This is a genomic window from Streptomyces sp. NPDC047061 (assembly GCF_040643955.1).
In the GTDB taxonomy this organism is placed as follows: domain Bacteria; phylum Actinomycetota; class Actinomycetes; order Streptomycetales; family Streptomycetaceae; genus Streptomyces.
This window is the reverse complement of the sequence record NZ_JBEYVI010000026.1, coordinates 56,912-163,524: the sequence shown is the minus strand read 5'-3', so window position 1 is coordinate 163,524 and position 106,613 is coordinate 56,912. Positions and strand designations below refer to the sequence as shown.

General features: G+C 72.4%; 89 protein-coding genes and 3 pseudogenes (1 of these 92 cut by a window edge). 46 read left to right on the top strand and 46 right to left on the bottom strand.

From position 1 onward, the window contains the following. Positions 1-545: pseudogene (locus tag ABZ887_RS31780) on the bottom strand (IS200/IS605 family accessory protein TnpB-related protein); the annotation flags it as partial. A gap of 433 nt (positions 546-978) precedes the next feature. Here ABZ887_RS31780 and ABZ887_RS31775 point away from each other — a divergent pair. Then, positions 979-1,578, top strand: a complete 600-nt coding sequence (locus ABZ887_RS31775) for a GNAT family N-acetyltransferase (protein WP_361296735.1) — start codon at positions 979-981, stop codon at positions 1,576-1,578. A gap of 53 nt (positions 1,579-1,631) precedes the next feature. Beyond that, positions 1,632-2,403: pseudogene (locus tag ABZ887_RS31770) on the top strand (IS5 family transposase). 43 nt (positions 2,404-2,446) lie between these two features. Here ABZ887_RS31770 and ABZ887_RS31765 read toward each other — a convergent pair. After that, the gene (locus ABZ887_RS31765; RefSeq protein WP_361296732.1) at positions 2,447-3,040 is read right to left on the bottom strand and encodes a helix-turn-helix domain-containing protein; all 594 of its coding nucleotides are present in this window, start codon (positions 3,038-3,040) and stop codon (positions 2,447-2,449) included. Between the two features lie 110 nt (positions 3,041-3,150). Between ABZ887_RS31765 and ABZ887_RS31760 the strand changes: the two genes are divergently transcribed. Together ABZ887_RS31760 and ABZ887_RS31755 are read left to right on the top strand one after the other, a co-directional pair. Further along, positions 3,151-3,900 (top strand): NADPH-dependent F420 reductase, encoded by a 750-nt coding sequence (locus ABZ887_RS31760; protein WP_361296729.1) that lies wholly within the window; start codon positions 3,151-3,153, stop codon positions 3,898-3,900. A gap of 102 nt (positions 3,901-4,002) precedes the next feature. Beyond that, a complete protein-coding gene (locus tag ABZ887_RS31755; protein WP_361296726.1) occupies positions 4,003-4,887 on the top strand; it encodes a GNAT family N-acetyltransferase in 885 nt (294 codons plus the stop codon). A 10-nt stretch (positions 4,888-4,897) separates the two neighbouring features. On the opposite strand, the gene ABZ887_RS31750 is transcribed toward ABZ887_RS31755, so the two are convergent. Beyond that, the gene (locus ABZ887_RS31750; protein ID WP_361296723.1) at positions 4,898-5,569 is read right to left on the bottom strand and encodes a pyridoxal 5'-phosphate synthase; all 672 of its coding nucleotides are present in this window, start codon (positions 5,567-5,569) and stop codon (positions 4,898-4,900) included. Positions 5,570-5,710: 141 nt separating this feature from the next. On the opposite strand from ABZ887_RS31750, the gene ABZ887_RS31745 reads away from it, so the two are divergent. After that, the gene (locus ABZ887_RS31745; protein ID WP_361296720.1) at positions 5,711-6,187 is read left to right on the top strand and encodes a hypothetical protein; all 477 of its coding nucleotides are present in this window, start codon (positions 5,711-5,713) and stop codon (positions 6,185-6,187) included. Between the two features lie 31 nt (positions 6,188-6,218). Here ABZ887_RS31745 and ABZ887_RS31740 read toward each other — a convergent pair whose 3' ends face one another. Beyond that, positions 6,219-7,220, bottom strand: a complete 1,002-nt coding sequence (locus ABZ887_RS31740; protein ID WP_361296717.1) for an expansin EXLX1 family cellulose-binding protein — start codon at positions 7,218-7,220, stop codon at positions 6,219-6,221. Positions 7,221-7,368: 148 nt separating this feature from the next. After that, complete coding sequence (locus ABZ887_RS31735) at positions 7,369-8,538, bottom strand: acetyl-CoA acetyltransferase (RefSeq protein ID WP_361296714.1); 1,170 nt, start codon at positions 8,536-8,538, stop codon at positions 7,369-7,371. A 99-nt stretch (positions 8,539-8,637) separates the two neighbouring features. Between ABZ887_RS31735 and ABZ887_RS31730 the strand changes: the two genes are divergently transcribed. Then, positions 8,638-9,825 carry an acyl-CoA dehydrogenase family protein gene (locus tag ABZ887_RS31730; protein ID WP_361296711.1) on the top strand — a complete coding sequence of 396 codons (1,188 nt, stop codon included), beginning with the start codon at positions 8,638-8,640 and terminating at the stop codon, positions 9,823-9,825. Further along, positions 9,822-10,292, top strand: a complete 471-nt coding sequence (locus ABZ887_RS31725) for a nitroreductase/quinone reductase family protein (protein ID WP_361296708.1) — start codon at positions 9,822-9,824, stop codon at positions 10,290-10,292. Before ABZ887_RS31730 ends, ABZ887_RS31725 begins: the two co-directional genes overlap by 4 nt. On the opposite strand, the gene ABZ887_RS31720 is transcribed toward ABZ887_RS31725, so the two are convergent. Continuing rightward, entirely contained in the window at positions 10,287-10,877 is a 591-nt protein-coding gene (locus ABZ887_RS31720) for a LysE family translocator (protein ID WP_361296705.1), read from the bottom strand. The genes ABZ887_RS31725 and ABZ887_RS31720 overlap by 6 nt on opposite strands. 82 nt (positions 10,878-10,959) lie before the next feature. On the opposite strand from ABZ887_RS31720, the gene ABZ887_RS31715 reads away from it, so the two are divergent. Continuing rightward, positions 10,960-11,436, top strand: a complete 477-nt coding sequence (locus ABZ887_RS31715) for an Lrp/AsnC family transcriptional regulator (RefSeq protein WP_361296702.1) — start codon at positions 10,960-10,962, stop codon at positions 11,434-11,436. A gap of 64 nt (positions 11,437-11,500) precedes the next feature. Here the strand turns inward: ABZ887_RS31715 and ABZ887_RS31710 are convergent, their stop codons facing one another. After that, a complete protein-coding gene (locus ABZ887_RS31710) occupies positions 11,501-12,136 on the bottom strand; it encodes a TetR family transcriptional regulator (protein ID WP_089101959.1) in 636 nt (211 codons plus the stop codon). Positions 12,137-12,316: 180 nt separating this feature from the next. On the opposite strand from ABZ887_RS31710, the gene ABZ887_RS31705 reads away from it, so the two are divergent. Then, on the top strand, positions 12,317-13,051 hold the full coding sequence (locus ABZ887_RS31705; protein ID WP_361296699.1) for a VOC family protein: 735 nt from the start codon (positions 12,317-12,319) through the stop codon (positions 13,049-13,051). Between the two features lie 199 nt (positions 13,052-13,250). Continuing rightward, the gene (locus ABZ887_RS31700; protein ID WP_361296696.1) at positions 13,251-15,599 is read left to right on the top strand and encodes a PQQ-binding-like beta-propeller repeat protein; all 2,349 of its coding nucleotides are present in this window, start codon (positions 13,251-13,253) and stop codon (positions 15,597-15,599) included. A 396-nt stretch (positions 15,600-15,995) separates the two neighbouring features. Here ABZ887_RS31700 and ABZ887_RS31695 read toward each other — a convergent pair whose 3' ends face one another. The 3 genes from ABZ887_RS31695 to ABZ887_RS31685 are packed head-to-tail and all read right to left on the bottom strand — an operon-like array spanning position 15,996 to position 18,353. Then, the gene (locus ABZ887_RS31695) at positions 15,996-16,769 is read right to left on the bottom strand and encodes an enoyl-CoA hydratase/isomerase family protein (protein ID WP_361296693.1); all 774 of its coding nucleotides are present in this window, start codon (positions 16,767-16,769) and stop codon (positions 15,996-15,998) included. Then, positions 16,766-17,179: an OB-fold domain-containing protein gene (locus ABZ887_RS31690; protein ID WP_361296690.1), complete on the bottom strand. Its 414-nt coding sequence runs from the start codon at positions 17,177-17,179 to the stop codon at positions 16,766-16,768. The genes ABZ887_RS31695 and ABZ887_RS31690 overlap by 4 nt, the downstream gene beginning before the upstream one ends. Before the next feature lies 1 nt (position 17,180). After that, positions 17,181-18,353: a lipid-transfer protein gene (locus ABZ887_RS31685; RefSeq protein WP_361296687.1), complete on the bottom strand. Its 1,173-nt coding sequence runs from the start codon at positions 18,351-18,353 to the stop codon at positions 17,181-17,183. 108 nt (positions 18,354-18,461) lie between these two features. Here ABZ887_RS31685 and ABZ887_RS31680 point away from each other — a divergent pair, with 108 nt between their 5' ends. After that, positions 18,462-20,066, top strand: coding sequence for a FadD3 family acyl-CoA ligase (locus ABZ887_RS31680; RefSeq protein WP_361296750.1), 1,605 nt, complete (start codon positions 18,462-18,464; stop codon positions 20,064-20,066). Between the two features lie 95 nt (positions 20,067-20,161). Here ABZ887_RS31680 and ABZ887_RS31675 read toward each other — a convergent pair whose 3' ends face one another. Next, positions 20,162-21,085, bottom strand: a complete 924-nt coding sequence (locus ABZ887_RS31675) for a hypothetical protein (protein WP_361296684.1) — start codon at positions 21,083-21,085, stop codon at positions 20,162-20,164. A 441-nt stretch (positions 21,086-21,526) separates the two neighbouring features. Between ABZ887_RS31675 and ABZ887_RS31670 the strand changes: the two genes are divergently transcribed. Further along, the gene (locus ABZ887_RS31670) at positions 21,527-22,717 is read left to right on the top strand and encodes a S8 family serine peptidase (protein ID WP_361296681.1); all 1,191 of its coding nucleotides are present in this window, start codon (positions 21,527-21,529) and stop codon (positions 22,715-22,717) included. Between the two features lie 186 nt (positions 22,718-22,903). On the opposite strand, the gene ABZ887_RS31665 is transcribed toward ABZ887_RS31670, so the two are convergent. From ABZ887_RS31665 to ABZ887_RS31655, 3 genes are all read right to left on the bottom strand, one after another. Beyond that, complete coding sequence (locus ABZ887_RS31665; protein ID WP_361296678.1) at positions 22,904-23,080, bottom strand: hypothetical protein; 177 nt, start codon at positions 23,078-23,080, stop codon at positions 22,904-22,906. A gap of 232 nt (positions 23,081-23,312) precedes the next feature. Further along, positions 23,313-26,264: a BTAD domain-containing putative transcriptional regulator gene (locus ABZ887_RS31660; protein WP_361296675.1), complete on the bottom strand. Its 2,952-nt coding sequence runs from the start codon at positions 26,262-26,264 to the stop codon at positions 23,313-23,315. Between the two features lie 101 nt (positions 26,265-26,365). After that, complete coding sequence (locus ABZ887_RS31655) at positions 26,366-27,625, bottom strand: hypothetical protein (protein WP_361296672.1); 1,260 nt, start codon at positions 27,623-27,625, stop codon at positions 26,366-26,368. Positions 27,626-28,043: 418 nt separating this feature from the next. Here ABZ887_RS31655 and ABZ887_RS31650 point away from each other — a divergent pair. The 3 genes and pseudogenes from ABZ887_RS31650 to ABZ887_RS31640 form a co-directional block, all read left to right on the top strand. After that, positions 28,044-29,246 (top strand): annotated as a pseudogene (locus ABZ887_RS31650) (macrolide family glycosyltransferase); the annotation flags it as partial. Positions 29,247-29,344: 98 nt separating this feature from the next. Further along, on the top strand, positions 29,345-29,857 hold the full coding sequence (locus tag ABZ887_RS31645; protein WP_361296669.1) for a thioesterase family protein: 513 nt from the start codon (positions 29,345-29,347) through the stop codon (positions 29,855-29,857). Between the two features lie 55 nt (positions 29,858-29,912). Next, a complete protein-coding gene (locus ABZ887_RS31640; RefSeq protein WP_361296666.1) occupies positions 29,913-31,157 on the top strand; it encodes an amidohydrolase family protein in 1,245 nt (414 codons plus the stop codon). A gap of 110 nt (positions 31,158-31,267) precedes the next feature. On the opposite strand, the gene ABZ887_RS31635 is transcribed toward ABZ887_RS31640, so the two are convergent. Further along, a complete protein-coding gene (locus tag ABZ887_RS31635) occupies positions 31,268-32,170 on the bottom strand; it encodes a hypothetical protein (RefSeq protein WP_361296663.1) in 903 nt (300 codons plus the stop codon). Positions 32,171-32,436: 266 nt separating this feature from the next. Here ABZ887_RS31635 and ABZ887_RS31630 point away from each other — a divergent pair, with 266 nt between their 5' ends. From ABZ887_RS31630 to ABZ887_RS31605, 6 genes are all read left to right on the top strand, one after another. Beyond that, on the top strand, positions 32,437-33,378 hold the full coding sequence (locus ABZ887_RS31630; RefSeq protein ID WP_361296747.1) for an LLM class F420-dependent oxidoreductase: 942 nt from the start codon (positions 32,437-32,439) through the stop codon (positions 33,376-33,378). A gap of 13 nt (positions 33,379-33,391) precedes the next feature. Then, the gene (locus ABZ887_RS31625; RefSeq protein WP_361296660.1) at positions 33,392-34,162 is read left to right on the top strand and encodes a glucose 1-dehydrogenase; all 771 of its coding nucleotides are present in this window, start codon (positions 33,392-33,394) and stop codon (positions 34,160-34,162) included. Positions 34,163-34,281: 119 nt separating this feature from the next. Next, complete coding sequence (locus ABZ887_RS31620) at positions 34,282-35,400, top strand: LLM class flavin-dependent oxidoreductase (protein WP_361296657.1); 1,119 nt, start codon at positions 34,282-34,284, stop codon at positions 35,398-35,400. 96 nt (positions 35,401-35,496) lie between these two features. Then, positions 35,497-37,227 carry a D-aminoacylase gene (locus ABZ887_RS31615; protein WP_361296654.1) on the top strand — a complete coding sequence of 577 codons (1,731 nt, stop codon included), beginning with the start codon at positions 35,497-35,499 and terminating at the stop codon, positions 37,225-37,227. Then, entirely contained in the window at positions 37,224-38,684 is a 1,461-nt protein-coding gene (locus ABZ887_RS31610) for an aldehyde dehydrogenase family protein (protein WP_361296651.1), read from the top strand. The genes ABZ887_RS31615 and ABZ887_RS31610 overlap by 4 nt, the downstream gene beginning before the upstream one ends. Positions 38,685-38,861: 177 nt before the next feature. Further along, complete coding sequence (locus ABZ887_RS31605) at positions 38,862-39,419, top strand: DUF3455 domain-containing protein (RefSeq protein ID WP_361296648.1); 558 nt, start codon at positions 38,862-38,864, stop codon at positions 39,417-39,419. Positions 39,420-39,425: 6 nt separating this feature from the next. On the opposite strand, the gene ABZ887_RS31600 is transcribed toward ABZ887_RS31605, so the two are convergent. After that, complete coding sequence (locus ABZ887_RS31600) at positions 39,426-39,812, bottom strand: nitroreductase/quinone reductase family protein (protein ID WP_361296645.1); 387 nt, start codon at positions 39,810-39,812, stop codon at positions 39,426-39,428. Between the two features lie 89 nt (positions 39,813-39,901). Between ABZ887_RS31600 and ABZ887_RS31595 the strand changes: the two genes are divergently transcribed. After that, positions 39,902-40,654 (top strand): endonuclease/exonuclease/phosphatase family protein, encoded by a 753-nt coding sequence (locus ABZ887_RS31595; RefSeq protein WP_361296642.1) that lies wholly within the window; start codon positions 39,902-39,904, stop codon positions 40,652-40,654. Positions 40,655-40,732: 78 nt separating this feature from the next. Here ABZ887_RS31595 and ABZ887_RS31590 read toward each other — a convergent pair whose 3' ends face one another. After that, positions 40,733-41,317 (bottom strand): 3'-5' exonuclease, encoded by a 585-nt coding sequence (locus ABZ887_RS31590; protein ID WP_361296639.1) that lies wholly within the window; start codon positions 41,315-41,317, stop codon positions 40,733-40,735. Positions 41,318-41,385: 68 nt separating this feature from the next. On the opposite strand from ABZ887_RS31590, the gene ABZ887_RS31585 reads away from it, so the two are divergent. Both ABZ887_RS31585 and ABZ887_RS31580 read left to right on the top strand, forming a co-directional pair. Continuing rightward, entirely contained in the window at positions 41,386-41,997 is a 612-nt protein-coding gene (locus tag ABZ887_RS31585; RefSeq protein WP_361296636.1) for a hypothetical protein, read from the top strand. Positions 41,998-42,195: 198 nt separating this feature from the next. After that, positions 42,196-42,651 (top strand): hypothetical protein, encoded by a 456-nt coding sequence (locus tag ABZ887_RS31580; RefSeq protein ID WP_361296633.1) that lies wholly within the window; start codon positions 42,196-42,198, stop codon positions 42,649-42,651. 51 nt (positions 42,652-42,702) lie between these two features. On the opposite strand, the gene ABZ887_RS31575 is transcribed toward ABZ887_RS31580, so the two are convergent. Next, positions 42,703-44,229, bottom strand: a complete 1,527-nt coding sequence (locus tag ABZ887_RS31575; protein ID WP_361296630.1) for a CehA/McbA family metallohydrolase — start codon at positions 44,227-44,229, stop codon at positions 42,703-42,705. A gap of 154 nt (positions 44,230-44,383) precedes the next feature. Here ABZ887_RS31575 and ABZ887_RS31570 point away from each other — a divergent pair, with 154 nt between their 5' ends. The 3 genes from ABZ887_RS31570 to ABZ887_RS31560 all read left to right on the top strand — a co-directional run bounded on the left by ABZ887_RS31570 (position 44,384) and on the right by ABZ887_RS31560 (position 48,595). Further along, entirely contained in the window at positions 44,384-45,229 is an 846-nt protein-coding gene (locus ABZ887_RS31570) for an LLM class F420-dependent oxidoreductase (protein WP_361296627.1), read from the top strand. A gap of 109 nt (positions 45,230-45,338) precedes the next feature. Further along, positions 45,339-47,924 (top strand): bifunctional FO biosynthesis protein CofGH, encoded by a 2,586-nt coding sequence (locus ABZ887_RS31565; RefSeq protein ID WP_361296624.1) that lies wholly within the window; start codon positions 45,339-45,341, stop codon positions 47,922-47,924. Between the two features lie 98 nt (positions 47,925-48,022). Beyond that, positions 48,023-48,595: a hypothetical protein gene (locus ABZ887_RS31560; protein WP_361296621.1), complete on the top strand. Its 573-nt coding sequence runs from the start codon at positions 48,023-48,025 to the stop codon at positions 48,593-48,595. Positions 48,596-48,599: 4 nt separating this feature from the next. Here the strand turns inward: ABZ887_RS31560 and ABZ887_RS31555 are convergent, their stop codons facing one another. Then, on the bottom strand, positions 48,600-49,100 hold the full coding sequence (locus ABZ887_RS31555; RefSeq protein ID WP_361296618.1) for a DUF2165 domain-containing protein: 501 nt from the start codon (positions 49,098-49,100) through the stop codon (positions 48,600-48,602). A 152-nt stretch (positions 49,101-49,252) separates the two neighbouring features. Between ABZ887_RS31555 and ABZ887_RS31550 the strand changes: the two genes are divergently transcribed. Further along, positions 49,253-50,644, top strand: a complete 1,392-nt coding sequence (locus ABZ887_RS31550) for an aminotransferase class V-fold PLP-dependent enzyme (RefSeq protein ID WP_361296615.1) — start codon at positions 49,253-49,255, stop codon at positions 50,642-50,644. A 22-nt stretch (positions 50,645-50,666) separates the two neighbouring features. On the opposite strand, the gene ABZ887_RS31545 is transcribed toward ABZ887_RS31550, so the two are convergent. The 3 genes from ABZ887_RS31545 to ABZ887_RS31535 form a co-directional block, all read right to left on the bottom strand. Further along, positions 50,667-52,385, bottom strand: coding sequence for an ATP-binding cassette domain-containing protein (locus ABZ887_RS31545; protein ID WP_361296612.1), 1,719 nt, complete (start codon positions 52,383-52,385; stop codon positions 50,667-50,669). A 250-nt stretch (positions 52,386-52,635) separates the two neighbouring features. Further along, entirely contained in the window at positions 52,636-52,989 is a 354-nt protein-coding gene (locus ABZ887_RS31540) for a hypothetical protein (protein WP_361296609.1), read from the bottom strand. Next, complete coding sequence (locus tag ABZ887_RS31535) at positions 52,986-53,447, bottom strand: prevent-host-death family protein (RefSeq protein ID WP_361296606.1); 462 nt, start codon at positions 53,445-53,447, stop codon at positions 52,986-52,988. The genes ABZ887_RS31540 and ABZ887_RS31535 overlap by 4 nt, the downstream gene beginning before the upstream one ends. Positions 53,448-53,628: 181 nt before the next feature. On the opposite strand from ABZ887_RS31535, the gene ABZ887_RS31530 reads away from it, so the two are divergent. Both ABZ887_RS31530 and ABZ887_RS31525 read left to right on the top strand, forming a co-directional pair. After that, positions 53,629-54,042: an NUDIX domain-containing protein gene (locus tag ABZ887_RS31530; RefSeq protein WP_361296603.1), complete on the top strand. Its 414-nt coding sequence runs from the start codon at positions 53,629-53,631 to the stop codon at positions 54,040-54,042. Positions 54,043-54,125: 83 nt separating this feature from the next. Continuing rightward, positions 54,126-57,410 carry a tetratricopeptide repeat protein gene (locus tag ABZ887_RS31525; RefSeq protein WP_361296600.1) on the top strand — a complete coding sequence of 1,095 codons (3,285 nt, stop codon included), beginning with the start codon at positions 54,126-54,128 and terminating at the stop codon, positions 57,408-57,410. On the opposite strand, the gene ABZ887_RS31520 is transcribed toward ABZ887_RS31525, so the two are convergent. Next, positions 57,398-57,583, bottom strand: coding sequence for a DUF397 domain-containing protein (locus ABZ887_RS31520; protein WP_361296597.1), 186 nt, complete (start codon positions 57,581-57,583; stop codon positions 57,398-57,400). The two genes, ABZ887_RS31525 and ABZ887_RS31520, sit on opposite strands and share 13 nt — an antisense overlap. After that, positions 57,580-58,395 (bottom strand): helix-turn-helix transcriptional regulator, encoded by an 816-nt coding sequence (locus ABZ887_RS31515; protein ID WP_361296594.1) that lies wholly within the window; start codon positions 58,393-58,395, stop codon positions 57,580-57,582. The genes ABZ887_RS31520 and ABZ887_RS31515 overlap by 4 nt, the downstream gene beginning before the upstream one ends. A 113-nt stretch (positions 58,396-58,508) precedes the next feature. Here ABZ887_RS31515 and ABZ887_RS31510 point away from each other — a divergent pair, with 113 nt between their 5' ends. From ABZ887_RS31510 to ABZ887_RS31490, 5 genes are all read left to right on the top strand, one after another. Continuing rightward, the gene (locus ABZ887_RS31510) at positions 58,509-58,949 is read left to right on the top strand and encodes an ATP-binding protein (RefSeq protein ID WP_361296591.1); all 441 of its coding nucleotides are present in this window, start codon (positions 58,509-58,511) and stop codon (positions 58,947-58,949) included. Positions 58,950-59,175: 226 nt separating this feature from the next. Further along, positions 59,176-59,979, top strand: coding sequence for a helix-turn-helix domain-containing protein (locus ABZ887_RS31505; RefSeq protein ID WP_361296588.1), 804 nt, complete (start codon positions 59,176-59,178; stop codon positions 59,977-59,979). Positions 59,980-60,021: 42 nt separating this feature from the next. After that, positions 60,022-60,258 (top strand): hypothetical protein, encoded by a 237-nt coding sequence (locus tag ABZ887_RS31500; RefSeq protein WP_361296585.1) that lies wholly within the window; start codon positions 60,022-60,024, stop codon positions 60,256-60,258. Between the two features lie 294 nt (positions 60,259-60,552). Then, positions 60,553-61,665, top strand: coding sequence for an ADP-ribosylglycohydrolase family protein (locus ABZ887_RS31495; RefSeq protein WP_361296582.1), 1,113 nt, complete (start codon positions 60,553-60,555; stop codon positions 61,663-61,665). 100 nt (positions 61,666-61,765) lie between these two features. Next, the gene (locus tag ABZ887_RS31490) at positions 61,766-62,875 is read left to right on the top strand and encodes a SpoIIE family protein phosphatase (protein WP_361296579.1); all 1,110 of its coding nucleotides are present in this window, start codon (positions 61,766-61,768) and stop codon (positions 62,873-62,875) included. A 133-nt stretch (positions 62,876-63,008) separates the two neighbouring features. On the opposite strand, the gene ABZ887_RS31485 is transcribed toward ABZ887_RS31490, so the two are convergent. After that, a complete protein-coding gene (locus ABZ887_RS31485; protein ID WP_361296576.1) occupies positions 63,009-64,583 on the bottom strand; it encodes a sodium:solute symporter family protein in 1,575 nt (524 codons plus the stop codon). Positions 64,584-64,800: 217 nt separating this feature from the next. Further along, positions 64,801-65,589 (bottom strand): SDR family oxidoreductase, encoded by a 789-nt coding sequence (locus ABZ887_RS31480; RefSeq protein ID WP_361296573.1) that lies wholly within the window; start codon positions 65,587-65,589, stop codon positions 64,801-64,803. Between the two features lie 74 nt (positions 65,590-65,663). Here ABZ887_RS31480 and ABZ887_RS31475 point away from each other — a divergent pair, with 74 nt between their 5' ends. Next, entirely contained in the window at positions 65,664-66,533 is an 870-nt protein-coding gene (locus tag ABZ887_RS31475) for a hypothetical protein (RefSeq protein WP_361296570.1), read from the top strand. 6 nt (positions 66,534-66,539) lie between these two features. Here the strand turns inward: ABZ887_RS31475 and ABZ887_RS31470 are convergent, their stop codons facing one another. Continuing rightward, positions 66,540-67,355, bottom strand: a complete 816-nt coding sequence (locus ABZ887_RS31470; RefSeq protein WP_361296567.1) for a hypothetical protein — start codon at positions 67,353-67,355, stop codon at positions 66,540-66,542. Positions 67,356-67,411: 56 nt separating this feature from the next. Next, positions 67,412-69,139, bottom strand: a complete 1,728-nt coding sequence (locus ABZ887_RS31465) for an extracellular solute-binding protein (RefSeq protein WP_361296564.1) — start codon at positions 69,137-69,139, stop codon at positions 67,412-67,414. 335 nt (positions 69,140-69,474) lie between these two features. On the opposite strand from ABZ887_RS31465, the gene ABZ887_RS31460 reads away from it, so the two are divergent. The 4 genes from ABZ887_RS31460 (at position 69,475) to ABZ887_RS31445 (ending at position 74,219) form a co-directional block, all read left to right on the top strand. Continuing rightward, a complete protein-coding gene (locus ABZ887_RS31460; protein ID WP_361296561.1) occupies positions 69,475-70,647 on the top strand; it encodes a low temperature requirement protein A in 1,173 nt (390 codons plus the stop codon). Positions 70,648-70,789: 142 nt separating this feature from the next. After that, positions 70,790-71,992, top strand: a complete 1,203-nt coding sequence (locus tag ABZ887_RS31455; RefSeq protein ID WP_361296558.1) for an MFS transporter — start codon at positions 70,790-70,792, stop codon at positions 71,990-71,992. A 125-nt stretch (positions 71,993-72,117) separates the two neighbouring features. Further along, a complete protein-coding gene (locus tag ABZ887_RS31450; RefSeq protein ID WP_361296555.1) occupies positions 72,118-72,492 on the top strand; it encodes a nuclear transport factor 2 family protein in 375 nt (124 codons plus the stop codon). 101 nt (positions 72,493-72,593) lie between these two features. Further along, a complete protein-coding gene (locus ABZ887_RS31445; protein WP_361296552.1) occupies positions 72,594-74,219 on the top strand; it encodes an FAD-binding protein in 1,626 nt (541 codons plus the stop codon). A gap of 28 nt (positions 74,220-74,247) precedes the next feature. Here ABZ887_RS31445 and ABZ887_RS31440 read toward each other — a convergent pair whose 3' ends face one another. The 7 genes from ABZ887_RS31440 to ABZ887_RS31410 all read right to left on the bottom strand — a co-directional run bounded on the left by ABZ887_RS31440 (position 74,248) and on the right by ABZ887_RS31410 (position 79,729). Beyond that, positions 74,248-74,916, bottom strand: a complete 669-nt coding sequence (locus tag ABZ887_RS31440) for a class I SAM-dependent methyltransferase (RefSeq protein ID WP_361296549.1) — start codon at positions 74,914-74,916, stop codon at positions 74,248-74,250. 209 nt (positions 74,917-75,125) lie between these two features. After that, positions 75,126-75,959, bottom strand: a complete 834-nt coding sequence (locus ABZ887_RS31435; protein ID WP_361296546.1) for an SDR family NAD(P)-dependent oxidoreductase — start codon at positions 75,957-75,959, stop codon at positions 75,126-75,128. A gap of 16 nt (positions 75,960-75,975) precedes the next feature. Further along, a complete protein-coding gene (locus ABZ887_RS31430; RefSeq protein ID WP_361296543.1) occupies positions 75,976-76,437 on the bottom strand; it encodes a VOC family protein in 462 nt (153 codons plus the stop codon). Positions 76,438-76,442: 5 nt separating this feature from the next. Beyond that, complete coding sequence (locus ABZ887_RS31425) at positions 76,443-76,814, bottom strand: nuclear transport factor 2 family protein (RefSeq protein WP_089102080.1); 372 nt, start codon at positions 76,812-76,814, stop codon at positions 76,443-76,445. Positions 76,815-76,854: 40 nt separating this feature from the next. Then, positions 76,855-77,667: an ester cyclase gene (locus ABZ887_RS31420; protein ID WP_361296538.1), complete on the bottom strand. Its 813-nt coding sequence runs from the start codon at positions 77,665-77,667 to the stop codon at positions 76,855-76,857. Next, positions 77,654-79,291 (bottom strand): GMC family oxidoreductase N-terminal domain-containing protein, encoded by a 1,638-nt coding sequence (locus ABZ887_RS31415; RefSeq protein WP_361296535.1) that lies wholly within the window; start codon positions 79,289-79,291, stop codon positions 77,654-77,656. Before ABZ887_RS31415 ends, ABZ887_RS31420 begins: the two co-directional genes overlap by 14 nt. Before the next feature lie 24 nt (positions 79,292-79,315). After that, positions 79,316-79,729, bottom strand: a complete 414-nt coding sequence (locus tag ABZ887_RS31410; protein WP_361296532.1) for a hypothetical protein — start codon at positions 79,727-79,729, stop codon at positions 79,316-79,318. 331 nt (positions 79,730-80,060) lie between these two features. Between ABZ887_RS31410 and ABZ887_RS31405 the strand changes: the two genes are divergently transcribed. From ABZ887_RS31405 to ABZ887_RS31385, 5 genes are read left to right on the top strand one after another with little or no spacing between them, the layout of a single operon-like run. After that, positions 80,061-80,897 (top strand): type 1 glutamine amidotransferase domain-containing protein, encoded by an 837-nt coding sequence (locus ABZ887_RS31405; RefSeq protein WP_361296529.1) that lies wholly within the window; start codon positions 80,061-80,063, stop codon positions 80,895-80,897. A gap of 43 nt (positions 80,898-80,940) precedes the next feature. Beyond that, positions 80,941-82,617, top strand: coding sequence for a thiamine pyrophosphate-binding protein (locus tag ABZ887_RS31400; RefSeq protein WP_361296526.1), 1,677 nt, complete (start codon positions 80,941-80,943; stop codon positions 82,615-82,617). 5 nt (positions 82,618-82,622) lie between these two features. Then, positions 82,623-83,279: a DJ-1/PfpI family protein gene (locus ABZ887_RS31395; RefSeq protein WP_361296523.1), complete on the top strand. Its 657-nt coding sequence runs from the start codon at positions 82,623-82,625 to the stop codon at positions 83,277-83,279. Between the two features lie 31 nt (positions 83,280-83,310). Further along, a complete protein-coding gene (locus ABZ887_RS31390; protein ID WP_361296520.1) occupies positions 83,311-85,308 on the top strand; it encodes an alpha-1,4-glucan--maltose-1-phosphate maltosyltransferase in 1,998 nt (665 codons plus the stop codon). Continuing rightward, positions 85,305-86,789: a hypothetical protein gene (locus ABZ887_RS31385; protein ID WP_361296517.1), complete on the top strand. Its 1,485-nt coding sequence runs from the start codon at positions 85,305-85,307 to the stop codon at positions 86,787-86,789. The genes ABZ887_RS31390 and ABZ887_RS31385 overlap by 4 nt, the downstream gene beginning before the upstream one ends. 288 nt (positions 86,790-87,077) lie before the next feature. Here the strand turns inward: ABZ887_RS31385 and ABZ887_RS31380 are convergent, their stop codons facing one another. The 4 genes from ABZ887_RS31380 to ABZ887_RS31365 all read right to left on the bottom strand — a co-directional run bounded on the left by ABZ887_RS31380 (position 87,078) and on the right by ABZ887_RS31365 (position 93,062). Beyond that, the gene (locus ABZ887_RS31380) at positions 87,078-88,436 is read right to left on the bottom strand and encodes a helix-turn-helix domain-containing protein (protein WP_361296514.1); all 1,359 of its coding nucleotides are present in this window, start codon (positions 88,434-88,436) and stop codon (positions 87,078-87,080) included. 476 nt (positions 88,437-88,912) lie between these two features. Further along, positions 88,913-91,099 carry an ABC transporter ATP-binding protein gene (locus ABZ887_RS31375; RefSeq protein ID WP_361296511.1) on the bottom strand — a complete coding sequence of 729 codons (2,187 nt, stop codon included), beginning with the start codon at positions 91,097-91,099 and terminating at the stop codon, positions 88,913-88,915. A 92-nt stretch (positions 91,100-91,191) separates the two neighbouring features. Next, complete coding sequence (locus tag ABZ887_RS31370) at positions 91,192-92,082, bottom strand: ABC transporter permease (protein ID WP_361296508.1); 891 nt, start codon at positions 92,080-92,082, stop codon at positions 91,192-91,194. Next, positions 92,079-93,062 (bottom strand): ABC transporter permease, encoded by a 984-nt coding sequence (locus ABZ887_RS31365; RefSeq protein ID WP_361296505.1) that lies wholly within the window; start codon positions 93,060-93,062, stop codon positions 92,079-92,081. Before ABZ887_RS31365 ends, ABZ887_RS31370 begins: the two co-directional genes overlap by 4 nt. Positions 93,063-93,211: 149 nt before the next feature. Here ABZ887_RS31365 and ABZ887_RS31360 point away from each other — a divergent pair, with 149 nt between their 5' ends. Beyond that, positions 93,212-94,933, top strand: a complete 1,722-nt coding sequence (locus ABZ887_RS31360) for an ABC transporter family substrate-binding protein (RefSeq protein ID WP_361296502.1) — start codon at positions 93,212-93,214, stop codon at positions 94,931-94,933. An 82-nt stretch (positions 94,934-95,015) separates the two neighbouring features. On the opposite strand, the gene ABZ887_RS31355 is transcribed toward ABZ887_RS31360, so the two are convergent. The 7 genes from ABZ887_RS31355 to ABZ887_RS31325 all read right to left on the bottom strand — a co-directional run. Next, a complete protein-coding gene (locus ABZ887_RS31355; RefSeq protein ID WP_361296499.1) occupies positions 95,016-96,242 on the bottom strand; it encodes an IS701 family transposase in 1,227 nt (408 codons plus the stop codon). Further along, positions 96,235-98,394, bottom strand: a complete 2,160-nt coding sequence (locus ABZ887_RS31350; RefSeq protein WP_361296496.1) for an AGE family epimerase/isomerase — start codon at positions 98,392-98,394, stop codon at positions 96,235-96,237. Before ABZ887_RS31350 ends, ABZ887_RS31355 begins: the two co-directional genes overlap by 8 nt. Further along, positions 98,391-100,625 (bottom strand): glycogen debranching protein GlgX, encoded by a 2,235-nt coding sequence (gene glgX / locus ABZ887_RS31345; RefSeq protein WP_361296493.1) that lies wholly within the window; start codon positions 100,623-100,625, stop codon positions 98,391-98,393. The genes ABZ887_RS31350 and glgX overlap by 4 nt, the downstream gene beginning before the upstream one ends. Beyond that, positions 100,622-101,332 carry an SDR family oxidoreductase gene (locus tag ABZ887_RS31340; RefSeq protein ID WP_361296490.1) on the bottom strand — a complete coding sequence of 237 codons (711 nt, stop codon included), beginning with the start codon at positions 101,330-101,332 and terminating at the stop codon, positions 100,622-100,624. Before ABZ887_RS31340 ends, glgX begins: the two co-directional genes overlap by 4 nt. Before the next feature lie 204 nt (positions 101,333-101,536). After that, positions 101,537-102,871: an NDP-sugar synthase gene (locus ABZ887_RS31335; RefSeq protein WP_361296487.1), complete on the bottom strand. Its 1,335-nt coding sequence runs from the start codon at positions 102,869-102,871 to the stop codon at positions 101,537-101,539. Positions 102,872-103,104: 233 nt separating this feature from the next. Further along, entirely contained in the window at positions 103,105-104,952 is a 1,848-nt protein-coding gene (locus tag ABZ887_RS31330; RefSeq protein WP_361296484.1) for an MFS transporter, read from the bottom strand. A gap of 197 nt (positions 104,953-105,149) precedes the next feature. Next, positions 105,150-106,613 carry the 3' portion of a serine hydrolase gene (locus ABZ887_RS31325; RefSeq protein WP_361296744.1) on the bottom strand. Its footprint extends 1,122 nt past the window's final position, so 1,464 of the gene's 2,586 nt are visible here — the last part of the coding sequence; its start codon lies beyond the right edge, outside the window; the stop codon is at positions 105,150-105,152.

Here is a 106,613-nt window from a genome sequence, read left to right as displayed (position 1 = left end):
AGGTGGTGGCGCGTGGTCAGCAGCCGCTTGCCGCCCCGCACCACGTGCACGACACCCGCCTGCCAGTCGGCCCGCACCTTCTTCAGCCGGTCTTCCAGGACGTGCAGACGACGGGACTTGGCATGCCACTCCTTGCGCGAGCGGTAGCCACCCGGAACACCCCTGCCTCCCTTCTCGCCCAGGGGCACGGACAGCCGGTGCCTGATCGTGCGTACGCCCGCCTGAAGGCTCTGGACATGCGCGAGCTGACCCCGGCGTGCGAGCGCCCACTGATCGTGCGTGGCCTTCGTGATACTCCCGGCCCAGCGGGACGAGGACTGGCCGGTCAGCGCCTGCTTGCGCTGGGCCCACCGGTCACTGCCGTGCTCCAGCCCGTCACGGCAGCGGGCCTTCAGATCCCGGGACGCGAGCGACCCGAGATGACCGCCCACCAGCCGCAAGACCTCCTCGTCCCCGGGCGTGAGCCCTTTGAGCCGGTCCCGGATCGCGACACCGGACGGGCCGGGCACCACGAACGGCACCGCCACCTCCCGCAACCCGCCCAACCCCGTCACCCCCACCCGGCATCGAAGATCCCCGTTCACCCGCCCAACGAACCCCACCCGCAAAGGTCACGCATTCGACGGACAAACGCCCGTTCCCGCCGACCGGACACCCGCCCCTCCCGCCGACACCGCCACTCACTCATGCTCACAAAAGCACACTCCCGCACGCTCAAGTGGCAGCAGTTCCAGACCCCACCGGACGGCTGCCTGGCGCCGCACGGGAGCTCGCTGGACGGCCGCCCGGCGCCGCACGGGAGCTCGCGGGACGGCTGCCCGGCGCTGCAGGGGGAGTCTCCCCGACCGCTGCCCGGCGACGCACGGTAGCCGCCTCGATCGCTGCCCGGTGCCGCACGGGAGCCCCCCTCGACCGCTGCCCGCCGGATGCGCGGAGACCCGCTGGGTCCTCGCCCGGCGGGCACGTTTCAATGGCCGCATGACCCTCACCGACGAACAGCCCGCCGCCCCCCGCCCCGACTCCGCCCCGCACGGTCACGGTCTGCGGCTCGACCGCTGGGACCCGGACGCGGAGGCGCAGGTCGAGGCGTGGCTGCGGGCCCGTAGCGACCCGGAGTTCCGCCGCTGGAACACCCCGCTCACCGTGGTGACCGACCCTGCGGGCGCCCGCGACGTGCTGCGCAGGCAGGCGGCGGACGAGACGTGCGAGCCGTTCCGGATCACGGACGCGGAGAGCGGTACGACCCTCGGCCACGTCGGCATCAACATGATCGACCGGACGTTCCGGACGGCCCGGGTCGGCTACTGGGTCCTCCCCGAGGCGCGGGGCCGCCGGGTGGCCACGCACGCCCTGGCCCTGGCGGCGGACCGGGCCTTCGCCGAACTGGGCCTCCACCGCCTCGAACTGGGCCATGCCCTGGGCCACGACGCGTGCTGCCGCATAGCCCGGACCTGCGGTTTCGCGTACGAGGGCACCCTGCGCGGCGCGATGTTCGAGGCGGGCCGCAAGGACGCCTTCCGGGACGTACACCTGCACGCCCGCCTCGCGACGGACCCCGGAACCGCCCTGGACGCCTAGGAACTGTCCGGCGGATCATGTGACTTTCCGACCAGTTGCTCGTTGGTTGGAGCATGGGTCGGGGGGATCTGACGAACCGCGAAGGGTCGCTGCTCGAGCCGCATCTGCCGTCTGCGGGCGGTCGGGGAGGCCGGTGGAGCGACCATCGCAGGGTGATCAACGGGATCCTGTTCCGGGTCCGGACCGGTGTCCCCTGGCGTGACCTGCCGGAACGCTATGGGTCCTGGAAAACGGTCTATGAATGGCATCGCCGCTGGTCGGCGGACGGTACCTGGGACCGGGTCCTGCAGGCGGTCCAGGCCGACGCCGACCTTGCGGGGCGGATCGACTGGTCGATGGTCGGAGTCGACTCCACGTCCTGGCGGCCTGTCCTGCAAGATCCGCCTTGCTGGCGAGGGCGGATGCCGTCCCCTCGGCCTTCTGGTCACCCCCGGCCGGCGGGGTGGCGCTCCGCAGATGATTGAGGTCCTCGAACGCATCCGCGTTCCCCGACCTCAGGGCGGACATCCGCGCACCCGGCCAGACCATCTCAGCAGCGACAAGGCATACAGCTCCCGCCGCAACCGTCGCTACCTGCGCAGACGCCAGATCAAGCACACCATCCCGGAGCCGAGGAATCAGCGGGCCCATCGCAAACGGCGTGGCAGCAAAGGCGGCAGGCCCGTCGGCTTCGACGCCGTCATTTACAAACGCCGCAACGAGATCGAGCGGACCATCAACCGGCTCAAGAACTCGCGGGCCGTCGCTACCCGTTACGACAAGAGGGCCTACGTCTTCCACGGCACCGTCACCACAGCGGCCGTCAGGCTATGGCTCCGGTCATGATCCGCCGGACAGGGAGTCCACGGTCTGACCGGACCGGACCGGATCAGCGAGATGCGAGTGCGGCGAAGGCGTCGTCCATGAGGGCGACCAGGTCGAGCCGGCCGTCGGAGTCGGCCCAGTGGTCGACGGCGGCGTTGAGGCAGTCCAGCGCTGCGGCCGCGCGGACCCAGTGGGCGAGGGTCGCCGGCTCGGTCCGGCCGGCACGGTCGGCGAGAGCGCGGGCGAGGGCCGGGCGCCAGCCGTGCTGCTTCTCCAACTGCCGCGCGCACAACGCCGGGGTGTCCCGGATCAGGCGGGTCAGGGCCAACGCCTCGTCCGGGTCCTGGTGATAGGGCTCGATGACCGTGTCGAGCGCGCGTCGCAGCGCGGTCCAGTCGTCCTCGTCGGCCGGGCGGGCGCGCAGGGCGTCGGCGACCCGCCCGCCTTTCGCGTCGAAGGCGCTGAGGACGGTGTCCTCCTTGGTGCCGAAGTAGCGCAGGAAGGTGCTGCGGGACACCCCGGCAGCCTTGGCGAGGTCGTCGACGGTCACGTTCTCGAAGCCCTCGCGGCGGAACAACTCGAAGGCCACCTGCCCCAGTTCGCTCCGTACTGCCGCTCGTGCGATGTCCCTGGTGTTCGTGCGCCCCGCTGTGTTCACCACGAGAGTGTACCTCCGGCCAGAACCTCACTTGCTGTAATGCAACCCAATGCCTACTCTGACACTCAGTTTCACTATCAGGACTTGGTTTGCAATCGGAGGCGGACACTGTGGCCACTCGGACCCTTGGGCTCATCGGCAGCGGCATGATCGGCAGCGCACTGGCCGGCCTCGCGGTGGCCGCGGAGCTGGACGTCGTCATCAGCAACTCCCGCGGTCCCGAGTCACTCGCCGACCTCGTCGCCCGGCTCGGTGACCGCGCCCGCGCCGCCACACCGGAGGAGGCCGCGGGAGCCGGTGACCTGGTGGTGGCGACCATTCCGCTCAAGAGCTACCCGCAACTGCCGGCCGCGGCCCTGGCCGACAAGACCGTGATCGACACCATGAACTACTACCCCGACAGAGACGGCCGCCTGGCCGCCCTGGACGCGAGCGAGATGACCTCCACGGAGCTGGTGCGGCAGCACCTGGCCGACTCCCGAGTGGTCAAGGCCGTCAACAACATCGACTTCCGCCGACTGACCACGAGCGCCCGGCCCGCGGGCGCCCCCGACCGCAGCGCCCTGCCGATCGCAGGCGACGACCCGACAGCGAAGGCGGACGTGGCCCGGCTGCTCGACCTGCTCGGCTACGACGCCGTCGACATCGGCACCCTGGCGGACAGCTGGCGCAGCGAACCCGGCACACCGGTCTACGTCCAGCCCTACCTCGCCCAGCGGCCCGACGGGCTGAGCCAGGAGGAGGCACAACGCTGGTTCTTCGAGACACCGGGCGTCCCGGTGTCCGCGTCGCGCGTCAAAGAGCTGGCAGACCAAGCCGTACGGCGTCCGGCAGGCGACACTCCGATGACCGTGCAATAGCCCCCTCCGACGGCCCAGGGGACCATGTTCGATACGGCGCCATGCTGCCCCAGGCGCCCTAAATCGGGTGCCCGGCAGGGTGGTCGGGCGGGATCATCGACCATGGACCCCGAAACCCCGCCTGTCGCCTGGCACTTCACCCCCGACCTCGACGAATTCCTCACCCACGCCCACGACTTCCTCCGCTCCCGCCCGGCCCTGCACACCGTCCAGCTCACCGTGACGGAGCAGCTCCGGCGGCGGGGCCCGCGGGCCTACGGCGACCAGCCCCCGTTCTTCGGATTCCTGGCCCAAAGCGACGGCGAGGTGGTCGCGGCGCTGTTCCACACGCCCCCGTACGCCCTCAACTCCACCCGCCTCACGGCGGCCGAGACGGAGGTGCTGGTCGACCGTCTCCTCGCGCACGGCCGTCCGGTGCCCGCGTTCTCCGCCGAGCGTGCCACGGCGGAGGCGTTCGTGGCGGAGTGGGAGCGCCGGACGGGGGTGCCGGGCAAGCTGCACGAGCAGCAACGCCTCTACCGGCTGGCCGAGTTGACGCCCCCTTCCCCGGCGCCGGAGGGCCGGGCGAGGGTGGCGGACGCGTCCGACCGGGACCTGCTGATCCGCTGGTACGAGGGGTTCGCCACGGATGCGGGCACACGGGACGGCCGGGACGGCGGGGACTGGGCCGACTTCCGGCTCTCCTACGGCGGCGTCACCCTCTGGGAGACCCCCGACGGCACCCCCGTCTCCATGGCCGGGGCGACCCTGGCGGCCGGCGGCCAGGTCCGGGTCGCGCCCGTCTACACCCCGCGGGAGCTGCGCGGCCGGGGCTACGCGGGCGCGGTGACGACCGAGGCGGGCCGGGCGGCGCTGGCCGCGGGCGCCGCCGAGGTGCTGCTCTTCACGGACCTGGCGAACCCGACGAGCAACGCGCTCTACCAGCGCATCGGTTACCGGCCGGTGGCCGACTGGGCGGTGTACGACCTCGCGGCGAAGACGCTGTGAGGACGGCTGCTCACGGCCACAGCAGTTCCTTCCGCCACCCGCCGTCCGCCTCCGCGACGTACCGGAGCCGGACGTGCCGGCGGTCCGGGTCGCCCTGGAAGAACTCCGCCTCCTGCGGGCGCAGCCGGTAGAGGGTCCAGGTCGGGGAGGGGGCGGCCGGGTCGGCGCGGGCCCGTTCCCAGGCCGCCTCCGACTCCTCCCGCAGCTCCTCCAGCGAGGACAGGAGCCCGCTCTGGCGGCCGGTGAGCGCCGCCGCCAGGGCGCCCGTCGAGCGGGCGTGCAGGTCGGCCTGGCTCTCCCGGGCCGGGGCCGCCGTGACGGGGCCCCGGAGCCGGACCTGGCGGCCCAGCGCCGGCCAGTAGAAGGCGAGGGCCGCGTACGGGTGGGCGCTCAGCTGATGCCCCTTGCGGCTGGTCACGTGGGACGCGAAGGACCAGCCGTGGGCGTCCGCGCCGTGCAGCATCACGATCCGTACGTCCGCCCGGCCCGCCTCGTCCGACGTGGCCAGCGACACGGTGTGCGGCTCCGGCTGCCCGGCCGCCACCGCCTCCGCGAACCACGTGGTGAACAGGGGGAGCGGGGCGCCGGGCGCCGCCTCCGGGTCGAACGGCCGAAGCTCCGTGGTCCCGGGGGACCAGACGCGGAGCGACTTCAGGAGCGCGTGAAGATCCGTTGCTGCCATGTGCCGAGTATCACTCGGTACCTCCCGCACCCGTGTCATCAGCGGCCTCGTGCGGCGCACGACCGGCCCCGCGGCCGAACACCGGGGCACAACCGAGCAAACCGCTGCGAACACCTGTGCCCCACCCCCACACTGTCCGGCATGAGGGGACCGAAGACCGTGAAAGTGGCTGTACGCCACGTAAGCGGTGATGCCGGACGGCGCAGGACACGGGCCGTCACCTGGGCCGCCCGCGACTTCCGGCTGGTCCGGCCGCCCGCGGGCCGGGACCGGGTCGAGCTGGAGTGCCCGGTCTGCGCGGCGTCCGTCCTCGCCGAGGTCGCCGACCACGCGCGCACCCGGCGGGTGCGGAACGTCTGGGCGGCCGTGTCGGTGGTCTCCCTCCTCGTCACCGTCGCCGCCGTCGGCTACGCCGTCCAGGAGGGCGGCAGGGCCCTGCCCGGGGGGCAGTCCCCGCCGGTCCTCCTCCCGGTCAGCGTGATCGTCGCCTTCGCCGGGCTCGTCATGGCGCCCACGGCGTGGGTGCGCGGCCGCCACCACATCGGCGTCGTCCTGCTCGACGGCCCCGCGCCGCGCCGCGGCCACCGGATCGTGCCGGTACGCCAGACGCTTCGCTGAGGGGCGCCGCGATGGGGCGGGGCGCTGACCGTCAGTGCCGGGCGAACTGCACCCCGGTCCGCTGCACCACGTCCGGGCGTACGGCGAGGGCCGGCACCGTGAGCTGCTCCCCGTAGATGTCGGTGAGGCGGATCTCGGCGCCGCAGCCGGTGCCCTGCTCGGAGAGGAAGTAGTTGTAGTCGGTGCGGGCCAGCGCCAGCCAGCCGCCGCTCGTGCGGACCTCCAGGCGGGCCAGCGGGTTGCGGTGGCCGATCGCCTGGATGCCGCACCAGTACTGGGTGGAACCGGTCTTGTAGCGGATCGACACCGTGTCGGAGGTGGCCGGGCTCAGCAGGCTCCAGGTGATCGTGATCCGGCCCGCGGAGAGGGGCGCGAGCTTCGCGAACGCCTGCCTGCTGAGGTCGAGTTGGCCGGCCGTGCAGGGCGCCGGGCACTCGTTGGTGATCCGTACGGTGATGGCCGCACCGCTCGCCGCGCGGACGGAGACGTACGCTCCGCAGGCCTTCGCCGTCTCGTAGTCGGCGGTGTTCATCGCCGCGGTCATCACGTCGGAGGTCGGGCCGTAGGAGCAGGCGCCGTCGCCGTTGCCGACGTCGTAGGAGGTGGCGACCCCCTGGTAGGTGGTGCCGGGGCGGATCCGGCCGGCCGCGGGGGCCGTGGTGGTGGCGGAGGACGCCCGGGCCGCGCCGCTCGCCGCGCGCTTGGCCGGGGTGGCGGACGGGGTCGCCGACGCGGACGCCGACGTGGTGGTCCGCGCGCTCGCCGACGGCTTCGCTGACGCGGTCGACGGCTTCGGTGACGCCGGCGCGGCAGGGTCCGCCGTCGAGCCCGGTGCGGATGCCGATGCGGACGCGGCCACGGCCCGGTCCTGTCCGGCGGCGCCGGCCGCGGCGCCGGGGCGGAAGGCCACGACCAGGGTCACGGCCAGGGCGACGACGGCCACGGCGGCCACCGCGACCAACGGGCCGCGCACCGGGCGCCATTCGAAGTCGCGGTCCGGCTGCGGGCGGCGGCGATGTGAGGAGGAGGCCACGGAGGGATCCTTACGCGATTCGGCGGTGCACGTCCTTCGAACATCGAAGCTTCCGTACGACAGTTGCCGCCGGTTCCCGGAAGGTTGCCGCCGTCCCGCGAATTTCTCCGGCCCCTCGCGGACCACGCGTCCCCTCGCGGACCCCGGGTCACCCCCGCCCCAGCACCACCGTCCCCGACGAGCAGAACCAGCCGCCCGTCCCCGACGCCACCCCCAGCTCCGGCAGCCCCCCGCCGCCCCGCCGCACCTGCCGTTCCCCGGCCTCCCCGCGCAGCTGCCGTACCGCCTCCACGAGGAGGAACAGGCCCCGCATGCCCGGGTGCTGGGCCGACAGGCCGCCGCCGTCCGTGTTCACCGGGAGCTCCCCGCCCGCGACCCGCAGCCGCCCCTTCTCGACGAACGCCCCGCCCTCGCCCTTGGCGCAGAAGCCCAGGTCCTCCAGGGTGACCAGGGTCATGTAGGTGAACGCGTCGTAGATCTCGGCGAAGTCGATGTCGGAGGGGGTGACTCCCGCCCGCCGGAAGGCCAGTTGCCCGCTCACCGCCGCCGGGGACACCGTGAAGTCCGCCCACTCCGACATCGTGGCGTGGGAGAGGCACTCGCCCGTGCCGAGGACCCACACCGGGGCGGTACGGCAGTCCCGTACGTACTCCTCGGCCGCCAGCAGGACCGCCGCGCCGCCGTCCGAGCGGATGCAGCAGTGCAGTTTGGTGAAGGGGTCGGCGATCATCGGTCCGGACAGGACCTCGTCGACCGTGATCGGGTCGCGGAACATGGCCTCCGGGTTCAGCGCCGCGTTGGCCCGCGCCTGGACCGCCACCTCCGCCAACTGCTCGACGGTCGTGCCGTGTTCGATCATGTGGCGGCGGGCGGCCATCGCGTACTTGGCGACGAGGGTGTGGCCGTAGGGGACCTCGAACTGCAGGGGGCCGCGGGCGCCGAAGGAGAGGTTCCCGGTGCGCCGCCCCGCCCGGATGTCGGCGCGCGCCGTCGAGCCGTACACCAGCAGGACCGCGTTGGCGTGGCCGGCGGCGATCGCGTCCGCCGCGTGGGCCGCCATGACCTCCCAGGTCGAGCCGCCGACGGAGGTGGAGTCGGCCCAGGTGGGGCGCAGGCCCAGGTACTCGGCGACCTCCACGGGGGCGAGGGTGCCGAGGCCGGCCGACGCGAAGCCGTCGACCAGCTCCCGGTCCAGGCCCGCGTCGGCCAGCGCGCGGCGGGCCGCCTGGGCGTGCAGGGCGTAGGGGGTGGCCTCGTCCACCCGGCCGCAGTCGGACAGGGCCACGCCGACCACGGCGACCTTGCGGGGACCAGTCATGAATCTGACGGTACATCAGATACGCTGGACTCCACCCCTGTGCATCTGCATCCGACGCCCCTAGCATGACGGGCCGTCAGATCGTCAGGAGGTCCGGTCATGGACGCCCGCTTCACCGACGAGCAGGACGAGATCCGGCGCGCCCTGCGTGAACTGCTCCACAAACGCTGCGGTACGGAGGACGTGCGGGCCGCCGTCGACAGGCCGGAGGGGTACGACCCCGGCCTGTGGACCGCCCTCGGCGAACAACTCGGCCTGCCCGGCCTCGCCCTCCCCGAGCAGTACGGCGGCGCCGGCTGCACCCGCACCGAAGTCGCCCTGGCCGCCGAGGAGCTGGGACGGACCCTGGCCCCCACCCCGTTCCTGGCCACCGCCGTGCTCGTTGCCCCGCTGCTGCTCGCCCTCGGCACCGACGCCCAGCGCGCCGAGCTGCTCCCGCGGATCGCCGACGGCAGCCGCACCGCCGCCCTCGCCGTCCCCGGCACCCGGCTCGGCACCGCCCTCGCGCTCACCGGGCCGGGCGCCGCCGACTGGGCGGGCGGCGGGCGGGCCGGGGGCGTCCAGGCGCGCCGCACGGCGGGCCGGTGGCGGCTGTACGGGGAGGCCGACCAGGTGCTGGACGGGCACCGCGCCGGGCTGCTGCTCGTCCCCGCGCACACCGGCGGGTACGCCCGCTCGCGCGTCCTGCTCTTCCTGGTGGCGGCGGACGCCGCCGGGCTCGTACGGACCCGGCGGACCGGCCTCGACGCCACCCGCAGCCAGGGCCGTGTGCAACTGCGGGATGTGCAGGCCGAATTGCTCGGCTCCGACGAGGACACCGACGTCCGGGCCGCCCTCGCCGGCCTCGGCGACCTCGCGGCCGCCGTGCTCGCGGCCGAGGCCGTGGGAGCCGCCGACCGGGCGCTGGAGCGGACCGTGGAGTACGTGAAGCAGCGGCAGCAGTTCGGGCGGGCGATCGGGTCCTTCCAGGCGGTCAAGCACCGGCTGGCCGACGTGTACGTGGCGGTGCGGGCGGCCCGGTCGGCGGCCTACTACGCGGCCTGGGCGACCGCCCACGGGGAACAGGTGGGCGGGCTGGCGCTCGCGCAGGCGCTGGAGGCGCTGCGGACCGCCGCAGGGGAGGGCATCCAGCTGCACGGCGGGATCGGGTTCACCTGGGAGCACGAGGCGCAGCTGTACTTCAAGCGGGCCGCCGGGGACGAGCTGCTGTTCGGGCCGGGGCACCGGCTGCGCGCGCACGCGGCCGAGGCGGCCGGGCTGTTCGCGGGACGGGAGGTGGCGGTGTGATCGGCGAGCGACTGGTGCAGAGGGTGTCCGCCACCCGGGGGTTCGCCAAGGTGGCCCCGCACGTGGTCCCGGCCCTGGACCGGGCCGTGCACCGGCTCAGCCGCGGCCGGGTGCTGCTCAGCGCGCAGATGCTGCCCGGGGTGGTCCTCACCTCCACCGGCGCGCGCAGCGGGCAGCCCCGCCGTACGCCGCTGGCGTGCATGCCCGAGGGGGACGGCTGGTTCCTCGTCGGGTCCAACTTCGGGCGCACCGGCCATCCCGCCTGGACGTACAACCTCCTCCACCGTCCCGCCGCCGAGATCAGCTGGAAGGGGCAGGACATCCCGGTCACCGCCCGGCTGCTGGAGGGGGCGGAGCGGGCGGACGCCTGGCGGCTGCTGCTGGTGTTCTGGCCGCCGTACGCCGCCTACCAGGAGCGGGTGGACCGGGAGATCCGGATCTTCCGGCTCACCCGCAGTACGTCATAGCGCGTGCTGGGCGAGGAGCAGTGCTCCGATGCCCAGCATGGCCGCCCCGGAGGTGCGGGTGACCGCGCGGGCCGCCTTCGGGCGGGCGGAGAGGAGGCGGCGGGCGAGGGCGCCGACGGTCAGGTAGACGGCGGTGCAGCAGGCCATGTGGAGGGTGCCGAGCACGGCCGTCTGGAGGGCTATGGGCGGATGGCCGCCCTTCGTGACCAGGAACTGGGGGAGCACGGAGAGGTAGAGCAGCAGCGCCTTGGGGTTCAGGCCGCTGATCGCCGCGCCCCGCCAGAAGCCGTCCGCCCCGGCCGCCGCCTCCTGCGGCACCGCCGGGCGGCGCAGCACGCTCCAGCCCAGCCACAGCAGGTATCCGGCGCCGGCCACGGTCAGGGCCGTGAGCAGCCCCGGGGAGCTCGCCACCAGCACCGCGAGCCCGGCCACCGCCAGCGCGGTGTGCAGCGCGTACCCCGCCATCAGGCCGGCCACCGCACGTCCGACCGAGCGACCGCGCACCCCGGCGGCGATCACGTACGCCCAGTCGGCGCCCGGCACGCAGACCAGCAGCAGGTCGACGACGAGAAAAGAAAGCAGCATGAGGGGGACATTAGGCGCCTTCTGCCCGAAAGTGTTCCCGAAATTTGCTCGCGACCGGGGTGTTCGGGGGAGAATCTTCCCCGTGGACGACGTGGACCGGAAAATCCTTGCCGAGCTCCAGCAGGACGGGCGGCTGACCGTGACCGAGCTGGCCGGGCGGGTGCGGCTGAGCGTCTCGCCGTGCCACCGGCGGCTGCGCGAGCTGGAGCGGTCGGGGGCGATCAGCGGGTACCGGGCGGTGGTGGACCCGGCCGCCGTGGGCCTGACGTTCGAGGCGCTGGTCTTCGTGTCCATGCGGCAGGAGGACCGGGACACGGTCGCCGACTTCGAGCGGGCGCTCGCGGAGATCCCCCATGTGCTGGACGCGCAGCGGCTGTTCGGCGAGCCCGACTACCTGCTGCGGGTGGCCACCGCCGACCTCGCCGCCTTCCAGCGGCTCTACGACGAACGGCTCGCGACCCTGCCGGGTGTGCAGCGCCTCACCTCGACGCTGGTGATGAAGCACGTGGTCCGGGACCGGCCGCTGCCCGCGAGAGGGAACGCGCAAGGCAACGCGTAGCGGAACAGGCGGTGGCCCACCTCGGGGTGAACCACCGCCTGCCAGACAGGACCCAGGGCGCGGGCTACTTCGTGGGCTTCTTCCCGGTCACGCCCAGATGCACCAACAGCGCGAGGTTCGGCTTGAGTTCGGCCTGCTTCACACCCCAGGTCTGGAAACCCTTCTGGTGCGCGGCGACGGCCGCGAGCATGGCGACCAGCGAACCGGCGACGGCCGCCGGGTTCACGTCCTTGTCGACCTTGCCCTTGGACTGCAACTCCGCGATGGAGTCGGTCAGGGAGTTGTTCACCGAGTTCAGGATCTTCATACGGATCTTGTAGAACCGTTTGTCCCCCTCGGCCGCCCCCAGATCGACCACGCGCAGGATCGCGTCGTTCCTGCGCCAGAACTCCAGGAAACCGTCCACGAGTTCCTGCGCGGTCGCCCAGCCGGCCTTGCCGACCCAGGAGCGCCCCGCCAGCAACTCGGTCAACTGGCCGCCCTCGGTTGCCATTTGCTCGGCGATCTCCAGGACGGCGCCCTCGACGTCCGGGAAGTACTGGTAGAAGGTCGCGGGCGAAGTGCCCGCCTTCCGGGCGACATCGATGACCTTGACGTCCCGGTAAGGGGAGGAGCTGAGCATCTCGCTGAGGCAGTCGAGCAGCTTCTGCCGGGTCGCCTGCCCACGCCGGCCGGCCACGCGGCCGTCGACGGTACGCACTTGTCCTGTCATGCCGTCAGCTTACCGAGGGGTGATCGGAGCGCGATTCGGCCGACTGCAAATGGGGTGCACGGGTGGACGGAGTGGCTGCACGGAAGGGAAACGGAGGAGAAACCGCCGGTCACTCCGGGCGGGTGCGGCTGGTCTGCGCGGTGCGGGCCGGGCGGTTACTTTGACGACATGGCCGAAAACAGGGCATCCGGATACGCAGAGGGATACGCGGAGGGCGTCCCGTGCTGGGTGGACGTGCAGCTCCCCGACGTCGAGGCGGGCAAGCGGTTCTACGGCGGGCTCTTCGGGTGGACCTTCGAGGACGCCGGCCCGGGGGCCGTGTGGGCCCGGCTGGACGGCGCGGCCGTGGCCAGACTGGCCCGGAAGCGGGACGGCCGGATGCCCACCGTCTGGACGGTGTACTTCGCGACCCCGGACGCCCGGGACCTCGCCCGCCGGGTCCTCGCCGCCGGCGGACAGATCGTCAACGACCCGGCGCCCGTCCGTGACCTCGGCACCGCCGCCCTGGCCGCCGACCCCACGGGCGCCGTCTTCGGCCTCTGGCAGGCCGCGGCCCACCCCGGCTTCGGCGTCCGGCACGCCCCCGGCACCTTCGCCTGGGCGCAGCTCTACACCAACGACACCGACGCGGCGAACACCTTCTACGGCCACCTCTTCACCGACGCCCTCTTCGGCGCCGACGCCGACCCGGACTTCGGCCGCGCACCCGTGACCGAGGTGTTCGCGGCCGGGATGCCGTCCCAGTTCGTCGTCCACTTCCGCACCGGGGACGTGGCGGCCGCGGTCGGGGCCGTGCGGCAGCTCGGCGGCCGGGTCCAGGCGCCGCCCTTCGACACGTCGTACGGAAAAGTGGCCGTCGTGACCGACAATCAAGGGGCGTCTTTCGCGCTGCTGGAACGCTGAGGCCGGAAAACCACGGCCCTCGGCGGATAAATGTCTTAGTTTGCCATGAGACACCCCGATTCATCACCGGGTTCGCAACCTGTGCCCGGGCCAGGAAGAATCGGGGTGCGTGCCGCCACGGCGGTGCGGTGGTGAGACGCTGCACGGGGTCGCGTACATATGTGGGTGGACGAGGCCCGTACGGGGAGGTGGCAGGCAAGTGGTGGATCAGCTGACGCAGCACGATCCGCGGCGGATCGGGCCGTTCGAGGTGCTGGGACGGCTGGGGGCCGGCGGCATGGGGCTGGTCTATCTGGCGCGCTCGGCGTCCGGCCGGCGCGTGGCGATCAAGACCGTCCGGACCGAGCTCGCCGAGGACCAGCTGTTCCGGGTCCGCTTCACCCGTGAGGTGGAGGCGGCCCGCGCGGTCTCCGGTTTCTACACGGCCGCCGTCGTCGACGCCGACCCGCGCGCGGCCGTGCCGTGGCTCGCGACCGCGTACGTCCCGGCGCCCTCCCTCGAAGAGATAGTGAACGACTGCGGCCCGCTCCCGGCCCAGGCGGTCCGCTGGCTCGCGGCGGGCGTCGCCGAGGCGCTCCAGTCGATCCACGGCGCCGGACTCGTCCACCGCGACCTCAAGCCGTCCAACGTCCTCGTCGTCGAGGACGGCCCCCGCGTCATCGACTTCGGCATCGCCTCCGGTGTCTCCAACACCCGCCTGACCATGACGAACGTCGCGGTCGGCACCCCCGCCTACATGTCCCCGGAGCAGGCGAAGGACTCCCGCAGCGTCACCGGCGCCAGCGACGTCTTCTCGCTCGGCTCCATGCTCGTCTTCGCCGCCACCGGCCACCCGCCCTTCCACGGCGCCAACCCGGTCGAGACCGTCTTCATGCTGCTGCGCGAGGGCCCCGACCTCGAAGGCCTCCCGGACGAGCTGCGCCCCCTCATCGAGTCCTGCATGCAGATGGAGGCCGCGGGCCGCCCCAACCCGGCCGACCTCCAGGCCCAGCTGGCGCCTCACCTGTTCGGCTCCGGCTCCGACGACAGCGGTACGGCGTCCGCCTGGCTGCCCGAGAAGGCGGTCGGCCTGATCGAGTCCCGGCGCGGCGGCCGCCCGGCCGTCAAACCCTCCGCCAGCCCCTCCGGCGGCCGCGGTGCCGGCCGCCTCCCGGTCCCCCCGCCGCCCTCCTACGACCCCGCGGTCCCGGCCCCGGTCCCCGTCGGCGCCCCCGGCCCCGACACCGGGCCGGTCCGCCTCGCCGGCGCCCAGGTGCCGATCGGCCCCGGCCCGCGCGTCGCCGACGCCCGCGCCGCCGCCGTGAAGGCGCCGCCGCCCGAGGCCGGCCTGGTCGCCAGCTGGTCCCGCCCGCACCCGGGCGTCAACGGGGCCGACCCCGCCGTACCGCCGGTACCCGGCCTGCCCCCGGAGACCGCGTCCGGCTGGCGGCCCTGGCGGTTCCGGATGTCCAACGACGTCTGGGGCACCCCGTCCGTCGACGGCGACCTCGTCTACGTCACCTCCTTCGAGGTGCACGCCCTCGACGTCGCCACCGGCCGCCGCCGCTTCAAGACCCGCGACGTCGCCTGGTCCATGGCGGTCGCGGACGGCCGTATCCACGCCTCCGACGGCCCCACCCTGTTCGCCCTGGAGGCCCGCGAGGGCGGCGACCTGTGGCGGCTGTCCACCGACGCCTGGGTGTACTCGCTCAAGGCCGGCCGCGGCACCCTCGTCACCGGCACCCGGGGCGGCGGCGTCCAGGGCTGGGAGGCCTCCAACGGGCAGAAGCTCTGGGAGCTGTCCGGCGCCCAGACCGACTTCGAGACCCCCGAGTCCGGGCCCTCCCTCCACGACGGCACGGTCTACGTCTGGCAGGACGCCCGCCTGCGCGCCCTCGACGCCCGCACCGGCGACGAACGCTGGTCCTACCCCATCGGCGACGCGGCCTCCTGCGGCGGCGTCCCGGTCCGCCTCACCCACGCCGACGACGGCTTCGTGTACGCCTCCGCGGGCACCCGCGTGATCGCCCTCGACACCGCGACCGGGCGCGTGCGCTGGCACTTCGAGGCCCCGGCGGTCTTCCTCTCCCCGCCCACCTACGTACCCGGCCCCGCCGTCACCGGCGGCGGCATCTACCTCGCCGACTACCTCGGCACCGTCTACGCCCTCGACGCCACCGACGGCCGCGACCGCTGGCGCATCGCGACGGAGGCCCGCGCCTCGATCGAGCCGGTCCTGGTCGCCGCCGGCCACGTCCACGTCGGCAGCGGCAAGGGGCTGTACACGCTGGACGCGGTCACCGGCACCCCCAAGTGGCGCTTCCAGGCGGGCGGCGACGTGGTGGGCGCCCCGGCGGTCGCCGAGGGCCGCATCCACTTCGGCTCCACCGACCACCTCCTCTACACCCTGAAGGCCGACGACGGCAGGCTCCGCTGGAAGCTGGCGACCGGCGGCGAGATCACCGGGTCACCGGTGGTGCGGGACGGGGTGGTGTACGCGTGCAGCAAGGACCGGTGCGTGTACGCGCTGGACGCGGAGAAGGGCACGGGGACAGCGCGCACGGCGTGAGCGCCGGGACCGGCCGACGGGCGGCTGCGGCTGCGCGGGGGCTGATCGCGCAGTTCCCCGCGCCTCTGGGTTGGCTGTCGCCCTCGTCGGCTGGGATGTGCTCGTCGCGCCCGCGCGGCGGGGCCGCAGATCGAATACAGCCCCGCGCCCCGGAGCGGCGCCACCGCAGCGCCCTGCTTTTAAGGGGCGCGGGGAACTGCGCGAACGGCCACGGCGTGCCCGCGGCCGCCCGGCGGCATCGAGGGGCAGCCCCTTCGGCGCTTCGGCTCCGGCCGGGACGGCCGTCGTACCAGTTGGTTGCACGGAAGGGCTGTGCACGGCGGCCGTCGCTCGGGGTGGGAGTCGGCTCCCAAAGCGAACGCTACGCCCGGGCGCCCCGCGCCGCCACGCGGTGCCTCAGCGGATCCGGGGGGTCGTGCGCGGCCGGCCGGCGAACAGCTCCGTCTGCCGCTCGCCGGGCAGGTTGCCCAGCGAGATCAGGTGCGGCGCCTGGGCGAAGCCGCGCTCCCGGCCCGCCTCCTTCGCCGCCCACAGCGCCCGCACACTGCCCTGCACCCCCTCGGTCGGGTACCCGGCGACGACGGCGGCGCACCGCACGGCGGTGTCCAACGCCTCCCCCGCGGCCGTCACTTCCGACACCAGCCCCACCTCGTACGCCCGCCGGACGGAGACCCGCTCGGCGTTGCCCATCAGCACCATCCGCGCCACCTCCCCGTACGGCATCCGCTGTGCCATCAGCACCGACTCGTACGCGCTGACCATGCCGTAGGAGGTGTGCGGGTCGAAGAAGGCCGCGGTCTCGTCGGCGATGACGAAGTCGCACTCGCCCAGCAGGTAGAAGGCACCCCCGCAGGCCATCCCGGCCACCGCGGCGATCACCGGCTTCCACAGGTCGTTCGACTTCGGCCCGATCGCGATCAGCGGATCGTCCTGGCTGTAAGGGGAGGACGGCTGCGGCACGACGGCGTCCCGGTCCAGGCCGGTGCTGAAGGCCCGCCCGCCGGCGCCGGTGAGGACGACGGCCCGTACGGCGTCGTCGAAGCGCAACGCCCGCCAGGCAGAGGTGAGTTCGGCGGCGGTCGCGAGGTCGATGGCGTTGAGCCGCTCGGGGCGGTCGAGGGTGAGGACGGCGACCCCGCTCTCCTTGTCCGTGTCCAGACGCAGGCTCACGGCCGCTCCAGGACCCACTGCGGCAGACCGTCGGCGAAGACCGCCTGCACCCGGGCGCCGATCCGGATCCGGTCCGGGGGAAGGGAGTCGAGGGGCGCCCCCGCCCCGCTCACCACGTTCCCCACCATCCGCACCCGGGGCGCGTCGTCCAGCTCCACGACCACGACGTTGTACGGCGCCTGCGCCGCGTACTCGGGGAGCAGCGGCGGGTGCGGGACGACGTACGACCAGATCCGGCCCCGCCCGCTCGTCGGCCGCCACTCGCTCGCGAAGGACTGGCAGTGCGGGCAGCACGGGCGGGGCGGGAAGCGGGGTTCCCCGCACCCGCCACAAGCCTGCACGCGGAGTTCGCCGCGGGCCGCGTACTCCCAGAAGGGGGCGCCGTCGGTGTCGGTGACCGGTCGCAGCATCTCAGCTCCGGTTGGTGAGGAGGAGGGCGGAGGTCGGGACGCCCTCGCCGGCGGTGACCAGGCAGGTGGCGGCGCCCGGCACCTGGGCGGTACTGGTGCCGCGCAGCTGCTTGACGCCCTCGGTGATGAGGTTGAAGCCGTGGACGTAGGCCTCGCTGAGCCCGCCGCCCCCGGTGTTGAGCGGCAGCCGCCCGCCGATTTCGAGGGCGCCCCCCTCGGTGAACGCCCCGCCCTCCCCGCGGCCGCAGAAGCCGTAGCCCTCCAGGGAGAGGGGGACCAGGGCGGTGAAGGCGTCGTAGATCTGGGCGACGTCGACGTCCTCCGGGGTGAGGTCGGCGTGCTTCCACAGGTGGCGGGCGGCGGTCCAGGCGGGGCCGGTGAGGGGGTCGTCGTTCCAGTAGTTGACCATGCCGTGGTGCTGGGCGGGGAGGCCCTGGGCGGCGGAGTGGACGTAGACGGGGGTCCGCCGGCAGTCCCGGGCGCGCTCGCTGCTCACGACCACACAGGCCAGCGCGCCGTCCGTCTCCAGGCAGTTGTCGAAGAGGCAGAGGGGTTCGCTGATCCACCGGGAGGTCATGTACATCTCGCGGGTGAGGGGCCGTTCGTACATCACCGCCGCCGGGTTCTGGTTGGCCCGGTTGCGGCAGGCGAGGGCGACGTTGAACAGGTGGTCCCGGGTGGCGCCGTACTCGTGCATGTAGCGGCGGGTGAGCATGGCTATCTCGTCGGCGGGCCGGAGGAGGCCGAAGGGGCGGGTCCACTGGGCGGGGGTCGGGAGCTGGACGGCGGTGTTGGTCCACGGCCGGGGCCCGCTGCCCCGCTTCCGCGACCGCCACGCCACCCCCACCGTCGCCTGCCCGCTCGCGATCGCGGCGGCGAGGTGCGCGACGGTGGCACAGGAGCCGCCCCCGCCGTACCCCACCTTGCTGAAGAAGGTCAGGTCACCGAAGCCGACCGCCTTCGCCAGCTCCACCTCGTCCGTCTCCTCCATGGTGAAGGAGGCGAGCGCGTCGACCTCGCCGGGCGCGATGCCGGCGTCGTCGAGGGCGGCGAGGACGGCCCGGCAGGCGAGGGTCTTCTCGTCCTCGTCGAGCCGTTTGGCGAAGGGTGTCTGCCCGATCCCGACGACGGCGGTGGCGTCCTTGATGCCCTTGATCCCCCTGAGACCGGCCATGCACCCGCACCTCCACGGCTGTCGCGGCTTGCTGACAGGGCGTCAGGCTACAGCTAATCTGACGGACAGTCAGCTATGCGTCCGGGGAGGCCGGTTGTGCGCGGTGACATGGAGTGGGGGACCGTTCCGGGGCTGGTGCGGTCGGCGGCGAAGCGGTACGCGGACGTCGAGGCGGTGGTGGACGGCCGGACCCGGATCACGTACGCGGAACTGGGCGCCCGGGTGGAACGGGCGGCGGCGGCGTGCATCGCCTCCGGCGTCGGGACGGGCGACCGGGTCGGCATCTGGGCGCCGAACTCCCTGGACTGGATCGTCGCGGCGCTGGGCGCGGTGTCGGCGGGCGGGGTGCTGGTCCCGCTGAACACCCGCTTCAAGGGGACGGAGGCCGCGGACGTGCTGCGCCGCAGCGGCGCCCGGCTGCTGTTCGTGACGGGCACCTTCCTGGGGACCTCGTACGTGGCCTCGCTGCGGAGGGCGGCGGGGGAGGGGGACGAGACCGCGGCAGCGGAAGCGGCCGGGACCGGGGACGGCCGGGGCCCGCTGCCGGGGCTGCCCTCCCTCCGGGACGTGGTGGTGCTGTCGGACGACGCCCCGGCGGACTTCCGCACCTGGAAGGACTTCCTGGCGGCCGGGGAGGGGGCGGGGGCGGGCGAGGTCGCGGCCCGGGCGGGCGGGCTGGACGGTTCCTGCCTCTCCGACATCGTCTTCACGTCCGGTACGACGGGCCGCCCGAAGGGCGCGATGATCACCCACGCGCAGACCCTCCGCGGGTACGAGATCTGGGCCGACCTGGCGGGCCTGCGCACCGGCGACCGCTACCTGATCGTCAACCCCTTCTTCCACACCTTCGGCTACAAGGCCGGGGTGATCGCGTGCCTGATGCGCGGGGCGACGATGATCCCGCAGCCGGTGTTCAACGTGGGGACGGTCCTCGCGAACGTCGCGTCGGAGCGGGTGTCGGTCCTCCCCGGCCCCCCGACCCTCCACCAGTCCCTCCTCGACCACCCGGCCCGCGACACCCACGACCTCTCCGCCCTGCGCCTGGTGGTGACGGGCGCGGCCGTCGTACCCCTGCTCCTCGTGGAGCGCCTGCGCGGCGAACTCGGCGTCGAGACCGTCCTGACCGCGTACGGCCTCTCGGAGGCGAGCGGGATCGTGACGATGTGCCGCCGGGGCGACGACCCGACGGTGATCGCGGCCACGTCGGGCCGGGCGATCCCCGGCACGGAGGTACGGGTGGACGCGCCGCCCGGCGAACCCGGGGAGGTCCTGGTCCGCGGCTTCAACGTCATGCGCGGCTACTACGAGGACCCGGCGGCGACGGCCGGCACCCTGACGGCGGACGGCTGGCTGCGCACCGGCGACATCGGCGTCCTCGACCCGGCCGGCAACCTCCGCATCACCGACCGCCTGAAGGACATGTTCATCGTCGGCGGCTTCAACGCCTACCCGGCGGAGATAGAGCAACTCCTGGGCCTGCACCCCGCAGTGGCCGACGTGGCCGTGATCGGCGTCCCCGACGGCCGCCTCGGCGAGGTCGGCAAGGCGTTCGTGGTCCGCCGCCCAGGCACGGTCCTGACCGCCGACGACCTGATCGCCTGGTCCCGCCGCGAGATGGCGAACTACAAGGTCCCGCGGGCAGTGGAGTTCGTCCCGGACCTCCCCCGAAACGCCAGCGGCAAGGTCCTGAAGGCCGAGCTCCGGGCGGGTTAGATCGACGATTGGTGGATCTGTTTCGCAGCCGACCCGCACCACCTGCGGTTTTCCTCGCTCCCCCTGAAACAAGTCCGCCGCACCCCGTCAGGGGGTCAGAGGGAGGCCAGGGCGGATTGGATTTGGGTGATCAGGGTTGTCGGGTGGAAGAGGACGGTCTCTGCTGTGAAGCGGAGGAGGGTGCGGACTTCGGGGCAGCGGAGGACCTCGTTGAAGCGGGCTACGTCGCGCCTGTGGGAGGAGCGGGTGCCGTGGTAGGCGTAGCCCTCGATCTCGACCGCCAGGCCCTTCTCCGGGAAGAGGAAGTCGAGGTAGCGGCGGCCCCCGCCGGGCACGCGGAGCTCGACCTGGCTCAGCGGGCGCAGGCCGGCGTCGAGCATGTGCAGGCGGGCGATCGTCTCCGCGGGTGATCCGGAGCGGCGGTCGGCGAGCAGCAGCCACTCCCCGGCCCGGGTCGCTCCGCGGAGCGGGGGTTCGAGTGCGACGGAGAGCGCGGCCGGGGCGGTGAGCGGGGCCCGGCGTGTGCCGTCGACGGTGCGGTGGCCTAGCGCGGACTCGACGGCCACCAGCGCGTCGTTCCGGGGGCCGCTGCGCAGCAGGTCGGCGAGGGTGCGGGGGACGTCGGTGACGCGCAGTCCCGACAGGCTCGCGACCTCGGCTTCGGCGACGGGGATCCGATGGACCCGGACGCCGTCGACGCTCTGCCGGAAGCGGCGTGTGGGGTCGGTGAACTCCAGCGGCGCCTGCGGGACCGCGTCGAGTGTCTCGATCCGCCAGAGCCGGGCCGCCGAGCGATGGCTCACGACCAGCTGGGGGCTGAGGAGCTGAGTGGCCCTCAGCTGTATGGCGTGGTCCGGAGTTCGCCCGGGCTCGGCCCAGGCGCCGTTCCGGATCCGCGTCCACCCCTCCGAGCGCAGCCTCCGGCAGAGCGCGACCCGGTCCCACCCGGCGTCGAGTGCCCGCGAGGTGAGCAGGATGCCGTCGTTCCCGCCGGGTTCCCGTAACGTCCTCAGCTCCATCCGCCCAAGATCGCAGGCTTACGGGACGGCCGCTCTGGGCTGTGGATAACGCTGTGGGGGCGGCCGGGAGTTGACCGGGGTGTGCCTTCAGCTGGACCTGCTCGCGATTCCGAAGGCGGTACCCGAGCTGCGTCGTGTGGCGTGGCGAGCCAGGCCCTTGACGCCGAGTAGCTGTTCCTAAACCCTCATCAGCCGTGCGGGTGCTTTCAGCGGGGCGCCGTGTCCTGGAGTGGGGCACCGTACGTCAAGCAGGAGTGAACGTTTCTGCAGTGATCGCGGCGGGGCGGGCGTGTCGGGAGCGCGTCATCCGCCAAGCGGCGGCGAGTGGCTCAAGTGGGTTCCGCGGGCGCTCCGATGCAGACGGAGGGCCGTGGCCGGGAGCCGTCACCGGTGCCGGGCGCGGTTCGACCCGTCGATCCCCCGTACCCCAGGGAGCCCTTCTTGCGTCTGCTCGTCACGGCTGCGCGCCTGACCACCGCTGCCGTCCTCGCCCTGAGCCCCATGGCGGCCGGCACGGCCTCCGCCTCGGTTCCGGAGCCGTCCCCGGCCCCGCTGCTCAAGATCACACACGCCATTCCGGGCCACTACATCGTCACCCTCGGCAGGTCCCTCGACCCGACCCACTTCGCCCACTCCGCCGGACTGAAGCCGAAGTTCACCTACACCCGCGCGATCAACGGGTTCGCCACGGCCCTCACACCGAGGCAGCTGAGAGCCGTCCGCGCGTCCCGCGGAGTGCGGTCCGTGCAGGAGGACGGCTGGGCCGGCGCTGCGCCGGTGCGCTCCAAGGGGGGCCAGCCGAAGTCGCCGGCCAACTCCTGGGGGCTGGACCGGATCGACCAGCGTGCCCTGCCGCTCGACAACAACTTCAGCGCCCACGGCAGCGGGGAGGGAGTGACCGCGTACATCGTCGACAGCGGCATCGACTTCACCCACCCCGACTTCGGGGGCCGCGCCCGGGCCGGCTTCGACGCGATCGGCGACGGCCGGGGCGCCGCGGACTGCAACGGCCACGGCACCCACGTCGCGGGCACGGTCGGCGGCAGCACCTTCGGAGTGGCGCGGAAGGTGAACCTGGTCAGCGTCCGGGTCCTCAACTGTGAGTCGCGGGGTTCCTGGTCGGGGATCATCGCGGGCTTCGACTGGGTGGCGCGCAACGCGCACCAGCCGGCGGTCCTGAACGCCTCCCTGGGCGGCGACCGGGTGGCCGCGGTCAACGACGCCGCCACCGCCGTGTCCGACCAGGGCGTCCTGCCCGTCATCTCGGCGGGCAACGCCAACATCGACGCCTGCCGCATCTCGCCCGCCTCCGCCACCCGGGTGGTGACGGTCGGTGCGACCAACCGCTTCGACGAGGAGACCGACTTCTCCAACTGGGGCGAGTGCCTCGACATCTACGCCCCCGGCAAGGACATCGTCTCCGCGAAGCTGGGCGGCGGCAGCGTCGCGCTCGACGGCACCTCGATGGCCGCGCCGCACGTCGCCGGGGTCGCCGCCCTCTACAAGGCCGAGCACCCCAACGCGCTCCCGACCGAGGTCGCCGGCTTCCTCTCCGACAAGTCCACGAAGGACGTCATCGAGAACCTCAGCGGCCACGGCCCGAACAGGCTGCTGTTCACCAACGGCCTCTGACCGGCCGGGCGGGCACGCAGGGAGGGGAGAACCCGGACGCACATGACGTCGATCCAGGGCAACGAAGGTTCGAGACACCCGAACGGTTCACGCCACGCATGACCTGAACCTCTTCCTGGACACACCGAGGCCGCGGCGGCTCCCCCTCCGCGCCGCCGCGGCCTTCCCCGTCTCGGTGTGGTCCGGTCAGGCGGTCTCGTCCGTGGCGTGCGAGTTGTCCGGCGTGACCACGGTGTCCTCGGCGTCCGCCTTGAGGATCGTCGCGCTGAGCGGCTCGCTGGTGGCGTGGCTGTTCAGCGTGGTGATCTCGGTGTCCTCGATGGTCGCGGCCTCGGCCTCGGCCGTCGTCGTCTCGTCGCTCATGATTCGCTCCCCTGGATGTTCTTGACGCTGTGGGTGGGAAGGCCCGCCCGGCGACTCCCCCGTAGGGCCGCCGGGCGGACGCTTCCGGGCCGCTACACCTTAAGGCGCGGCCCCTGGCCGAACCGTCTGCCCCCCGACGCGACGGATCGACACCACGAGAGTGCCGGGCGGCGATAAACGAATGATGAACGCCCGCCGGGCGCCGGTGCCCGCTCTCCGGGGGCGCCCGGGCTCAGGCAACGGCACTCGGCCTGAGCAGGGACTTCACCTCTTCGGCCTCGGCGGACCCGAGCCCTTCGAAGATGGTGAGCGCCTCCCGCCAGCACACCTGCGCCCGGCCCGGGTGCCCGATCAGGCTCAGGGCCCGGCCGAGTACCGTCAGCACGTTCCCGCGCCGCCACTCGCCGCCGATCCCGCGCAGCAGGGTGAGGGCCGTCTCGGCGTTGGTCGCGGCCTGCGCGGGCCGCTCCGCCGCGAGGTCGAGTTCGGCGAGCCGGAACAGGGACATCCCCTCCCAGAGCCGCATCCGGCTGTCCCGGAACACCTCCAGGGCCTCCTGGAGCCGCTCGGCGGCCTGGTCGTACTGACCGCCCTGGGTGAGCGCGAGACCCAGCGCGTACCGGCCGTTGGCACCCTTCAGCGCGTGCCCCATGGCGTCGTACATGCCGGTCCCCTGCTGCGCCAGGGAGACCGCGCTCGCGGTCCGCCCCATCGCCAGGTGGATCCGGGAGAGGTTGCAGAGCGCGCTGGCCTCGCCGGGTCCGTCGCCGCAGGCGCGGAAGCTGTCGATGGCGCGGGTGAGGTGGGCCTCGCCGTCCTCCAGCCTGTTGTGGTACAGCGCGATGATGCCCAGCATGTTGGACGCCCAGCAGCCGGGCAGCGGGTCGTCCGCCGCGTCCGCGAGCCGGACCGCCTCGCTCGCCTGCTCGTTGGCGAGTTCGAAGCGGCCGATCAGGTGGTGCCCGTTGGCCAGGGTGACGAGCGCGCGGCCCTCTGTCCGCACGTCGGCCGCGGCGTGCGCCGCGTCCCGCATGGCGGCGGCCGTCGCCTCGTACTCCCGGGAGTTGGCACCGGACTCGGTGAGGTCCACGGCTGCCCACAACAGGTCCACGGCCCGCCTCAGCAGGCCGGGCGCCGTCGACTGCCGGACGCAGGCCAGCAGGGTCATCGCCTCCGCGTAGAGCCAGTCCTGTGCACGGTGGCGGTCCTGGAACGCCAGCCCCGGGTACTCGGTGGTCTCGAGGTGCTCCACCAGCCGGTCCCCCGGCCGCTCGATCGCGTACACCGCCGCCGCCGTCGCCAGGTAGAAGTCCAGGAGTCGCGACATCGCCGCCTCGCGCTCGCCGGGCGGCTGTTCGTCGCGTTCGGCGCAGGCACGCGCGTAGAGCCGTACGAGGTCGTGGAAGCGGTAGCGGCCCGGAGCCGCCGATTCGAGGAGCGAGGTGTCGACGAGGGACTCCAGCAGGTCCTCGGTCGGCTCCACCGGCAGATCGAGTGCGGCCGCGGCGGCGGCCAGCGAGATGTCCGGCCCGTCAGCCAGCCCGAGCAGGCGGAACGCCCGCGCCTGGGCCGGGTCCAGGGCGCCGTAGCCCAGTTCGAAGGTCGCCTTCACCGCGAGGTCGCCGGCCTGGAGTTCGTCCAGGCGCCGGCGCTCGTCCGCGAGCTTCGCCGCCAGCACCGAGACCGTCCAGGTGCGGCGGGCCGCGAGGCGGGACGCGGCGATGCGGATGGCGAGGGGGAGGAAACCGCAGGCCGCCACCACGTCCAGGGCCGCCTCGCGCTCGGCGGCGACCCGCTCAGCGCCGACGATCTTCGTGAACAGCTGCAGGGCCTCGTCCGGGGACATCACGTCCAGGTCCACCAGATGGGCCCCGGCGAGGTCGACCATCCGGACGCGCGAGGTGACCAGCGCCGCGCAGCCCTCGGTGCCCGGCAGCAGCGGACGTACCTGGGCCGCGTCCTTCGCGTTGTCGAGCAGGACGAGGACGCGGCGGCCGTCCAGGACCGAGCGGTACAGGGCCGCCCGGTCCTCCAGCGAGTCGGGGACGGACGAGTCCGGCGTGCCCAGGGCGCGCAGGAAGGAGCCCAGGACCGTTTCCGGTTCCGCCGCCCGGGGGCCCGCGCCCTGGAGGTCCACGTACAACTGGCCGTCGGGGAAGGCCGACCGGGCCTGGTGGGCGACGTGCACGGCGAGGGTCGTCTTGCCGACGCCGCCGATGCCCGCCAGCGCCGACACGGCCATCACCCGGCCCTCGGCCGAGGCCAGCACCTCGCTCAGCTCGGTGACGAAGCCGGCGCGGCCGGTGAAGTCGGGCACGGTGGCCGGGAGTTGGGCGGGACGGACCTGGACGGCGGCGGGCTCCGCCGCCGGGGCCGAGGGCTCCGCCAGGGCCGGGTCGGCCTGCAGGATCCGCTGCTGCAGGTCCCGCAGGCCCGGGCGTGGGTCGACGCCGAGCTCCTCGGCGAGCAGCCGGCGGGTGTCCGCGTACACCGCGAGGGCCTCCGCCTGGCGGCCGCTGCGGTACAGGGCGAGCATGAGGAGTTCACGGAGGCGTTCGCGCAGCGGATGCGCCGCCGTGAGGGCCGTCAGCTCCGACACCGCCTCCGCGTGACAGCCCTGCTCCAGGTCCATGTCGAGCCGGGATTCGAGGAGTTGGAGCCGCAGCTCCTCCAGGCGGACCCGCTGGGTCTCCGCGTACGGCCCCGGCACCCCGGCCAGCGGCTCGCCGTCCCACTGGGCCAGCGCCCGCCCGAGCACCTCCCGCGCCTGGTGCAGGTCGCCGCCGTTCTTCGCCTTCTCCGCCTCCGCCGCCAGGTTCTGCGCCGTCGTCAGGTCCAGGGCGTCCTCGCCGAGGCCGCGCACCGCGTATCCGCCGGACTCGCTCACCAGGACGCCGGGGTCCAGGACCTTCCGCAGCCGGGACGCGTACGTCCGTACCGCCGCCAGCGCCTGCGAGGGCGGCTCCGGGCCCCACAGGGCGTCGATCAGCTCGGCAGCGGTCGCCGTGCGGCCCTCGCGCAGCAACAGGGCCGCGAGCAGGGCGCGTTGCTGGGGGGAGCCGGTGTTGAGCGGCTCCTCGGCCCGCCAGGCGCGCACCGGACCGAGCACACTGAAGCGCAACGCCGCCGCCTCCGCCGGGGAGGGGGCGCGCCGCTGCTCCGGCACCCGTGGTCCACCGTCCATGCCCGTCCCCCTAGACATCCCGCTTCACCCCGTCAGTCTGCCTTGTCCGGGCGGGCTGCGTCAGCCGGGGGAGATACCGATTGCAAGGCGACACGCAATCCTCACCCGCCGGCCTCCGCGAGCAGGACCAGTTCGTGCCGGAACGACTCCGCGAGCAGGTCCGCGTCCTCGGCACCGGAGTTGGTGAACACGCTCAGGGTGTGGCCGCGGGCGCAGCCGCCCAGGGCGAAGGTGACCGTGTCGTCCGGCGGGATCATGGGGACCAGGCTGATCCGGTGCAGCGGGCGGCCCGCCAGGGTGCGGCCGGTCTCGCGCAGGTGGACGTAGGTGCAGGCGGCGGGGGCGTAGGCGGGGGCGAAGAGGCGGCCGCGGGCGAGCGCCTGGGCGGGGCCGGGGAGGGCGGTGGCGGCCGACTCGAGCAGTTTCTCCGCCCTGCCGAGGGGGCGGGTGACGGTCGTGAGGAGTCCGGCACAGGCCCGGAGCCGGGCGGTGGGGTCGGGCAGGGTGACGGGAGCGGGCAGCCGGACGTTGCAGAACGCGTTGCCGAGGAAGTCGCCGCGGTCGGCGGGGCGTTGGTCCACCGGGACCGACAGCCACACCGGTCCGGCGGCCTCGGCGCCCTGGGTGAGGTCGACGGGGCCGGCGGTCAGCAGGCAGGAGCGCAGCACGCCCGAGACGGCCGCCAGGAACACGGTGTTGGTGGTCGCCCCGGGGGGCCGCCGCGCGGCCCGCACCAGCTCCGGGGGCAGGTCCAGGACCGCGTACGCCGTCCGCCGCTCGCCCTTCCCGGGCAGCGGCACCGCCAGGCCGGCGGCCAGCAGGCCCGGTTGGCCGCCGGCCGCGGGGGCCCGGCGCAGCCCGCCCGGACCGGCCGCCGCGGCGCCGGCGTCCACCGGGCCGCAGCCGTCCAGGAGGGCGCGCAGCAGGGTGGTCAGCGACCGGCCGTCGAGCAGGCTGTGGTGCATACGGAAGAGGAGGGTGAACCCGGCTGCCGAGGGGTCGTGGAGGAGATGGAGGTTCCAGGGCGGTTCGCCGCCGGGGAACGGGCGGTGGAACCAGTCCCGTACGGCGTCCCGGAGCGTCGCCGTGCCCGTGTCGCGGACCTGCCCGGCGGGGTCGTGGCCGGCGGCCGGCGTCTCCCAGCGGTGCCGGCGCGACCATCCGGACAGCGGCCGCCGCTCGTCCCGTACCAACTGCCCGGCCAGCCGCGGCAGCCCGGCCCACCGTTCCCGCACCAGCGTGTGCAGTTCGGCGAGTTGGGGAGGCGGCCCGGTGAAGTCCAGCGCGATCCCGGCGTTGGGCGGGCCGAACGGCCAGCGGGCCATCCCCTCCTCCATGAAGGGCAGATGCGGTCCGGGCATGAGGCGGCTCCTGTCGTGGCGGACGGCGGTCCCTGCGCCGCTCGTGGCGGACGGCGGTCCCTACGCCGCCCAACGCCAGCCCACGACCCCCGGTCACGCCCGCCACGGCCTGCGCCCGGCAGCCGCCCACGCCCACGCCCCCGCCCCCGCCCCCGGTCACGTCAGCCCACCGTCTGCGTCCGCGCAACCCCCGCCCACGCCCCCGGTCACGCCCGTCCGCCCGCCCCACACCCCCTGCTCCCACCCCCACCCGGTCAACCCGGCGCCCCGTAAGTCACCACGAAGGGGTTGTTTCCCGCCCGTTGCCAGTCGCGTGAGGCGGGGCGGCGTCGTTGTACCGATGCCCGTCTCCCCACACCCACGGTCCCCGCCAACCGACGGGCGCCCCGACGCCGCTCAGGAACAGGAAACGCTCATCGTGCCTGGCACCAGCTCCGCCGCCCCCTCCTCCGCGCCTCCGCACCGCCGTGCGCGGCCGGCGCACATCGCCCTGGTGAACCTGCCGATGCAGGGGCATGTGAACCCGACCCTGGGAGTGGTGGAGGAGCTGGTGCGCCGGGGCCACCGGGTCACGTACGCCATCACCGAGGACTTCACGCACGCGGTGAAGGCGGCCGGTGCCGAGCCCGTCGTCTACCCGGTGGCGAGCGACGGCTCGGACGCGCCCGAGCGCCTCGCGGAGGGCTTCGCCCGCGCCGTCCACGCCTCGCTCGGCTCCCTCCCCGCGCTGACCAGGGCGTACGAACACGACCGCCCCGACCTGGTCATGTACGACGTCTACGGCTTCGCGGGCCTGCTGCTCGGCGCCCGCTGGGGCGTGCCGACGGTCCTGTGCTCACCCACGCACATGGCCTACGACGGCCTGTTCCCCGAGTTCTTCGACGGCGCCGGCGGCCTCGCCGAACTCCCCGGGTACGACGCCCTGGCCGCCGCCTTCACCGAGCACGGCCTCGACCCCGCCCGCATCCACGAGGTCGAGCGGCCCGGGCAGGCGATCGCCTTCCTGCCCCGCGCCTTCCAGCGCCGGGCCGACACGGTCGCCGCCGGCCGTGTCGCCTACGTCGGCCCCGCCCTCGGCGACCGCTCCTACCAGGGCTCCTGGCAGCCACCCCGCCCCGATGTGCCGGTGCTGCTGGTCTCCCTGGGCTCCCAGTTCACCCGGCGCCCGGAGTTCTACCGGGCGTGCGTCGAGGCCTTCGGCGACCTCCCGCTGCACGTGGTGATGGCCGTCGGCCCGGACGTCACCCCGGAGGTGCTCGGCCCGCTGCCGGCCCACTTCGAGGTGCACGCGCACGTGCCGCAGCTGGCCGTGCTCGCGCACGCGTCCGTCTTCGTCACCCACGCCGGGATGGGCGGCACGATGGAGGCGGTCGAGCACGGGGTGCCGATGGTGGCGATCCCGCAGATGGCGGAGCAGCGCGTCAACGCCGGCCGGATCGAGGAGCTCGGGCTGGGCGTGCACCTGCCGCGCGAGCAGGTCACCGCGCGGGCGCTGCGGGAGGCCGTGCTGCGGGTGGCCGAGGACCCGGCGGTGCGCGCCGGGATCACCGCCCTGCGCACGGAGCTCGGACGGTCGGGCGGCGCACCGGCCGCCGCGGACCTCGTCGAGGACGCCCTCGCCGCCGACCTCGTGGAGGACGCTCCCGGAGCCGACCTCGTGGAGGACGCCCCCCGAGCCGACCTCGTCGAGGACGCCCCCGGAGCGCTGGGAGCGGGCCGGTGAGCCACGCGACCCTGAGGGCCCTGGCCGCCCCGACGGCCCCGGCCCAGGCGGCCCCCGCCGTGGCGCCGTCGCACCACCACCGCCCGCACCTCTACAGCCGCCCGGTCCGGATGAGCGACCTGGACCCGATGAACCACGTGAACAACGTCCGGCTCCTGGAGATGATCCAGGACGCCCACGTGGACTTCTTCTACCTCCAGCACGGCCACCCCGGGCAGCCCGGCCAGGCCGTGAGCGTCCGGGTCATCTACGCCCGCCACGAACTCGACTACACCGAGGCCCTCGACCTCCGCCCGGAACCGGCGGTCATCAGCACCACCGTGGGTACCGTCCGCCGCTCCTCCTTCGAGCTGACCAGCCGGATCACCCGCGGCGACCGGGTGTTCTGCACCTGCGTGAGCACCTGCGTCGCCTACGACCCGGTCGCCCGGCGCACCCGCAGGCTGGAGGACGACGAGCTGGCCGTGCTGGCGAGGCACGCGGCCTGCGACTGCCGCCCGTCCGCCTGACGAACCGTCACTCCGAGAGCTGACGGTTCGTCAGATCGGCGCTACCGTGAGCGCCATGGACACCCAGGACGGCACCTTCCCGCTGATCATCTCCGTCGACGACCACACCGTGGAGCCGCCGGACGTCTGGCAGTCCCGCCTCCCGAAGAAGTACCTGGACACCGGGCCCCGCATAGTCCGGGCCCCGCTGAGGGAGATGAGCTTCCTCGGCGGCCGCTTCAAGCCGGTCATGGGCAGGCCGGGCGAGGACGGCCCCATAGGCGACTGGTGGATCTACGAGGACCTGCACCGCCCCCTCACCCGCCTCGACACCGCCGTCGGCTACTCCCGCGACGAGATCAAGCTCGAAGTGATCACGTACGAGCAGATGCGGGCGGGGTCGTACGACGTGCCGCAGCGGCTCGCCGACATGGACGTCAACCACGTCCAGTCCGCGCTCTGCTTCCCGACCTTCCCGCGCTTCTGCGGGCAGACCTTCACCGAGGCCAAGGACCGCGAACTCGCCCTGCTCTGCGTGCAGGCGTACAACGACTGGATGGTCGAGGAGTGGTGCGGCCCGCTGGCGCGGGGCCGTCAGATCCCCCTCGCCCTCATCCCGCTCTGGGACGCCGGACTGGCCGCCGCCGAGGTCCGCCGCAACGCCGCCCGCGGGGTCCGCGCCGTCGCCTTCTCCGAGATACCCCCGCACCTCGGGCTCCCCTCCGTCCACACCGACGACTGGGACCCCTTCCTCGCCGCCTGCGACGAGACCGGCACGGTCGTCGCCATGCACATCGGCTCCAGCAGCCGGATGCCCTCCACCTCGGCCGACGCCCCGCCCGCGGTCGGCTCCACCATCACCTTCGCCAACTGCTGCTTCTCGATGGTCGACTGGCTGATGAGCGGCAAGTTCGAGCGCTTTCCCCACCTCAAGGTGATGTACGCGGAGGGCCAGATCGGCTGGATCCCCTACATCCTGGAACGCGCCGACGTCGTCTGGGAGGAGAACCGCGCCTGGGGCGGGGTCGCCGACAAGGTCACCCGCCCGCCCTCCGAGCTCTTCGCCGAGCACGTCTACGGCTGCTTCTTCGACGACGCCTTCGGCCTGCGCAACCTCGACGCGATCGGCGTCGGCAACGTCCTCTACGAGACCGACTACCCGCACTCCGACTCCACCTGGCCGAAGTCCCGGGAGGTCGGCGAGTCCCAGATGGGCCACCTGGCCCCGGACGCGGTGGAGCGGATCGTCCGTGGCAACGCGATCGACCTGCTGGGGCTGACGGCGGACGGACTGTGGGCGGGGCCGGGCACGGCCTCGTGAGGACCGTGCCCGGCCCCGCACCGCACCGCACGGGGAGGGCCCGGCCGTGACCGTCCCGCACCCGGGTGCGCGACCGCGGGCGCGGGACGGTCAGGTTCTGCCTGCCGGCGTCAGCCGAAGAACACCGAGGAGATCTTGTTGTCGAAGCCGATCGACGCCAGGTCGGCGATGTCGCCCTGGACCACCTTGGACTCGCCCTTGCAGTCCTTCTCCGACCAGATCTTCAGGGCTCCGGACGCCCGGAGGGAGGAGGCGGCGTCGTCGCGGGCCACGTTCTGGCAGCCGGAGCCGGCCAGGCCCTCGGAGGGGTCGCCGAAGTTCGTCTCGTCGGAGAGGACGACGCTGCTCGCGGCGGCCGAACCGGTCCCGGTGCCCCCGGTCCCCCCGGTGCCTCCCTGGTTCTGGTCCTGGGCGCCCGCCTTCTTGCCGTCCGGCGTCACGCCGAACCAGGTGCCGCCCACGCCCTGCCCGTTGGTGTCACCGGGCTTGAGGTCCTTGCTGAAGCGGTAGACCGGCCAGCCGCCGATCGTCACCTGGAGGTTGCCGTCGGCACGCTTGACCACGCCGACGGCGGACTTCTTCACGCCGTCGATGAAGATCTTGCCGCCGGGGGCGACGACGACGGGCGGCCAGGTGGTCGCGCATGCGTCGTTGCAGTTGGACCTGGACGGGTTCGGGGTGTCCTTGTCGAAGCGGTAGAGGGTGAAGCCCGCACCGTTGACGACGACCGGGTTCAGGTTGCCCGCCTTGGCCGCGCTCAGCTGCACCCACTTCTTGGCGGCCGGGGTCACCGCCGGCTTGCCGGCGGCGGGGGCCCAGTCCCCCGTCTTCGGGGTGGCGTTGTGCTGCTTCGCGGTGCCGCTGCCGAAGTGCAGGCTCTGCAGCGCGGCGCCGACGCCGTTCCCGGCCGCCGAGGCGGCGTCGGCGGCCTGGTCGGTGCCGTTGCAGGCGGTCAGCAGCAGGGACGCGGCGACTGCGCCGGCGGCCAGTGCGGCGATGCGGTTGCGGATCATTTCGGTCTCCCCGTGTCCGATGCGACCCGGAACTCCCGGGTCGTCACCGGCCAGTACGAGGCCCGGTCGGGCCGCCCTCACCCGGTGACGCGCCTGAGACACGACCACGACGACTCCGGGTCAATCAGTCAGAGAGGCGGACATTCTTCACCGGACGATCAACGCCCGCGACTCTTGTCTGACGGGGCGTCAGGCAAGACGATGGCTCCGGCAGAGCTGATGTGACGGTCCATCAGATTGCATGAGCCGCAGGAGGGCGTGTGTCCATCCAGGGCCTGCCGGACGGGCGTCCGGCGTACGGGATACAACTCCCCGTCCAGTCCCAGTCCACCATCTACGCCGAGGGCTGGGAGGCCGGGGCCGGGGTCGAGGACCTCGTCGTGATCGCCCGGGCCGTCGAGGCCGCGGGCTTCGTGTACCTCGCCGTCTGCGACCACGTGGCGATCCCGCACCGGCTCGCCGAGGCCATGAGCACGGTCTGGTACGACCCGGTCGCCACCCTCGCCCATCTGGCCGCCGTGACCGAGCGGGTACGGCTGCTCAGCCATGTCGCCGTCGTGGGCCTCAGGCACCCCCTGCTCTCCGCCAAGCAGTACGCGACCCTCGACCACCTCTCCGGGGGCCGCCTGATCCTCGGCGTCGGCGCCGGGCACGTACGGGAGGAGTTCGAGGTGCTCGGGGTGGACTTCGGGCAGCGGGGGGCGGTGCTCGACGAGGCGATCGACGCGTTGCGCGCCGCGCTCGGGCCGGACGAGTTCCCCACCCACCACGGCAAGTTCTACGACTTCGAGGGGCTCGGGCAGCGGCCCCGGCCCGCGCAGGAGCGGGTGCCGGTATGGGTCGGCGGGTCGTCGCCGGCCGCGGTGCGGCGGGCCGCGCTCAAGGGCGACGGCTGGCTCCCGCAGGGCGACCCGAGGGACCGGCTCCCGGCGCAGATCGCCCGGCTGCGGCGCTTGCGCGAGGAGGCGGGCATCGAGGAGCCGATCGCCGTCGGCGCGATCGCCGAACCGCTGTACGTCGGCACCCCGGACTGGGCGGTCGGCCGCCGCACCCTCAGCGGTGCCCCCGAGGCCCTCGCCGAGTCGCTGCGGGCCTACGGCGAGATGGGCGTGCACCAGATCCAGGTGCGGTTCCGCAGCCGGAGCCGGGCCGAACTCATCGACCAGATCGAGGCGTTCGGGGCGGATGTCGCGCCCCTTCTCACCTGAGGGAGGCAGTGGCATGGGCAAGCTGGACGGGCGGGTCGTCATCGTCACCGGTGCGGCGCGCGGACAGGGCGAGCAGGAGGCGCGGCTCTTCGTCGCGGAGGGTGCGCGAGTCGTCGTCGCCGATGTGCTGGACGACCAGGGCGAGGCCCTCGCCAAGGAGATCGGGGCGGCCTACGTCCACCTGGACGTGGGCGTGGAGGCGGAGTGGCAGGCCGCCGTCGCCGCCGCGAAGAGGGCGTACGGCCGTCTCGACGGGCTGGTGAACAACGCGGGCATCCTGCGCTTCAACGCGCTCGTGGACACGCCTCTGGACGAGTTCATGCAGGTCGTGCAGGTCAACCAGGTGGGCTGCTTCCTGGGCATGAAGACGGTCGCGCCCGAGCTGGACGACGGCGGGACCATCGTCAACACGGCCTCCTACACCGCGCTGACCGGGATGGCGGCGGTCGGCACCTACGCCGCCACCAAGCACGCGGTGCTCGGGCTCACCCGGGTCGCCGCGCTGGAGCTCGCCGACCGGCGGATCCGCGTCAACGCGATCTGCCCCGGCGCCATCGACACCGCGATGTCCAACCCGGCGCGCCTCGACCCCGCCGCCGACCCGGCGGAGATGAGCCGGGCGCTGGACGAGCTGTACCGCAAGCTCGTGCCGCTGGGCCGGATCGGGCGGGCCGAGGAGGTGGCCAGGCTGGCGCTCTTCCTGACCTCGGACGACTCCTCGTACATCACCGGGCAGCCGTTCGTGATCGACGGGGGCTGGCTGGCCGGGGTCAGCGTCATCTGACGGGCATCTCACGAATATCTGACGGACCGTCATCCCTTGACGTTTCTGACGCAACGTCAGAAAGTCGTAGCACTCATAAGAACCACAGGGACCACCTGGACTTGGGACGGTGAACCGCCTTGGAATTCGGGCTCTTTGTACAGGGATACGTGGGCAAGCGAGCCGAGACCGACCCGCTGGCCGAGCACAAGGCACTGATGGAGGAGACCGAGTACGTCATCCAGGCGGACCAGTCCGGCTTCAAGTACGCCTGGGCCTCCGAGCACCACTTCCTCGACGAGTACTCGCACCTGTCCGCCAACGACGTGTACCTGGGCTACCTCGCCCACGCCACCGAGCGGATCCACCTCGGCTCCGGGATCTTCAACCCGCTCGCCCAGGTCAACCACCCCGTGAAGGTCGCCGAGAAGGTCGCCATGCTCGACCATCTCACCGGCAACCGCTTCGAGTTCGGCAGCGGGCGCGGCGCCGGCTCCCACGAGATCCTCGGATTCATCCCCGGTGTGACCGACATGAACTACACCAAGGAGATCTGGGAGGAGACCATCGCCGAGTTCCCCAAGATGTGGCTCCAGGACGAGTACGTCGGCTTCCAGGGCAAGCACTGGCAGCTGCCGCCGCGGAAGGTGCTGCCGAAGCCGTACGGCAAGTCGCACCCCGCGATGTGGTACGCGGCCGGGTCGCCGCCGTCGTACGCCATGGCCGCGAGAAAGGGGCTCGGCGTGCTGGGGTTCAGCATCCAGAAGGTCTCCGACATGGAGTGGGTGCTCGAGCAGTACAAGACGGCGATCGTGAACGCCGAGCCGGTCGGGGACTTCGTCAACGACAACGTCATGGTGACGACGACGGCGATCTGCGCGCCGACCCACGACGAGGCGATCCGGATCGCGGCCTCCGGCGGGCTGCACTACCTGCCGTCCCTGGTGTTCCGCTACCACGACACCTTCCCGCGGCCCGAGGGCTTCCCGGTGTGGCCGGAGACGCTGCCGGAGTACACGCCCGAGTTCGTGGAGCTGCTGGTCGAGGAGGAGCTGCTGATCTGCGGCGACCCGGACGAGGTGCTGCGGCAGTGCAAGCGGTGGGAGCAGGCGGGGGCGGACCAGCTGAGCTTCGGGCTGCCGGTGGGGGTGCCGAAGGAGGAGACGTTGCAGACGATCCGGTTGATCGGGGAGCACGTGATTCCGAAGATCGACACGGATCCTGTGCATCGGACGACCCGATTCAGGGGTGCCGCGTAATCGCCGTTGCGGGGTGCGGGTGCGTTGTGGCTGGTCGCGCAGTTCCCCGCGCCCCTGAGTCTCTCCACTGAGCCGGAGTTCGAGGAGGCAGGGTTCGTGTTCGATCACGTCATCAAAGGGGCGACGGTTGTTGACGGGACCGGTGCGCCCGCATTCGTCGCCGACGTCGGTATCCGCGACGGCCGGATCGCCGTCGTCGGGACCGTCACCGAGGCATCCCGTACCAGCGAGGACGCCGCCGGGCTGGTCCTCGCGCCCGGGTTCGTCGATCCGCACACGCACTACGACGCCCAGCTCTTCTGGGACCCGTATGCGACACCTTCCCTCAACCACGGGGTGACCACGGTCGCCGCCGGGAACTGCGGTTTCACGCTGGCCCCGCTGAATCCCGCCCGGCCCGCCGACGCCGACTACACCCGTCGGATGATGTCCAAGGTCGAGGGCATGTCGCTGGTCGCGCTGGAGGAGGGGGCGCCCTGGAGCTGGAGCGGTTTCGGGGAGTACCTGGACGCTCTCGAAGGGCGGATCGCCGTCAACGCCGGGTTCATGGTGGGGCACTGTGCGCTGCGCCGGTACGTGATGGGGGCGGACGCGGTCGGCGGGCAGCCCAGTGCGGAGCAACTGGCCGAGATCGTACGGCTGTTGCACGAGGCGATGGACGCCGGGGCGTGGGGGTTCTCCACCACGCAGTCCAGTACCCACTCCGACGGGGACGGGCAGCCGGTGGCCTCGCGGCACGCGCTCCCCGCCGAGCTGCTGGCCCTGTCGAAGGCCGTCGGGGAGCACGAGGGGACGCAGATCGAGGCGATCGTCGCCGGCTGCCTCGACCAGTTCAGCGACGCCGAGATCGAGCTGTTCGCCGAGATGAGCGCGGTGGCCGGACGGCCCCTGAACTGGAACGTGCTGACGGTCGACGCCGCCGTGCCGGAGCGGGTGCCGCGGCAGCTCCAGGCCAGCGAGCGGGCCCGGAAGGCGGGCGGCAGGGTGGTCGCGCTGACCATGCCGATCCTCACGCCCATGAACATGTCGCTCGGCACCTTCTGCGCGCTGAACCTCATCCCCGGGTGGGGTCCGATCCTCGGGCTGCCGGTTCCGGAGCGGATCGAGAAGCTGCGCGACGCGGACGTACGGGCCGAGATGATGGACCGCGCGAACAGCAAGGAGGCCGGGGTCTTCCGGCGGCTCGCCGACTTCGGGCGGTACGTCGTCGGGGACACGTACAGCGAGGCGAACGCCGGGCTGTCGGGCCGGGTGGTACGTGACATAGCACAGGAGCGCGGCCTGGACCCCTTCCACGCCCTGGTCGAGATCTGCGCCGCCGACGACCTCCGTACCGTCCTGTGGCCCATGCCCACCGACAACGACCCCGCCTCCTGGGCGCTGCGCGCCGAGGTCTGGCAGCACGAGGACGTGATGCTGGGCGGGTCGGACGCGGGGGCGCACCTGGACCGGATGTGCGGGGCGCCGTACACCACCCGCTTCCTCGGGGACTGTCTGCGCGGCCGGAAGCTGCTCGGGCTCGAACAGGCCGTGAAGATGCTGACCGACGATCCCGCCCGGCTCTTCGGGCTGCGGGAGCGGGGGCGGATCGCGGAGGGCTGGCATGCGGACCTCGTGCTCTTCGACCCGGAGCGGATCGCCGCCGGCCAGGCCACCCTGGTGCACGACCTGCCGGGAGACAGTCCGCGCCTGGACTCGAAGGCGATCGGGGTGCGGGCGGTCTGGGTCAACGGCGTCGAGGCGATCCGGGACGACGTGGTGAGCGGTGCCGTACCGGGGAAGGTGCTGCGGTCCGGGCGGGACACCAGGACGGTGAGCACCCGGTGAGTGCGGGGGCGGACGGGCAGCGGCTGTTCGTCGGGGGGCGGTGGACGGACCCCGACGACGGGCACTACGAGGTCGTCGACCCGGCGACCGAGGAGACCGTGGGCTGGGCGCCGGAGGCCTCCCGGGAGCAGGTGCTGGCCGCCTGCGCGGCCGCCCGGGAGGCCTTCGGGGCCTGGTCGCGGACGCCGGCGGGGGAGCGGGCGGCGGTGCTCGGGCGGGCCGCCGACATCATCCGCGGGCAGTTGGGCGCGTACGCGGACCTCGCCCGCGCCGAGACGGGCGCGACCACCGGCACCGCCCGGGCGATGCAGGTGGGGGTGGCCGCGGCCCGGTTCCGGCGGTACGCGACCGTCGAACCGGCCGAGTGGGCGATCCCGCCGCAGATCAACGAGGCCGGGCCGATGGGGAAGGCGGGCGTGATGGGCGCGCTGGCCGTGCGCCAGCCGGTCGGGGTGGTCAGCTGCATCACCTCGTACAACAACCCGTGGGCCAACCCGGCGGGCAAGGTCGCGCCGGCGCTGGCGATGGGCAACACGGTGGTCGTGAAGCCCGCCCCGCAGGATCCGCTGTCCGTGTACCGGATGGTGGAGGCGCTGGAGGCGGCGGGCGCCCCGCCGGGCGTGGTGAACGTCGTCTCCGGGCGGGACGTCGGGGTCGGCGAGGCCGTCGTGGCCTCCCCGGACGTCGACATGGTGAGCTTCACCGGCTCCACCGCCGTCGGGCAGCGCATCGCCGAGGTGTGCGGGCGGGACATGAAACGGCAGTTGATGGAGCTGGGCGGGAAAGGCGCGGCGGTCGTCTTCGACGACGCGGACGTCGGTTCGGCGGTGGCGGGGATCGGCACCACCTTCTCCTTCTACAGCGGGCAGATCTGTACGGCGCCCACCCGGGTGCTGGTGCAACGGGGCCTGTACGAGCGGCTGGTGGACGGACTGGCCGGGTACGCGGGCCGGTTGACGGTGGGCGACCCGGCCGCGCCGGACACGGTGGTCGGGCCGGTGATCAGCGCGGAGCACCGGGCGCGCGTCGAGTCGTACGTCGAACTCGGCAGGAAGGAGGGCGCGACGGTGGTGGCCGGCGGCGAACGCCCGCCGCTGGAGCGGGGCTTCTACGTCTCCCCGACCCTGCTCGCCGACTGCACGAACGACATGCGCGCGGCCCGTGAGGAGATCTTCGGCCCGGTCGTCTCCGTCGTCCCCTTCGACGACGAGGAGGAGGGCATCGCCCTCGCCAACGACTCCGACTACGGCCTCATCGACTACGTCTGGTCCGGCGACGTGGCCCGCGCCTTCCGGGTGGCCCGGCGGCTGCGGGCGGGCGGCGTCGGGATCAACACCGTCGGCCGGAACATGGAGGCGCCGTTCGGCGGGTTCAAGAAGAGCGGGGTCGGCCGGGACGTGGGCTCCTACGCCCTGCACGCATACAGCGAGGTGCAGGCGATCGTCTGGCCCGGGTGAGGCACCCAACTGCCGTGCCCTGCATGCCCCTTGGGGCAGACATGGGACAGACATGGGGCAATCGGCCCCATGGGCGGTGGCGGATCCGTAGCGTCCGGGGACGGGGCGTGCGGCCGGTTTCCGATTCCCGGCCCTCCCTTCCCCGAACCTGTACGGAAAAAGCTCGGAGAGCACTCAATGACGCACACCAAGAAGCGCACCAAGAGAATCGTCCTCACCGCCGTCGCCTTCGCCGCCGGGACCGTCGGCACCCTGCTGGCCACGTCCGTCGGCAACGCCGCGGTCCCGGAGGCCGCCACCCAGGTCCCGGCCGTCAAGGCTCCCGCCGCGCTCGCGGTGCCCGACGGCAACACGCTGTCCGGGGTCTTCACCGGGCGGGGCACGCAGACCTACGCCTGCACCGACGGCGCCTGGAAGCTGCTGGAGCCCGCCGCCGTCCTCACCGACAAGAGGGACCGCCCGGTCGCCCTGCACTCCCGCGGCCCCGTGTGGGTGTCCACGGTGGACGGCAGCGCGGTCAACGCCTCGGCGGTCGCCACGTCCCCCAAGGACGGCACCATCCCCGAACTGCTCCTGAAGGCCACGGCCACCCGCGGCACCGGGGTGTTCGGGGACGTCACCTACATCCAGCGCCTCAACACGACCGGCGGCGTGGCCCCCGCCGGCACCTGCACCGGCACCGACCAGGTGGGCGTGCGGTACACGGCCACGTACGCCTTCTACAAGGCGGCGTGACCCCCCTCAGTCCGTGAGGTCGACCCGGATCGTCAGCAGCTGCGTCCCCAGCGCCTTCACGGCCATGCTGTTGCCCTTGGGCAGGGTGCGCAGCCGGGCGACCGGGTCGTCGTCGGGCAGCAGGCGGGCGGTGCCGTGGTGCCACCGCCCGCCGATCCGCACCCGCACCCGCGGGTCGGCCTGGATGTTCCGCACGTACTGGGACTTCGTCCCGAACTCCGACACCAGCCAGAAACTCTCCCCGACCCGCCGCCCGCCGAGCGGCGTCCGCCGCGGCTGCCCGGAGACCCGCCCGGTGGTCTCCAGCAGGGTCTGGAAGGGCATCAGGCGGGTCAGGGGGTTGGCGAGGTACCGCTGGAAGGCGGTGGTGGCACGGAATCTGCGCTCCGACATGGTTCCTCGGTCTCCCGTTCTGCCGTACTGCGGTGACGGCGATGCCCTTCAATGTCTCTCACGCTTCTCCGACGAGAGACGGTGGGCCCGTGCGGATTGTGACCTGGAACCTGTGGTGGCGCTTCGGGCCCTGGGCCGAACGGCAGAAGGCGATCCTCGCCGTGCTGCGCGAGCTGCGGCCGGACGTGGTCGGCCTCCAGGAGGTGTGGGCCACGGACGGCGAGAACCTCGCCGAGTGGATCGCCGGTGAACTCGGCCTGCACTGGGCCTGGGCCGCCTCCCCGGCCTCCGAGCGCTGGCAGCGGCGGATCGGGGAGCCGGGCACCGAGATCGGCAACGCGGTGCTCAGCCGCTGGCCGGTGGTGGAGACCGAGGTGCTGCGCCTGCCGGTGCCACCGGAACTCGACGACGGCCGCCTCGCGCTCTACGCCCGCCTCGCGGCCCCCGCCCACCCCGTCCCCTTCTTCACCGTCCACCTGACCTCCCAACTGCACCTGTCGGCCGTACGCGTCCAACAGGTCGCCGCCCTGGCCGAGTTCGTCGCCGCCCACCGCGCGGGCACCGGCTTCCCGCCCGTCGTCACCAGTGACTTCAACGCCTGGCCGGACTCCGACGAGATCCGCCGCTTCTGCGGGACCCGCACCGCGCCCCTGGTCCCCGGCCAGGTCTTCTTCGACGCCTGGGAGTACGCCGACCCGGCCGGCCCCGACGGCATCGGCACCGTGCTGGCCGTACGCCGCGCCGGGGCCGGCCCGGTCGACGGCGTGTGGCCGTCGGACCACGCGGCGGTCGTGGCGGACCTGGCGGCCGGGGGAGCCGCGGGGTCACCGTCCGGCGGGTGACTTCAGCAGGTCGAGAAGGGAGCCGAAGGCCTCGGGCTCCGTCAGTTCCCCGACGGCAGCCCGTTTCCCGTCCGCCTGTCAGGCGAGGTGTTCCACCGGGGCCGGCCAAAGGCCCCGTTCAGAGAGGTGAAGCACGAGGGCCGCGATGTTCCAGGCGTCGTCCTCGCCCCGGTGATGCCGGCCTTCGAGCCGCCGTCCGGCGATCTCCAGGGCCTGTGCCATGCCGGGGCGCTTGCGCAGGCTGTACGCCTCGGTGAAGACGGCCTTGGCGTTGGTGTGACGGCGGCCGAAAGGGTAGGGCGTCCGCGTGGCCTGACACTGCCGGGTGAACTGGTGGCGGTCGTAGTCACCCCAGCTGACCCAGGGCCGGGCGCCGGCGCGGTGCTCGGCCGCCAGCAGCCGGCACGCTTCGGCGAAGGTGACCCCCTGGTCGACCTCCGACTGAGTGAGGCCGGTCAGCTCCGTGCAGAACCCGCTGACCGTGGACCGGGCGGGCCGCACCAGGATCCGGTGCCGGGCGAGGCGCTCGCCGGCCGCCGGGTCGACGACGGTCAGCCCGATCTCGATGATCTCGCTGACCTCGCCGGGCGGCGGGGAACCGGTCCAGCAGGTCGCCTCGACGTCCACGACGTTGACGAGCCCCTGGGCCCAGGCGCTGTTCATGACGGGAAGCGTAGGGAGGCGCGGCGGCCGAGGCACGCGAGTTTCGGCCCGGATGGGACGATGCGCCGGTGAACCACTTCTCGTACTCCCGCATCGGCCCTGGCCGTGACCGGCAGCGTCACCCGGAGCCCAGGCCGGCCGAGCCCGGTGAGTGGCCGAAGCTGGAGGCCGCGCTCGCTGTGGTCAACCGCGACCTGGCGGCGACCTTGCCGGAGCAGGACGCGCTGATACTGATGGCCGACCCGCCGCGGCAGCCTCTGGCACCGGGCGAAAGCGACAGAGGCCAGGTCTACGTGGCGATGCCCGACGGCCGTTGGCACGGCAACCAGGTGAACGCGTACGACCCCGAGGAGGGCGACCCGCCGGAGCCGGACGACGCGGAGACGGTCCTGGCCGTGGTCGCGGACGCGGCGCAGTCGACCGTCATGGAGCTGCTCTGGCAGGTCTGGCCGGTCTGCTGGGAGCACAAGACCGGAATGCACCCTCGTCTCCCGGGAACCGCCGCCGACCGGTACCCGAGTGCGACGGACGCGGCCGGCCCGCCGGTCTGGTGGTGCCGGGGCGGCCGCGAGGGCAACGGCCACGACGTCGCCCTCGTCGGCGAGCTGGCCGCCACCCTGCCGGGAAAACAGCGTCGCGCACTGCGGCGCAGCGAGCGCAGGCGAGACGGCCGCCGGTAGCCAGGGGGCCCGCTGACGGGAATTGCCGGAGCACCGGGAGCGGCTCGTCACGGTGCAAGCTAAGCGCGCAGACATCGCATTGGCGTCGTCCTCCGACGGAGTTAGTGTGCCTTCGGGGAAAAGAGGATCGACGCGGACGGGGAGTGGCGGCCCTGATCGCGTCGGGCGCGGTGAAGGTCAACGACGTGCCGGTCCTGGATGGGCGAGAACAACGTGCCCGCGCTGCAGTGGCTCGCCACTCCCGGTGTGACCGTCGGCTTCTCGCGCGGGGCAGGCGCGCGAGAAGCGCTCGCGGCGGCGGTCACGAAAGCGGAAGGCGCTCTTGACACCGTCGCCGTGTCCGGCGCCGGAGACGGCTCCGACGTGACCGCAGGCAAGATGTGGGTCACCCAGGCCTATCACGACATCTTTGCCCGGGCGGTCGCCAACGCGCGGTCCGGACTCGACGACAACGGCGCGACGGACGACGCATACGAAGGTGCGCTCTACCGTCTGGCCCAGGCCTACGGCGGCCGGACGGGAGACCGGTTCAGCTGGCTGGAGAACACCTATTTCGGCAGCGGCGACGACCACGGTTTCGGAACGCCGTTCGACACCGGATACAACGGGACCGGTTTCTGGACATTCGCCCAGGCGCACCTGGGGACTGAATAAGACGGTAATTCGAGCAACCCGTTCCCTCGGAATTCGGCCCCAGGCCTGTTCTCAGCCACGGCTGCCGGCGTGTCCCAGGAAGATCGGGTTCGTCAGAGCCGCCAGGGCGCCGGGGACGGGGCCGGCCGCCGTCTCGTGGCGGACCTCCGCGCGGACGTAGGCCGCGTACGACGGTGTCGTCCGCCACTCCACCGCCCCCGAGCCGGTCACCGGCAGCGGGTCGCTGGTGAGGAGGACGCCCTGGTCGGTGACGAAGCGGACCGTGCAGCGCGGGACGCCGGAGGCCTCCAGACGGACGGTCACCGGGGTGTCGGGGGCGACGGCGAGGCGCTCGCCGATGCCCGCCTGCTCGCCGCGGCCGCCCGTCGCCGTGAAGCCCAGCGTCACGTTCTTCGACTCCGCGACGTAGGAGCGGCCCGCGCGCAGGCCGTCCTGGATGGCCTCGCGGGACAGGTCGTCGGCGAGGACGACCGTCTGGGGCGAGCCGACGACGTCCGGGTCCCGGTGCGCGTCGCTGCTGCCCATGCCCGGCAGCCACTGCCGGTTGTCCCGCACCGAGGCGACCAGCGCCGCGTCCCAGGCGGCGAGGGCCACCTCGTCGTCGGGGGTGTAGGGGCCGTTCCACACCTCGACCGCGTCCGCCTCCCCGAAGCCGAACTTCCAGGCGCAGCCGACGCAGGTGGCGTGCGGGTGGGCCGGTACGACCAGTCCGCCGGCCTTGTGGATCTGGTGGGCGAAGTGGCCGAAGCGGTTGTCGCGGGCCCGGTAGCGCCAGTCGACGAAGGTCCCGGGCTCCGTGCCGAGGGCGACGACGTGGCCGTTGCGGGTGGTGACCTCCTCGCCGAGCATGATCAGCAGGTCGTCTCCGGCCTGGTCCGCCCAGTGGGCGTGCGACGAGTGCGTGTTGTGCTCGGAGGAGTTGATGAAGTCCAGTCCGGCGGCGCGGGCCAGGGCCGCGATCTCGGCGGGGGTGCGGCGGCCGTCGGAGTACCAGGAGTGCAGGTGGCAGTCGCCCCGGTACCAGTCCCGGCCGCGGCCCTTCGCGCGGGACGGCGGGTAGACCGGGCGGACGGGGGTGCCGGGTTCGCCGTAGGTGAGGGTGATCGTGAGCTCGTACGACAGTCCCTGCGGGGCCACCGTGTACGGGCCGAGGGCGATGTGCCAGGTGCCGGCGCCGACCGGGCCGGGGAGGTAGCCGGGGGTCGCGTCGTCGGCGCGCACGAAGAACTCCGTGCGGGCGCCGCCCGACCAGCCCCGGAAGCCCTTGCCGCCCAGCTCGGTGCCGTGCTGGTCGAAGATGCCGATGTCGAGCGCGTTGCCCGTGGTGCCGGCCGGGACGCTCGGCCTGTCGTAGGTGTAGGAGACCTTGATCTCCCGTACGCCGGTGGGTACTTCGACCGGTACGTACACGAAGTCGGGGGAGCCGGGCGGCAGGGTGCCGCGCACGGTCGCCGTCTCCTGGGTCCCCTGGTCCTGACCGTCCGCCGCTGCGAAGCTCACGGGTCCCAACGTAAGGGCTGCCGCGGCGCCCGTCACGAACAGTGCGCGTCTGCCGATGCCGTGCGTGTCCTCACACATGCCGCTCACTCTCCCCATCCGACGTGAACTCCCCCGGAAGGACAGGGAATCCACAGGCGTCCGTATGTCATGTGCATAGCCATGCGAAAGCCGGGGCATGTGATGCCGACCAGTCGGTATGGACAGATCGAGCCACCCCCGGTACAGATGGGGCATGCGCACAGCCGTCACGATCTTCCTCACCGACGAGACCATCGCCCCGGTCCGGCTCGCCCGTGAGCTGGAGGCCCGCGGGTTCGCCGGGCTGTACCTGCCGGAGCACACGCACATCCCGGTCGAGCGGACCACCCCCTACCCGGCGGGCGGCGACCTGCCCCGCGAGTACGGCCGTACCCTCGACCCCTTCGTCGCCCTCGGCCAGGCCGCCGCCGTCACCGAGAGCCTCGGCCTCGGCACCGGCATCACCCTGGTCGCCCAGCACGACCCGATCGACCTCGCCAAGCAGATCGCCACCCTCGACCACCTGTCCGGCGGCCGCTTCACCCTCGGCGTCGGCTTCGGCTGGAACGTCGAGGAGGCCGCGGACCACGGGGTGCGGTGGCGCGACCGGCGTGAACTCGGCCGGGACCGGATGGCGTTGATGCGGGCGCTGTGGGCGGAGGAACCGACCGCCTACGAGGGGGAGTTCGGGAGCGTACGGGCGTCGTCCGCGTATCCCAAGCCGGTCCAGAAGCCGCGCGGGCCGGTCGCCGGTCCCCGCACGCTGGTCGGCGGGGCCGCCGGGCCGAAGCTGTTCGCGCACATCGCGGAGTATGCCGACGGGTGGCTGCCGATCGGGGGACGAGGGCTGACCGAGTCGCTGCCGGTGCTCCGCTCGGTGTGGGCGGACGCGGGGCGGGATCCGGCCGCGCTCCAGGTGGTGCCGTACGCCGTCTTCCCGAGCGCCGGCAAGCTCGCGCACTATGCCGAGCTGGGCGTCGAGGAGGTCGTGGTGCAGTTGCCTCCGGCGGGGGAGGCCGAAGTGCTGGGGGTGCTGGACGCGTACGCGGAGTACCTGTGAGGGGGGTTGCGTCCAGTCGTCCACTCGTCTGCCGGGCTGGGGTGGTGGGCACGTGCCCAACCACCGCACACCCCCCAGGCCCCACCCAACCCGAACGTATGCTCAAAGAATGACGACTTCCGCGACCTCCGGAACCGGCCCCACCGAGAACTCCATGCGTCGCGCCCTCAAACGCGCCCGGGACGGCGTCGCCCTCGACGTCTCCGAGGCCGCCGTCCTGCTCCAGGCGCGCGGCGCGGCCCTCGACGACCTCGCCGCGTCCGCCGCCCGGGTCCGTGACGCCGGTCTGGCGGAGGCCGGCCGGCCCGGTGTCATCACGTACTCGAAGAGCGTCTTCATCCCCCTCACCCGCCTGTGCCGCGACAAGTGCCACTACTGCACGTTCGTCACCGTCCCCGGCAAGCTCCGCCGGGCCGGGCACGGGATGTTCATGTCCCCGGACGAGGTCCTCGACGTCGCCCGCAAGGGTGCGGCCCTCGGCTGCAAGGAAGCCCTGATCACCCTCGGCGACAAGCCCGAGGACCGCTGGCCCGAGGCGCGCGAGTGGCTCGACGCGCACGGGTACGACGACACGATCGCGTATGTCCGGGCCATCTCCGTCCGGATCCTGGAGGAGACCGGCCTGCTGCCGCACCTCAACCCCGGGGTGATGTCCTGGACGGACTTCCAGCGCCTCAAGCCCGTCGCGCCCTCCATGGGCATGATGCTGGAGACGACCGCCACCCGGCTCTGGTCCGAGCCCGGCGGCCCCCACCACGGCTCCCCGGACAAGGAACCCGCCGTCCGGCTGCGGGTCCTGGAGGACGCGGGCCGTTCCTCCGTCCCCTTCACCTCCGGGATCCTGATCGGCATCGGCGAGACGTACGAGGAGCGGGCCGAGTCGCTGTTCGCGCTGCGGCGCGTGGCCCGGTCGTACCACGGCGTCCAGGAGCTGATCATCCAGAACTTCCGTGCCAAGCCGGACACGGCGATGCGCGGCATGCCGGACGCCGAGCTGGACGAGCTGGTGGCGGCCGTCGCGGTGGCGCGGCTGGTGATGGGGCCGGCGGGCAACATCCAGGCGCCGCCCAATCTCGTCGACAGCGAGTACGAGCGGCTGATCGGCGCCGGTATCGACGACTGGGGCGGGGTCTCCCCGCTCACCATCGACCACGTCAACCCGGAACGCCCCTGGCCGCAGATCGAGGAGCTGGCGCGGAAGTCGGCCGCGGCGGGCTTCGAGCTGCGGGAACGTCTCTGCGTGTACCCGGAGTTCGTGCGGCGCGGCGAGCCCTGGCTGGACCCGCGGCTGCGTCCGCACGTGGCCGCGCTGACGGATCCGGAGACGGGCCTGGCGGTGCCGGACGCGGTGGTCGAGGGGCATCCGTGGCAGGAGCCCGAGGAGGTCTTCGTCGCCTCCGGCCGCACCGACCTCCACACCGCCATCGACACCGAGGGCCGTACGGCCGACCGGCGGGACGACTTCGACGAGGTGTACGGCGACTGGGGCGCGCTGCGGGAGGCGGCCGCCCCCGGGATGGTGCCGGAGCGGATCGACACGGACGTGCGCGCGGCCCTGGCGACCGCGGCCGACGACCCGACGAAGCTGACGGACGCCGAGGCCCTCGCCCTGTTCCACGCGGACGGCCCGGCGCTCGACGCGCTGACGAGGATCGCCGACGACGTACGGAAGTCCGCGGTCGGCGACGACGTCACCTACATCGTCACCCGCAACATCAACTTCACCAACGTCTGCTACACCGGCTGCCGTTTCTGCGCCTTCGCGCAGCGCCGCACGGACGCGGACGCCTACACCCTCTCCCTGGACCAGGTCGCCGACCGGGCCCAGCAGGCCTGGGACGTCGGCGCGGTCGAGGTCTGCATGCAGGGCGGCATCCACCCCGACCTGCCCGGCACCGCGTACTTCGACATCGCGAAGGCGGTCAAGGAGCGCGTCCCCGGCATGCACGTGCACGCCTTCTCCCCGATGGAGGTGGTGAACGGCGCGACCCGCACCGGCATGTCGATCAGGGAGTGGCTGACGGCAGCGAAGGAGGCGGGCCTGGACACCGTCCCGGGGACGGCCGCCGAGATCCTGGACGACGAGGTCCGCTGGGTGCTCACCAAGGGCAAGCTGCCCGCCGCCACCTGGATCGAGGTGATCACCACCGCGCACGAGGTGGGCATCCGCTCCTCCTCCACCATGATGTACGGCCATGTCGACCAGCCCCGCCACTGGCTGGGCCACCTGCGCACGCTGGCCGGCATCCAGCAGCGGACGGGCGGCTTCACGGAGTTCGTGACGCTGCCCTTCATCCACACCAACGCGCCCGTCTACCTGGCGGGCATCTCCCGCCCCGGCCCGACGATGCGCGACAACCGGGCGGTGACGGCGATGGCCCGGCTCCTCCTGCACCCCTACATCCCCAACATCCAGACAAGCTGGGTGAAACTGGGCGCGGAGGGTGCGGCGGAGATGCTCCGCTCGGGAGCGAACGACCTCGGCGGCACGCTGATGGAGGAGACCATCTCGCGGATGGCGGGGTCGTCGTACGGGTCGTACAAGTCGGTTCGCGACCTCGTCGCGGTGGCCGAGGCCGCCGGGCGCCCGGCGAAGCCCCGTACGACGCTGTACGGCGAGGTGCCAGAGGAACGGCAGCGGGCGGCGGAGGCCTCCGACGGGCACCTGCCGGAGCTGCTGCCGGTGCTGGACTGAGCCGTCGGGCGGGCGGGCAGCGCACAGTACGATGATCCGACCCCTGTGCGAACAGGCAGGGGGCCTCATGACGCTCACAGCGGAGGAGATGCGTACCCGTGGCTGCCCGACTGCTGCCCTCCTGGGTCTGGGTCTCCGGCCTGACGGCCGGGGCGACGGCTGCCGTCGTCTTCCTCGCCCTCCAGGCCGACAAGGGGCCGCACCCCACGGCCGCGGCGGTCCGCCCGTCGGCGAGCGCGTCGGCGGGTGCCCACCCCTCGGCGTCACCGACGGCCAAGGCGAAGGCCCCCGCCGTGCCGGCGGCCTCCGGCACCGGCCGCCGGATCGTCTACTCGCTCGGCGCCAAGCGGGTGTGGACGGTCGACGCGAGCGGCAAGGCGACCCGCACGTTCACGGTGTGGCCGGGGACCGTCAGTCCGGACCCCGGCACCTACACGATCTCCAAGACCCTGTCGGCGACGACGGGCTCGGACGGCGTCCAGATCGAGCACATTCTGTATTTCGCCGCGAAGTCGGGTCTGTCGATCGCCTTCTCCAACGCGGTCGACGGCTCCTCCCCGGCACCCGCCGCCGGCAAGCAGACCAGCGGCATCCGGATGCCCAAGACGGACGGCACGGCCCTGTGGACCTTCGGCACGGAGCCGGACACCAAGGTGACCGTGGTCAAGTAGCGGGCTACGCGTCCCGGTCCGCGGGGCTCAGCTGGACGACGACCAGCGCGAGCCCGGTGAGGACCAGCACCCGGGTCGCGGCGTCCAGTCCGTTCCAGGTCTTGGACTGCCACATGGAGAACCACTCACCGCCGATCCCGATGAACCCGGCGCCGAAGAGCAGCACCAGCATCAGCAGACCGTAGGTGGAGACGCGCCGCGCGCGGACGTCGTCGCGGCGGACCCAGAGCCAGGTCCCGGCGATCAGCACGAGCGCGGCCAGCGTCTCCCATCCGATGATGGCGACGTAGGCGGCGTTCTCAAGTCCCTTGTCCGTCACGGCCCGCCACATCAGGTCGTCGTCCTTGAACGTGGTGTCCATGGCCAGCACATGCTGGACGAAGGCCTGGTTGGTACCGAAGTCGGTGATGTTCCCGAAGGCGACGAGGGCGATGTAGAGGGCGACCGTTCCGGTCAGAACGGCAGCGGCAAGCGACAGCGCACGAGGCGCGTGGGAGGTGGACATGTCACCCTCCTTCCCCAACCCGGCTGTTTACACCCCCAGTTCGGCCTTTGCCGGGCGACCCGGCGTCGTGGCGAACCGCTCGCACGCGGGTACCTTGGTCGAAGTTCCGTGCGAAGTTCGGTGTGCGAAGTTCGAAGTTCGAAGGGGGTCCCGTGGACGGCTTCGCGGAGTTGCGGACGCGTGAGTTCGGCTACCTCGACGAGGGCGGGCACACCTACCTCGACCACACCGGCGCCGGCCTTCCCCCGCGCTCCCTCGTCATGGGCAGCGCCCGGCGGATCACCGGCGGGCTGTTCGGCAACCCGCACTCCGAGAGCCCGGCCTCCCGCGCCTCCGGGCTCCTGCTGACCGAGGCCCGGCAGGCGGTGCTCCGCCACTTCAACGCCGACCCCGACGAGTACGCCGTGATCTTCACCCCGAACGCGACCGGCGCCCTGCGCCTGGTCGGTGAGGCGTACCCCTTCACCCCCGACAGCCGGCTCGTCATGTCGCTGGACAACCACAACTCGGTCAACGGCCTCAGGGAGTACGCGCGGGCGCGGGGCGCCGCCACCGTGTACGTGCCGGGTCTGCACATCGACGAGGGGCGGCTGCGTGCCGCCCTGTCCCCGCCCGGCCCGCGCCGGGGCGCCGGCGGCCTGCTCGCCTACCCGGCGCAGAGCAACTTCACCGGCGTCCAGCACTCGCTGGACTGGATCGCCGCTGCCCGGTCGCACGGCTACGACGTCCTGCTCGACGCGGCGGCCTTCGCCCCGACCAACGTCCTGGACCTGAGCCGCCACCACCCGGACTTCACCGCCGTCAGCTGGTACAAGGTCTTCGGGCACCCCACCGGCATCGGCAGTCTGATCGCCCGCCGCGAGGCCCTCGCCAAGCTGCGCCGCCCCTGGTTCTCGGGCGGCACCATCTACGCCGTCAGCGCCCGGGCCCAGTGGCACGTCCTCGCCGCCGACGAGGCCGCCTTCGAGGACGGCACGGTCAACTTCCTGTCCCTGCCGGACGTGACCGCCGGACTCGCCTGGATCGACGCCATCGGCATGGACCGCATACACGCCCACGTCACCGTCCTCACCGCCCGACTGCTCCGCGGGTTGCGGGCGTTGCGGCACAGCGACGGCTCCCCGCTGGTCCGGGTGTACGGCACCGACCGCGCCGACCCTGACCGTACCGACGCGGACCGTGGCGGCACGGTCGCGCTGAACGTGCTCGGCGCGGACGGCCGGATCGTCGACGAACGCGTCGTCACGCGGGACAGCGCCGCCCACGGCATATCCCTGCGCACGGGCTGCTTCTGCAATCCGGGCGCCGGAGAGGAGGCGTTCGACCTGCCGCTGACCCGGCTGCTCTCGGCGGCCGACACACAGGTCGCCTCCCTGGACGAGTACCTGGAGCTGCTGGGGCTGCCGTCGGCGGGCGCCGTCCGGGTCTCCCTGGGCGTGTCGTCCCAGCCCAGGGACATCGAGACGTTCCTGACGTTCGTGACGGAGACCTACCGGGACCGGGTGCCGACGGCGGCCGGGCTGGCCGCCCGGGAGAGCTGCTGAGCCGGAGCTATCGCACGGCGGATCAACGCCCCGCCCGGCTCCGCGCCGCCCCGTCCCGGCACCTGCGCACCAGGATCACCCACGTCCCGGCCAGGAACACCAGCGCGAACCCCGCCAGGACCAGCCACCCGCGGCTCGCCGGATGCCCGAACGAGTCCCCGTACGACGCCAGCAGCGGCGGCCCGAGTGGCGAGCGGCCCGCCCGCCACAGCGACTCCAGTCCCACCCCGCTGCCCAGTGCCTCGAACGCCCAGCGGTTGGTCATCGCCCAGCTGATCGCCTTCCCGGCCACCGTCATCCGGGGCACCGGCACGAAGGCGCCCGAGAACAGCACCTGGGGGAAGCAGAGCAGCGGCAGCATCAGCGTCGCCTGCCCCGGCTCCGACACCGCCGCGGACGCGAGCAGCCCCAGCGCGAGGGCGGCGGCCGAGGCCAGCACACTCGACGCGAACAGCGACCCGTACGTGTCCCAGCCCGCCGCGGGCAGCCGGTCGAGGGCGCGCAGCACGACCAGCAACAGCGCGTCCGCGAGCGCGAGCACCGGCAGCATCGTCGTCAGCTTCGAGGCGACGTACGGGCCGATCCGCAGCCCCGCGAGCCACTCCCGGCGCAGCACCGGCAGCTCGGTGCAGATCTGGAGGAGGCCGTAGGTCAGCCCGAAGAAGAACGCGCCGAACGCGATCCAGAACATGATCATCGCCGAGGAGCCCGGATCCGGTGCCGCCGGGTCGAACGCACCGGCCCGGAACAGCACCGCGAACATGGCCACGATCATCACCGGCGAGCCCGCCAGCACGGCGACCGAGAGCCGGTTGTGCAGCATCAGCGCGGTACCGCGCCGGGTCAGCAGCGCCCACTGCCCGAGGACCCCGACACGCGGCGGCCGCGGCGACGGTGACGGTGATGTCGGCTTGGCATCAGGGGCGTCCGCGCCCTCGGGTACGGCCCGTGCGACGCGCGCACCGTCCGCCACCGCCTCGTACACCTCCTCCACGGTGCCGACCCCGAACGCCTCGAACAGGGCGTCCGGTTCACCCGCGTACGCGACCTCGCCACCGGCGGAGAGGAACACCACCTGGTCGGCGCGGCGCAGGTCGGCGAGGACATGCGTGGTCAGTACGACGGTGGTGCCGCCCTCGGCCAGCGTCCGCAGGGTGCGCAGCAGGGCCGCGCCGGTGACCGGGTCGAGCCCGGACGTCGGCTCGTCGAGGAAGAGCACCCGGGGGCGGGTGAGCAACTCGACGGCGATACTGGCCCGTTTGCGTTCCCCGCCGCTCAGCGCGCGCACCGGGGTGTCCGCTCGCTCCGCCAGACCGAGGGTGTCCAGCACCCGGTCGACGGTGTCGAGCACGGTCCCGGCCGGCGTCCCCGGCGCCATCCGCAGCCCCGCCGCGTACACCAGCGTGCGGCGCAGCGGCAGTTCGCGGTGGATGATGTCCTCCTGCGGAACGAACCCGAAGTCCGGCCCCGGCGGCCCGGGTCGCGCCCCGTCGTGCAGCACCTCGCCCCCGGTCGGCGCGCTCAGCCCCGCCAGCGTCTGCAACAGCACGGTCTTGCCCGCACCACTGCTGCCGGCGATCACCGTGAGCTGCCCCGGAGCGACCTCGACGGATATGTCGTTCAGTATCCGCCCGCCCCCACGGACGTCCCGGCTCACGCGACGCGCCCGCAGGTGCAGCCCGTTGACGGAGGGCGCGGGAGCCTCGACGGACGTGCGGGAGGGCGGGGGCGGTGTCGACATGGGAGCAGCATGTCAGGTGGCCCGCCGCGGCGGTCTCAAGCCACCCAACTCCTCTATCTCCGCGCTGGCTTCGCCCCCTCTTCCGGCTACGACTGGTGCGCCGCCATGCGCTCCCACCAGGCGGGGATGTGACCGCACACGGTCGAGGGCGGGCGGCGCACCCACCGGAACGCTGACGATCAGTACATCGGTCGCATGCAGGACCACCCGTACTCGACTCGGCTCTGTGAGGGAACGACGACCGGCCGGATCAATCGGTGTCTTTGGGGTGGCGGGTGGACGCGTACACGAGATGGACGGTGCGGCGCGCTTCGTCAACGAGGTAGCGCACGCGACCGCCCGCCGTCACCTCGTACTCCCACTGTGGGTACTCGCGACCGCCGAGGTTGCCCGAGGCCAGTCGACCCCGCAGCCGGTGCTGGCGATCGGGGTCGGCCCGGGACTCGGGGTCGCTCCGCAGGGACTCGAAGCATCGCCGCGTGTTGCCCGGCGCCTCCGCGCCCAACTCGCCCCAGCCCTTGGCCGCTTCGTTCGTCGCGAAGCGCAGGCGCCATTCGTCGCCCACCGGTGGCGGGGCGGCGTCGTCGCCGCGCTTGGGAGTCACGGGGAGGTCACCTCGCCATGGTCTTCGTCGGGCAGTCGACGGGTGAGCCGGGCGGTGAGCTCGGGGTCGGCGAGGATGCGGGCCGTGGCGCGCCATTCGACCATGACCCGGTGCAGGTTGGTGTGGACGTCGAGCTGGGCCGCGTCGTACGTGGCGTTGATGAGCTCGGCCACGAACTGCTTCAGCTCATCCGTCGACAGGTGACGGACCCACGGGAAGACGGACGGGAGCGCCCGCTGTATGGCTCGCTCGCCGGTGTCGCTGCGTACGAGCGCGGCGAGAAGGCGGGCCGTGATGTCCGCCGTCTCCTCGCGCTGCTGGTCGTGACGGGCCGTGGTCAGATAGAGATCCTCGCCGTCCCGGCGGGTGATGTGCACTCGCTGGGCCCGGTCGAGCGTCTCCGCGACCCGCTTGGAGTTCTTAGAGAGTTCGGAGAAGGCGACCGTGGGGGTGGACATGATTCGACGATACTTCGGAATGTATTCCGAAGTCAATCGCTGCGGTGGCCGGCCGGGCGTCGGGCCCTCTGCCGGACCCGGCTGCGACTCCCCTAGGCTGACGCCCATGACGGAGAACGGTCCACAGGTCGTGGTGGACTTGGGCGTGCCCGTGCCGGGGGAGTTGTGAACCGCCGACGCGGTGATCCTGAGCCGCCGGGGCGAGGCGTTCGCCCAGAGGCGCAGCCCGGGCCGGCGCCTGTTCCCGGACACCTGGGACGTCGTGGGCGGACATGTCGAGCGGGACGAGTCACTGCTGGCGGTTCTCGCCCGCGAGGCCGAGGAGGAGACCGGCTGGCGCCTGCGCCGTGTGTGCCGGCTACTCGGCGTCACCTCCTGGACCGGCGACGACGGCGGCGGCCTGCGCCACGACGCCGACTATGTGGGCGAGGTCGACGGCGATCTCGGCAGTCCCGACTGGAGTGGACGAAGCACTCCCCCTACGACTGGTTCGGCCCCGCCGACCCCCACCTTCTGCCCGCCAAGCCAGTTCATGGTCCATGACCTGATCATCGGGGTCCTGTGTCCCCGGGACGATGGCCGGTCGGCGACGTGATCCCCGCCGTCCGCCGTGCTCTCTGCCAGACTTGGCGTGGACCGGCTGCGGGGGAGGCGCGGATGGGGTCGACACGGCCGTCGATGCAGGAGCTGATCGGGCGGCGGAGGAGGGCCGGGTTTGTGGGGCGGGGCGCCGAACGGGCGGCCTTCCGGGAGAACTTCGACACTCCGCCCGAAGACGAGCGGCATCGCTTCCTCTTTCATGTGCACGGGAATGCGGGAGTCGGAAAGACCTTCCTGGTAAGAGAGTTGGAGCAGCTCGCGCGGGAACGGGCGGCGCTCACCGCATACGTCGACGAGAGCGTCGGCAGTGTGCCGGAGGCGATGGCGGCGATCAGTCGGCAATTCGCTGGACAGGGGCACAAGTTCAAGGAGCTGGATCGCCTGCTCGCGGCGCATCGGGAACGGCGACATGAGGCAGAGGCCGCTGTCGCCGCGCTCGAACCCGAACCGGAGGGGCCGTCTGCGGGCAGCATGGCGGTGGCGCGGGCCGGGCTGGTAGGGCTGGGGATGGTGCCGGGGGTGAGCTCTTTCGCAGGTGCTCTCGATGCGATTCAACTCGCCCAGGGAGCCGACCGGTTGCGAGCAGGCCTGAGTGCGCGCTTCAGGAGTCAGGAGGACGTGCAGTTGGTGCTGTCCCCGGAGCGCGTGCTCACACCGGTACTGCTGAACGAGCTGTCCGACGCCGCGAACGCGGCACCGTGGATCGTCCTGTTCTTCGACACCTACGAGCGGACAGGGCCGTTCCTCGATGGGTGGCTGCACGAGGTGATGACGAGTGACCGGCACGGCACCCTGCCCGCCACCGCCGTCATCGTGACCGCCGGCCAACGTCCCTTCGACACCGCACGCTGGGGCGCCTTCGCCGATTTCATGGCAGACGTACCGCTCGGGCCGTTCACGGAGGCCGAGGCGCGGGGGCTGCTGGCGGACAAGGGGATCGTCGCCGAGCCCGTGGTGGAGGAGGTACTGCGCCTAACCGGCGGACTGCCTCTGCTGGTCTCCACCCTGGCCGAGCAGCGCCCCACTGACCCGGACGACATAGGTGATCCCAGCGCCACGGCCGTCGAACGCTTCCTGAAGTGGGAGCAGGATCCGGTACGCCAGGCGGCGGCACTCGCATGCTCGTTGCCCCGCCGCCTGGACATGGATGTGTTCCGGGCGGCCGTGGACTGCTCGGACGAAGAGGCCGACGCGCTCTTCGGCTGGCTGCGCGGGCTGGCGTTCGTGGATGACCGCGGCGATCGGCTGCGCTACCACGACCTGGTGCGCGAGCCGATGCTCCGATCGCAGCGGCGTCGCTCCCCGCGGGGTTGGATCGAGCGGCATGAGCGGCTCGCGGGTGTGTTCGGCCGTTGGCGCGAGGAAGCGGCACGGGATCTGCGCGCTTACGAGGAGTGGGAGCATGAGCCGTGGCGTGAGCTGCGGCTGGAGGAGACGTACCACTTGCTGTGTGCCCGCCCGCGCTCGGCACTCGCCGGGGTGCTGCGGGACCTGATCGGGGTGTGCGGTGCGGATCAGGTGGCCGGCTGGCACTGGGCGCGGATGCTGGAGGAGGCGGGTGACGCGGCGGGTGACCCGGATCTGAAGCGCTGGGGTCACCGGTTGGCTGAGGCGCTCGCGGACGACGAGGCCGGGGTGACCAAGGCAACTGACCTGCTTCTGGCTCATCCTGGGCTGAACCGCAGCGATCGGGCGCTGGCGCACACACTGCGGGGGATGGAACTGCGCTCTGACGGGGAGTACGGGCGGGCTCTGACCGAGTGCGATCGCGCGATCGCACTCGATCCGGATCTGGATGTGGCCCACCACCACCGTGGTCTCGCTCAAAGGTTTCTGGGCGACTTCTCCGCGGCTGTGGCCGCCTTCGACCGGGCGGAGGAACTGGCTCCTGACAACGGCCGGATCATCGCGGCACGCGGGGAGACGCATCGGCTGGCAGGCCGCTTCGAGGTGGCCGTCGCCGACTTCGATCTGGCCATCGCACTCGATCCGACCGATTCCAGTGCCTTGGCCTCCAGAGCCGTCTGTCGGCACGTGCTCGGGCAGTACGACGAAGCACTCGCCGACTTCGACCGCGCTCTGAGCCTCGACGAGGACTACTTGTGGCCGTTGGTACGAAGGGCTCGCCTGTACGGCGACATGGAGACGTGGGACCAGGCGTTCGCCGATCTGGACCGGGCCGCCCGTCTTGAGCCTGACTCCGCCTGGGTCGCGTCGGAACGGGGAACGGCCTATCGCCTCTCCGGCCGGTTCGAGGAAGCCGTCACCGAGTTCGGCCGAGCCCTCTCCCTCAGACCCACATACGCCTCGGCCCTCGCAAGCCGTGGGGACACCCACCACGAGCTTGGCCGGCACGAGGCGGCATTGGCCGACCTCAGTCGCGCGATCGAGTTGGACCCCGACTATGTCTGGGCGCTGGTGAAACGGGCCCAGGTGAAACGTCAACTGGGTGATCAGGAAGGCGTGTTCGAGGACCTGCAGCGGGCCGTCGAGACGGACCCGGAAGCCAACTGGGTCGGTTGCGAACTGGGGGAGGCATACCGGCTGGCGGGCCGGTACGACCAGGCGATCGCCGTTGCCGGTCGCGTGCTGGAGCGGGATCCGGATTACGACGCGGCGCTGGGCACTGTGGGAGCTACGCACCGATCTCTGAAGAACTACACGGAGGCCCTCCGGTATCTGGATCGCGCCCTGGAGCTGGGCCCGGAGTACGGGTGGGCCTATGGACAGCGTGCGCGAGTGTGCCTGGCGATCGGCCGCAGTGAGCGAGCCTTGGCCGACCTGGAGAGGTGCGTTGCACTGGAGGAGGGGGCGGATTGGGCGCGCAAGGCAATCATCGAACTGCTGATGCGGTGCGGCCGATGGGACGAGGCGTTGGCACGGTTGGCCGACGCGGACCGGGAGCCGAGGCCTCACGACGGCTTGGACGATCTGCGCGCCGAGGCCCTCCGGCACACCGGGCGGTGGGCCGAGGCCCTGCGGATCGCTGAGCGGATGCGCGCGGCGGAACCCGTCCCGGGCACCTTCCAACTGGCATTGACGGTGGGGAGATGCCAAGGGCTGAGAGCCGCCGCGCCCCTGTGGCACGAGTTGGCCCGGTCGCTGTACCAGCACGAACTGAATGACGCGGAGCGCGCGATGGGACGGTGCTTCGTCGGCGTGGCCTCTGGTGACTGGCGCAGCGCCGACCGAGGCCTGTCCGAAGCTCTGGCCGCGGACCTCGACTGGGACGACCTGACGGATTTCCTAGACGTTCTCAACGAACTACTGGACAGCCCTGGCGCCGACCGTGCGCGACTGGCACCCCGGCTGGCAGCGGTCACGGCAGCCCGTGACGCTGTCCAGGAGCGCTATGCGGAGTGACCTGCGAACGTCACGAAGTCGGCCCACGAGGCGTCGGTGAAGGTGAGCCGAGCCCCGTTCTTGTCCTTGGAGTCGCGGACGTGGACGGTGGTGGCGAGGGATATGGCGACCTCGACGCAATCGGGTCCCTCGTTGCTGCTGTAGCTGCTCTTGAACCACTCCAGGGCGGTCATGTCTCTTCTTCCCCCAGCACTTTCTCGATGAAGGCGAGCGACTCCCGAGGCGGGAGAGCCTGGGACCGGATGATCCCATAGCGCATCTCAAGCGGCTGTACTTCCCTGGGCTCGCTGACCAGGCGGTTGAACGACTGGCCCTCCTCGTGGGCCATGGTCTTGCCGTCCCGTAGCTTCAGCAGGCGGATCGGCCCGCCCATGCCCGCGTGGTCCTCACGGTCCGTGGGCATGACCTGGATCTCGACGTGCCTCAACGCGCCCATCTCCAAAAGGTGTGCAAGCTGCCTCTGCCGGACCAGTCTCCCGCCGAGCGGCCGATGCAGCGTCACTTCTTCCAGGACAAATGTGAGGGCCACCAGGGGCACGCGTTCGAAGACGGCCTTCCGCGCCATGCGGGCGGCGACGTACTGGTCGATCTCCTCCTCGGTGTACGAGGGCCGTCGCATCACGTACAACGCCCTGGCGTACTCCGGGGTTTGCAGCAAGCCATGGATGTAATGGCTGGAGTAGGCCCCCATCTCGACGGACTCGTCCTCCAACCGCGCCAGATCCCGAACCTTCTTCGGATACCGAGCCCGCTCCATGTCCTCCTTCATGAACGCGAGTTTTCCACCCGCCGCCAGCACCTCGTCGGCCTTCTCCAGGAAGTCGGGCTTGGGGATGCGCCGCCCGCGCTCCACGGCCGACACCATCTCCTCGCTGTACCCGATGGCGGCGCCGAGTTCGGCCTGCCGCAGCCCGGCGGCCTCCCGCCACACCTTGATCTGCCGTCCGACCGCCCTGAGTACGGCCTCGGCCTCCTCGTCCTCCACACCCGCCCCTTCCGACGTACGACCCGTACGACCCCGCTCGGCACCCGGACAGTCACGCTCTGTGCCGGAGTTGTTGCTGTTCAGGGTAGGGAGACGCGACCACGCTGGGTGACATGAACCAGAAATCCCTCCCGCACGTCACCACCCCGACAGGCCTCTTCACGGTTCAGCTGTCCGCGACTCGAAGAGGTGCTCGACTGGCGCGGTTGCTCACGGAACGCCAACTCGACGACTGGGGGATGCCGTCCAGGGAGGAGGCGGCGCAGGTCGTGGCCGAGCTGGCGTCCAACGCGGTGCTGCACGGACGCGTGGCGGGACGGGACTTCCGGCTGGGGCTGCGGCTGTACCCCGACCGCACCCTCCGTATCGAGGTGACCGACGCCCGGGGCGACCGCGTCCCGCGCCGCCACGATCCGGCGGCCGACGACGCGGAATCGGGGCGCGGGTTGCTGATCGTGACGGCGTACGCGGACCGTTGGGGCGTGGACGAGGCGCCCGCCGGTTGCAAGGTCGTCTGGGCGGAGCTGTGGGCACCGGGTCGTGGTGGCCCGTGATCCGGCCGTTCCCGACGCCAAAGACCAAAGAACCGGGGAAAGAACCCAACCCGCCCCTACCGTCCCCGGCGATCACCCGCCGGAGTGAATATGCCGAACTCGGCTGGCGTGGAGGGGCAGTTGTGCGGCAGCGTCTGCGGCGACAAGTCCAGACATACTTCGGCCCCCGCCGGGACTGCCATCCCACTGCGAGGGCCTGATCATCAAGGAAGAGAAGACCTTCCCCATGACTGACAAGCACCCTAGCGCGCCCGCGCCCGCGAAGACCCGGCATTCCCACTCCGGCGTCACCCAGGTGAAGGAACGCCTCGAAGGCAACTTCACCGTGATCAGCAACGAACTGCTCCAGCACCCGGAGTTGTCCTCCACGGCGAGGGGCATCGGGAGCTACATCCAGTCGCTGCCCGAGGGCACCCCGGTCGGCATCAAGGCGCTCGCCGAGCAGTTGCCCGAGGGCGAGATCAGGATCGCCGCGGCCCTGCGCGAGCTGGAGCGGTACGGGTTCCATCTGCGGACCAAGGAACGGCTGCCGTCGGGCCAGGTCGTGACCCGGACGTTCTCGTACAACAGGCCGCGCCCGGCGGTCGTCGAAGCCGCCCGGGCCCCCGAACCGAAGCCGAAGGCTCCCGTCCCGCCGAGGGCCCCGCGGGCTCCCCGCGGGGCCGCCGACCTGCTCGCAGGGCTTCGCACGTACGACTCCCGCCTGCTGCTCAGTGAGCGGGACGTGGTCCGGCTGGCACCGGCCGTCTCCGAGTGGCTGGAGCGCGGCGTGCCGCCCACAGCGGTCGCACGCGTGCTCACGACCGACCTGCCCCGGGATCCGATCAAGCACCCGGCAGCCTTCCTCGCCCACCGCCTCACCAGCCAGTTGCCGCCCCACCTCCCGGCTCCGGCTCCGGCAGCGCGGGACGCGTCCGCACCGCTGCGCCCGGCTCCGCTCCAGACGTGCGAGGGCTGCGAGCGGGCGTTCCGGTCGGCCCGTCCCGGCCGCTGCCGCGACTGCCGGGCGAGGTCTCAGAGAGCTGCCTGACCGGCGATGCGCACCTCACGAAAGCGAAAGGGAGACTTCTCGATGACCTACACGTACAGGCCCACCGCCAAGGCGCGCATCTTCGCAGGCCACGACGACCTTGCCCGCTGCCCGGGGCTGTCCCTCATGGCGATGGGCGTCGGTTTCCACCTCAGGACGCTGCCCGAGGGCGCCCCCACGAGCGTCCAGGCGCTGGCGGGGCAGCTCGGAGACAGCGAGTTCGAGATCGCCGCCGCCCTCCAGGAACTGCGGGACCACGGCTTCCTGCCCAAGGCCTGACGGCCGGCGCGCTTCCGCAAGCCTTCGTGGCCTCCAGGGCGGTGTGCGCCGCGCGCCCGCGCGAGCTCGAACGTATCGTGGATGCCTGGGAGCAGAGGCCGGGCCGTGTAGGGCTGCCATCTTTCCGCTCGCCTGAGCGAACCCCCACCCATCCCCCGACCTGGCCGAAAGATGGCCACTACGGACCACACAACCCACACTTCGCATACCTAACTGCACCCTGAACGGACCGTTCCCGGTCGATTACAGTGCTGAGCGCTGTATGTACGGACGGTGCCCGAGGAGGTCATGGTGGTGAGTGCGACGTTGGGTGCCGTCTGGGGCCGGGTCGAGCAACAGGACTTCCGGAGCAGGGTGCGGGGGACGCTGCTGGGCGGTGCCGTGGGGGACGCGCTCGGCGGGCCCGTCGACGGGCTGACGCTGGAGGAGATACGGGCGGCCTACGGGCCCGAGGGGCTCGTCGACCTCGGGTTCGGGTACGGGCGGCGCGGGACCGTCACCCATCACACGCAGCTCACCCTCTTCACCGTGGACGGGTTGATAAGAGCCCAGGTGCGGAGGGACACGGGGGCCTGGCATCCGCCCACCGACCTGCATCGGGCGTATCTGCGGTGGGCGGCCACGCAGCGGGACTGGGGGCCGGACGTGCGGCGGCCGGAGGACGGCTGGCTGGCGCGGGAGGAGTGGCTGTACGCCCGGCGGGAGCCGACGCGGGCGCTGCTGCTGGGCCTCGGCGACGAGAGGATGGGGACGCTGGAGGCGCCGAAGAACCCCGATGACATGGGGCCCGAGGCGGTCGCCAGGTCCGCGCCGTTCGGGCTGCTCGTCGGCTGGGAGCCGCAGCTCGTCGTCCAGCTCGCCGTGGAGTGCGCCGCGCAGACGCACGGCCATCCGACCGCCTGTCTGTCGGCGGGCGCGTACGCGGTGATCGTGCACGCGCTGGCCCGCGGCGACTCGCTGGACGGTTCCGTCCAGCGGGCGCTGGCCCTGCTCGCCGCCCGGCCGGGACACCAGCCCGTGTCGGACGCGTTGCAGCACGCGCTCGGAGCCGTACGGCAGGGGCTGCCCTCCCCGGCCCGGGTCGAGGAGCTGACCGGGGACGGGGCGGCGGACGGGATGCTGGCCGCGGCCGTGTACTGCGCGCTCGTGGGGGAGGACGTACGGCACGGCCTCTGTCTCGCCGTCAACCAGGCCGGGCCCTCCGCCGTCGCCGGTGCCCTCACCGGCGGCCTCCTCGGCGCCCAGTACGGCGAGACGGCCCTCCCGCCGGCCTGGGTGGCCGAACTTGAGGGCCGTCAGACCATCCTCGAACTCGCCGACGACTTCGCGATGGAGATGACCCAGGGACCGGCCCTGCACAGCCCGGTGGGCGCGTCACCGGGGTGGCTCGCCCGGTATCCGCGCTAGGGCGACCTGCCGGGCGTCCGGCCGCGACCTCGTGGTGCGGGCCACGGTCACCTGCTCGTATCGTGAAAAGACAGCGCACGGCTTGGCGAGCAGGAAGATCATGGCAGACCCGGCGGTCGACTACGCGGCGGTGTTCCAGGCCCTTCCAGGGGCCGCGGCACTGGTGACTCCGCAGCTGATCTTCGCGGACGCCAACGCGGAGTTCGTGCGTCTGCGGGGCCTGCCCCGCGAGCAGGTGATCGGTCGCTTCCTGCCCGAGGACAATCCCGAGAACCAGTCCGCCGAGCCTCTTCTGCTCAGGGTCCTGGCGTCGCTGCGCCGGGCGGTGGCCACCGGTGAGCGCAGTGACGTGGCGCTGCAACGCTTCGACACGGCGGACCCCGACCAGCCCGGGGTATGGCACGAGCGGTACTTCAACGTGAGCAACATTCCCGTGTTCGGAGCCGACGGGCGGGTGACGCTGCTGCTGCACCGGCTGGAGGACGTCACCGAACTCATCCGCGCCCGTGAAGTCGCGCTGACCCTGCAGGAAGCCATGCTGCCCACCCCTCGCCCGGTCGGCCGGCACCCGGCGGCCGTCCGCTACCGGCCCGCCGCCGAAGCCCTCAACGTGGCCGGCGACTGGTACGACCTCGTCGACCTGCCCGGCGACCGCATCGCCGTCGCCGTCGGCGACGTCGTCGGCCACGGCCTGCCCGCGGCCGGCGTCATGGGACAACTGCGCAGCGCCCTCACCGCCGCCTCCCTCGTCCCCGAAGGCCCCGCCCGCGCCCTGGAGGTCCTCGGGCAGTACGCCCGCACCGTCGACGGCGCCGAGAACACCACCGTGGCCACGGCGTTCGTCGACTGGGAGAGCGAGACCATCACCTACAGCAGCGCCGGCCACCCCCCACCCGTACTCGTGCAGCCGGACGGGACCGTCGAGTTCCTGGACCGGGCCACCGACCCACCACTGGCCGCCCGCCCTCAACACGGCCCCCGGACCCAGGCCGTCACGGCCTTCCGCGAGGACGCGGTCCTCGTGCTCTACACCGACGGCCTGATCGAACGCCGCGGCGAGGACATCGACAAGGGCCTCGCCCGGCTCGCGGACTCCCTGGCCCGCCACCAGGCCGACGCATGCGAAGCGCTCGCCGACGCCGTGCTCACCGACCTGCTCCCACCCGGCGACGCCACCGACGACACCGCCCTGGTCATCGTCCGCCTGTGAACCAGGCCCGCCGCCTTCGTGCGCCGGCCCCACCGCGCGCGGCAGCGACATGTACTGACGATCACGATGGCGGATCGAACGGCGGATCTCCGGTGCGGGGAGCTCGACCGAGCTCCCCGCACCGGACGGCCGGTCAGTCCTTGGCCGGTGCCCCCAGGGTGTCGCCGCTGCCCGCTTGGGCGGGGACCGGGACGGCCGCCGCCGCGCTGTCCCCGTCCGTGTTCACGCTCTCGATGATCGCGAGGCGTTCCGGGGTGTCCTCCGGCTTCAGGAAGCCGATGAGGATGTAGAGGACCAGGGAGACGGCGAGGGGGACCGAGACCTGGTACTGGAGGGGGACGCCGCCGTCGACGTTCCAGTTGATCGGGTAGTTGACCAGCCAGAAGGCCAGCAGGCCCGCCGCCCAGCTGGTGAGGGCCGCCGTCGGGCCGGAGCGGCGGAACGGGCGGAGCAGGCCGAGCATCATCGGGATGGCGATCGGGCCCATCAGGCCGGCCACCCACTTGATGACCACGGTGATGATGTCCTTGAAGGTGGGGGAGTTGATCTGGGTGGCCACCGTCATGGACAGGCCCAGGAAGACGACCGTCGTGACGCGTGCCGCGATCAGGCCCGAGCGTTCGTTCCACGCCCGCGCCCGCTGCGAGACGACCGGGGCCACGTCACGGGTGAAGACGGCCGCGATCGCGTTGGCGTCGGAGGAGCACATCGCCATCGTGTGCGAGAAGAAGCCGACGATCACCAGGCCCAGCAGGCCGTGCGGGAGGAGCTGTTCGGTCATCAGGCCGTAGGAGTCGGAGCCGTCCGGCTTCTGGGCGTGCACCAGGAGCGGCGACATCCACATGGGGAAGAACAGGACGACCGGCCAGACCAGCCAGAGGGCGGCGGAGAGGCGGGCGCTGCGCTCGGCCTCCTTCGGGCCGGCCGTGGCCATGTAGCGCTGGGCCTGGTTGAGCATGCCGCCGTTGTACTCGAAGAGCTTGATGAAGAGGAAGGCGAGCAGGAACACCGTGCCGTAGGGGCCGACGAGCGGCTTGCCGTGGCCGTGCAGGGCCGGCTGGTCCCAGGCGTCGAAGAAGCCGATGCCCTTGTCGTTCAGCTTCAGGACGACGGCGACGAACATCGAGATGCCGGCCAGGAGCTGGATGACGAACTGGCCGAGTTCGGTGAGCGCGTCCGCCCACAGGCCGCCGATCGTGCAGTAGACCGCCGTGATCGCGCCGGTGATGAAGATGCCCTGGTTGAGGGAGACCCCGGTGAACACCGACAGCAGGGTGGCGATCGCCGCCCACTTCGCGGCCACGTCCACGATCTTCAGCAGCATGCCGGACCAGGCCAGGGCCTGCTGGGTGGAGAGGTTGTAGCGGTTCTTCAGGTACTCGAGCGGGGACGCCACGTGCAGGCGGGAGCGCAGGCGGTTGACGCGCGGGGCGAAGAGTTTCGAGCCGATCGCGATGCCGAGCGCGATCGGGAAGGACCAGGTGACGAAGGACGTCACGCCGTAGGTGTAGGCGATGCCCGCGTACCCGGTGAACATCACCGCGCTGTAGCCCGACATGTGGTGCGAGATGCCGGACAGCCACCAGGGCATCTTGCCGCCCGCGGTGAAGAAGTCACTGACGTTGTCCACGCGTTTGTGCGACCAGACGCCGATCGCGACCATCACACCGAAGTAGCCGATGAGCACGGCCCAGTCGAGCCCGTTCATGCGCCCCCCTTCCAGGGTCCGCCTACTGAACTCCGCTCAGCTGGTTGGCACTTCGCATAAGCGGAGCGGGGACGGGGAAGGCCGCGAAGTGCCCGCTCATCGTGGGTTCCGTTACGTGGGCACGACAAGCGGGCGTAGGGTCAAGGGAAAGTAAAATCGTTCGTCTTCCTGACCTTGGTTCATGAGTGTGAATGAATGGGCGGACCCGGATCGGCCCCTAGCGCATCAGCTCCCCCGCGTTGACCAGCAGCGACTGCCCCGTGATGGCCCGCGCCCGGTCCGACGCCAGGAACACCGCCGCGTCCGCCACGTCCCCGTCCGTCGCCAGCTCCGGCAGCGCCATCCGCCCGGTCAGCCGGCCCAGCACCTCGTCCTCCGGCACCCCTTCCGTGTGCGCGGTGAACTGGACGTACGCCTGCACCGGCGGCCCCCACATCCAGCCCGGCAGCACCGTGTTGACCCGGATCCGGTACGGCCCCAGCTCCCGCGCCAGCGAGTACATCGCGCTGGTCAGCGCCCCCTTGGAGGCGGCGTACGCGGCCTGCTTCACCTGTGAGGGCGCGGCGACGGCGGACTGGGTGCCGATGAGGACGACCGAGCCGCCGCCCGCCGCCTTCAGCCCCGGCAGGCACGCCCGGGTCATCCGCAGCGTCCCGAGCAGGTTCACGTCGATGACCGAGGCCCAGGTCGCGAAGTCGGCGTCCTCGACCCCGCCGAAGTAGGAGTCCCAGGCGGCGACATGGACCACCGCGTCGATACCGCCGAACCGCTCCCGGGCCAGCCCCGCCAGCGCCTCGCACTGGCCCTCGTCGGTGATGTCGGTGGGCAGGTGCGCGGTCCGGGTGCCCCCCGGGTCGATGTCGGCCGCGCTCTTCGCGAGGTTCGCCTCGGTCCGCGCGCCGAGCACGGCGTTCCCGCCGTCCCGTACGACGGCCGCCGCGACCTGGTGCCCGAGCCCGGCGCCGACTCCCGAGACGACGACGGTCTTGCCCGCGAGCAGCGACATGGAAGCCTCCTGAACCCTGGCGCTTTATCTGACGGAGCGTCAGAGTATGGGCGACCACCGGAAAGGGGAACCGCATGAGCGACGACACCCGCAGCGAGCGGATCCGGAGCGAGGACACCCGCAGTGACGTCTACGCCGAACTCGCCGCCGTGGGCCCGTACGGCGTCCGCCCGGGCCACGCCCTCATCACCATGGTCGAACCGCACCCCGGGCACGAGTACGCCTACAACCGCTGGTACGAGGACGACCACTACTACGCGGGCGCGATGGCCATGCCCTGGATGTACGCCGGGCGCCGCTGGGTCGCCACCCGCGACCTGCAACTCCTGCGCTACCCCGAGAAGTCGGCCGTCGCCCAGCCGGTGACCGCGGGCTGCTACATCTCCACCTACTGGATCACCGACGGCCGCTACGCCGACCACATGAAGTGGACCGTCGCCATCAACAAGCGGCTGAACCGGGACGCCCGGGTGTACCAGGACCGGACCCACGTCTTCACGGCGTTCCAGGACCACGAGGCCACCGTGTACCGGGACGGGGCCGCCGGCCCGCGCGACTTCCACGCCCTCGACCACCCCTACGCGGGGCTGGTGGTCGAGGTCGTCGACAGCGAGTCGGCCGAGCAGCGGGCGGAACTCGTGGAGTGGTTGCGCGGACGGCACCTGCCGAAGAGGCTCGCGGGATCCCCGACGGCGATGGTCACGGTGTTCCGCCCGACACCGCTGCCCGGCGACCGGATGACGTACGTGAAGCAGGTGGAGGGCGTCGACACCCGGCTGACGCTGCTGTGGTTCCTGGAGGCGGACCCCAGGGAGTGCTGGGACGCCCGTTTCACCGGCCTGGACGAGCAGATCGCCGAGTCGGGGCTGGGCAGGGTGGAGCTGGTGGCGCCGTTCATACCGACCGTGCCCGGGACGGACCGCTACGCGAACGAACTGCGGTGAGGCGGGTCACTCCGCCTCACCGGGGGACGTGCCGGTGTCGTGCAGGGAGCGGCTGATCTCGTCGAGCCTGTCGAGCCCCGCCTGGACGGCCTCCAGCTCCTGTTCGAGGAAGGTGAGATCGGCGGTGCCGATGGCGGCGTCACCGGCGGCGTGGAGGGAGACCAGCAGGGAACCCCGGTCGGCGGCGGCCTCCAGACGCAGCACGGTCGACTCCAGCGTGGCCATCAGGACCTCGCGCAGCCCCGCCAGGCGTTCCAGGGAGGCGGCCCGTTCCCCGATCGCGCGGGCGGAGGTCTCCTTGGCCTCCCGCACCGCTCCCCGCGGCAGTGTCCCGGCCTCCGCCTCCAGTCGGCGCTGGTCGCCGCGCAGGGCCTCGTGGTCGGTGCCCTCGGCGGCGGCGTCGATGACCCGGACCGCCTCGGCCCGGGCCCGCAGCTCGTCGGCCGCGCCCCGGACGAAGACGACGGCCGCGGTGAGGGCCTCGGTCAGGGTGGAGTCGGTGCTGTCGTGCCGGTGGCGGTCCAGCTTGCCGGCGGCGGCCGAGGCACGCTCCAGCCAGCGCCGCGCGTCGGCAGGGGGCTCGGTCCCGCCGGGGCCGTTCCCCTTCCGTCCGGAGCCGGACCCGGGCAGCCGTCCGGACCCGGCTCCGGGGCGGCCGGTCGCGCGGTCGGTGACCAGCTGGGTCGTCCAGACCAGCAGGCCGATGCCGGCACCGGCGGGCAGGGCCGCGGCGGGCCCGGCTCCTGCCAGGTGGGCGGCCAGGGCGCCCGCCGCGCCCAGCAGCGTGGCCGTGGCCGCGGCCGGGAGGTGTCTGCCGTTCACCGTGTGCTCACCACCTCTCGTGTCGTCGCGAGGGCCCGGCGAGGGCCCGGCAGGAACTAGAAGTTGCTGATGACGGAGACCATCACCTTGTCGATGACGGCGGGATCGCGGGCGTCGTACGACGTGGCCTTGGTCGCCGCGGAGATCTTGCTGAGGGTGTCGAAATCAGCCTGGTCGCTGAAGGCGACGGTGAAGACGCGCACCGAGCGCTCCAGATGGGTGGCGTCGATGTCCTTCAGCAGGGCGCCGAGGTCGTTGTCGGCCGGGTACTCGTTCTTGCCGTCGGTCAGCACCACCACCGCGTTGATCCGGTTGGTGTCGAGGTCGGCCAGGGCCGCCTGCTGGGCGGCACGCACCGTGGTGTACAGGGCCGTGCCGCCGTCGGCGCTCAACCCGTTGATGGCGGCGGTGAGTTGACTCCTGTTCTCCCGGACCGGCTGCGGCGGCAGGATCTGCTGGTACGGCTTGGGATGCTCGTCGGTCCCGGTGGAGAACGCCCACAGCCCGACCTCGTCGTCCGGGTGGAACTGGCCGAGGGCGTTCACGGCCGCCTTCTTCGCGGCCTCCAGCCGGCTCTGCACGCCTCCGGCGGACTGGTTCATGGAGCCGGAGACGTCCATCACCAGCAGCACCCGGGCCTTCTTGCGCAGCTCGTCCCAGCTGTCGAGGACCGCGCCGAGCACGGCCGGGGCGGGCGGGTCGATGAGGGACAGCTGCTGCCTGCCCTGGTCGGGCAGGCTCACCGAGGCGGCCAGTTCGCGCCCGGCGTTGCCCTCGTGGTCACGGAAGCCGAAGTGCTGGAAGCGGCGCTGCTGCGCGGGTTCGAGCAGGAAGGCGCGGAAGTCGGCGGCCGCGGCCCGCTGTTCCTTGCCCGCCGAGGGCAGCACCACGAAGGGATGGTCGAGCATCAGGGTGCCGTCCGCCGGGTGTATGGCCACCAGCGGCACCTTCGGTTTGCGCCCCTTGCCGAGCTTCGCCACGTCGCCGGTGGGGCTGCCCTGGTTGTACAGGTAGACGAGCTGCTCCTGGACGGCGACCGCGCTGGTGTAGGACAGCGACTGGCCCTCGGCGTCGGCCTCGGCGAGGTTGGCCATGTAGGCGGTCGCGTCGGAGGCGTAGTGCAGCACACCGGACTCCACTCCCGCCACGAACGCCCTGGTCTTCGGGTCCTTGACCTGGTCGAGGGTGAGGTCGCTGGAGTTGCCGGTGGCGGCGTAGAAGGCGGCCACGGTCGCGGCCAGGCCCGAGGTGGAGGTGTGCGGGTTGTCCTTGCCCAGGGAGAAGCGGCCCCACTCGGGATGGCCGAGCGAGCCCCAGCCCTTCTTGGTCAGCGACAGCACCTCCCGCCAGCCGATCTTCTTCTTCGGCCAGCCGAGCGCCTCGGCCATCGGCCGGGGCATGGCGATGGCCAGCGGGCTGGTGGCCAGGGATACGGGCTTGTCCCCGGTGAGGACGGTACGGTCCGACGCGGTTCCCTTCCGGGTGAGCAGCGTCAGCCACAGCGACGAGGTCGGCGTCCACACCTGCGGCTCGGGCGCGCCGTCGCGTTTCTCGTCCCAGCCCTTCGCCAGCGCGTCCATCGCGACGCCCGAACTCGTCTCCGACACCGACACCCGGGCGCACCGGCCGTCCGCCAGCTCACGACCCGCGGCGTTGTACTTCGCGGCCAGCTCGGCGAGCAGATCCCCCTTCTCGGTGGAGGAGTCGACCTCCAGTCGGACGTCGCAGTCCGGACCGGAACCCTGGACGTGCAGAACCACCAGGACGGTGGCCAGTATCGCCACCAGTCCCATTCCTGTGGCCACGAGAAGCGGCAGGCTGCGCACTCCCGGTCGGCCTGTGCGTCTGTTCATCGGTCTCCCCGTGATCGCACACCATCGGGCAGCGCGGGACGCAACGGCGAAGGAATGAGCGGCCTTCTCCAAGTCCCCTGTCATCAAAGGCACTTGCCCGTCCTGTGCATGACTGACGCACGAGAACGCAGCACCGGTTGCGGGGGCCGGGACGGCCGCCTTTCCGGATGGCCGAGTTCGGACATCCGGGGCGGTGACTTCCCGCAGTACGGGCCGGTTTTCCAGCCCGTGGTGGCGGTGGACGGGGGCCGTGTCCCCATACAGAAATGACCGACGCAACCGCAGCGACGACGACCGTTCCTGCCGTTCCGGCGCGCGACCGCACCACCTGGGCGGAACTCTTCTTCGACCTGGTCCTCGCGTTCGGCGTGGGCCAGGTCGCCCACCCGGTGACGGTGCACCCGAGCTGGCCGGTGCTGGGCGAATGCCTGCTCGTACTGGTCCCGCTCTGGTGGGCCTGGGTGGACGTGGTCATGGCGATGAACGCCGTGCTCGAGACCAACCTGCAACGGGTGTTCCTGCTGCTGACCGCGCTCGCCGTCTACGGCATGGCGGTGGCCGCCCCGCTCGCCCTGGCCGACCGGGAGGCGGCCCTGCTCTACTCCGGAAGCTACCTCGCCCTGCGCCTGCTGATCGGGGAGGCGATCCGCAAGGAGTGCGCCCTCTACACCATCCACCCCTACCGGGCCGGACTCGCCTTCGCCCTGGTCCTGTTCGCCTGCGCCACCGTGCCGGCGCCGTGGCGCGAGGTCTGCTGGGCCTTCGCCGTCGTCGCCGAGATCGTCGCGCCCGTCGTACTCAGCGGCCACCTGCGCCAGTTGGCGTTCGGCGTCAACCATCTGCCCGAGCGCTTCGGCCTGTTCGTCATGATCGCCCTCGGGGAGAACGTCTTCGCCGTCGGCGCCGGGGCCGCCACCGGCCCGTTCGCCCCGGTCGAACTGATCGCCCTCGTCCTCGCCTTCCTGGTCGGCTGCGCCCTGTGGTGGCTCTACTTCCACCTGGTGGCCTCGGCCGTCGCCCACGCCCTGCGCACCCACCCGACCCCGTCCGTCGTCGTCCGCGACGTGCTCAGCTACGGCCATCTGGTCCTGGTCGTCGGGCTGTTGCTGGTCTCCGTCGGCGCCACCCGCACCGTCCGCTCCCCCCTGCACACCCCGGACGCGCTGAGCGCCGCCCTGCTGCCCTCCGGCGCCGCCCTCTTCATGCTCGCGTTCTGCTACACCCGGCGCCGCATGTTCGGCGCCGCGTCCGCCACCCGGTTCTACGGCGGCCTCGTCCTGCTCGCCCTCGCCCTGCCGTTCTGGCGACTCCCGGGCGTGGCCACACTCGCCGTCACCACCGTGCTGCTCCTGCTGGTCAACGCGGTCGAGCACTGGCTGATCAGCTCCGGGCGACAGGTCCCGCTGGTGCTGCGGAACCGGGCGTTCGGGACGACGTGACGTAGTAGGCCGACAGACCTGGGGGAGTGCCGGAGGGCCTTCCGGAGCGGTCTCGGCGGGACGCGGAGCGTTCCTAGGTTCGCCTTATGGAACCTTTCGGCTCCCGCCCTCCCGGCACCGATGACGAAGAGGAGGTGGCTTGATGCCGTCCCGCAGCGATTTACCCGCCCTGCTCTCCCTGTCACTGGGCTACTTCAGCCTGGGGACGATCTCGCTGGCGGTCGTCGGCCTGAACGGCCCGATCGGCGACGACCTGCACGTCCAGCCGGCCACCGTGGGCATCCTGGTCACCGTCTTCGCGCTGACCTTCGCGGTCTGCGCGCCCACCGCCCCCATCCTGCTGCGCCGGTGGAACCGCAAGCGGGTGCTGCTCGTCGGTATCGGCCTGCTCACCGTCGGCGCGGCCCTCGGCGCCGTCGCGCCCGACTACGGCTTCCTCACCGTCACCCGGGTGCTCGGCGCGATGGGCGCCGCCGTCTTCGGTCCCGGCGCCTCGGCGGCCGGTGCGCTGATCGTGCCGCCGGAGCGCCGGCAGCGGGCGCTGGCCACGGTGTTCGGCGGCATGACGGCCGCCGCGGTGCTCGGCGTGCCGCTCGCCTCGTTCCTCGGCGGCACCCTGGGCTGGCGGCCGGCCCTGCTCGGCGTGGCCGCGCTGTCCGCGCTCGCCTTCGTGACGGTGCTGGTCTTCGTCCCCGAGATCCCGGCCGGCGAACCCCCGACGGTCGGCGCCTACCGCGAGGCGATGCGCACCCCGGCCACGGCCGCCACGGTCACCACGACCCTGCTCTTCATGGCCGCCCAGTTCACCGTCTACGGCATCGCGGGCGCCTACCTGAAGGACCGCTTCGGCGCGTCCTCCGGGCTGATCTCGCTGACGCTGCTCGCCTTCGGCGTCATCGGCGTGGCGGGCAACGCCTTCGCGCCGCGGATCGCCGAGCGGCTGGGCGGCGGGCGCACGGTGAGCGTCGCGGTACTCGGGCTCGCGCTCGGCTTCGCGCTGCTGCTGGTGGCTCCGCACTCCGCGCCCGGGGTCGTGTTCTTCGCGTTCTGGGCGTTCTTCAGCCAGATGTACCAGGCGCCGCAGCAGGCCCGGCTGGTGGAGCTGGTGCCGCTGCAGCCGGGGCTGATCCTCGCGATGAACGCCGCGGCGCTGTACCTGGGGATGAGCCTCGGCAGCTTCATCGGCAGCTCGCTGCTGCCGGATCTGGGCTCCGGGCCGATTCCGTGGGCGGCCCTCGGTGTCCTCGTGCTGGCCGGACTGGCCCATCTGTCCTCGGTTCGGCAGGTCGCCTCGGCGGCGGCCGGTGCGGCTCGGTCTGCGACCTCGCCCGTGCACACCAGCTGAGCGTTTCGTCGGCCGGCTGCGGCGCCGTCGTGGCTGGTCGCGCCCACGCGGCGGCAGCCGCAAATCGATACAGCCCCGCGCCCCTGTCGGGGCGCTGTCCCTCAAGTCAATCCAAGGAGAACCCCATGAGCAGCCACCAGGTGAACTTCGTTCGGGAGTACATCGAGACCGTCTGGAACCAGGGGCGGACCGAGCTGGCCGACAAGTACCTGGCCGAGGACCTCATCCAGCACAACCCGAACCTGCCCGACGGGCGGGCCCCGCTGGTCGAGTTCATCGACGGCTTCCACAAGCAGTACCCGCGGGCCCGGTTCGAGGTGCGGCGCGCGGCCGGTTCGGGAGACCTGGTCTTCCTGCACACCCGCTTCCGCGGCGACCCGGACGACCGCGGCATGGTCGTCGTGGAGGTCTTCCGGATCGACGAGGGACTGATCGTCGAGCACTGGGACGTCCGCGACGAGATCCCCGAGACCACCGTCAGCGGACACGAGGTCGTCTGACCGCCCCGTCCGCCGGCTCCCCCCTGCCGCCCGGGAGGCTCCGCGCCTCCCGGGCGGCAGCCGTTTCCCACCAGCACGTCCTCACGAATCAGGAGACACCCGTGACACGACAGCAGCAGCCAGACCCGCGCCCCGCCGCCCGGCTCACCCGGCGCGGGCTCCTCGGCACCGCGGCCGCCGCCGGGGCCGGCGCGGCCCTCCTCCCGGCCCCCGCCAGTGCCGCGGAGAGAGCCGCCGGTGCCCCCGCCGCGGTCACCGTCGACGCCTCCGACGCCCGCTATCTCGACCTCACCTCCCGCGGCTACAACGCGAGATTCACCGCCGCCCCCGACTCCGTGCGGCTCGTGCACAGCACCGACCAGGTGGTGGCCGTCGTCCAGGAGGCCGTGCGGGACGGCAGACGGATCGGGGTGCGCGGCGGCGGGCACTGCCTGGACGGGCTCGTCGACGACCCGGACGTACGGATACTCGTCGACATGTCCGAGATGGACGCGGTCCGCTACGACCCCGCCCGCCGGGCCTTCCTCGTCGAGGGCGGATCGACCCTCGGGCACGTCTACCGGACGCTGTACCTGGAGTGGGGGGTGGCGCTGCCGGGCGGCACCTGTCCGACCGTCGGGGTCGGCGGGCACGTCACCGGTGGCGGGTACGGCGCCATGTGCCGGCAGCACGGGGCGGTCGTGGACCACCTGTACGCCGTGGAGGTGGTGACCGTCGACGCCTCGGGCACCGCCCGCGCGGTGGTCGCCACCCGGGAGCCGGACGACCCGCACCGCGAGCTGTGGTGGGCGCACACCGGCGGGGGCGGCGGCACCTACGGCATCGTCACCCGCTACTGGTTCCGCTCCCCGGACGCCACCGGCACCGACCCCGCCGGCCTGCTGCCCAGGCCTCCGAAGACGCTCCTGAAGTCCACGGTCAGCATCAAGTGGAGCGACCTGACGGAGGCCGCCTTCACCGCCCTGATCGCCGACCACGGCGCCTGGCACGCCCGCAACAGCGTGGCCGGCTCCGCCTACGACAGCCTGCACAGCGTGCTCATCCTCTACAACCGGGTGCAGGGCGCGCTCGTGCTCAACTCGCAGATCGACGGAACCCGTTCGGACGCATCCGCGCTGCTGGACGCGTACGTCACGGCGGTGGCCGGCGGCATCGGGGCGCCGTACACCGAGGTCCGCTCCTCGTGGCCGTGGATGAAGACGACGCTCAAGGACCCGTACGACACCGGGCTGTACAACCGGACCAAGTCCAAGGGCGCCTATCTGCGCAGGGGTTGGTCCGCAGCCCAGGCCTCGACGCTCTACGGCTACCTCTCCGACGCCGGCTACGACGGGCACGCCGGGATCCTGCTCTACTCCTACGGCGGCAAGGTCAACACCGTCGCGTCCTCGGCCACCGCGCTGGCCCAGCGGGACTCGGTCCTGAAGGCCAACTTCACCACGTACTGGCCCGCCGCGGCCGACGACGACCGGCACGTGGCGTGGATGCGCGCCCTCTACCGCGACCTGTACGCGGCCACCGGCGGGGTTCCCGCGCCCGACGACACCAACGACGGCTCGTACATCAACTACCCGGACACCGACCTCACCGACCCGGCCTGGAACACCTCGGGGGTGCCCTGGCAGAGCCTCTACTTCAAGGACAACCTCCCGCGGCTGCAGGCCGTGAAGGCCACCTGGGACCCGCACAACGTCTTCCACCACCGGCTGTCCGTCACAGCCCCCTAGTCGAAAGGCAGATTCCAGGGATGGTTTCTCAGGCGCGGGCCCGGACGATGAGGGTCCCGATGGTCCGGTTGCCGGGGGGAGCGGCGAGCACGCGGGCGTCGACGTCCGCATAGCCGTGCTCGTGCAGCAGGCGCGTCCACGCCTCCGGTTCGAAGTCCCAGCGCTTCACGACGAGCGGGTCCTCGTCGTCGCCGCGCGGAATGTACGACGCCTGACAGCCGTAGCAGCCGTCGACCGGGGGCCGCTGAGAGAACACCAGTCGGCCGCCCGGCCGCAGCCGCTCACGGATCGCGGGCAGCAGCCGCGCCGGATCGGTGAACCACAGGGCGCCGTACACCGAGTAGACGGCGTCGAAGCCTTCCTGGCCCAGCGCCAGGAAGTCCACGGCTTCCGCCTGGTGCAGCTCCAGCCCCGGCGTCGCCCCCCAGCGTTCCCGTGCGGCGGCCAGTTGCCGGGGCGAGACGTCCACCCCTACGGCCGTCATTCCGAGGCCGGCCAGGTGTGCCGCGTTGCCGCCCTTGCCGCAGCCGAGATCCAGCACGCGGCCGCCGGCCGGAAGCTCCAGCAGTTCGGCGCCAGGACCGTGGTCCTGGTACTGGGTCCAGTTGAACCAGGTGGTCTCGCCGCGCCCGTTCACCGGCCGTCGCTCGGGCCGCTGCCGCGAGTAGGTGTCCCAGGCGATCGCTGTCTCTGTCACGTGGTGCTCCGCTCATAGGGCCAGCCGCCCGGCTGTGACACCGGGCGGCTGGAGTCTTGCACGATCGGTGGTGCCACTTCAGCGCTTGCCACCGCTGTTGGGGCTGTCGGTGCAACCGTCGTAGCACTGGTTATGGAGAGGGGCATGGACGAGCCCCCGCCTCACTGCGGAGAGGCGGGGGCTCGTCCCGTTCTTCGTGGGCGCCCGGCTCAGCCGAAGCTCGCCGGGAACGCCACCCCCGTCAGCGACTCGCTCAGCTTGCGCAGCTGCGCTCGCGCGCTCTCGTCGTACGCCTGGGCGCCCGCCCGGGACCGCGTGGAGCGGTTGAAGTAGACGCCCGAGACGTCGTCGAGAGCCGGGTCGGTGATCAGCCGCAGCGTGTTGCGCATGCCGTCCGCGACCGTGCTCTGCGGGGTGAACAGGTTCACCACCATCTTGGTCGGCATGTACGACGCCGGGTGCAGCGCGTTGGCCGTGACCCCGGTGCCGCGCAGCCGCCCGGCCAGGTCGAAGGTGAGCGAGATCTGGGCGAGCTTGGCCTGGCAGTAGGCCTGTACGCCGTCCCAGTTGCGCTCCAGCATCACGTCCCGGAAGTTGATCGGCGCCTGGCCCGCGGAGCTGACGTTGATGATGCGGGCCGGGGCCGAGGCCACCAGCAGCGGGGCGAGCCGGCAGCTGAGGATGTAGGCCGCCAGGTAGTCGACCTGGAAGGTGAGCTCGAGCCCGTCCTGGCTCTCCTGGCGGGCCAGCTCGACCCCGATGCCCGCGTTGTTCACCAGCACGTCCAGCCGGTCGTACGTGGTGAGGATCCGGTCGGCGAGCTTGCCGATGTCCTCCAGGGAGGAGAAGTCGGCGAGCTCGTAGCTGAGCCGGCCGGTGGCGCCGGCCGCGCGCAGCTCGGCCAGCAGGTCCGCGCCCTTGGCCGCGCTGCGGCCGTGCAGGATCAGCGACGCGCCCTGCGCGGCGAGTTCACGGGCGACCGCGCGGCCGAGACCGTCGGTCGCGCCGGTGATGAGAATGGTCTGCTCGGGAACGGCCTTCATGTGGGGGACTCTCCTGTCAGGCGTACGTTGCCAGTTCTTCGGTGGACTGGTCGGTGTATCCCTGGCTGACCTCCACCACGACGCCGTCCGGGTCGGCGACCCAGACCGTCTTCCAGCCGGGGATGAACTCGTCGAACGTCAGCGGTCCGAGCGTCGGCTCCAGCTCGCCCCCGGCGGCGGCGAGGAACGCGTCCACGTCGTCGACCTGGAAGGCGAGGTGGCGGGCCGTGCCGGGGGCGGCCGGGCCGTCCTTCTCGGCCGTCACGAGCGGGTCCGCGTCGGTCGCGAACAGCTCCAGGCAGGCCGGGCCGTTGCGCAGGAAGACGACGCGGGTGCCGTCGGCCTCCACCACGCGGGCGCGGCGGAAGCCGAAGTGCCGGGTGTAGAAGTCCTCGGTGGCCTTCTGGTCACGGCAGTTGAGGCCCACGTGCGCCCAGCGCAGGCCGTTCGGGGCGGCGTTCGGGGCGGCGGTCGTCATCGCCGTCACTTCCCGGTGACCGGGGCGAACGGCACGGTGTCGTGGACGTTCGTCATGTAGGTGATCAGCCCGCCCCGGACCCGGAAGTAGTTGCACACCGCGGCCTCGACCGCGATGCCGTCCGGGGTGCGGGCGGTGATGTCGGAGACCACCGCGGCCTGCTCGCCGTCCACGACCACCAGGCGCGGGACGTTGGCGAAGGAGGCGTACATCTGCGGGAAGCCCTTCATCATCTCGCGGAGCGTCTCGCGTCCCTCGACGTGCCCGGCCAGCTGCTCGTCCATGGTCTGGTCGATCGCGAACAGGTCGCACCAGGCGTCCCAGTCGCCCTCGTTGGCCAGCCGGTAGTACGTGTCGACCACTTCTCGGGTGCTCATGCGGCCGTCCTTTCCTGCTGCTGCGGGTCTGTGGTGGGGATCAGGGGAGGTCCACGCCGAGCTGGCGCATCAGGCCCGTGGTGTCGGCCTGGACCCAGCGCTCGACGACCTTGCCGTCCTCCAGGCGGTAGACCTCCAGGCTGGTCCAGGAGACCTCCTTGCCGGTCGGCTCCTTGCCGAAGAACGGCGCGATGTGCCGGCCGTGGAAGGTGATGTGCATGATCACCTTGTCCGGGGCGGCCGGGTACAGGGCGTCCAGGTGCACGGTGAAGTCCAGCGCGTCGTGCGCGGCCTTGATGATCCCCTTGAGCTCGTCGAGGCTCTCGACGCTCCAGGCGGGGTTGTTGTCCCTGAACGTCGGCCCGAACATCTCGTCCAGGTCGTCGTAGCGGCGCTCGTTGACCGCGTCGCTGACCTGGCGGACCACGGTGTAGTTGAGGTCGTCGGAGGACAGCTGGGTGCGCAGGCCGAGCAGGTCGTCCTGGGCCCAGCGCTCGGCGAACAGGCCGTTCTCGGCCCGCCAGATCTCGGTGGTGGACCACTCGACCTTGCGGCCGGTGGCCGGGAAGCCCAGCACGTCGCCGAGGTGGGTGCCGGTGAGCTTCACCCGGGTGACGAGCCGGCCGTCGTCGAGCGGCACGCCTTCCTCCAGCTCGCCCTTGATGTCGAGTCCCTCGTGCGCGCCGCGCACCGCGTCCAGGTAGGTGTCGATGCCGGTGATGTCGAAGCCGGGGTGGTGGTCGGTGAAGTCCGGGCTGAGGACGGCGCGGACCCCCTGGAGGTCGCCGGCGTTCAGCGCGTCGAGGAAGCGGGAGTAGAGCTTCTGGATCTCCTGCTGGTCACGGGTGGACATGGTGCATCCCCTCGATCGGTCGGGCGGCGGAGGACAGCGGCCGGGAGCTGCCGAGGGCGAACGCCGCCGCGCGCTCGCCGATCATGACGCTGGGTGCGTGGGTGTTGCCGGCCACGATGGACGGCATCACGGAGGCGTCGGCGACCCTGAGGCCGTCGATGCCGTGGACGCGCAGCTCGGGGTCGGTGACGGCGTCCGGTCCTGTGCCCATCCGGCAGGTGCCGGCCGGGTGCCACAGGGTGGTGGCGTTGGCGGCGACGTAGGCGCGCAGCTCGGCCGGGGTCGTGACGTCCTTGCCGGGGCCGAGTTCGTCGCCGCGGAAGGCGTCGAAGGCCCGGGTGGCGGCCAGTTCGCGGGCCAGCTCGACCCCGTACACCAGGACGTCCAGGTCGGCCGCCGAGGTGAGGTAGCCGGCGCTGATCACCGCGTTGGACCCGGGGTCGGCGTCGCGCAGCCGGACCCGGCCCCGGCTGTGCGGGAGCACGGCGATCGGGGCGAAGGTCAGGCCGGGGCCCTCCCACTGGTCGGCGGGTGCACCCGCGGGCAGGAACTTGACCGGGCCGAAGGTGAACTGCAGGTCGGGCGGCCCGTCCGGGTCGGCGGCCGGGGTGTGGGTGAACAGCCCGGCCTCGGAGAGCAGCGCGCCGGGCGGGTGCTCCTGGAGGGACTGGTAGCAGACCGGGGTGAAGAGGTGGTCCTGGAGCCCGGCGCCCACACCCGGCAGGTCGCGCACGCAGTGGATGCCGTGCACCCTGAGGTGGTCGGCCGGTCCGATGCCGGACAGCATCAGGAGCTTCGGCGACTCGAACGCGCCTGCGGAGACGATGACTTCGCGGTCGGCGCGGAGCCGGGCCGGGGCGCCGTCGCGGACGTACTCGACGCCGGTGACGCGGTTGCCGTCGAGCAGCAGGCGGGTGGTGCGGGCGCCGGTCAGCACGGTCAGGTTGGGCCGGTCCAGGGCCGGGCGCAGGTAGGCGTCGGCGGCGCTGCACCGGCCGCCCGCGTCGTCGCGGTTGGTCTGGTACAGGAAGCCGAAGCCGTCCTGCCGGGCGCCGTTGTAGTCGCCGTCGCTCGCGGCGTCCCGGCCGAGTTCACCGGCCGCCGCCACGAAGGCGGACGCCAGCGGCGACGGGCGGTCCAACTGCCGTACCCGGACCGGGCCGTCGGCCCCGCGCAGCTCGGAGCCGCCGCCCGAGTAGCTCTCGGCGGCCCGGAAGAACGGCAGGACCTCGTCGTACGACCAGCCGCTCGCGCCCTCGGCGACCCAGCGGTCGTAGTCGTGGCGGCTGCCGCGCACCCACATCAGGGCGTTGACGGAACTGCACCCGCCGAGGACCTTGCCGCGGGCCACCGGGATGCGGCGGCCGTCCATGCCGGCCTCGGGCTCGGTCTCGTAGCCCCAGTCGATCTCGCCGCGCCAGTCGGCGGTCAGCAGGGAGAGGACCGAGGCGGCGTCGGCGTGGTGGATCTCCGGGCGTTCGTCCGGGCCGCCGGCCTCCAGCAGGATCACGGTCACGGACGGGTCCGCGCTGAGCCGGGCGGCGACGGCGCAGCCGGCGGAACCCGCGCCGACCACCACGTAGTCGGCGCCCTGGGGCACCGGGGGAGTCGGATTCGACGGCATGTCAGCCTCCAAACGGTGACGGGGTCAGAGGGCGGCCGGTTCGCCGACCTGGTAGTCGACGATCACCGGGGCGGTGCCGGGCGCGGGGCGTTCGAGCTGCCACTGCTGGTTGATCCGGAACGAGGACACGGAGCCGTCGGCGGTCGACTTCGCCGTCCACACGACGGTCAGGTCGATGCCGATCCGGGCTCCGGTCTCCTGGTGGACGAGCTTCTCCAGGGTGTGGTCCTGCTCGCTGTAGGCCTCACCGACGGCCGCGTACCAGTCGAGGAAGTCCGCGTGGCTGTGCAGGGTGCGCTCCGGGAAGGCCATCTCCAGGCCCTCGTCGGCGACGAAGGGCAGCAGCTCCGCGACCGGGGCGTGCACGTTGAGCAGGCCGAACCAGCGCTGCACGAACTCCTCGATCTCCCGGTCGGAGCCGGTCTGTTCGGTGGACATGGATGTCTCCGCTCATCGGGGTCCCGCCCCCGGGAACCGGGAGCGGTACGCGTCCGATGACCCCACAGCCGGGACGCCCCGCGGGCCGCGCGCCGGAACTCCGTTCGGACTGTGCGAAGTCGCAGCTCCGGCTCGGGCAACTCGCCGCCCGTGACGGCCGTACTGCCCGGTAGCGACGCCCCCGCAGGCGTTGGCCACAACATGCCGTAGTGCATTCGGCCACTTGGGCATGTGCCGTGAGCACGGGCGACGGCGATGGTCCGGACGAAGTGCCCCGCCGTAGACAGGAATCCGCCACTTGGCACCGTCCCGCCGATCCGGGAGGAATCCCATGAGCAGGCGCATCCTCGTCGTCCTGTCCGAACACGGCTACTGGGGCGAGGAGTTGATCGGCCCCCTGGAGACCTTCGACCAGGCCGGCTACCACGTCACCTTCGCCACCCCCACCGGCAAGCGGCCCAACGCGCTGCCGCCGAGCATGGACCCCGAGTACGTCGACCCGCCGCTCGGCCGGTCCGTCACCACGCCCGAGATGGCGGCGAAGGTACGGGCCGTCGAGGAGTCGGACCGGCTCGACAACCCCCTCGACCTCGCGTCCTGGCTGCCCGACCGGCCCTACCGCTCCCGGCCGTACTTCCTGCGCGACTGGGAGGCCTACCACAGCCGCCTGGAGCAGATCCGCCGGCAGATCGCCGACCGCTACGACGCGCTGCTGATCGTCGGCGGCAGCGGACCCATCGTCGACCTCGCCAACAACTGGCGGGTGCACGACCTGATCCTCGCCTTCCGCGAGCTGGACCGGCCGATCGCCGCCGAGTGCTACGGCGTCGCCTGCCTGGCCTTCGCCCGCGACCAGGAGACCCGTACCTCCATCATCCGCGGCAAGCACGTCACCGGGCACTGCATCGAGTACGACTACAAGGACGGCACCGGATTCCTCGGCACCGACTTCGTGATGGGCCCGCCGCCGTACCCGCTCGAGTACATCCTGCGCGACGCCACCGCGCCCGGCGGCGCCTACCACGGCAACTTCGGCAAGGAGACCTCGGTCATCGTCGACTACCCGTTCATCACGGGCCGTTCGACCCCCGACTCCTACCTGACCGGCCAGAAGACCGTCGAGGTCCTCGAACAGGGCCTGCGCCAGTGGGGGTTCAGGACCTCCTGACGTCCTGACCCCCGTCCCGCGAAAGGTCCGAGAGGTGACCAGCATGGACAGCAGGCCCGCGCGCGTCGCGCTCCTGGAGCAACTGGAGGCCGAAGGCGTCCGGTACATGTTCGGCAACCCCGGCACGGTCGAGCAGGGGTTCCTCGACGAACTGCGCTCCTTCCCCTCGATCCAGTACATCCTGGCCCTGCAGGAGGCCACGGCCGTCGGCATGGCGGACGGCCACGCCCGCGCCACCCGCACCCCGGCGGTCCTGCAACTGCACTCCGGGGTCGGCCTCGGCAACGGCATCGGCATGCTCTACCAGGCCATGCGCGGCCACGCCCCGATCGTCACCCTGGTCGGCGAGGCCGGGCTGCGGTACGCCGGACTGGACGCCCAGATGGCGGCCGACCTGGTCGGCATGGCGGAACCCGTCACCAAGTGGGCGACCCGGGTGCTCGACCCCGACTCCACGCTGCGGGTGCTGCGCCGCGCCTTCAAGGTGGCCGGAACCCCGCCCTACGGGCCGGTCCTGGTGGTGCTGCCGGCCGACGTGATGGACGCCGGCACCCGGGAGGCGGTCGTTCCGGTCAGCTACCCGGACACCCGCAGCCTGCCCGCCCCGGACACCGTCGCCCGGGCCGCCGCGCTGCTCGCCGGGGCCCGCCGCCCGCTGATCGTGGCCGGCGACGGCGTGCACTTCGCCGCTGCCCAGGCCGAACTGGCGCGGCTGGCGGAGGTGTGGGGCGCCGACGTGTACGGCGCCGACTGGGCCGAGGTCAACCTCTCCACCCAACACCCTTCCTACGCAGGCCAGTTGGGGCACATGTTCGGCGAGCAGAGCCGGCGGGTCACCGGCGCCGCCGACGGCGTCCTGATCGTCGGCACCTACGCGCTGCCCGAGGTGTTCCCGGCCCTGTACGACGTCTTCGCCGAGGGCACCCCGGTGGTCCACGTGGACCTGGACACCGACGCCATCGCCAAGAACTTCCCGGTCGACCTCGGCATCGTGGCCGACCCGAAGGCCACCCTCGGGCTGCTCGCCGACGCGCTGCACGGGGAGATGGGGGAGGCGCGGCGGACGGAAGCGGCCGAACGGCTGCGGGTGCGGGCCGCCGAGCGGGCCGACGCCCTGGCCGGTGCCCGGGAACGGGACCTGGCCGACGGCGAGGCGCAGTCCGTGCCCACCGCCGCCTTCGCCCGTGAGCTCGCCCGCCAACTTCCGCCCGAAGCCCTGCTGTTCGACGAGGCGCTGACCGCGTCCCCGACGCTCTTCCGGCACCTGCCGCCCACCGTGCCCGGCCAGTGGATGCAGACCCGGGGCGGCTCCCTCGGCGTCGGGCTGCCCGGCGCGCTCGGCGCCCAGCTCGCCCACCCCGACCGCACCGTGGTCGGCTTCACCGGCGACGGCGGCTCCATGTACACCTTCCAGGCCCTGTGGACGGCCGCCCGTTACGGCCTGCCCACCAAGTTCGTGATCTGCAACAACGGCAGCTACCGGCTGCTGGAGGACAACATCGAGGAGTACTGGCGGGAGACCGGCATACCGGCCCACGCACAGCCCGGCATGTTCGACCTCTCCCACCCGCCCATCGACTTCACCGGCCTCGCCCGCTCGCTCGGGGTGGCCGCCGTGCGGGTGGAGAAGCCCGGGCAGGCCGAGGGCGCGGTGGCACAGGCCCTCGCTCACCACGGGCCGTTCCTCGTCGACCTGGTGACGGCCAAGGGAAAGGGGTGACCGCCGTGCGACTGAACGGACACAAGATCGCCGTCCTGATGGAGAGCGACTTCTACGAGCCCGAGATCCTCTACTACCGCTACCGCTTCCCCGAGGAGGGCGCGGAGGTCCACTTCCTGACCCGGCTCTGGGGCAACGAGGCCATGACCTTCCAGGGGCACGAGCACCGCATGCCCTTCGAGGTCACCGAGTCCTTCGAGGACCTCGACGAGTTCGCGCTCAAGGAGTACTCGGCGGTGATCGTCCCCTCCGGGATGGTCTCCGACCGCCTGCGCTACACCGACGACCCCGAACAGCTGCCGCCCGCCTCGCAGTTCCTGCGCCGCGCGTTCGCCGACCCGGCGATCGTCAAGGGCATCATCTGCCACGGCATGTGGCTCGCCGCGCCGATCCCGAACCTGATGCGCGGCCGGCGCGCGGTCGTCCACAACAACCTGCTGGGCGACCTGCGGAACATGGGGGGCGAGTACGTCGACGAGGACGTCGTGATCCACGACGACCTGGTCACCGGCCGCACCGGCAACCACTGCCACGTCTTCGCCCGCACCATCATCGACCTGCTCGCCGACCGCCGGCCCGCCGAGCCCGCTCCGGCCGCCCAGGCAGCCCAGCCCGCCGAGGCCGTCCAGCCCGCCCAGGCCGTCCCGGCCGGGCAGGGCTGACGGGACGGCGAGCGGGGAGAGGAGCGATCACATGACACCGGTGACCGGGCGCATCCCCGTCCTCGACGTCCGCCCCCGGGTGCGGGACGGGGAACTGCCCGCCAAGGCCGTGACCGGCGAGCACGTCGAGATCACGGCGACCGTCTTCCGCGAGGGCCACGGCGTGATCGCCGCGGACGTGGTCCTGCGCGGCCCCGAGGGAGCCCCCGCCCAGCGGGTGCCGATGACCCTCGTCGACCCCGACGCCGACCGCTGGAGCGCCACCGTGGTGCCCGGCACCGAGGGCCTGTGGACCTTCCGGGTCGAGGCCTGGGCCGACCCCCTGGCCACCTGGCGCCGGGACGCCGAGCTGAAGACCGCGGCCGGCGTCGACACCGAACTCACCCTGCGCGAGGGCGTGCTGCTGCACGAACGGGCCGCACACGGCGAGAACGACATCACCGACCGGTACCGGCGCGAGGAGGTCCGGGCCGCGATCGCCGCGCTCCGCGACACCCTCGGCCCGGCCTCGGCCCGGCTGGCGGCCGTCACGAACCCCCGGGTGACGGCCGCCCTGGGCCGCTACGCACTGCGCGAACTGGTCACCGCCTCCCGGCCGTCGGCGCTGCGCGTGGAGCGGCGGCGGGCCCTGGTCGGCTCCTGGTACGAACTGTTCCCGCGCTCGGAGGGCGCCGTGGTGGAGTCGGGCACGCCGCCGGTGAGCGGCACCCTGCGGACCGCCGCCGGGCGGCTGCCCGCCGTGGCCACGATGGGCTTCGACGTGGTGTACCTGCCGCCCGTCCACCCCATCGGCGCCACCCACCGCAAGGGCCCCGACAACGTTCTCGTCGCCGGCCCGGACGACGTCGGCTCGCCCTGGGCCATCGGCTCCTGGCAGGGCGGCCACGACACCCTCCACCCCGATCTCGGCACCCTGGACGACTTCCGGTACTTCGTCGCCACCGCCCGCGGCCTCGGCCTGGAGGTGGCCATCGACTTCGCCCTGCAGTGCTCCCCGGACCACCCCTGGGTGACCGGGCACCCCGAGTGGTTCCACCACCGGGTGGACGGCTCGGTCGCCTACGCCGAGAACCCGCCGAAGACCTACGAGGACATCCACCCCCTCGACTTCGACACCGACTTCGAGGGCCTGTACGCGGAGGCGCTGCGCGTCCTGCGGCACTGGATGGCGCAGGGCGTCCGGATCTTCCGGGTCGACAACCCGCACACCAAGCCGGTGCACTTCTGGGAGCGGCTGATCGCCGAGGTCAACACCACGGACCCGGACGTGGTGTTCCTGGCCGAGGCGTTCACCCGGCGGGCCATGGTGCATGCCCTGGCCCAGGCCGGCTTCCAGCAGTCGTACACCTACTTCACCTGGAAGAACAGCAAGCAGGAGCTGACCGAGTACCTGCCCGAACTCACCCGGGACAGCGCCGACTTCCTGCGGCCCAACCTGTTCGTGAACACCCCGGACATCCTGCACGCCTACCTCCAGCACGGCGGCCGGGCCGCCTTCGAGGTCCGGGCCGTGCTGGCGGCGACCGCCGCGCCCAGCTGGGGGGTGTACGCCGGGTTCGAACTCTGCGAGAACACCCCGCTCGCCGAGGGCACCGAGGACTACCTCGCCTCGGAGAAGTACCAGCTGCGGCCCCGGGACTGGGCGCGTGCCGAGGCCGAGGGGCGGACCATCGCCCCGCTGATCACCCGGCTCAACCGGATCCGCCGGACCCGTCCGGCCCTCCAGGAACTGCGCAACCTGCGGCTCCAGCACACCGACAACGACCAGGTCCTCGCCTACTCCAAACACGTGGACCTGCCCCAGGGCGGCACCGACGTGGTGCTGGTCGTCGTCAACCTGGATCCGCACCGGGCCCAGGAGGCGACCGTGACCTGCGACCTGGCGGCCCTCGGCCTGCCCGCCGACGGCACGCTCAAGCTCCGCGACGAACTCACCGGAGCCGCCTACGCCTGGGGCGAGTCCACCTATGTGCGCCTCGACCCGGCCCACCAGGTCGCGCACGTACTGACGACCGAGGAGGCGTCATGACGACGGACACGAGGACGGAGACGAAGACGGAGACCGGGACGGGCACGAGGTCCGACAGGAGGCCGGACCCGAGGTCGGAGATCCTGCGGCCGCTGCTGCCCGCGCTCGGGCCCTGGCTGACGGGCCGGCGCTGGTTCGACGCGCGCTACGCCGGAGCCCCGCTGAACGCCGAGGCGGCCTCGGTGGTCGGCGACGAACCCCCGCTGCTGCTGCACGCCGTGGTCTCCGCGGACGGCGAGGCCGGCCCGCTGCGCGTCCAGCTCCTGCTGGGCCTGCGCCCGGAGCTGCCGGACCGGCTGGCGACCGCCGCGATCGCGACCGTGCCGAGCGGCCCCTGGCAGGGCTGGCGGGTCTACGACGCGCTGGCCGACGGCGCCCTGCTCGCCCTGCTGCTGCGCACCCTGGCCGGCGGCGGCGCACCGCAGGGGCCGCGCCTGGAGCGCAGCTCCCGCTATCCGCTGCCGGTCGGCCTGGTGCCGAAGCCGCTCCAGGTGGAGCAGAGCAACACCTCGGTGGCCTACGGCGACCGGGTCCTGCTGAAGATCTTCCGCCGTCCGGAGCCGGCCCCGCACACCGAGGTCGAGGCGCTGCGGGCGCTCACCCGCCAGGAGTGCGCCCGCACACCCCACCTCTACGGGGCCGTGCACAGCGACGCCCCCGGCGCGGAGGGCCTGGTGCTCGGCCTCGTCGAGGAGTTCCTGCCGGACGCCCGGGACGGCTGGGAGGAGGCGCTGCGGCAGGCGACCGACTCCGTGGCCGGCACCGGCCGCGGCTCGGCCCGGGGCTTCACCGGGGACGCGTTCGGTCTGGGCCGGGCCGTCGCCGACGTGCACGGTGCGCTGGGCGAGGCGTTCGGGCGGACCCGGCTGACCGTGGCGGACGTGGCCGAGGAGGCGGCGCGGATGACCATGCGCGCCAAGGAGGCCGCCGAGGAGGTCCCGGCCCTCGCCCGGTACACCGCACGGCTCGGCGCCCTCTTCGACGACTGCGCCCGGGTGGCCGGGCGCGGCTGCCCCCTCTACGTCCAGCGCACCCACGGCGACCTGCACCTGGGGCAGGCGCTGCGGGCCCACGACGGCTGGCGGATCGTCGACTTCGAGGGCGAGCCGGCCCGGTCCGCCGCCGAACGCGCCCGCCCGCAGCCGGTGCTGAAGGACGTCGCCGGCATGCTGCGCTCCTTCGACTACGCGGCCCGCACCGGGCTCACTGCCGTCGAGGCGGGCGAACCGGCGGAGAGCTCGCCCGCGGCCCGGCTGCGGCGGCGTCGGCGCGCGTCCGCGTGGGCGGTGCGCAACCGGCGGGCGTTCGTCGCCGGGTACGCGGCCGCCGGACACGAGGACCCGGACTGCCACCCCGTGCTGCTCCGGGCCTTCGAGGCGGACAAGGCCGTCTACGAGGCCGTGTACGAGTCCCGGCTGCGCCCCGAACGGCTGCCGGTCCCGCTCGCCGCGGTGCACCGACTGGCCACCGCACCCCACTGACGGCCACCGGCCCGACCCGGCCCCGCTGCACCGCCCCCACCCGGCCGACGGACCCGGTGTCCGGGCGGGGTCGGGTCGGCGGCTGACCCGGATTCCGGGGCGGTGGGCCCCATGTCCGACTCGGCGTCCGAACCGGCGTCGAACGGCGTCGAATCCGGCGGGGAAAGGACCGGAACCGGTACAGGGAAATCAGTGCTCGACGGACTTTCAATTCGCTTTGTCGTGGGGGTATTTCACGGCGGTTCCGGGAGGGGAATTCGGGTGGTCCGGGGAACAGGGCGGAGCGGGTCAGGAGCGGCCCTGCTCGGTGAAGGACGTGCTCGGGTCGCGGTTCGGGGCCAGGCCGGCCGACGACAGCGCCTGGTCGTACGCCTGCAGGGCGGCCGTGCTGTTGCCCTGGCGGCGCCACAGGTCGCCCACGTAACGCCAGTTGAGCGCGGTCTGGTGGGACGGCGGGAACTGGCGCAGCTGCCGGGTGGCGGCCTGCAGGCACTGGGCCGCCTGCTCGTGGTCGCCGCGCAGCAGATGGATCTCGGCGAGCGTGGCCCGCGCACCGACCGCCTGGATGCGGGACTCCGGGCCGGTAAGGCCGAGGGCCCGCTCCGCGTGGGCCGCGGCCTCGTCCCAGTTGCCGAGCATCGCGTCCGCGTCGGCCAGGCCGATCTCGCACTGGGCCAGTTCGGGCGCGTTGCCGACCTCCGCCAGCAACTGCTGGGCTTCCTCAAGGAGTTGCTTGGCGCGCGCCGGTTCGGGCTGGTCGACCTGGAGGAGCAGCGAGCCGCAGTTCATCTTGAGCATGGCGACATGGCGGATGTTGTCGTCCTCGGACATCAGGGCCAGCGCCCGCTCCACCAGGGCCAGCGCCTCGTTCAGCTGGCCGCGGGAGCGGGCCACGAGCCCGGCGTTCCAGAAGACGGCACCCCGCGCGGCCCGTGCCCCCTGCTTCTCGGCGGCGTCCAGGAGCCGGACGCCGAGGAGCTGGGCGCGGGTGAGGTCGCCCCGCATGTGGAACGACGCCATGAGCGTGGCGCCGAGCTGGACGTGGTCGACGGTGACGTCCAGGCCGAGGGCGTCGAGGCGGGACATGGCACGCTCGCCGATCTCGATGCTCGTCGTGATGTCGCCGGCGTTGCGGTAGCAGCGGCACAGGGCGACCGACACGGTGCACCAGTCGGCGGAACCGGGCGGCAGTTCGGGGTCGCGCTGGAGGTCTTCGAGGATCGTGATGGCGGCCTCGATCCGGTCGAGCTTCTCCAGGGCGGAGGCCTGCGCGATGCGCGCGCGCCGGGTCATCGACGGGTCCAGCAGGGACGGCTTCGCCAGGAGGTCGCTCAGGGTCTGGAGGGCCTCGCCGTTGCTGCCGTTGCGCAGGGCCATCTCGCCGAAGGCCAGCCGCAGCCGGGTCTCCTCCAGCTCGTGGTCGTCGCGTCCGCTGCGCAGGTACTCCACGGAGCACCCGAGGCGCTCGGCGAGTGCGGCGAGCACCGAGTCCGACGGGGCGCCGCGCTTGCCCGACTCGATCAAGGAGATGTAGCTCGCCGAAATCTCCCCGGACGCGAGGTCCTGCTGCTTGAGTCCACGTTTGCCGCGCAACAACCTGATGCGCTCGCCCAGCCCTGCGGCCGTCGCGGTACCGAGTGGATCCATGCCAACTCCTCGGTGCAGTACTTGACTGTCGGGATGACAGATCGATGTTACCAGTAAGTTGATATCTACCCAATGGGCTTCCGGTGATCTTTTAGTGGCTCTCGACCGCATTTTGCAGCACGGTTCTCTGATCGATTTACCGGCAGGCTTATGCGGCGCGCGATATTCCGTTTGATTGTTATTGATTTTGCGAGAAACTACTTGACTATAACTGTCATTCAATGTTGACTTTAATTGTCAAGGCGCAGCCTTCTATTGTTCAGGGGAGGGGATTTTCGTGAGCAATAAAATAATCGCGCTCTTTGCAATCGTCGTCCTGGTCAGTGGTCTTGTGTCGGGGGGCCTGTGGCTGAGCGCCTCCGGTCCGAGCAACCGTCCGGTGCACGAGGGCATGGCCGCGTCCAGCGGTGGGAGTGGTGGTTGCTGCTGATCGGACACCCGCTGCGCACGGGACCGGGTCCGGTCCGGCGGCCGCACTACGGCCGTCGGACCGGACCCGGTCCTTCGTCGTGCGGGAAGTCGCGTGGGAGGTCGTGCGGGAAGTGGCAGGCGACGGTGTGGCCGGCCTCCGGGCCCGCCGCCCGTCCGCGGGGCACCTCCTGCGCGCAGCGCCGCCGTTCCGTGGCGGAGAGCACGGCGTGGTGGGGACAGCGGGCCCGGAAGCCGCAGCCGGAGGCGGTGCGCGGGTCCGGCCCGGGGTCACCGGGCAGCACGATCCGGCGCCGGGAGCGCTCGGCGACCGGGTCCGGCAGCGGGACCGCCGAGAGCAGGGCCCGGGTGTAGGGATGGCGCGGCCGCCCGAACACCTCGGCGACACCGCCCGTCTCCACCGTCCGGCCCGCGTACATGACCGACACCCGGTCGGCGAGCTGCCGTACCACCGCGAGGTCGTGCGAGACCAGCAGATACGCCGGGCCCAGCTCCCGCTTCAGCCGCAGCAGCAGGTCCAGGATCCCGGCCTGCACCGACACGTCCAGCGCGGATACCGGTTCGTCGAGCAGCAGCAGCGCGGGCCCGACCGCGAGGGCCCGGGCGATGGCGATGCGCTGCCGCTGTCCGCCGGAGAACCGGTGCGGGTAGCCGTCCGCGTCCGCGGGGCGCAGCCCCACCTGGGACAGCAGCCGGGGCACCCGCGCCGCCACGACGGCCGGCGGCACCCGCGCGGCGAGCAGCGGTTCGGCGACGATGTCGCCCACCGGCATCCGCGGATCGAGGCTCGACATCGGATCCTGCGGCACCAGCTGCACCGCTGTCCGCAGCTCACGCGCCGCCCGGCGGGACAGCAGCGCGGTGTCCTGCCCGAGGACCTCCACCCGGCCGGCCTGCGGAGCCGTCAGCGAGGCGATCTCCCGCAGCGTCGTGCTCTTCCCGGCCCCGGACTCCCCGACGAGCGCCAGGGTCTGCCCGCGCCCCACCTCCAGATCGACCCACTCGACGGCCCGCACCTCGGGAACCCGCCGCTGCCGAAACCCGGACGACCGGTACGAGCGGTACGACCGGCCGAGCCCGGAGACCCGCAGCACGACGTCGGCGCCCGTGCCCTGCGGTGTGGCGTCCTGGCCCGGTGTGCTGCCCTGGCCCGGTGCGCCGTGGCCCGGTGTCCCGCCCCGGCCCGGTGTCCCGCCCCGGCCCGGGGGCTGCGTCGGCGGCCCGAACAGCTCCGCCGCGCTCCGGTGCCGGACCTCCGGGATCCGTCGGCAGGCCGCCTCGTGGGCGTCGGGTGCCGAGGCGTCGGCGCGGGACGGGCTGTCCACTCCGGTGAGCGGGGGCTCGGCCGTGCGGCACTCCGGTTCCGCCAGCGGGCAGCGCGGGGCGAAGGGGCAGCCCGGGCCGGCGGTGCCCGGCGCGGGGGCGGTGCCCGGCACCGGGGTGAGCGGCACCCGGGCGTCGAGGCGCGGCACCGAGCCGACCAGCCCGAGGGTGTACGGCATCCGGGGGCGGCACAGCACCGCTTCCACCGGCCCCGTCTCCACCACCCGCCCCGCGTACAGGACCGCGACCCGGTCCGCGGCGCCCGCGACCACGCCGAGGTCGTGGGTGACGAGGAGCAGCGCCGCTCCCGTCTCCCGCCGGGCCGCCGCGAGCGCATCGAGGACCTGGGCCTGCACGGTCACGTCGAGCGCGCTGGTCGGCTCGTCCGCGACGAGGACCGCGGGCCGGTTCGCCACCGCCATCGCGATCATGGCCCGCTGGAGCATCCCGCCGGACAGCTGGTGGGGCAGGGCGCCCGCGGCCCGGGACGGCTGCGGCACCCCCACGAAGTCCAGGAGCTCCACGGCCCGCCGCAGCGCCGTGTCGCGGCGCGGGCGCGGGCGTTCGTGGATGCGCAGGGCCTCCGCGATCTGGTCGCCGACCCGCAGCACCGGGGTGAAGGCGTGCAGCGGATCCTGGAAGACCATGGCGATCCGGCGGCCCCGGATCCCGGCCAGTTCCCGCTCCGGCCGCCCCAGCACCTCCTCGCCCAGCAGCCGCACCGAACCGCCCACCTGGGCGCCGGGCGGTGCCAGGCCGAGCAGGGACAGCGCGGTGAGCGACTTGCCCGCCCCGGACTCGCCCACCAGGCCCAGCACTTCGCCGGGGCGCAGCACGAGGTCGACGCCGCGCACCACAGGCACCGGCGGCCGCCGCCGCCCGCCGCCGAAGGCGACCGTCAGACCGCGCACCTCCAGGACCGGGGCCGCCGGTCCGCACCCCGCAGGTTCACGCCCCGCAGGTTCACGCCCCGCCGCCCCGCGCGGCGCCGGGCCCGCGCCCATCACGCGAGCCCCGACACGACACCGCGGGGCGGCCCGGCGGACCGTACCGTCGTGGGGTCCAGGGCGTCGCGCAGGGCGTTGCCGAGGAGGCTGACGGCCAGCACGAACGCGATCAGCAGACCCGCAGGGAAGAAGAACATCCACGGATACACCAGGGCCACGTCCGACGCGTCCGCGATCAGCGTGCCCAGGGAGACGTCGGGTGGCTGGACGCCGAAGCCGAAGTAGGACAGCCCGGCCTCGCTGACCACCGCCCCGGCCACCGTGACCGTCGCGTCGGTGATCAGGAACGAGGCCAGGTGCGGCAGCACGTGCCGCCAGATGATCCGCACCGGCCCGACCCCCATCAGCCCGGCCACCACCACGAACTGCTGCTCCTTCAGCGAGCGGGTCATGCCGCGCACCGCCCGCGCCGTGACCGTCCAGCCCAGCAGGGCGAGCAGCCCGGCCACCGCGAGCCAGCCCCACCGGCGAAGGCGCGGCGCGAGCACCACGAGGACCAGGAAGCCGGGGACGACCAGCAGCAGGTCCGCCACGAGCATCAGCAACCGGTCCGTCCAGCCGCCGAAGTAGCCCGCCGAGGCGCCCACCGCCGCCGCCAGACCGGTGGCGACCGCCGCCACCAGCGCCCCGATCAGCAGCGACTTCCGCAGCCCGTGCGCGACCTGGGCGAACACGTCCTGCCCGATCCGGTCGGTGCCCATCCAGTGCCGGGCGTCCGGCGGCTGCCGCAGCGCCGTGTAGTCGACGTCCGCGTACGACCACCGGCACACGTACGGCCCGGCGACCGCGAGCACCACCAGGGCCAGCAGCAGCGCGAGCCCGCACAGCGCCCCCGGGTGCCGGGCCAGCCGGCCGAGCACCGCGCGCCCGCGCCGCCCCGCTCTCACGGCTGCCGCACCCGGGGATCGAGCAGCGCGTGCAGGACGTCCGCGACCAGCCCCGCCAGCAGGACGACGGCCGCGGCGAAGCCGTCGACCGCCACCACCGAGTTCACGTCGCCCTTCTCCACCGAGTCGATCAGCCAGCTGCCCATGCCGGGCCAGCCGAAGACCCGCTCGGTGAACACCGACCCGGTGACCAGGGTGAGGACGCCGAAGGAGAAGAAGACCGTCACCGGCACCAGCGAGATCCGCAGCCCGTGCCGCAGCAGCGCACGGCCCGGGGTGAGCCCCTTGGCGCGGGCGGTGCGCAGGTGGTCCGCGGCGAGCACGTCCAGGGTGGCGGCCCGCTGGTAGCGGCTGTACAGGGCGATCGCCGCGAGCGCCACACAGAGCGCCGGAAGCACCAGGTGGGCCGCCGTGTCCCGCAGTTGGACGGTCCAGTCGCCCTGGAGCCCGGGGGTGTGCTCGCCGGTGTACTTCACGACGGTGCCGCCCGCGGCGCGGTTGACCGCGAGCGCCCCGGTCTTCAGGAGCAGCGCCAGCACGAACGTGGGCACGCACAGCACCGCGAAGGAGAACCCGGCCAGCGCCCGGTCGCCGAGCCCGCCGCGGCGGACCGCCGCCCACACCCCGGCCAGCGTTCCGACGGCCGTGCCGGTCACCGTGCCCACCAGCAGCAGCCGTACCGACACGCCGATCCGGCGGCCGAATTCGGCGGTCACGGACTGGTCGTCGACGGTGCGGCCCAGGTCGCCGTGGACGGCGCGGTCCGCCCAGTGCGCGAAGCGCTCCGGCAGCGGGGCGCGGTCGTCCATGCCGAGCCGGGACAGCTCGCGGTCGACGACCCGGGCCGGCGGCGGTGGCCTGCGGTCCTCGAAGTAGGCGCGGGGATCGAGCGCGGTCGAGGCGAGCGCGTAGGACAGGACCAGGGAGACGAGGAACAGGACCATGCAGCGGACCAGGCGCCTGGCGATCAGGAAGAACATGGGACTCCCGACGGGGCACGGAGAGCGACGGCCGGGGCGGAGCGCGGGCGTCCGCCGGGGGATGGAGTCTGCCTTCTCTTCATTTGGGGGAAACATCGTGATGTTAAGCTCCGACGCCACAATTCGCAGGAAAGTCAAGGTAGTTGGCGGTGCCGCGACGCCGGAGAGGCTGGCAGGTGGAGCGATTACGGGCTGGGGCCGCGTGGCTGGCCGTCTGGACGCTCGTCGTCCTCGCGGCAACCGGATGCTCCGGCTCCGGCGGACACGACGACTCCCCGCACCGGGCGCTTCCCACCTACGGCACCTACGACATCAACGCCCTGCCGTCCGGGGACCTCCGCTCCGGAGGGACCCTGACCCTGCCGATCACACAGATGATCACGCAGTTCAACTTCAACCACGTCGACGGCGCCCTGGACGACGTGTGGACCGTCGACACGATGACGGAGCCGCGGCTCTTCACCCGCGACGCCGAGGGCGTCCCCCGCATCGTGCGGGACTACCTGACCTCCGCCACCGTCTCCACCGCGGGCTCCCGCCAGGTCGTCACCTACCGGCTCAACCCGAAGGCCCGCTGGTCCGACGGCCGGGCCCTCGGCTGGCGGGACTTCGCCGCCCAGTGGCACGCGGTCGGCGGCGGCGACGACCGGTACCTGGTCGCCGACCCGAGCGGCTACGACCGGATCGCCGACGTCCGCCGGGGCGCCGGCGCGCACGAGGTCCGGGTCACCTTCAAGAAGCCGTACGCCGACTGGCGCCGGCTCTTCACCCCGCTCTTCCCGGCCGTCGCCTACGACAGCCCCCGGCACTTCGACTCCGACTGGCAGGGCTGGCTCCCGGTCACCGCGGGCCCCTTCCAGCTCGCCTCCGTCGACCGCACGGCGCAGACCCTCACCCTCGTCCCCGACGCCGCGTGGTGGGGCACCCGGCCCCGGCTCGACCGCATCGTCCTGCGCGTCCTCGACCCCGACGCGGCCCTGCAGGCCTTCCTCAACGGCGAGGTCGACGCCGTCAACGCCGCCACCAGCGAGGCCTACGCCCAGCTGGCGAAGGCGCCGGACACCGCCATCCGGATCGGCTCCGCCTGGGACGAGGTGCACATCACGCTGAACGGCGCCGGCGGGCCACTGGCCGACCGGGCGGTGCGAGGCGCCCTGCAGCAGGCCGTGGACCGCCCGGCGCTCGCCCAGGTCGCGGCCGCGGGCCTGCCGGTGAAGGTGCCGCTGCTCGGCAACCACTTCTACATGACCAACCAGCCCGGCTACGCCGACGACTCCGGCCGGTACGGCCGCTTCGACCTGAAGGCCGCCGAGCGCGCCCTCGACCGCGCGGGCTGGCGCAGCCAGGGCGCCGGGAAGCCCAGGACGAAGGACGGCCGCAGCCTCACCCTGCGCCTGGTGCTGAGCGAGGGCACCAACCGGCTCGGCGAGGACCTCGCCCAGCTCGTCCAGCAGATGCTCGCCCGGGCCGGCGTCCGCGTCGACATCGAGAAGGTGCCCGCCTCGGCCTACGGCCCGCAGTACCTGGACAAGGGCAACTTCGACCTCGCGATCTTCCGGTTCACCGGGCTGACGTACCCGAGCTCCGCCCACGCCATCTACCGGCGCCCGGCCGGGGGGCAGGTCTTCGAGAACTACGGCCGGGTCGGCTCGGCGAAGGTGGACCGGCTCCTCGACCAGGCCGCCGGCACCCTCGACGAACGGACCGCGCAGCGCCTCTACAACGAGGCGGACACCGAGATCTGGCGGCTCGGCCACGACATCGAGCTCTACCAGCGCCCCCAGATCCTCGCCGTCCGCAAGGGCCTGGCCAACTACGGCGTCCCGGGCCTCGGCGACATCGACTTCACGAAGGTCGGCTGGGAGAAGTGAGCACGGGCCGGCCGGGTGCGCAAGCGAGCATGCGGCGGCCCCGTGCGGTGGTGTCCGCGCGGGGCCGCCTCGGTGGTGCCGGTCAGGCATGCGGGGTGCTCAGGGCTCTCTCGTCCGCCTGCTGGCGCACCATGTCGAAGCCGAGGGCGGCCGACGCCAGGGTGACATGGTGGTGCCAGCCCCGGAAGGAGCGGCCCTCGAAGTCGCCGAGGCCGAACTCGTCGTGCATCCGGCCCAGCGCCTCCCCGGCGAACCTGCGCAGCCGGGCCAGCAGCACCAGCTCCGCGAGCCGGCGCACCGGCAGGTTGGTCAGCCAGTAGGCCCGCGGCTGCGGCCGGCCGTAGGGCCAGTCCGCGAGGAGCATCCGCGGCCGTGGCACGGCAGCCGGGCAGCCCTCGGGGGAGCGCTCGGCGCGCAGCAGCACCGGCACGGTCAGGAACTCCGAGTGACACATGCGTTCGGTCACCGGGTCGTGCCAGGTCACCGACGTCCGCTCGGTCTGCCGGACGGCGTGCGCGGCGAGTTCGGCCAGGGTGCCGCCGGCCCCGCGGGCGGTGGCCCGCCCGCGGGGGAGCAGCACCGGCGTGTGCGGCGATGCCTGGACCACATAGCCGAGACCGCGGGCCTCCAGGCCCCGCAACAGGGGGTCCGGGTCCCCGTCGCCGCGCCAGTCGGCCAGCACCGGCAGCGGCTCCAGGGACCACTCGTCGAGCATCTCGTCGAGCGCCTCCAGGACGTAGCTCCACCGCGGACGGCAGCGCTCGTGCTCCGGCAGGTGCGCCTGGCCGCGCAGGCCCTCGTCCCGGTCCCAGCGGGTCGGCAGCACCAGGCGCCAGTTCACCGGGACCCCGCCGGCGTGCCCCACCAGCGAGGTCGCCAGCGCCAGCTGGCAGTTGACGGTGCGTTCCTGGGAGGTCGCGTACTGGCGGGCCACGCCGACCGAGCGGTCGCCGTTCTTGGCGAAGACGACCTCGTCCACCGACCAGGCCTCGGCCCGGAAGGCCCGGGCCATCTGCCCGGCCAGCCGGCCGCGCACCGGCGCGGACGCCCAGGGGCTCTGGTTCACGAACTGCTGGATCTGCTGCACCGCCCGCCGCCCCAGCACCTGCTCGGTGATCCGGGCGGGCGTCTTGCGGCCGGGCACGGCCAGCAGGCCGCGCAGGTACACCTCGCCCCAGCGCCGCTGGTCGGCCCGGGTGAACTGGCCGAACAGCTCGCCGCAGTAGGCCGGCAGGTCGTGGGCACCGGGCGGGGCGCCCGGGGTGCGCACGGACGGTAACGGGAGGGTGATGGTCGCGAGATCACTCATGGTTGCAGTCGTCACCACCCTCCAGCAGGAAGGCGTCCGTGGCGAGCAGCGCGTCCGCGACCTCCGGCAGGGCACAGCCCACGATCACGAAGTCGACGTCGAGCCCCGCCTTGGTCCGCTGGAACAGCAGCTCGTTGATGGCGGACCGGCACATCTCGCCGGTCTCGCACAGGTGGAACTCCACCCGCGCGGGGGCGGCCGCCATGACCTCGCCCAGGATCCTGCGGAACTTGCCCAGCTCGGCGGCGTCGATCACCCCGCGGCAGCTGATGTGCGCGGTGCCGCCGTCGAACTCGCTGCGCATCCGCAGCCGCATCTGCGCGGGCTCCAGCTCCACCCGCACCCGCACCGGCTCGGTGCCCTCGGGCAGCCGTACGGTCAGGTCCTTGCCGTCGAAGTTCTGGTACGGCTGCCCGTCCACCCACACCCGGGTCAGCTCCGCCGAGCCGGCCGGCAGCAGGTCCGGCGCCACCCGCAGCACGCGCTCCGGGAGGTCGTCGGGGCGCGGCCGGAAGTGCAGGGTCACCGGGTCGTTGCCGAGCAGCAGACCGGTGTAGGTCGCCGACAGGTAGCAGAGCTCCAGCGCGTGGTAGCCCGCCATCGCGTGGCTGCCCTTGAGCCGCTCGGTGCCCAGCAGGTACGGGATGCCGTTGGCCAGGACGTTGAAGTAGACGCCGCCGTCCTCGTAGTCGAGGAAGTACGCGTTGTAGAACGACGCCGCCTCCCGGGCGAGGCGCAGGTGCTCGGGGTCGTCGGTGGTGCCGGCCAGGATGAGGTAGGCGAGGATCGCCTGCTCCTGCTGCCACCAGGCCTTGCGGTCGTGCCACACCATGCGGTGGATGCCGCTGTCCGGGTCGGGCTGCCGCTCCACCACGTCGTACCAGCCGCTGCGCAGGCCGTCGCTGCCCACCGAGGGCATCAGCTCGGCGATCCGCTCCGCCGTGGTGCCGTACTCGGGCTTGTCGTGCAGGGCCTTGATGCGGGTCAGGTTCCAGGTGATCTTGAGGTTGTGGCCGACCACCGCGCGGTCCTGCTGCCAGCCCCAGGTGCGGTCCGGGCTCCAGTCGGCGTGGAACCGCTCCTGCACGAACGGGGAGTTGGGCTCGTCCGGGAACCGCTTGACGATGGTGTCCGCGGTCTCCTCCAGGAGCGCCGCGAAGTCCGGACGGCCGGTCGCCAGGTAGGCGTTGATCAGGTACGCCGGGGCGTGGTCGCCGACCGAGTTCCAGTTCTTGCGGGACCGGTTGCGGCCCAGCGAGTCGGCGCCCGGGTCCAGGGCGATCGGGTCCAGGTGCGAGAAGAACCCGCCCTCGACCGGGTCGCGGAAGTACTTCTGGAACAGGGCGACCGTGCGGTCGATGTCGTTCAGGATCTTCGGGTCGCCGGTGATCCGGAAGGTCTGGGTGGGGCCGGCCAGCGCGTAGATCTGCTCGTACATCGGGATCGCGTCGTAGTCGTCCCCGAACTCCGAGGCGAAGACCGGCCGGTGGCCGCCCGGCGTGATGTCGATGCCGTGGTACCAGTACGTGATCCCGTCCGCCTGGTCGTCCACCCGCATGTGCTCGCGCAGGTACTCGGTGCCGGACTGGGCCGCCTCCAGGAAGCGGTCCTCGCCGGTCAGCAGGTAGGCCGTGGCCAGCCCGTACACCAGCCGGGAGATGGTGTCGGTCTCCTGCCGGACGTCCTTGCCGTGGAAGTCCGGTAAGTGGGTGCCGCTGAGGGTCAGGTGGGTGCGGAAGGTGCGCCAGTCGTAGTTCCCGTCCGGGAACTGGCCGCGCAGGTAGAAGTCGGCGATGGCGGCCGCCTGCTGCACCCACCAGTTCGGGTGCTCGAAGACGTACTGGCCGCGGCTCTCCTCCGGGAAGGTGATCTCCTTCGCGTCGAAGCGGGCGCCGCCCTCCCACTCGTAGAGGATCCCGTACGCGAACAGGAACCGGCCCTCGGCCAGCATGTCGACGGTGTCGGCCGTGGTGTCGTGGTAGGAGTCGCCGAGGTTGCGGACGATGCGGGAGACGGCGTTGTGGGTCAGGTGGACCGTGAACTCACGCCCGTCCGGGCTGCGCAGACCGAACATGCGCCGTGCGGGGCTGTAGTGGGTGACGTAACCCGCCAGGGTGTCGGAGGTGATGCGTCGTTGGGAGAGTGCGCTCATCGTCGCGTGCCCTTCTCGTCGGGCAGGGCCGCCAGCAGCACGACGCTGCGGCCCTGGGCGTGATAGGTGGGACCGTCGACCGGCTCCTCCGCTCCGGGCGGGAGGATCTCGTACGGGGCCGGCCGGGCCGTGTCCAGGACGCGGTGCCAGCTGTGGCCGGGGAGGTCGGGCAGCTCGAAGTCGAGGCCCAGGTGGTACATGTTGAGGACCAGGTGCAGGTCCGGGTCGCCGTCGAAACCGCCGTACGTGCAGGCCAGTACGTGGGCGTCGGGGTTCTCCCAGCCCGGCTGGTGCAGCCGCGTGCCGTGCCAGGTGATGTCCGGCAGGAGGCGGGGGTTGAGCCGCTCGGAGAAGAACTGCGGCTCACGGAGGGTGCGGTAGCGCTTGCGCAGCCCGATGACGCCCTGGGTGAACCCGAGCGTCTCCCGTTCGGTCTTCGCCTGCTCCCAGTCGAGCCAGGAGAGCGGGCCGTCCTGGCAGTAGCCGTTGTTGTTGCCGGCCTGGCTGTTGCGGAACTCGTCGCCGGCCAGCAGCATCGGGACGCCGCGGCTGAGCATGAGGACCGACAGCAGGTTCTTGACCTGCCGCACCCGCAGCCCCTCGACCTCGGGGGCGTCGTCGGGGCCCTCGGCGCCGCAGTTCCAGCTGTAGTTCTCGTTCGCCCCGTCGGCGTTCGCCTCACCGTTGGCGTGGTTGTGCTTGGTGTTGTAGCTGACCAGGTCGTTGAGGGTGAAGCCGTCGTGGCAGGTCACGAAGTTGATGCTGTTGGTGGGCAGTTCCTCCTGCGGGGCGAACAGGTCGGCCGAGCCGCCGAGCCGGGAGGCGACCTCGCCGGCGATGCCCGCGTCACCGCGCACGAACCGCCGTACGTCGTCCCGGAACGGGCCGTTCCACTGCGCCCAGCGCTTCCCCGGGAACCGGCCCACCTGGTAGAGCCCGCCGCCGTCCCAGGGCTCCGCGATGATCTTCGTCTCGGCCAGGATCTGCGACAGCTCGATCGCCCACAGCGCGGGCGGCACCGCCATCTCGTAGCCCATCGGACCGCGGGACAGCTCCGAGGCGAGGTCGAAGCGGAAGCCGTCGACGTGGTGCTCGGAGACCCAGTACTCCAGCGACTCCAGGATGAACTTGGTGACGATGGGATGGTTGGCGTTGACCGCGTTCCCGCACCCGGTGAAGTCCATGTAGTGGGAGCGGTCCTGCGGCCACAGGTGGTAGTAGGCCTCGTTCGCCGAGCCCCGGAAACTGATCGTCGGCCCGAACTCGTTGCCCTCGCTGGTGTGGTTGAAGACCACGTCGAGGATGACCTCGATGCCCGCCTTGTGGAACGCCTTCACCATGTCGCGGAACTCGGTGATGTGGGTGGCCAGATGGGGGCTGGAGCAGTAGCCGGTGTGCGGGGCGAAGAACCCGTACGGGTCGTAGCCCCAGTAGTTGCGCAGCGGGGTACCGTCGGGGCCGGTCCGCAGCACCTGGGTCTCGTCGAAGTCGAAGACCGGCAGCAACTCCACTGCGGTGACACCGAGTTCCTGCAGGTGCGGGATCTTCTCGATGACGGCCGAGAAGGTCCCGGGATGGGCCGCCCCGGAGGTCGGCGAGGCGGTGAAGCCGCGGACGTGCATCTCGTAGACGACCGTGTCGGCCATCGGGGTGCACAGTGGGGTGTCGCCCTCCCAGTCGTAGTCGTCCAGGTCGACCACCAGGCTGCGCATCGAGTGCTCGACGTTGTCCCCGGGGCCGATCGCGCGGGTCCGCTCCCAGCAGCTGTTGACGTTGGCCCGGGCGTAGGGGTCGAGCAGCACCTTGCGGTGGTCGAAGCGGCTGCCCCCGGCGGCGGGGTCGCGCGGACCGTCCATGCGGTAGGCGTAGACCTGGCCGGCGCCCAGCCCCTGCACATGGCAGTGCCAGAAGTGGAAGCTGCGGTGCCGCCCGGGGTGCAGCCGGATGGTCCGGTAGGGCTCGGGACTGTCGCAGTTCTCGAAGAGCAGCAGGTCGACACGGGTGGCGTGCTCGGAGAAGACCGAGAAGTTCACCCCGTCGGCGTCGACGGTGCTGCCCAGCGGCTGCGGGTGGCCCGGGGTGACGCCGGGCTGGGGGACGCCGAGGGTGCCGGTCTCGGTGTCGTGGTCGGCGGGCAGGGTCATGTACGGGTTCGCGGCATCCGTCGTCGTGGTGGCGGCGGTCGTGGCGCCGGCGGCCGGCTGGTCCTGGGCCTCGGTGGAGACGCTCATGCGAACACCGCCCTGGTCCCGGCCGGGGCGTCGGCCCGCAGCCCGGCGAAGAGTTCGCCCCAGGGCACGGCGCCGGAGGCCGGGCCGGTCTCGCTGCGCATCTCGAACGTCACGCCGTGCGCCGCGGGCGAGCCGATCGCCCGGACGCAGGCCTCGGCGACGTGCGAGCGGGCCACGAAACCGTCGCCGACGTCGCCCTGTTCCAGGTGCAGCACGCCGTGTCCGGGCTCGTCGGTCAGCCAGCCCGGCCGGATCACCGTGTAGGGCAGGCCCGAGGAGCGGACCGCGTCCTCGCCGGCCAGCCGCCAGTCCAGCATCCTGCCGTAGGCGTTCATGGGGTGGTCGCGGCGGGTGACGTGCCGCTGGCTGACGAGCACGAAGTGGCGGCCGGTCAGGGCGGCGCCCAGGGCGTCGAGGACGTGCCGGACACCGCCGTGCAGGGTCGACTCCGGGCTGTCCGGGCCGGCGGCGTCGGTGCCGGGTTCCACGGCGTAGACGACGGCGGCGCACCCGTGCAGCGGGGTGCTCAGCGTGCCGGGGTCGCGTACGTCGGCCGTGAAGTACTGCGCCTGCGCGGGCATGTGCCGCCGGGCGCGCTGGGTGCTGCGGCCGATGACCCGGACGGTCTCGCCCCGGGCCAGCAACTGCCGGGTGACGAGCCGGCCGACCCGGCCGGTCCCTCCTATGACTGCGATCGGGCTGTCCATCGAGAAAACTCCCCAGGGCGGTAGCCGAGCCGGACGGATGGCGTGCGGGACGGAGCGGGTGGGTGCCGGGGCGCGGGTTGGGATCCGGCGGTCCGGATCCGGCGGTTGGGATGCAGCGGTTCGGATGCGGTGGTTCGGATGCAGCGGTTCAGATCCGGCGGTTCGGACGCAGCGGTCCGGATCCGGCGGTCCGGACGCAGCGGTTCAGATCCAGCGCAGGATGTCGTCGGAGCTGGTCAGATGGGTGCCGGTGGGCAGCCCGGTGAGGGCGGGGACCCGCAGCCGCGGGTAGACGCTCACCCCCGAGAGCCGGGTGCCGGGACGCAGGTCGGCGGCCTCGCCGATCGCCGAGTGGACGAGCCGGACGGGGTTGTCGCGGGCGGAGTGCACCTGCGCCATGGGCCCCACGTACGAGTCGGTGACCCGGGCGTACGGCCCGACGACGGCGCCGTCGCCGATCGCCGTCCGGCTGAGCCGGACCCCTTCGTCGATGTCGACGTCGTCGCCGACGTCCGTGTAGCGCAGCTTCACGCCGGGGCCGATCTCGGCGTTGCGCCCGATGCGGACGGCCGGGCCGAGCACCACGCTGCCCTCGGAGATCTTCTGGGCCAGGGTGGTGCCGGTCGCGCTGTCCTTGGTGCGCAGGCTCGACTCGTGGATCCAGTACGGCGGGTCGGTGCTCACCGGCGCGCCCATGGCCCGGCTCATCCACGGGTAGTGGCCGCGCAGCACGTCGCCGAGGGTGGCCAGGTAGTCCGGGATGCTGCCGAGGTCGCCGAGCCGGTCGATGGGCGAGGCCGCGACCGGCAGCCCCCGCCGGACCAGCCAGGGCAGCAGGTCGCCGCCCCAGTCGAGGCGCTGCTGGGCGAGCCGGATCATCTCGGGGGTGCGGGCCGCCAGCCGCAGGCGCCCGCAGTCGACCAGGTACATGCCCGCGTTGGTGGGCAGGGTGAAGGTGGTGCCTGGCAACGATGTCTCGGGGAAGAGGTGGTGGACGCGGTCGAGGCCGGGCTTCTCCAGGAAGCCCGAGACGGTGCCGTCCACGGCCGTCTGCATCACGCCGTACTTGCCGGCGATCTCCTCGGCCGTGCGGCCGACCGAGGCGACGGTCACGACGGCGTCGGCGGCGTCGTGCGCGTCGGTCAGCCGGCGCAGCGAGAACTCGAAGACGGAGTCGACCGGCATGACCAGGGCGCGGCCGGTCAGGTCCCACCGTTCGAGGTTGTGCAGGGTGGCGGCGCCCGAGCCGACGTTGTAGCGGTCGAGCCGGGCCCGGGAGTAGTGGATCTCGACGCCGAACCGCTCGCCGCGGCCGAGCACGAGCTTGATCTGGCTGTGGTTCTCGGCGCCCTGGGCGACCACGTAGAAGCGGCGGATGCCCTGGTCCCGGCAGTTCTCGACGAGCCATTCGATGACGGGCCGGCCGGCGAACGGGATGAGCGCCTTGCTGCGGATGTAGTCCGAGGAGGCAAGGGTGAGCGGCTTGGCGCGTTCGCCCCGGCCTCCGGCCAGGATGATCCCTAACGTCTCGTCCCCCATGACTGCGCTGCCTCCTCGGCCGACGAATCAATGTCAATCAGTCAACTGAGCCCGTCATTGAGAGTCAAGTAAAAAGTAATGAAAAGAGGCGAACGGAGGCGCCGGTGGGCCTCTCCGGCCCTCCGGATCGCAATTCTGAGCTGGGAATATATGGATCTGATGGGGATTGACTCAGAGGGTCAATCCACCCGGTCCGCCTGTCATGCGGCCTGTCATGTCGGTCGTGCGGCCGGTCACTTCAGCCCGTCGGGGCAGGGCGTGCCCCGCGGCAGCTGGTACGGCGCCGCCAGCCGGTACGTCCCGGCCTTCGGGGCCAGCAGCATCGTCCACTTGTCCCCCTTGGCGTCCTCCGGCGTCTCCCGCAGACAGCCGTTGACGTTGGTGTACGACTTCGGACTGCCGTCGGCCCGGTCCTTGGAGGCCTCGGTCTCCTGGGGCGCCTTGAAGCTCTTGCCGTCCGCGTCGACGATGCTCAGCCAGGGCGAGTACGGGATCCGGATCAGGATCCGCCCGGCCTTGCGGACCTCGATGGTCAGCTCGCCCTGCTCGGCGCTGTCCACCACCGCGTTCGGCTCGGCGAGCGGTACCGGATCGGTCACCCGGAACAGCTGCCAGTTGGCGTCGCCCCAGATCTGCTTCAGGTACGGCATCCCGCGCTGCACCAGCGCCCGCTCCCGTTCGCCGCCGCCGTCGCCGTCGGGCTGGTCCTTCGGCACGACCACGAAGTGCACGGCCCAGCGCTGCAGCCACTCGTGGTAGTTCGCGGAGTTGAGGGTGTCGTCGTAGAAGAGGGGGTTGCGCTCCATGTCGGCCTGGCGGTTCCAGCCGCGGGCCAGGTTGACGTACGGCGCGAGCGCGGACGCCTCCCGGTGCGAGCGGGCCGGGACCACCTCGACGCGGCCCTTCTCGGCGCCGACCTGCTGGAGCTGGTGCACCAGCGGGGCGAGCTCGCGGGCCCAGGACGCGGCCGGGGTGGTGTGGACGATGTCGTCGACGGACTTGAAGCCGATCCAGCCGCAGACGCCGAGGAAGGCGAGGACGACCGTGTAGTACCTGCGCGAGCGCGGGACCGTGTACGGGAGGGCCGCGATCAGCGTCGCGCCCGCGAACAGCATCGGCAGCCGCGAGATGTTCGAGCCGATCTGCGAGCTGACCAGCCACACCAGCACCACGCCGGCGCTGTACACGGCCGCCGTCAGCCGGACCGTCCGCCACTCCTTCGGGACGAGGAAGAGGCAGAGCAGGCCGTACGCGAGCGGCATGATCACCGAGCCGAAGCGCATCGGCTGGGTGCCGGAGAACGGGAACAGCCAGGCGGACACCGCCACCACGGCCGCGGGCGCCAGGCCCAGCGCCCAGGCGCCCGGCCGCCGCTTCTGCAGGAACAGCGCGACCGCGACCAGCCCGACGAAGAGCCCGGCCACGGGCGACGACATGGTGGCGAGCGCGGCGAACGGCGCGGCGACGAGCGCCTTCGCCCACCGCTTGTCCCGCCAGCGGTACGGCCAGCAGAACACCGCCCCGACCGAGGCCAGCGCGAACATCGTGCCGAGCCCGAAGGTGACCCGCCCGGACAGCGCGTTGCAGATCAGCGCGAACACCCCGGCGAGCGCGGCCCACAGGGGGTTCTTCACCGCGCGGCTGCGGATGAGCAGCAGCGTCAGCAGACCGGCCGAGACGGTGCCGGCGAGCATCATCGTCGTACGGACACCGATCAGCGACATCAGGTACGGCGACACCACGCTGTACGACACCGGGTGCATGCCGCCGTACCAGGCGAGGTTGTACGCCGAGTCCGGGTGGCGGCCGACGAACTCGGCCCAGGCGTCCTGCGCCGCGAGATCGCCGCCGCTGTTCGCGAACGTGAAGAACCAGATGACGTGCAGGATGCCGGCGAGGGCCGTGACCGACAGCACCGGGTGGCGCAGCAGGCGCCGGCGCAGCGGCTCGGCGGCCCGCAGCAGCCGGTCGCCGAGCTTACGCTCCGTACGGTCCGCCGCCGCCGGCGGCAGGGCTATTCGCGGGCCGGCTACCGGGCCCGGATCGGCGTTGTCGGCGCGTGTCGGCTCCGCTGTGGCCACCTGAAGGCACTCCCCGTGTCCCGTCTTCTGTTCTCGGCCGTGTTCCACGGTGTTGGCGGCCGCTTTCCGTCCAGTTCGCGGCCGTGTCCCGGCGACCGGCGACCTGCCCCGATTCGTGACGCTAGCACGCACCCCGCCGCGGGGCCCTGGGGTGGGCCGCCATCGGCGGGGTGCGGTGACGGAATGCCGGTTATGGGTCAGCCGAGGCGGGTCAGCTTGCTCGTGAAGCCGGGCTCGGCGAGGGCCTTCCCCAGGGCGACCGGCACCTGGACGGCGGAGCCGGAGCCGTCACCCACGGTGAGGGTGCCGACCTTGGTGCCGGCCTTCGCGGTGTGCGGCACGTCGTCCGCCTGGAACGACAGCTTCACCTTCAGCCCCGACCAGCCGACGGCCGTGACGTCCTCCGTCGCCACCACCGGGGTACGGCCGCCGAGCCCGTCGTCCACGTACCCGACGACGCTGCCCTTCTTGTAGATCGTCGCCGACTTCAGCGCGCCCTGGGCGGCCCGGATCAGCTTGTCGCCGGCGTTGAGGGCGGCGGTGAGGATGCTGTTGTCCGCGGCCGCGGAGGCCGGCTGCCGCAGCACCGCGCCGATGACCGTGCGGGTCTGGCCGCCGACCGTCTTCTTCGCGGCGAAGACCAGGTTGCCGAGGGCGGAGGTGGTGGTGCCGGTCTTGATGCCGACGACGTCGTTGTGGCCGACCAGCTGGTTCCAGTTGGAGTGGTTGACACCCTTGTAGTCGTCGTACGACATCATCGCGGCGACCTCGCGGAACGACGGCTCGCTCGCCATGGCGGCCTTCGCCAGCTTCACCTGGTCCACGGCGGTGGACACCGTGGAGTCCGTGAGGCCCGACGGGTCGGTGTACGTCGTGTTCGTCATCCCGAGCTTCTTCGCGGTGGCGTTCATCTTCGCCACGAACGCCTTCTCGGAACCCGCGTCCCAGCGCGCCAGCAGGCGGGCCACGTTGTTGGCGGAGGCGATGAGGATGCTCTCCAGCGCCTCGCGCTGGGTGATCGAGTCACCGGCCGTCACGTCGACGGTCGACTCCTGGCCGGCGTTCGCCTGGTCCTGGGCGGCCTGGTCGATCTTGATCTTCGGGCCGGCGGCGCCGCTCTTGAGCGGGTGGTCGCGCAGGACGATGTACGCGGTCATCACCTTGGCGACGCTCGCGATCGGCACCGCCTTCTGCTCGCCGGAGGAGCCGAACGTGCCGATGCCCTGGACGTCGAGGGCGGCCTGGCCGTCGGCGGGCCAGGGGATGTCCGCCTTGCTGCCGTCGAAGGTGTACGTGTCCTTCGCGGTGAGGTCGAGGGTGGGCTGGGGGAGCGGACGCAGAGTTTGTACGACCGCAAAGATGATCAGGGCGACGATGACCAGGGGCGTCCAGATCTTGACCCGGCGGAAGAGGGTCCTGACCGGGGTCTCCGGCGGCGGAGGCGTGTTGGTCAGCTCGGCGAGCAGGTCCAGCGGGGGCTTCGGGGGAAGCGGTTGCTGGGTGGTGCGCTCGGGGCCGATCTGGGGGAGGACGGTGGTGCGGGTGGTGGAGGCGGGGGCGGGCTCGGGCTTCGGGCCCTGCTTTATGTCCGACTTGAGCGCGACGAACCGACTGGTGCGCTCGGCGTCGGCCTCGGCCTTGTCCTCCGGGGGCTTCGGCGC

What these genes read in the sequence shown, in the direction of transcription:
- ABZ887_RS31775 (WP_361296735.1), top strand. Translation starts at nt 979, where the DNA reads ATGACCCTCACCGACGAACAGCCCGCCGCCCCCCGCCCCGACTCCGCC.
- ABZ887_RS31755 (WP_361296726.1), top strand. Translation starts at nt 4,003, where the DNA reads ATGGACCCCGAAACCCCGCCTGTCGCCTGGCACTTCACCCCCGACCTC.
- ABZ887_RS31750 (WP_361296723.1), bottom strand. Translation starts at nt 5,569, where the DNA reads ATGGCAGCAACGGATCTTCACGCGCTCCTGAAGTCGCTCCGCGTCTGG.
- ABZ887_RS31745 (WP_361296720.1), top strand. Translation starts at nt 5,711, where the DNA reads ATGAGGGGACCGAAGACCGTGAAAGTGGCTGTACGCCACGTAAGCGGT.
- ABZ887_RS31735 (WP_361296714.1), bottom strand. Translation starts at nt 8,538, where the DNA reads ATGACTGGTCCCCGCAAGGTCGCCGTGGTCGGCGTGGCCCTGTCCGAC.
- ABZ887_RS31730 (WP_361296711.1), top strand. Translation starts at nt 8,638, where the DNA reads ATGGACGCCCGCTTCACCGACGAGCAGGACGAGATCCGGCGCGCCCTG.
- ABZ887_RS31720 (WP_361296705.1), bottom strand. Translation starts at nt 10,877, where the DNA reads ATGCTGCTTTCTTTTCTCGTCGTCGACCTGCTGCTGGTCTGCGTGCCG.
- ABZ887_RS31705 (WP_361296699.1), top strand. Translation starts at nt 12,317, where the DNA reads ATGGCCGAAAACAGGGCATCCGGATACGCAGAGGGATACGCGGAGGGC.
- ABZ887_RS31690 (WP_361296690.1), bottom strand. Translation starts at nt 17,179, where the DNA reads ATGCTGCGACCGGTCACCGACACCGACGGCGCCCCCTTCTGGGAGTAC.
- ABZ887_RS31685 (WP_361296687.1), bottom strand. Translation starts at nt 18,353, where the DNA reads ATGGCCGGTCTCAGGGGGATCAAGGGCATCAAGGACGCCACCGCCGTC.
- ABZ887_RS31680 (WP_361296750.1), top strand. Translation starts at nt 18,462, where the DNA reads ATGGAGTGGGGGACCGTTCCGGGGCTGGTGCGGTCGGCGGCGAAGCGG.
- ABZ887_RS31675 (WP_361296684.1), bottom strand. Translation starts at nt 21,085, where the DNA reads ATGGAGCTGAGGACGTTACGGGAACCCGGCGGGAACGACGGCATCCTG.
- ABZ887_RS31665 (WP_361296678.1), bottom strand. Translation starts at nt 23,080, where the DNA reads ATGAGCGACGAGACGACGACGGCCGAGGCCGAGGCCGCGACCATCGAG.
- ABZ887_RS31660 (WP_361296675.1), bottom strand. Translation starts at nt 26,264, where the DNA reads ATGGACGGTGGACCACGGGTGCCGGAGCAGCGGCGCGCCCCCTCCCCG.
- ABZ887_RS31655 (WP_361296672.1), bottom strand. Translation starts at nt 27,625, where the DNA reads ATGCCCGGACCGCATCTGCCCTTCATGGAGGAGGGGATGGCCCGCTGG.
- ABZ887_RS31640 (WP_361296666.1), top strand. Translation starts at nt 29,913, where the DNA reads ATGGACACCCAGGACGGCACCTTCCCGCTGATCATCTCCGTCGACGAC.
- ABZ887_RS31635 (WP_361296663.1), bottom strand. Translation starts at nt 32,170, where the DNA reads ATGATCCGCAACCGCATCGCCGCACTGGCCGCCGGCGCAGTCGCCGCG.
- ABZ887_RS31625 (WP_361296660.1), top strand. Translation starts at nt 33,392, where the DNA reads ATGGGCAAGCTGGACGGGCGGGTCGTCATCGTCACCGGTGCGGCGCGC.
- ABZ887_RS31605 (WP_361296648.1), top strand. Translation starts at nt 38,862, where the DNA reads ATGACGCACACCAAGAAGCGCACCAAGAGAATCGTCCTCACCGCCGTC.
- ABZ887_RS31600 (WP_361296645.1), bottom strand. Translation starts at nt 39,812, where the DNA reads ATGTCGGAGCGCAGATTCCGTGCCACCACCGCCTTCCAGCGGTACCTC.
- ABZ887_RS31590 (WP_361296639.1), bottom strand. Translation starts at nt 41,317, where the DNA reads ATGAACAGCGCCTGGGCCCAGGGGCTCGTCAACGTCGTGGACGTCGAG.
- ABZ887_RS31580 (WP_361296633.1), top strand. Translation starts at nt 42,196, where the DNA reads ATGGGCGAGAACAACGTGCCCGCGCTGCAGTGGCTCGCCACTCCCGGT.
- ABZ887_RS31575 (WP_361296630.1), bottom strand. Translation starts at nt 44,229, where the DNA reads ATGTGTGAGGACACGCACGGCATCGGCAGACGCGCACTGTTCGTGACG.
- ABZ887_RS31570 (WP_361296627.1), top strand. Translation starts at nt 44,384, where the DNA reads ATGCGCACAGCCGTCACGATCTTCCTCACCGACGAGACCATCGCCCCG.
- ABZ887_RS31565 (WP_361296624.1), top strand. Translation starts at nt 45,339, where the DNA reads ATGACGACTTCCGCGACCTCCGGAACCGGCCCCACCGAGAACTCCATG.
- ABZ887_RS31555 (WP_361296618.1), bottom strand. Translation starts at nt 49,100, where the DNA reads ATGTCCACCTCCCACGCGCCTCGTGCGCTGTCGCTTGCCGCTGCCGTT.
- ABZ887_RS31545 (WP_361296612.1), bottom strand. Translation starts at nt 52,385, where the DNA reads ATGTCGACACCGCCCCCGCCCTCCCGCACGTCCGTCGAGGCTCCCGCG.
- ABZ887_RS31535 (WP_361296606.1), bottom strand. Translation starts at nt 53,447, where the DNA reads ATGTCCACCCCCACGGTCGCCTTCTCCGAACTCTCTAAGAACTCCAAG.
- ABZ887_RS31525 (WP_361296600.1), top strand. Translation starts at nt 54,126, where the DNA reads ATGCAGGAGCTGATCGGGCGGCGGAGGAGGGCCGGGTTTGTGGGGCGG.
- ABZ887_RS31520 (WP_361296597.1), bottom strand. Translation starts at nt 57,583, where the DNA reads ATGACCGCCCTGGAGTGGTTCAAGAGCAGCTACAGCAGCAACGAGGGA.
- ABZ887_RS31510 (WP_361296591.1), top strand. Translation starts at nt 58,509, where the DNA reads ATGAACCAGAAATCCCTCCCGCACGTCACCACCCCGACAGGCCTCTTC.
- ABZ887_RS31505 (WP_361296588.1), top strand. Translation starts at nt 59,176, where the DNA reads ATGACTGACAAGCACCCTAGCGCGCCCGCGCCCGCGAAGACCCGGCAT.
- ABZ887_RS31500 (WP_361296585.1), top strand. Translation starts at nt 60,022, where the DNA reads ATGACCTACACGTACAGGCCCACCGCCAAGGCGCGCATCTTCGCAGGC.
- ABZ887_RS31490 (WP_361296579.1), top strand. Translation starts at nt 61,766, where the DNA reads ATGGCAGACCCGGCGGTCGACTACGCGGCGGTGTTCCAGGCCCTTCCA.
- ABZ887_RS31485 (WP_361296576.1), bottom strand. Translation starts at nt 64,583, where the DNA reads ATGAACGGGCTCGACTGGGCCGTGCTCATCGGCTACTTCGGTGTGATG.
- ABZ887_RS31480 (WP_361296573.1), bottom strand. Translation starts at nt 65,589, where the DNA reads ATGTCGCTGCTCGCGGGCAAGACCGTCGTCGTCTCGGGAGTCGGCGCC.
- ABZ887_RS31475 (WP_361296570.1), top strand. Translation starts at nt 65,664, where the DNA reads ATGAGCGACGACACCCGCAGCGAGCGGATCCGGAGCGAGGACACCCGC.
- ABZ887_RS31460 (WP_361296561.1), top strand. Translation starts at nt 69,475, where the DNA reads ATGACCGACGCAACCGCAGCGACGACGACCGTTCCTGCCGTTCCGGCG.
- ABZ887_RS31455 (WP_361296558.1), top strand. Translation starts at nt 70,790, where the DNA reads ATGCCGTCCCGCAGCGATTTACCCGCCCTGCTCTCCCTGTCACTGGGC.
- ABZ887_RS31450 (WP_361296555.1), top strand. Translation starts at nt 72,118, where the DNA reads ATGAGCAGCCACCAGGTGAACTTCGTTCGGGAGTACATCGAGACCGTC.
- ABZ887_RS31435 (WP_361296546.1), bottom strand. Translation starts at nt 75,959, where the DNA reads ATGAAGGCCGTTCCCGAGCAGACCATTCTCATCACCGGCGCGACCGAC.
- ABZ887_RS31430 (WP_361296543.1), bottom strand. Translation starts at nt 76,437, where the DNA reads ATGACGACCGCCGCCCCGAACGCCGCCCCGAACGGCCTGCGCTGGGCG.
- ABZ887_RS31425 (WP_089102080.1), bottom strand. Translation starts at nt 76,814, where the DNA reads ATGAGCACCCGAGAAGTGGTCGACACGTACTACCGGCTGGCCAACGAG.
- ABZ887_RS31420 (WP_361296538.1), bottom strand. Translation starts at nt 77,667, where the DNA reads ATGTCCACCCGTGACCAGCAGGAGATCCAGAAGCTCTACTCCCGCTTC.
- ABZ887_RS31415 (WP_361296535.1), bottom strand. Translation starts at nt 79,291, where the DNA reads ATGCCGTCGAATCCGACTCCCCCGGTGCCCCAGGGCGCCGACTACGTG.
- ABZ887_RS31410 (WP_361296532.1), bottom strand. Translation starts at nt 79,729, where the DNA reads ATGTCCACCGAACAGACCGGCTCCGACCGGGAGATCGAGGAGTTCGTG.
- ABZ887_RS31405 (WP_361296529.1), top strand. Translation starts at nt 80,061, where the DNA reads ATGAGCAGGCGCATCCTCGTCGTCCTGTCCGAACACGGCTACTGGGGC.
- ABZ887_RS31400 (WP_361296526.1), top strand. Translation starts at nt 80,941, where the DNA reads ATGGACAGCAGGCCCGCGCGCGTCGCGCTCCTGGAGCAACTGGAGGCC.
- ABZ887_RS31390 (WP_361296520.1), top strand. Translation starts at nt 83,311, where the DNA reads ATGACACCGGTGACCGGGCGCATCCCCGTCCTCGACGTCCGCCCCCGG.
- ABZ887_RS31385 (WP_361296517.1), top strand. Translation starts at nt 85,305, where the DNA reads ATGACGACGGACACGAGGACGGAGACGAAGACGGAGACCGGGACGGGC.
- ABZ887_RS31380 (WP_361296514.1), bottom strand. Translation starts at nt 88,436, where the DNA reads ATGGATCCACTCGGTACCGCGACGGCCGCAGGGCTGGGCGAGCGCATC.
- ABZ887_RS31365 (WP_361296505.1), bottom strand. Translation starts at nt 93,062, where the DNA reads ATGTTCTTCCTGATCGCCAGGCGCCTGGTCCGCTGCATGGTCCTGTTC.
- ABZ887_RS31355 (WP_361296499.1), bottom strand. Translation starts at nt 96,242, where the DNA reads ATGAGTGATCTCGCGACCATCACCCTCCCGTTACCGTCCGTGCGCACC.
- ABZ887_RS31350 (WP_361296496.1), bottom strand. Translation starts at nt 98,394, where the DNA reads ATGAGCGCACTCTCCCAACGACGCATCACCTCCGACACCCTGGCGGGT.
- glgX (WP_361296493.1), bottom strand. Translation starts at nt 100,625, where the DNA reads ATGAGCGTCTCCACCGAGGCCCAGGACCAGCCGGCCGCCGGCGCCACG.
- ABZ887_RS31340 (WP_361296490.1), bottom strand. Translation starts at nt 101,332, where the DNA reads ATGGACAGCCCGATCGCAGTCATAGGAGGGACCGGCCGGGTCGGCCGG.
- ABZ887_RS31335 (WP_361296487.1), bottom strand. Translation starts at nt 102,871, where the DNA reads ATGGGGGACGAGACGTTAGGGATCATCCTGGCCGGAGGCCGGGGCGAA.